Raw genomic sequence first — 109,820 nt, 5'->3', positions numbered from 1 at the left:
AGCTGTGCGTCGTTTTACTTGCCGCGGCCATGCGTCAATTCACTGGTTTCCATGCCTGTGAAAACTTGACCGACGCGCCGGCAACCTCTATTTTAGAATAATTCTAAAATTGAGGTTGTCATGCTGTCCAGGCTTTTTTGGTCATCCAAGCGCTCGTTCGATTCTTTGTCGGAACAGGAAATACTCGCACTCGCCATTGGGGCCGAAGAGGAGGACGCGCGCATCTATCTCGCCTACGCCGACATGCTGCGCAGCAACTATCCCGCGTCCGCTAAAATTTTCGAAGAGATGGCCGAGGTCGAGGACACCCATCGCAAGTCCCTGATCGAAATCTATCGCCAGCGGTTCGGTGAACGCATCACGCTCATTCGCCGGGAACATGTTCAGGGTTTCTATGAGCGCAAACCCGACTGGCTGCGACGCAACCTGTCGCTCGAGAAAATCCGCGGTGAAGCCGAAGCGATGGAGCAGCAGGCCTATCGCTTCTATGTCGAAGCGGCACGGCGCGTCACGGACGCGCAGACCCGGCAGTTGCTCGGTGACCTCGCCTTGGCGGAGCAGGGCCATGAGGACATTACTCACATGCTTGTCGACAAGCACACGCCGGCCGACGTCAAGGCGGAGGAAGATCACGCTGCCCGCCGCCAACTGGTGCTCACCTATGTGCAACCCGGCCTTGCCGGCTTGATGGATGGCTCGGTATCGACCTTGGCGCCGATCTTCGCAGCCGCCTTTGCGACCCAGAACACCTGGCAGACCTTCCTTGTCGGCATGTCCGCCTCGGTTGGCGCCGGCATCTCGATGGGCTTCACAGAAGCGGCACATGACGACGGCAAGATTTCAGGCCGCGGATCGCCGATCAAGCGCGGCATCGCCTGCGGCGTCATGACCGCGCTTGGCGGTCTCGGCCACACCTTGCCCTATCTCATCCCGTACTTCTGGATCGCAACGACGATGGCCGTGATCATCGCGATCTTCGAACTCTGGGCGATTGCCTTCATCCAGAACAGATTTATGGAAACGCCATTCCTGCGCGCTGCTTTCCAGGTGGTCGTGGGCGGCGGTCTCGTTCTCGGTGCCGGCATTCTGATCGGCAATGGATAAAGCGAGCTCCGGCACTACGGAGCGATCGACGCGGTGAATTGATCTGGCGCGCGAATGCACAGGCGATGCGCCGGAATGACGGGCTAGACTAACTGGCGTCGTGCATAAAAAAGGCCGGCGTTTCGCCGGCCTTTTTCGTTCAATCTACTATCGCTTATCGCAAAGCACCGACCAGAACGTCGCGGCCATTTTCGATGGTGACCCAGCGACCGGCATTGTTGCTCGACTGGCGCTTGATGAAGGAGTAGGGCGTGTCGAACCATGGCTTGATGTTGGACGCCAGGTTGTCGAGCACGAAGTCGCCGTTGCTGGTGCGCAGCGTCAGCACGGCATGACCTTCGCCATCGGGCTTGCGGACCACCGTGAGAAGAAGATTAGCCGGCGAAATTCCGCGCTGTATCAGGATGCGGCGCTTCAGCAGGGCGAAGTCCTCGCAGTCGCCTGCGGTCGTCGGATAAGCCCAGACCTCATCCTTGCCGTAGATTTCCTTGTCGGTCATCGGCGTGATGTTGTTGTTGACCATCGTGTTGACGGACCGCACCATTCCCCATTTCCCTTCCGACATCTCGGCCGGCGAGACGTTGCGGTTTGGGCCGCATTCATTGCGATGGCTCTGGCAGAAGTCGTAATGGCCGATCGGCTGGGACGTCGCAGCGCCGGTAACCATCGAGAGATTGTTGGTGGAAGCCGGCGTTGCGGCTGTAGACATAGCAAACATGGCCATCATGGCCACGACGAAACCCTTGATCCGCACGCCCGCTGTTCCCTTGCATCGCCCATGTATTGTTAACAAAAAGTTAACGGACGGAGGCTCGGAGAGTCAATCGTTACTTCTGGGGAAGGTGCCACTACCCGCCAATATGGTTAAAATCCGTTAGGATTTGGCACACATGGATCGTTTGGCCTAGCGGATAAGCCCTTTGACGGCGGCGAGCATGCGCTCGATGTCCTGGGGCCGCGACAGCCGGTGATCGCCATCACGCACGAAGGTCAGCACGACGTCGTCGGCGGGGAGATGCTCCACGAGCTTCATAGCGTGCTGATAGGGAACGTCCGGATCCTTCATCCCCTGCAGGATATGGACCGGGCAGCCGGTCTCGATGATGCCGTTGAGCACGCTGTTGTCGCGCCCGTCCTCTATCAGGGTTCGCGTATAGATGTTTGGCTCGGGGCTGTAGGCCGACCGCTCTTCGAAGTAGCCGCGCTCGGCCAGCGAGGCCTTCTCCTTCTTCGTGAGGTTCGGCTCGATCAGATCGGAGGTGAAGTCGGGAGCCGGCGCAATCAGCACCATGCCCGCGAGCTTCGGCCCGTCCTGCCGCTTGGCGAGTTCCTGCGCCAGCCTGAGCGCAATCCATCCGCCCATCGACGAGCCGACGACGAGGATGCGCTCGGGCGCCGCGTGGAGGATTACCGCAAGCGCCTCCTCGAGCCAGCGCGAGATCGTCCCGTCGGTGAATTTGCCGCCGGACAGGCCGTGGCCGGAATAGTCGAGGCGCAGGCAGGCAAGGCCGTTTTCGGCCGCGAAGCTGTCCAGCTCCACCGCCTTGCTGCCGCTCATGTCAGAGCGGTATCCGGAGAGCCAGACGAGGGTTGGGCCGGCCGTTTGGCCAGGTTGGCTACGCGCAATATAGGCGATCTCGCGCGCAGCTTCGCCCTGTCCGACGGTAAGATATTGTTGGTTGTAAGTGAGATTTGCGTCGGACATCGCGGAACTCCAGTTGTTTTGGCCTATAAAACAGATTCTTGACAGGCTGACAGCAGGTGATTTTTCCGCTAAAGGATGGTACCGACTCCGTTGCAGCAATGGTGAAACGACATTTGTACTTCCGTCATCGGGAGTGCCCGGGCTGCAGCGATCCGAAACAACGCGAGGAGAATACGACCATTCGCAGACCCTTTAAAGCCGACGCGCCCGTAAAGGAAGGGCCGCGCTCGAACCGGGAAATTCGCATCCCCCGAGTTCAGCTGATTGATGCTGAAGGACAGAACTTGGGTGTTGTGCCCACCGACCAGGCCCTGAAAATGGCTGAGGAAGCCGGCCTCGATCTGGTGGAAATCTCCCCCAATGCCGAACCGCCTGTATGCAAGATCCTCGATCTGGGCAAGCTGAAATATGCCAACCAGAAGAAGGCTGCCGAGGCGCGCAAGAAGCAGAAGATTGTCGAAGTTAAAGAGATCAAGATGCGCCCTAACATCGACACCCATGACTATGAGGTGAAGATGAAGGCGATGGGCCGTTTCTTTGAAGACGGTGACAAGGTCAAGGTGACATTGAAGTTCCGCGGCCGTGAAATGGCGCACCAGGAACTTGGTATGAAGCTGCTGCAGCAGGTGAAGGCCGACACGACCGAATATGCCAAGGTCGAAGCCGAGCCCAAGCTCGAAGGCCGCCAGATGATGATGGTACTCGCGCCGAAGTGAGGCGCGTCGCCACTCTCCAATCAAAGCCGTCCGTAAGGGCGGCTTTTGTATTTTGGGGCTGTGGTCGGACCAATCTGACAGGATGCTGACAAACGCACTCAACAGTCTGTCAGAGAGACTTTGGCAATCTGTTCTCAACAAGAAGAGAGCAGAAGGCAAAGATCATGAAGAAGACCATTTCACACGCGTTATTGGCTTCCGTCGCCGCAATCACGGTGACCTTGTCGCTCCCGACAATGCAGACGTTCACGTCAGGCCATTTTTCGTCGTTGGCATTCGCTCGCGGCGGCAGCGATGATGGCGGTGGAAGCAGCAGCAGCGGCAACAGTGGATCCAGCCATAGCGGTGGCAGTGATGACAACAGCGGCAGCGGGCGTGGCGGTGATGATCATAGCGGTCGCAGCGGTCATGACGACGGCGATGACGATCACGGCCGTGGACGTGGACGCGATGACGGAGCCAACCATGACGCCAACGACGACAATCCTGGCGAGCACCGCGGCGGCCGCAACGACAATCGCCCGGAAGTGACCCTTTCGGTGTCCGAAGCGAGCCTGACGGGACTGCTGAACGGTTCGCTTGTCGCCGTCGATCAACTCGGCCGGCGCCTCGAGGTCGAGGTTGAGCTTGAGCATGGGGCACACGAGGTGATCGCGCATCCTCACAGAGGTGACTTTATTCGAAATCCTGGCGCAATCACCAGCGTCAACATACTTCCCGCTTCGGCGCAATAATCTGCCCGGCGCGGTCTTCCGGCCACCCCTTCGGAAGAAGGAACTCCGCCGCGCCCCGGCGGAGTTCCTGGTTTATCGGAGCCTTGTCTGGTCGCGATAAAGTGTTCAGTGTAGGTTCCGCGATTGCAGAAGCATTGAGGTACATTGAAGTTCAATGAATAGAAGCCGTCGCAGTTTCATGACGATCTTGATGCTGGCCATAGCGCTCTCTGCGGCCGGCCCGATGTTCGTTTCCCATGCTGAGGCCAAGGATGGTGGCAGCGATGATGGCGGCGGCAGCAGCGGTGGGAGCGGTTCGAGCGGAGGCAGCGGCTCGTCGGGCTCTGGTTCGCCCGGATCCTCGGGTTCCAACTCGGGCAGCGGCAGTTCCAATTCCGGTCGTGGCGGCCGCGACGATCACGGGGATGATGACGGCGGCGACGACCACGGCGGAGGCGGCGGTAGCAGCGGCCGCGGCAGTGGCGGCCGGAACACCGATTCCGATCGCGCGCGCGACGCCGTTCGCGAGGGCCGGATCCTGCCGCTGAAGACCGTTCTGCAGCGGATCGACGCAAAACGCTACGGTCGGGTCATCGACGTCAATCTCCATCGATCCATGTTCGGCGATGTGTATCAAGTGAAAGTTCGCGACGGGACGGGCGCGATCAGGACATTGCGAGTCGACGCCCGCAACGGAGCATTGCTGGGAGGGTAGGGGCTATGCGTATCCTGTTGGCGGAGGACGATCCCAATATTTCCGGCCATGTGGTCGAACAGCTTGGGCGGGAAGGCTATCGCGTCGAGGTATTTGCAAGCGGGCCTGCTGTATGGGAAGAGGGCGAGACGGGCGATTACTCAGCCATCATCCTAGACCTCGGATTGCCCGGCATGGATGGCCTGTCGATCCTGAAACGCTGGCGCGGCGCGGGCATCAACACGCCGGTTCTTGTTCTCACTGCCCGCGGCTCGTGGATGGAGCGTGTCGACGGCTTTGATGCGGGAGCCGATGACTATCTGCCGAAGCCGTTTCGTACCGAGGAGCTGCTGGCTCGCCTGAGAGCGCTCCTGCGGCGCACCGGCGCCATCGCATCGCGCGTCAAATCCGCCAACCGCTTCACTCTCGATGAAAGCGCAAGGCGCGTCACCTTCGATGGACGCGAACTTGATCTCAGTCCGCTCGAATACCGGATGATAGCGCTTTTCATCGGCAAGCCCGGTGAGGTCCTGAGCCCGACCGAACTGGCGAGCCAGGTTCAGGGCCGTGATGACGATGCCGCCAAGAATGCCGTGGAAGCTATGGTGGCGCGGCTGCGCAAGAAGACGGACAGCGACGCCATCGAGACCCGGCGCGGCTTCGGCTATGTTCTTCCGGGGCGACCTCGGTGATCCACTCGCTGCATTTTCGCCTCGCTGCCGGAGCGCTTGTCGCGATCGCGCTGGCGTTGATGCTCGTCTGGGCGGTGCTTAGCCACCTGTTCGCGGATTATCTGGCCGACCAGTATTCCAACGAAATGACGTCGGTGATGGATTCGCTGGCGGCGCGGCTCAGCGTGGAGAATGGCGCTCTTGAATTGAAGAACGAGCCTGCCGACTCGCGCTTCCAGATCCCCGCCGGCGGCCGCTACTGGCAGATCTCTCCCGATGGCAACGAGGAGCCGCTGCGGTCTCGCTCGCTGTGGGACGAGGAGATCACCGCGGATGACCTGTCGAAGGACATGTATTGCGGGTTCCGGGAAACGGACGGGCCGGATGGCTCGCCGCTGCTGGTGTCGATGAAGACGATGGCGCTTGGCGAAGGCGCCGCAAAGAAGAATTTCACCGTCTATGCGGCTTTCTCCAAGCCCGAGATGGAAGCGGCGCTTGAAAGCTATCACCGGCCGTTGCGGCTGATGCTGCTTTCGACCGGCGGCATGCTGCTCCTCGCGGCGTTCTTGCAGGGGTGGGTGGGCTTGCGCCCGCTGGTGCGGCTTCGCGAGCGCGTTGCGGATATCAGGGCCGGCCGCAGCTCACATATCGGCACGCAGGGGCCGAGCGAGGTCAAGCCGCTGGTTCGTGAAATCAACCTGCTGCTCAGCGAGCGGGAGACGGCGATCGAGCGCGCCCGCGCGCGTGCCAGCGACCTCGCCCATGGTTTGAAAACGCCTCTCACGGTGCTGTCTCACCTGGTTGAAGCCTTGCCCGAGGACCAGCGCGAAACGGCTCTGCAACAGATCGAGCTGGTCCGCCAGCGCGCCGACCGACAACTGCAGGCCGCCCGCATGGGAGTGGAGCAAATGGCCACGACGTCGCTGCTCGGCATTGCAGGAAAGCTCGTCAATGTGCTGACGCCTTTCACCGAAGAGAAAGGAATCGACTGGCATCTCGATATCGACCCCGCCCTGACGGTTCAGGCGGACCCCGCGGACATCGCCGAGGCACTCGGCAACGTACTCGACAATGCCGTGCGCTTTGCCAGGACGCGCATCGATCTTTCCGCCGGTCGCTTGCAGGATGATGTCGTGCTCAGCGTTTCCGACGATGGACCCGGCGCCGATCCTGGTAAATACGATCTGATGCTGAAGCGCGGTGTCAGGATCGATGAAGGCACGGCAGGAACTGGGTTAGGGCTGGCGATCTCGGGCGATATCCTTGAGGCTTACGGCGGCCGGCTCGATCTTTCCGCCTCGCGGTGGGGCGGTCTGCAGGTGAAACTGATGCTTCCGGCCATGGCGAGCCGGCTTCCCGCCATTGCTTAGAAGATTCATTGGCCGCCCCGTTGCACTTTTATGACGCTGCGGTTATAAGCGCGCGTCCGAACTGACCGGCAGGGCATGCCGTGGCGGTTTCGAATGCTTGCGGAACGGTTCATCACCGGAGCCGCAGATCAACAACAAACGCTCCCGCACCTTGTTGCGACGGCCGGAAACCGGGCATCGCGAGAAGGCTTCTTTGATGAAGAGCAGGGGGTCCAGAAACGGAGTAGCAAAATGCCCAAGATGAAGACGAAGTCTGCTGCCAAGAAGCGGTTCAAGATCACCGCGACCGGCAAGGTCAAGGCTGCAGCTGCTGGCAAGCGCCATGGCATGATCAAGCGTACCAACAAGTTCATCCGCGATGCACGTGGCACGATGGTTCTCGCAGAACCCGATGGCCGCAAGGTCGTGAAGAACTACCTGCCGAACGGTCTCTAAGACTATTCCGCGAACGCTTTAGATTAAGGAGATCATGAAATGGCACGTGTAAAAAGAGGCGTTACCGCCCACGCCAAGCACAAGAAGGTTCTGAAGGCCGCTAAGGGCTTTTACGGCCGTCGCAAGAACACCATCCGCGCTGCGAAGGCTGCTGTCGATCGTTCGAAGCAGTACGCTTACCGCGACCGCAAGATCAACAAGCGCAACTTCCGCGCCCTCTGGATCCAGCGCATCAACGCCGCTGTCCGCGAATTCGGCCTGACCTACGGCCGCTTCATCGACGGCCTGAACAAGGCTGGCATCGAAGTCGACCGTAAGGTTCTCTCCGACATGGCAATCCATGAGCCGGAAGCATTCGGTGCACTCGTTGCTGCCTCCAAGAAGGCTCTCGAGTACCTGAAGGACGCCGGTACGAAGAACGAGTTTGAAGCAGCCGTCAACTAAGCCGGCGCTGTCAGAGCTTTTGCTTCGATGATTTAGAACCCGCGCTGGCCAGGCTTGCGCGGGTTCTTTGCATTCGGCGCGATGGCGATTGAGACGGCATTGCCCGCGATGGGCCGTTCCTCTCTCGACGTCGCGGGCTTTTTGTGGTGTGCCCGGTTGATTGGCCGCGTGCACATGGGTAGTGATCTGCGACGCTTCATCGTGGCGCTTGAGCTATTCGATGCATGTTTTCGTGAATTATCGACAAGACTGACGCCCTGTGAGGCAGGAAAAGATGACCGAACTCGAAACCCTGGAAAAGCAACTTCTGTCTGATGTGGCAGCCGCTGCCGACGAGCCGGCGATTGAAGCCGTGCGTGTTGGCGCGCTCGGCAAGAAGGGTTCGGTCTCCGAGCTCCTGAAGACGCTCGGTGCAATGACGCCGGAAGAGCGCCAGACGCGCGGCGCTGCCATCAACGCACTGAAGAACGCCGTCACCGACGCAATCACCGACCGCAAGGCGGAGCTGAAGAAGGCCGCGATCGATGCGCGCCTGAAGGCCGAGACGGTCGACGTCAGCCTGCCGGTACGCTCTTCGCCAGCCGAGCGCGGCCGTATCCATCCGATCAGCCAGATCATCGACGAAATCACCGCGATCTTCGGCGACATGGGTTTCTCGATCGCCGAAGGTCCGGATGTCGAGACCGACTACTACAATTTCACGGCGCTGAACTTCCCGGAAGGCCACCCGGCCCGCGAGATGCACGACACCTTCTTCTTCAATCCGGATGAGAACGGTGAGCGGAAGGTGCTGCGCACGCACACCTCGCCGGTACAAGTGCGCACCATGGAAGCGCAGAAGCCGCCGATCCGCATCATCATCCCCGGCAAGACCTACCGCCAGGATTCGGACGCCACGCACTCGCCGATGTTCCACCAGGTCGAAGGCTTGGTCGTCGACAAGAAGGCGAATGTCGCCAACATCCGCTGGGTGCTCGAAGAGTTCTGCAAGTCCTTCTTCGAGGTCGACAGTGTGACGATGCGCTTCCGCCCGTCCTTCTTCCCGTTCACCGAGCCGTCCTTCGAAGTCGACATCCAGTGCGACCGCTCCGGTCCGATCGTCAAGTTCGGCGAAGGCACCGACTGGATGGAGATCCTTGGCTGCGGCATGGTGCATCCGAACGTGCTCCGCGCCGGCGGTCTCGATCCCGATGAATACCAGGGCTTTGCCTGGGGCATGGGCCTCGACCGCATCGCCATGCTGAAATACGGCATGCCTGATCTGCGCGACTTCTTCAACGCCGACGTCCGCTGGATGACCCATTACGGCTTCCGCCCGCTCGACATGCCGACGCTGTTCGGCGGCCTGAGCGCGTAAGGGAGGATAGAGATTATGAAGTTCACACTCTCCTGGCTGAAGGATCATCTGGAAACGGATGCGACCCTCGATGAAATCTGCACCCGCCTGACCGAGATCGGGCTCGAGGTCGAGGACGTCGATGACAAGGCGGCGTTCAAGCCCTTCGTCATCGCCAAGATCCTGACCGCCGAGAAACACCCACAGGCCGATCGCCTCAAGGTTCTCTCCGTCGATACCGGCAAGGGCGCCCCCATTCAGGTCGTCTGCGGCGCTCCCAATGCGCGCGCCGGCTTGATCGGCGCCTTCGCGGCCCCCGGCACCTATGTTCCCGGCATCGACGTGACGCTAGCCGTCGGCAACATCCGCGGCGTCGAAAGCCACGGCATGATGTGTTCGGAGAAGGAGCTGCAGATCTCCGACAGCCACGATGGCATCATCGATCTCCCCGAGGATGCGCCGGTTGGTGAAAGCTACGCCGCCTACGCGCATCTCGACGATCCCATGATCGAGATCAACCTGACGCCGAACCGTCCGGATTGCACTTCGATCTACGGCATCGCGCGTGACCTGGCTGCTTCCGGCCTCGGCACGCTGAAGACACGCCCGGCACCGTCCTTCACTGTTGAAGGCGAGACGCCGGTGAGGCTGACGCTCGACCTTGACGATCCGAAGCTCTGCCCGGGCTTTGCGCTGCGTCTCGTACGCGGCGTCAAGAACGGCCCGAGCCCGAAATGGGTGCAACAGCGTCTGCTCGCTATCGGTCTTCGCCCGATCAACGCGCTCGTCGATATCACCAACTACATGACCTTCGACCAGGGTCGCCCGATGCACGTCTTCGACGCCGCCAAGGTCAAGGGCAACCTGACCGTCCGTCGCGCCAAGGACGGCGAGACGGTGCTTGCGCTCGATCAGCGCGAGTACAAGCTTGGGCCGAATAATGTCGTGATCGCCGATGCCGATGGCATCGAGTCGATCGGCGGCATCATGGGCGGCGAGCATTCCGGCTGCGACGAGAACACCACCGACGTCTTGATCGAGAGCGCTCTCTGGGATCCAATGAACATCGCGAAATCAGGCCGCGGCCTCGGCATCATCACCGATGCCCGCTACCGCTTCGAGCGCGGGGTCGATCCGGAGTATATGGTTCCCGGTCTCGAGCGCACCACCGAGCTGGTGCTCGAATTCTGCGGCGGCACGGCCGCCAAGGCAGAGGTCGTCGGCTACAAGGGTTATGACGCAAAGATCGTCGACTTCCCCTTCTCCGAGGTCAAGCGCCTGACGGGTCTTGAGGTTTCCACGCAGGAAAGCACCGAGATCCTGACGCGCCTCGGCTTCAAGGTTACCGGTTCGGGCGAACGCGTTTCCGTCGCCGTTCCCTCCTGGCGTCCCGATGTCGATGGCAAGGCCGACCTCGTCGAAGAGGTCATGCGCATCCACGGCGTCGACAACATCAAGCCGGCGCCGTTGGAAAGCCATGCAGCCGTCAACGGCAGGATCCTGACGACGCTGCAGATCCGCACTCGCATCGCCAAGCGCGCGCTTGCCTCGCGCGGCATGCTGGAAGCCGTCAATTGGTCGTTCATCTCAGAGGATCAGGCAAAGCTCTTCGGCGGCGGCTTGCCGGCACTCAAGCTTGCCAATCCTATTGCTGCCGATATGTCCGACATGCGCCCCTCGCTGCTCCCCGGCCTGCTGACGGCTGCCCAGCGGAATGGCGACAAGGGCTATGGCGACGTTGCGATCTTCGAGGTGTCCGGCACCTATGAGAACGACCGGCCGGAAGGCCAGCGCCGCGTTGCCGGCGGCGTCCGTCGCGGCACGGCATCGATGTCAGGCTCCGGCCGCATGTGGTCGAACGCTGCCAAGGGCGGCGGCAAGCCGGTGGACGTCTTCGACGCCAAGGCCGATGCGCTGGCCGTGATCGAAGCCTGCGGCCTGCCGATGGGCAACATCCAGATCGAGCAGGGCGGTCCCGAATGGTTCCACCCCGGCCGGTCCGGTACGATCAAGATGGGTCCGAAGGTCGTGCTCGGCTATTTCGGCGAGTTCCATCCCTCGACGCTGGAAGCGCTCGATGTCTCGGGCGCGCTCTGCGGCTTCGAGGTCTATGTCGACGCCATGCCCGAGCCGAAGAAGAAAGCCACCCGCACCAAGCCGGCGCTGGAACTGTCTGCCTTCCAGGCCGTCAAGCGCGACTTTGCCTTCGTCGTCGACAAGTCGGTGGAAGCCGGCGCGATCATCAAGGCCGCGACCGGTGCCGACCGCAAGCTGGTCACATCAGTCAATGTCTTCGACATCTTCGAGGGTCCGTCACTCGGTGAAGGCAAGAAGTCGGTAGCGATCGAAGTGCAGATCCAGCCGGTCGAGCGCACGCTGACCGACGAGGATTTCGAGGCGCTGACTGAGAAGATCGTTGCCAGCGTGACGAAGTTCACCGGTGGCGTTCTCAGAGCCTGAGGCCAAGATCTCCCGAAGCAAAGGGCCGGCGATCATTTCGCCGGCTCCGACTGCTGACGAAGTGTTCTTTTTGCGGAACATTCGGTTTCTCCGTCATGCCGGCCTTGTGCCGGCATCCAGCGGCACCGCGTCTGCGGTGCGAAAGGCCTTTTGCGCGCAAGGACTTGCGCGCGCTGGACCCCGGCTCATCGGCCGGGGTGACGAGAGAGAGAGCTTCCATCCCAATATGCTATAAGGCTTTGTCAGCAAGCTGGGCCGGCGATCGTCTCGCCGGCTTTTCTATGTGTGGAGATAGTAGAGCTTGTTGACGATCGTCCAGCGGCCGTCGATTTTCAGCATCGAGAGGTAATCGGTGAAGCGCATGCCGGCGAAATCGTCGCTGACCTTCACGCACGCCGCATCGCCGACGATGTCAAGCATCTGGATGTCCATGTGCGGCTGGGTTGTGGGTGGTGCCGAACCTTCGGCGACGATCGCGGCAATGAATTCTTCCCGGTTCAGCCACTCGACCGCGTTCTCGTAGTGCCCGATGATGTCGCACTGCGGATGGAAGGCCTTCCGCAATGCAGCTTCGTTGGCGAAGGTCATGCCCTCGACGTAGAGATGGACGACTGCTTCGATTGCCTGCTGGTCCGACATGTCTCACCTCGCCAGGAACATGCCCAATAGCATAGTGCAGCGAATGGGTGCGGCAAGATCGCCGGATGCGGCAGGGGGCAATCGATGCCTCCGCCTTTCGGCTAGAGGTTGGTCATCGCGAGCGACGCGTCGGAGTAGCGCTTGCCGGCAATCTTATCGAGCGAGATGGTCTCTGTCAGTTCGGTCAGCTCCGTCTTGCTCAGCACGATATCGGCTGCGGCGGCGTTCTGCTCGAGATGGTTCACCTTGCGAGCGCCCGGGATCGGCACGATGTCGTCGCCCTGGTGCAGGACCCAGGCGAGCGCCAGCTGTGCGGTGGTCACGCCCTTCTCCTTAGCAAGTGCCTCGAGCTTGGCCACGAGCGCGACATTGGCGTCGAAATTGTCCGACTGGAAGCGCGGCAGCTGGCGCCGGAAATCGTCGGCGCCAAGATCCTCCGGCTTCTGGATCGCGCCCGTCAGAAAGCCACGGCCAAGCGGGCTATAGGGCACGAAGCCGATCCCGAGTTCGCGGCAGGTGTGGAGAACGCCGTTTTCCGGGTCGCGGGTCCAGAGCGAATATTCGCTCTGCAGTGCTGCGATGGGGTGGACGGCATGGGCGCGGCGGATCGTGGCGCTGCCGGCTTCCGAAAGGCCGAGTGCGCGAACCTTGCCTTCGCGTACCAGCTCGGCCATCGCGCCGACGGTCTCCTCGATCGGCACATTGGGGTCGACACGATGCTGGTAGAAAAGGTCGATCGTTTCGACGCCGAGCCGTTTCAGAGAGGCTTCTGCCACTCGCTTCACGTTTTCCGGGCGGCTGTCGACCCCGGTCAGGGCTGCGGCGCCGGATTTATTCGGATCCAGCTTGAAGCCGAACTTGGTGGCGATGACGACGCGATCGCGCACGGGCTTCAATGCCCGGCCGAGGAGCTCTTCATTGGTGTAGGGGCCGTACATTTCGGCCGTGTCGAAGAAGGTGATACCGAGATCGACGGCACGGTTCAGCGTCCTGATCGACTCGTTTTCGTCACTGGCGCCATAGGCGAAGCTCATGCCCATGCAGCCGAGGCCGACGGCAGAGACTTCAAGGTCGTTTCCGAGTTTGCGGGTTTTCATGCGGGGCTCCTTTGTGAGCGAAAGGTCAAACCACGGTCGATGCCGGGTACTGATGAAACCTAGCGCCCCATCAGCCTTCAAAAAATAGGTGCAATCCGTAACAGGCTGTTCTAATTATTCGATCAATGAACCGCACGCAGCTTGCCCAACTCGTCGTTCTCGCCGCCGTTTCCGAACGACGAAGTTTTCGCGCGGCCGCCAAGGAGCTGGAAATTGCGCCATCCGCCGTCAGCCACGCGATCTCGCGCCTGGAAGAAAGCCTCGGCGTCCGGCTGCTGGCACGGACGACGCGCAGTGTCGCGCCGACGGAGGAGGGGCGTCTGCTGCTGCAGCGCCTGAAGCCGGCGCTTGATGAAATCGGGATCGCGCTAGAAGCGGTCACCGAGGCGGGTGGAAGGCCGGCCGGAAATCTGCGCATCTCCGCGCCGCGTTTTGCCTCGGATATCCTGCTTGCGCCGCGGCTTGGCGAATTCCTGAACCGCTATCCTGATATCACCCTCGAAATCGCCAACGAGGATGGGTTCACCGATATCGTTCGGGAAGGTTTCGACGCCGGCATTCGCCTGGAGGAGAGCCTCGAGGCGGACATGATCGCCGTGCGGGCCTCGCCGAATCTGACCACGGTGATTGCGGGTTCTCCCGACTATTTTGAGCGGCACCCGAAACCCTTGCACCCCTCCGATCTGGTTCACCACCGCTGCATCAAGCGGCGTTTTACAAACGGCACGATCTATCGCTGGGAATTCGAAAAGGACGGCCAGGAGCTGGTTGTGGGAGTCGATGGTCCCCTGATCGTCAGTGAGGACAGGCTGGGATTGATCGCGGCGCTGAATGGCGTGGGGCTCGCCTATCTGTTCGACCTGCGCGTCGAGCACGAACTGGCAAGCGGCAAGCTCGTCCGTGTGCTGGAGGACTGGTGTTCGCCCTATCCGGGGCCATTCATCTACTATCCGAGCCGGCGCCAGATGCGGCCAGCTCTGCGTGCCTTCATCGACTTCTTCCGTTATGTCGGGTGAAGCGGAGGGATGCCGTTGGGCATCCCGCCGGATCGACGGTCAGGCCGCGGCCTTCTGGTTGGCAGCCGTCATGGCCAGCTTCGACAAAGTCCTGTCGGTTGCCGCTTCTTCCTGCAGCGTCTTGTCGAGCAGGGCAACGACGTCCTTCTTGCCGAGGGTCTGCGCCCAGGTCTTCAGCGTGCCGTAGCGGGCGATCTCGTAGTGCTCCACTGCCTGCGCAGAGGAGATGAGACCGGCATCGATAGCCGGCGAGCCCTTGAACTCATCGATGATCTCTTCGCCCTCGGCAATGATGCCCTGGATCGCCTCGCAGGTCTTGCCCTGGGCGCGCTTGCCGACGAGGTCAAAGACCTGCTGCAGGCGCTCGACATGTCCCTCGGTCTGCTCGCGATGCTTTTCGAAGCCGGCCTTCAGCTCTTGCGATTGAGCCGCCCGCGCCATTTTCGGCAGGGTGCGCAGGATTTGCCGTTCGGCAAAATAGATGTCCTTGAGCGTATCGTAGAATAGATCGTCGAGGGTCTTTTCTTTGGCCATTGTCTCTACCTTCCTGGGTGTGGGGGATCCGCGCTTCCTTGGTGGGGAGCTACGGACGCTAGGGAAAGACAAGAGGTAGCTAATTGTTCCGGTCGTTTTCGGGTTGCGTTGATCGCCGGGGGAGGCAGAGTGAGACGTTCAACCAACGGGAGCTTTTCGTGAAGAAACCTGGATCGATGAAGGGCCTGGAGGAACTCGGGCGTGCGCGCCTTTCGAAGAATTTCTTCCTCCGTGATTTCCTGCATTCCGAAATCGCCGATTTCTATCGCATTCCGAATATCCCCGAAAATCCCGATCTGGCGATCGAAGCGGGAAGGCGGCTCTGCGAGGAGTTGCTGGAACCGCTGCAGGCGACGTTCGGCCGGCTGCACATCCGTTCCGGCTATCGCTCGCCTGAGGTCAACCAGTTCGGCAACCGCAACAACCTCAACTGCTCGTTAAATGCCGCGACGGCCGCCGATCACATCTGGGACCTGCGCGATTTCGATGGCTGCATGGGTGCCACCGCCTGTGTCGTCGTCCCGTGGATGGTCGACAACTACAGCAACGAAGAGGACTGGCAGAGGCTGGCATGGTGGATCCACGATCATCTGCCCTATGCCTCGCTCTGCTTCTTCCCGAAGCTCTGGGCCTTCAACATCCAATGGCACGAACGCCCGCGCCGGGTCATCCAGAGCTATGTGAGGCCACGCGGCATCCTGACGAAGCCGGGCATGGGGAACTGGGAGGGCAGCCACGCCGGCTTGTATGAGGGCTTCCCGCCGCTCAGAAATTGATGCGGTAGCGGATGTGCCCGTCGTTCTCGACATAGCTGTCGTAGAGCGCCCGCGCCGTCTTGTTCTGTTCGCTGGTGTGCCAGTAGAGCCGCGACCAGCCGTTCTTCTTGCAGAGCGAAACGAGATCGTCCATCAAGGCGCGGCCCGCACCCTTTCCGCGTGCGGCCGGATCGACGAAGAGGTCTTCGAGATAGCAGTCCTTGCCACGGATCCAGGTGCCCTCATGCGTCAGGCTGAGGGTGAAACCCATCATCTTGCCGTCCACCTCGGCGACACGCATGAAGATCGCAGACGCCGGATCGAAGACCCGGCGCCATGTCGCATCGGTGATGTCGGGATCGACCGTGACCTCGTAGAAGGCGAGATAGCCGGCCCAAAGCTCGCGCCAGCGCGCTTCGTCCTCGGGCTTCGCATCGCGGATCGTCACGGTCATCGGTCCCTCCCGTCAGGCGGCGCCGGCCCTGTCGAGCAGCGCCATCGCGTCATCGGAGAGTGAAAGCGTCGCTGACTTGGTCAAGCTCTGAAGCTGCGACAGGCTGGTAGCACTGGCGATCGGCGCCGTCACGCCCTTCTTTCTGAGCAGCCAGGCAAGCGCGATCTCTGCCGGCTTGGCGCCGGTTTCCGCCACGACCTTGTCGAGCGCTGCCAAAATGCGCAGTCCCTTGTCGTCGAGATATTGCGCCACCCGGCCTTCGCGGGCGCGGCCTTCCGTATCGGCCTTCGTGCGATACTTTCCGGAGAGAAAGCCGGCGGCAAGGCTGAAATAGGTGATGACGCCGATATCTTCCTTGACGCAGAGATCAGCCAGCGGTCCCTCGAAGCTCGCGCGTGCATAGAGATTGTATTCCGGCTGGATGACATCGTAGCGCGGCACGCCGGCCCTCTCGGCGGCATCGAAGGACGCCTGAAGCTGCGTGGCGTCGAGATTGGAGCAGCCGATCGCGCGGATCTTGCCCTGCTGCTTCAGCTTGGCGAAGGCGCCGAGCGTCTCCTCATAGGGCGTGTTCTCGTCCGGCCAATGCGAGAGATAGAGGTCGATATAGTCGGTCTGCAGCCGGCGCAGCGAATCCTCAACCGCCTTCAGGATATAGGTTTCCTTCAGCGTCTTGCCCTGACCCATGTCGGAGCCGACCTTGGTGACGACGACAGCCTTGTGGCGGGACACCTTGCCGCGCTTCAGCCACTTGCCGATGATCTCCTCGGACTCGCCGCCCTTGTTGCCCGGCACCCACGCTCCATAGACGTCGGCCGTGTCGATCGTGTTGAAGCCCGCGTCGAAGAAGGCATCGAGAATATCGAAGGACGTCTTCTCGTCGGCGGTCCAGCTGAAGACGTTGCCGCCCAAGACGATCGGGGCGATCGAAAGGCCGGTTTTTCCAAGACGGCGCATATCCATAGCGCTCTCCTAAAGTGCAGGATTGATTGAAATCGTTGACGCGGCAGAACACCGCCGAAGTCTAACCTAGCGTGGCTTCGAACGAATGGAAACCAACTCCGCGATTTGTGATCGCGCCATTGCGCCGCCGTGGCCGGCTTACTAAGGTGCGCAAAAATCGAACCAGAAGGACCCAGGCTATGCTGCGTTTTGGTATTCTTTCGACCGCAAAGATCGGCCGTGAACTCGTCGTACCCGCCATTCAGGATGCGGAAAACTGCGTCGTGACGGCCGTTGCGAGCCGCGATCTGGCGAGGGCTCGCGAGATGGCGGATCGTTTTTCCGTTCCGCACGCCTTCGGCTCCTACGAGGAGATGCTCGCTTCCGACAAGATCGATGCCGTCTATATTCCGCTGCCAACCTCGCAGCACGTCGAGTGGACGATCAAGGCCGCCGATGCCGGCAAGCACGTGCTCTGCGAAAAGCCGATCGCGCTCAAGGCAGACGAGATCGACAGCCTGATTGCCGCCCGCGACCGCAACAAGGTTCTCATCACCGAAGCCTACATGGTCATCTACGCACCGGTCTGGCGGAAGGTTCGCTCGCTGATAACGGACGGCGCGATTGGCACACTCCTGCATGTTCAGGGCGCCTTCACCTATTTCAACCGCGACCCCGGCAACATGCGCAACATTCCCGAACTCGGCGGCGGCGCGCTGCCTGATATCGGCGTCTATCCGACGATCGGCACACGCTTTTCTACCGGCAAGGAGCCGCTGCGCGTCCAGGCCGTCACCCGCCGCGACCCGGAATTCGGCACCGACATCTATTCCAGCGTCAAGGCCGATTTCGGCGATTTTGAACTGACCTTCTATATCGCTACCCAGATGGCGAACCGCCAGGTCATGGTTTTCCATGGCACCGACGGCTTCATCGAGGTGAAGTCACCGTTCAATGCTGACCGCTGGGGCGCCGAGGAGATCGAACTCACCAACCGCAGCCACAATGAATCAACGATCTTCCGCTTCCCCGACAGCCGCCAGTACAAGCGCGAAGCCGAGGCCTTTGCGCGCGCTGCCAAGGGTGAGAATGAAGAGGTGGTGACGCTGGAGAGCTCGAAGCTCAGCCAGAAGTTCATCGATGCGATCTACCGCGCCAGCGAGAAGGACGGCTGGGAGCCCGTCTGAGCTCAGTCGCCTCGAAAAACGAAGCGGGAATAGCCGACGAAGCTGAAGACCGTGGACGCGGCGGTGGAAAGAACCATCGCCGCGAGTGGCTGCAAGTCAGGTAGCCGCAGCAGCAGCGCCGAATAAAGCCCATAGTTCACCAGCGCCGCCGTCACCCCGACGGAGCCGTAGCGAAATCCCTCGACGGCGAGCGAGTGTCCCGAGCGATCGAAGGTGAATGTTCTGTTGAAGATCCACGTCGCTGCCATTGCCAGAGCGATCGCGATCACGCGAGCAATGAATGGGCCAAGCGGCGTGATATGCAGCAAGAGCGCAAGAACGCCCGCATCGACCATAAAGCCAAGGCCGCCAGCAATCCCGAAGCGGAGCAGCTTCTTCATCTGGTGCTGATCTTGGCCGACTGTTGATGATAATCGTCGAGATCATCAGCCAGCAAGGGTGTCTGCTCGCGCGGGCGCGGAGCCATAAGGCTCATATAGTGGATGCGAAGCTGCTCTGCGCGGGCGCGCGAAACGGAATCGAGGATCACGCCGGCGGTAAACATCATGAACGACACCATGATCAGTGCCATAGACAGGACCCATGTCGGCATTCGGCTCACGAGACCCGTTTCAAAATACTCGAAGAGGACGGGCGTCATGAATCCGAGACTCCCTGACATAAAAATCGCGCTGATGATGCCAAAGAACACGAAGGGCCGCGTTTCCTTCATCAGCATCGCGAACATCCAGAGGATCTTGGCGCCATCCTTGAAGGTCGAAAGCTTCGAGTGAGAACCTTCCGGCCGACGGCCGTAATCCAGTTCCAGCTCGCTGACAGGCAGCTTCAGACGCGACGCATGCACGGACATTTCCGTTTCGATCTCGAAGCCTTCCGAGACGGCAGGGAAACTCTTGACGAAGCGTCGCGAGAAGACGCGGTAGCCCGAGAAGATATCGGTGAAATCGGTACCGAAGATCGTCCGGTACATCATGTTGAAGATCTTGTTGCCGAAGGCATGCCCCTGCCTGCCGGCATCCGAATGGACGCCGCGCCGTGTGCCGACGACCATGTCGGCGCGCTCCGTCAGCAGGGTGCGGATCAGTTCCTCAGCATCGTCGGGCGAGTAGGTGCCGTCGCCATCGGCCATGATGTAGATGTCGGCGTCGATGTCGGCGAACATGCGCCGGACAACGTGGCCTTTGCCCTGCCGACGTTCGCGCACCACGTGGGCACCGGCAAGCATCGCGTGGAGTGCCGTGCCATCCGTGGAGTTGTTGTCGTAGACGTGGATGGGGGCGCCCGGCAACGCAGACTTGAATCCCCGGACAACGGCGCCGATCGTCGAGGCCTCGTTGTAGCAGGGCAGGAGCACGGCAATATTCAGATTGTCGATACGCGATCCGGTCATGATCACACCCGCGGCGAAGAAATCTCGACAAGAATAGACGGCGCGCGTTAACAAGTGGCTATGGAGCCGGCGAAAACTGCGCGTGAGCAGGACTTTTACGGTTTCTTGACCGGCGAACGGTAGGATCTTGGCACTCAAACGGTGAGATCCGCTTCATGACGAATGTAGCCCAGATGATCCCTGGTTCCACATCGGCATCGCCGATCGCCAAGCTGCGCGCCATGATGACCCGGTTATGGCCATCGGTGCTTTTTTACAGCGCTGTCCTTATTGCCGCGATCCTCGCTCTGAAGCTGCCTAGCGCGACCGACTATGTCGGCGCCGATAATGATGACGGGATGCGGCTTGTCGAAGTGCGTGATTTCCTGAACGGGCAGGGCTGGTTCGACCTCATGCAATACCGCATGGGACTCGGTGATGGTACGCTGATGCACTGGTCCCGGCTGATCGACCTTCCGATCGCGACGCTGATCCGGTTTTTCGGCTTCTTTTTCCCGCAAGAGCGGGCAGAGGCGGTTGCGCTGGCCGTCTGGCCGCTGTCGCTGATCGTTCCGAGCCTGTGGGCCATGGGACTTGCCGGCCGCCGCATCGGCGGCACGTTCGGCATGCATGTCGCCTTGGGGCTCACCGCTCTGCTCCTGGTTCCGAACAACCGCTTTCTGCCGGGCGCCATCGACCACCATAACGTCCAGTTTGCACTGGTCGCCATCATGACGGCGATGTTGCTCGACGAAAACCATCGGCCGCTCAGCTACGCCGTCGCCGGGCTGGCGGCCGCGATGGCGATCGCGATTGGGGCCGAAACGACGCCGTTCGTGGCGGTGGTATGCGTTGTCGTCGCCGTTTCGTGGGCTTGGGAAGGCGAGCCGTTCGCGCGCGCTGCCAAGGCTTTCGGGCTCGCCCTGGCTCTGTCCATCAGCCTGCTTTTCGTCGGAACCGTTCCGCCAAGGCTTTATTCGGCCGTGACCTGCGATAACCTGTCGCTCGGCTATTACAGTCTTGCGGCCATCGGCGGCGGGCTGTTGCTCTTTGCCGCCACGTTCGCGAGCGGACGGAGCCGACTGCTGCGATTTGCGGCCGTCGGCGGGATCGGCGCGGTCGTGCTCGTCTCCGCCGTCACGATCGCTCCGCAGTGCCTTCATAGTCCGCTGGCCGACCTCGATCCGCTTCTTGTCGAGCTCTGGTTGGACCGCGTGCAGGAGGCACAGTCGATCCTTGGCGCCAATTGGCAGGACCCTTTTACGCTTGGCTTCTACTATTCGACTGGGGCTTTTGCGCTTGCCGTCTGCGTGTTCCGCCTCGCTTACGGCGATCGCGTGCGGGTCCATCTTGTTCTGCTGTCCCTTCTCGCCGTCAGTTGGACAATCGCCGCGGTGCAAGTGCGCGGCACCGCGTTTTCCAATCTTCTTGCAATCCTGCCGCTGACATTGCTGATCATCGACATGCGCCGGTTATCGGCCAGTGACAGCGAAGATGTCGCGGCCGCCTTTTGCTACCTTTCCACGGTTCTCTTAAGCGTGGCGGCGGTGTGGGGGTTAGCGGGGGGGCTTATCGGCATGCAGATGGGGAATGGTGAAAGCATCCTGCAGACCGCACCGGCAAAACCGTCCTGCTCGTCGAAGTCGTCGATCGCGCCTTTGGCCGATTTGCCGGCCGGCCTGGTGGTCGCGCCGTCGGACGTCGGTGTGTCGATCCTTCGCTTTACCGGCAATCGCATACTGGCGGCGCCGTATCATCGAAACCAGGGCGGCATGCTGACAGAAATACATATTGGCCTGGCAGAACCGCAGGAAGCCGAGGCCTTCCTGAAGGGGGTAGGGGCTACGGTCCTTGCCTATTGCGCCGACAATCCGCAGACCAGGGAGCTTACGAAAATGAAGCCGGACGGCCTCTATGCGCAACTGGCGAAGGGCGTCGTTCCGGCTTACCTGCAATCCATACCGACGCCCGGGGGCGCGCCCATCCGGCTCTTCCGTTACATTCCCACCGGCTCGTAAGGCCTAGATGAAGCGTCGGCGGTCCCGGCTGCGATCGAAGGCGTAGAGGCCAAGCAGGCAGATCATGAGACCAGCGTCATAGCAGACGATGGCGGCCGCAAGATCAAGAATGGATGTGGATGAGACCCAGGCCGCACCAGCATAGGCGACGCAGATGAGGCAGCCGACCAACACCATCGAAAAGATCGAGCGCATTGGCGCGGTAGCGAAACCAAGTGTTGTGGTCGTCAGAGCGATCATCAGCCTCTCCTGAGTCGCGGCAGCATAGGCGTGTCCATCTTACCGAACAATTAATCTCGCGGCTTATTACCTTTTTCCCCAGTGGTTGCAACCGGCACGATTCCGGCCTGCAGCACAAAGGCAAGCGAGGTCAGCCCAAGAATGCTCTCTGCCGTGGTGCCGGTGGCGTGGACCCGAGAGATTCGAAGTGGCAGGACCGAGCCGTCTGGAACCGAAACAAAGGTGAGCGCCTGCCCAGACGCCACGGTCACGACAAGGTCTCCACCGATGCCGACATAGACTGCCCTCGTGATCTCAACGAGGTCAAGACTGTCATTGGGGATGATGGCGAAACCGGCGCTCGCGGGACCGGTGAGCGAAGGGGCATGGGAGGCGAAACGGTCGGACATGGAAAACTCCTCTTGTCGGTTGTCCGATCTTCGCTCCGCAAGGATTGCCGGGGGAAACGGAGAGGTGATCGATTCGCCTGCTTTCCGGTTCGGCCGATCTAAGCTGTTGATGCTGAACGAAAAATAAGGGTGCCGTCGGCTTTGGCTACGGAAGAGCGCATAAAATCATCCCCCTTTGGAGGCTGCTCTTTGCCGCCTCATCGGCTAGAACAGGATCATGAGCAACGTCTTCGAGAATGATTCGCCGAGCAATCTTACCGAGTACTCGGTTTCGGAGCTGTCCGGCTCGATCAAGCGCACGGTCGAGACAGCCTTCGACCAGGTGCGCGTGCGCGGCGAAATTTCCGGATACCGGGGCCCGCACTCTTCCGGTCACGCCTATTTTTCCTTGAAGGATGACCGTGCCCGTATCGATGCCGTCGTCTGGAAGGGCAACTTCTCAAGGCTGAAATTCCGTCCCGAGGAAGGGATGGAGGTAATCGCCACCGGTAAGATCACGACCTTCCCGGGTTCATCGAAATATCAGATCGTCATCGAGACGCTGGAGCCGGCCGGCGCCGGCGCGCTGATGGCGCTGATCGAAGAGCGCAAGCGCCGGCTTGGCGCCGAGGGCCTGTTCGACCCGTCCCGCAAGCGGCGGCTTCCCTTCATGCCAAAGGTGATCGGTGTCGTGACGTCGCCCACAGGCGCCGTCATTCGCGACATTCTCCACCGCATCTCCGATCGCTTCCCGGTTCATGTCATCGTCTGGCCGGTAAAGGTGCAGGGCGAAGGCTCGGGCGAGGAAATCGCCAATGCCATCCGAGGCTTCAACAGCTTCGAGACGCGTGGGGACATGCCCCGCCCTGATGTCCTGATCGTCGCGCGTGGCGGCGGCAGCCTCGAGGATCTCTGGAGCTTCAATGACGAAATCGTCGTACGCGCGACGGCCGAAAGCCAGATTCCGCTGATCTCTGCGGTCGGCCACGAAACGGATTGGACGCTGATCGACTACGCTGCCGATGTGCGTGCACCGACCCCGACCGGTGCGGCTGAAATGGCCGTTCCCGTGAAGGCCGAACTGGAGGCGCAGACGGCCGCTCTTGGCGCCCGCCTACAGGGTTGCATGAGCCGCCGCATGGATCACCATCGCCAGTCCGTCCGGGCGCTGGTCCGCGCCCTGCCGTCGCTGGATCAGCTCTTGGCGCTGCCGCGTCGCCGGTTCGACGAGGCTGCCGCCGGTCTCGGCCGCGGCCTCGAACTCAACACGATCAACAAGCGCCGCAGCTTCGAGCGAACGGCGGCGCATTTGCGGCCCGATGTCCTCTCGAACCGTATCACCGAGCGCCGCCAGTATCTCAACGAACGGATCACGCGTGCGGAGCGCACGATCGAGCGTTTTATCGAGCGTTCCAGAGCACCAGTCAGTCGTGCGGATGCTATTTTTGCGACATTGCCGGCTCGTCTGAAGACGCAGACATCGCGGCTGCGCGACCGTCTCGCCAATCTATCGCGTCACGCCGACACAGCGGTGGCGCATCAGCTGACGCGGGCACGCGGCGAGGTCGCGGCGCAGTATCGCGTGCTGCAGTCGTTGTCCTACGAGAATGTCTTGAAGCGCGGCTTTGCAGTTATCCGGGACGATGAGAATAGGCCGGTGTCACAGGCTGCAATGTTGTCCGCAGGCTCGGGTATCTCAATCCAATTCGCGGATGGTCGCGTCGGCGCGGTGACCACCGAGGGGCTCCCGTCTTCATCCACGTTGAAGAAACGAGCACAAAAACCACAGGATGAGCAGGCGCCGCCAAAGCAAGGCACTCTCTTCTAGATAGGTGCTGACGACCCAATCCTGGGGCGACATCATTGAAATGCAACATATACGTGTCATTATCCCCGATAAACGGGAGGGCGTGACATGAGACTTGCATCCTTCAATGTCGAAAACCTGTTCGACCGCGCAAAGGCGATGAACCTGGAAACCTGGGCCGACGGCCGGGTTGTTCTCGACCGCTTTGCCGAACTGGAGAAGTTGCTGGGGCAGGTGACCTACAGCGAAGCCGACAAGGCGCGCATGGCCACGCTGATCATCGAGCTCGGCATGGAGGGGAGTGATACGGGTCCCTTCGTCATTCTTCGGCGCAATAGGGGCAGTCTTCTGAAACGGCCGAGAGCCGGCGGCGTGGTCATCACCGCCAACGGTCGCATCGACTGGGTCGGATCGCTGGAATTGCGTGACGAGCCGATCAACGAGATCGCCATGCAGAACACGGCGCGCGTCATGAGTGATCTCGAGGCCGATATTCTCGGCATCGTTGAAGTCGAGAGCCGGCCTGTGCTCACCGCTTTCAACACCCAGGTGCTGCCGGCCGTTGGCGGCAACCCCTTCACGCAGGTCATGGTGATCGACGGAAATGACGAGCGGGGCATCGATGTCGGGCTGATGACCCGAAAGGGTTTAGCGCTCGACATCATGCGCAGCCACGTCGATGACAGGGACGCGGCAAGCAACCCGATCTTCTCGCGCGATTGCCCCGAATATTACGTGACGACGCTCGGGGGAACGACGCTGCTTGTCATGGTCAATCATTTCAAGAGCAAGGGTTTCGGCAGCGCTCAGTCCTCCGATGCTCGCCGGCACGCGCAAGCGCAGCGGGCGCGCGAGATCTACGAGAAGCGTCTCGCGGAAGGATTCGACCACATCGCACTGATCGGCGACCTCAACGACACGCCGGATAGCGCCCCGCTGGCGCCGTTGAAGGAGAGCACGTTGAAGGATGCCTTTACGCATCCCGCGTTCGATGACGGTGGCTTTCCTGGGACCTTCGGTCTTGGCAACGCCGGAAACAAGATCGACTACCTGTTCCTGTCGCCGAAGCTTTTTGACAAGGTCGAGCGAGGCGGTGTCTTCCGCAAGGGCGCCTGGCCCGGAAGCCGGCCGAAACGCTGGGAGACCTATCCGGAACTCACCGAGCCGAAACACGCGGCGTCGGATCATGCCGCCATCTGGGTTGACCTGCACATCTGAGGCCAAAGACAGGGAGGCTGCCGTCCGTCGATGCCACGGCACACACGAGGAGGGCTGCTGGCCCGGCTACTCGAATGTCGCCAGAAACTTGCGCAGCAGGGCGTCGAGCTGGGCCTTCTCCTCCGCGCTGAAACCCTGCGTCAAGCGTTGCTGATTGGCGACGTGGAGGCCGACGGCACTTTCCACGGCGGCAAATCCGGCTTCGGTCAGGGCGATGAGAACACTTCGCCGATCATCCGGATTGAGAACGCGCTCGACCAGGCCCGCTTTCTCCAACTGGTCGATCCGGTTGGTCATGGTGCCGGAACTGACCATCGTCATGGAGAGCAAATCGCCGGGGGAGAGCCGGTATGGCGCGCCTGAACGCCTGAGGGTTGCCAGCACATCGAAGGACGAGGAGGAGAGTCCCTGCTGCTGCAGCACCTGGTCGACCTCGCGGGCGAGGTGCGTCGTCAGCCGCTTCAGTCGCCCCATGATGCCCATCGCCTCGGTATCGAGGTCGGGGCGCTCGTTTTTCCATTGCGCAAGTATCTTGTCGACGCGATCCATCGGTCAGCCCGTTCTTCTGCGAAGACTGTTATCATCGCGTATCTTGACGTCAAGATAAATGGCGCTACATTGTATTTATCTTGATGTAGAGATTCTTGATATGAAGAAAACTCAGGCACCGCTTTCTGAGGTGCTGATCACGGCGTTGGCTCCGACGATCTGGGGCAGCACCTATTTCGTCACGACATCCTTTCTTCCGCACGGATATCCGCTGACGGTCGCCTTCCTGCGGGCTCTGCCGGCCGGGCTTCTGCTGCTTGCGATCGTCCGGCAGCTGCCGCAGGGAATCTGGTGGCTTCGCGCCTTCGTGCTCGGTGGCCTGAATTTCTCGTTCTTCTGGGCAATGCTGTTCGTGTCGGCCTATCGTCTGCCGGGCGGTGTTGCCGCGACCGTCGGAGCCATTCAGCCGCTCATCGTCATCCTGCTGTCGCGCATCTTCCTCGGCCGGCCGATCCACGCCGTTGCCGTTGGGGCCGGCGTGGTCGGGATGACAGGTGTGGCACTTCTCGTGCTCACACCCAATGCGGCGCTCGATCCGATCGGCGTTGCCGCCGGCATTGCGGGGGCGGTTTCGATGGCATTCGGCACGGTGCTGACGCGACGTTGGGTTCCGCCGGTTTCGAATCTGGCCTTTACCGCATGGCAGCTCACGGCCGGCGGCATCCTGCTCGCGCCCGTCGCCTTCTTCGTCGAACCCACACTGCCGGTGCCGACCGCGGCCAATGTGCTGGGCATCGCCTATCTTGGCCTGATCGGCGCAGCGTTCACCTATTTGCTGTGGTTCCGGGGGCTCGCGCGTATCGAACCGTCAGCTGCGGCCTCGTTGGGCTTCCTGAGCCCGGTCACCGCCACCTTTATCGGTTGGCTGGCTCTCGGGCAAAGCCTGACGCCCGCGCAGATCTTCGGCTTCGCGATGGTGCTCGCGAGCGTCTGGCTCAGTCAGCGCACGATGTCGGTCAGGCCCACTCGCCCTGACGCATCACCGGAACCCGCGAGCCGTCCGGCTTGATGCCGTCGATATCGACCTGGCCGGAGCCGATCATCCAGTCGATGTGGATCAGGCTCGAGTTGCCGCCTTGCGCCTTGATCTGCTCCTGCGTCAGGCTTGCGCCGTTGACGAAGCACTTCGAATAGCACTGGCCGAGCGCGATGTGGCACGAGGCGTTCTCGTCGAACAGCGTGTTGTAGAAGAGAATGCCGCTGGCCGAGATCGGCGAGGAATGCGGCACCAGCGCCACTTCGCCCAAGCGGCGCGCGCCCTCATCGGTATCCAGCACCTTGTTCAGCACTTCCTCGCCACGCGAAGCCTTCGCTTCGACGATCCGGCCGCCTTCGAAGCGAACCCGGATGTTGTCGATCAGCGTTCCCTGATGGGACAGCGGCTTGGTGCTCGAAACATGGCCTTCGACGCGCAACGCATGCGGGGTCGTGAAGACTTCCTCGGTCGGAATGTTCGGATTGCAGGTAATGCCGTTCTTGGCCGTCGACGAGCCGCCGTGCCACTCGTGACCGTCGGCAAGACCGACCGTCAGATCGGTGCCAGGTCCCCTGAAGTGCAGCGAGGCGAAGCGCTCGCCATTCAGCCAGTGCGAGCGTTTGGCGAGATTGGCATTGTGCTCGGCCCAGGCCGCAATCGGGTCTTCGACATCGACGCGCGACGCCGCGAAGATCGCCTTGGCGAGCTTGGCAACGGCGATTGCTTCCGGATCGTCAGGGAAGACGAGCGCTGCCCAGGACGGGTTGGGGTAGGAGACGATGTTCCAATTGATGTCGAAATTCGAGATCTTTTCCAGCGCCGGCTTGTAGGCCGCCGAGTTCGCCCGGTTGGCACGGCCGACCTTTGCCGGATCCTGTTCCGAAAGCAGCATCGGATTGTCGCCAGAAACCGCAAGGCGTGCAGTGCCTTTGGCATAGGCCTTGGCCATGCCGTCGTAGAGCCAGTCGGAGGCGCGATCGAAGCTCTGATCACTGCCATATCGGTAGCGCGCCAGCGTCGAATCCTCGTCCGAATAGAACGCTGTCACCAGCCCGGCACCTGCCATATAGGCATGCTGGGTAATCAGGCGCACGAGGGGCAGGGCGACGACCGGGGCCGTGATCACGAGATCCTGGCCCGTCTGCAGCTGCAGCCCGACCTTGACGGCCACCTCCGCCAGTTTCTCAAGCTTTACGGGATCCACGGAGGTCTGGCTTTGCGGCATGAAATTCATGATCGGTCACTCCTCGAACAAAACGGATTGGCCGGTAGACTTAGACCCCTTTACGGCGAAATTGAAGCTCGCTTGTCGACCGATGGCAGCTCTTTGCCGCCATCGGCCCACACGCGGGATTAGGCCGCCGAAACGGATGGCTGCTGCAACAGCACCGCGTCGTGGCGCTTCAGGAAGGCCATCAGCCGGTCGGCATAGTCAGGTCCGACGGCGGCCTTCACGCTCGGTCTCTCGGACAGCGCTGTCCGCCAGGCCTGGACGCGGGGCAGGCCGGCAAAAATGCCGCTGCCGCCGATGGCGTCGAAGACGTCGAAGTAGCGAAAGATCGGCGCAAACACGGCATCGACCAGGCTGAAGTCCACGCCCGCAAAGTAGGGGCCATCCTTCAGTTCCGCCTCGATGGTGGCGAACTTTGATGCGAGCACCTGCCGCTTCGCCTCCAGCTGCGCGCGATCCTGCGTCGTTTCGTAGACCCAGAGATCGGAGAGGATCGAAGAGCCGAACTCCATCCAGCCGCGGTGGCGGGCGCGTGTCAGCGGGTCGGATGGATGAAGGCGGCGGCCGTCCTGCGTCTCCTCCAGGTATTCACAGATTACGCTGCTTTCAAAGAGCACGTCCTGACTGCCGTCGCTGAGGCGAATGCAAAGCAGAGGCACCTTGCCGAGCGGCGAGACCTCCAGGAACCAGCGCGGTTTGTCCGCGAGGTCGATATTCACGCGCTCGAACGGCACTCCTTTTTCCGCAAGCGCGATCGCGGCGCGCTGTACGTAGGGGCAAAGGTGGTGGCTGACGAGCAGCAGAGCGGAACCGGATATTTGAGGTGGCAAATGATCCATCTTGGCAATCTCCATTGTAGATGCAATTGCATGTAACAGCTGTTGCGCCAGGATTCAAGATAGATGTAAATGCATGTATGAGTGAAAAGACGAATAGAGCCACGCCCTCCGATGCGGTGATCGATGCCTGGATCGGGCTGATGCGCGCGCAGCAGCGACTGCTCGGTCAGATCGAAGCGGATCTCAAGCAGGCCGGGCTCCCAGCGCTCGGCTGGTACGACGTGCTCTGGGAACTGGTGCGGTCGCCGCAGGGCAAGTTGCGGCCATTCGAGATCGAAGAACGAACGTTGCTAGCCCAATACAATCTTTCGCGACTGATCGACCGCCTCGAGAAGGCAGGGCTGGTGCAGCGCCAGAGCTTCGATCAGGACGGGCGCGGGCAGTGGGTAGTCGTAACCGAGGAGGGACGCGCGCTGCAGAAGCGCATGTGGAAGGTCTATGCCAGAGCCATCGAGGAGAACTTCGGCGCCAAGCTGAGCGAGGTTGATGTCGCGACGCTGACCTCGCTGTTGTCACGCTTCAGCTGAGATCAGGCAATGAGGGGCGCGGCGGCAGCCTTCAGCGTCTTCAACGCGTCCTTCGGGTCCAGCCGAACCTGCAGGCCGCGTTGCCCGCCGTTGATGTAGACCTGCGCCTCCGTCAGCGCTGTTTCCTCGATTGCTGTCGGGACGAGCTTCTTCTGGCCGAACGGGCTGATGCCGCCGACGCGGTAGCCAGTCAGGCGCTCGGCATCGGCGGGCTTCATCATGTTGGCGGACTTTCCGCCGAAGGCGCTTGCGAGCTTCTTCATGCTGACTTCACGATCCGACGGCACGACGACGCAGACCGCTTTGCCGTCGACCTCCGCCATCAGCGTCTTCAACACGCGATGCGGCTCCTCGCCAAGCGCTTCTGCCGCCTGCAGGCCAACGCGCTCCGCATTCGGATCATAGTCGTAGGTATGGACCGTGAAGGCAATTCCGGCTTGGCTCAGAACCTGCGTGGCGCGTGTGGTTTTCGACATCGATCAGGCCTTGAAGAAGCTGCCGTAGATCTCGGGCTTGAAGCCGATGAGCAACTTGCCGTCTGCCTCGACAACCGGCCGCTTGATCATCGATGGCTGCTCCAGCATCAGCGAGATCGCCTTGCCCTCGTCGAGATTTTCGCGCTCGGCCTCGGGCAGCTTCCGAAAGGTCGTGCCTGTTCGGTTGAGCACCGTTTCCCACCCGGCTTCCTTCGTCCAGGCCTGCAGATGCGCGCGATCGATCCCGACAGCCTTGTAGTCATGGAACTGGTAGGCGACGTCATGCTCTTCCAGCCAGGTTCGGGCCCTCTTCATGGTGTCGCAGTTCTTGATGCCGTAGATGGTGACGGTCACTTAGTCCTCCAGCGTTCCAGGCTTGCGTGTTGCCTTGCTGGCGGTCTTGCAAGCAATCTTCATCAGGTCGGCGCGCCGGCGAACCAGCCGTTCGGAGCTGCGCGTCACGATCAGGCCGGCCTGTGGTGCACAAATCTCGATGCTGCCGTCAGCCATGCCGGGGCGGGTGATCAACGTGGCAAGCACATCGCCTTCGCCAACCCATTCGCCGATGTTGCGTTGGAAGAGAACCGTGCCGGCCTCCGGCGCGCGGACCACCTCGATATTGTCGAGCGGGACAGCAGGGCCATCGAAAGCGGGCAGCGAGACCGGGGCATCGATTGCGCCGCGGCTTGCCAGGAATTTCCACAATCCCTCGGCATCCTTCTTCGCCATCTCGGGATAGACGTCACGCCGGCCGCGAAGCTCAACGGTGACAGACAGCTTGCCGGGCAGGCGCGATTGTCTCTCTGGAGTCTCGTATTTCCAGGCAAAACCGACGGCCTCCTCGAAGGCGGAACTCTCGCCATCGGAGAGAAGAACGGCTTCCATCGCCATCGCAGAGGCCAGATCGGCCGCCTCCGGCCAGAATGCCTCGTCGATATAGGCATATTGCAGGGATTCATCATCGCAATGCAGATCGATCACCAGATCGCAGCCGAGCGCCATATGCAGCAGCTGGCACTTCAGTTTCTCGACGGCCGAACGGCGCTCGAGGTCCTCAAGCAACCCGTCGCGATCTTTCACCGAGATCAGCGGAAACTCCCTGTTGAAATTGGTGCGCGATCCAAGATCGAAGCGGCCCTGAAGTTCGCCGAAATGCGACTGGGCCGCCCCGATCGGATTGGCATGCGGGACGACGATGAAGTCGCTCTTGATCTGACCGGCGTTTTCCGACTGGCGCAGTCTTTCACACAGGAAGTGAACCAACGCCGTGCCCGGCAGCTCGTTGGCGTGGAGAGCCGCCTGAATGTAGACCTTCGGTGCCTTGGGATCGCTGCCATTGAAATGAAGAACCGGCAAACGCCACTCGATACCCGCCGTGTCACCGGCAATAATGATCTCGGACGTGTTCATGTCGTTCTCCGCTTGATGCCTTGTCGCAGGAGCTTTAAGCGAGTTCGATAGCCGGAGGCAAGGTGTTATCCGCGCGCATGAAGCGGCCAGCGCCCGAGCTCTTCGTAGCCTGCTTGACCCCGGCGATTGTGCAGCAGAACGAATTCGCGCGCAGCCATCACGACCGGCCTCTGCAGGGCGATCCGCGGCACCAAGTCCTTGTCGTAGAGGAGCGCGGCGTGAGGTTGAAAGTTCGGGTTCAGATTGGCGTCTGCGCCCAACCGGTGCATCTCGATCGCGATTTGCACATGCAGTTGCCGTAACAGTTCCCGTCCGCCATTGCCGGCGAGTACGATCGCGTTGTCCTGCGGCAGCAGGAAGGTGATGCTATGGTCGAAGACGAGCTCGAACTGACACGCCTCGATCGCCGTTTCTGCCTGGCGTGCCGCCGCGATGACCCCCCTCGGGAATGCGGGCGCTCTTGCCGACACAATAGAGCGAGACATGCACGGCCGCCGGCGGACGCGGCGATGCGAGGGGGAGGTGTTCCCGCTGTAGCCACTGCTGGATCGACCCGCATTCGTCGAGCGATTGCGGATCCGACAATATCGCAAAGAAAAGACTCTCTCTGGCGAAGCGCGATGGTTGTTGGCGCGTCTTCGGCGAAGCGAAATCGAAAGATGCCTGCTAACATTTGATCTTGAAATGGTAAGAACAAAAAGAGAACATACGGGCGAGCGATCGACCGGAGCAAGCTCGTGCGACGCAAGAAACGGGTTGAATTCGGGCCGCGACGGCACGATCTTCGGAGAAGAGCAGCAGGGAGGCAATGACCCATGCAACAGGCAATGCATCACTATCTGATTTTCGAGACGAGCGGTGGCTTCTGCGGCATCGCCTGGAATGATGTCGGCATTACGCGGTTTCAGCTGCCGACGTCGAGTGCCGACGCAACCGAGCGATTGCTCCTTCGCCGCATTCCCGGCGCCGAGCCGGCGAAGCCGACGGTTGCCGTTGCCGAAGCTGTTGCCGCAGTGAAGCGCTATTTCAGCGGAGAGCCGACGGACTTCTCAACCGTGAAGGTCGATCTCGCTGGTCAGGATGCCTTCTTCCGGCAGGTTTACGATGCTGCCCGCCAGATCGGCTGGGGCCACACGACCACCTACGGTGCGCTCGCGAAACAACTCGGCGTAGGGCCGGAGGCCGCCCGCGACGTCGGCCAGGCGATGGCTAAAAATCCGGTCGCCTTGATCATCCCCTGCCATCGCGTGCTAGCGGCCGGAAACAAGATCGGAGGATTCTCCGCGCCCGGCGGCTCAACGTCCAAGCAGAGGATGTTGGAGCTCGAAGGCGTTAGCCTGGCGTCGCCAAAGCCGGTGCAGCAGTCACTTGATTTCTGATGGATGTCGCCTCGATTGAGGCGACTCTCAAATCATTCCCACTCGATGGTTCCGGGCGGTTTAGAGGTCACATCATACACGACACGATTGATGCCGCGCACCTCGTTGATGATGCGGGTTGCGGCGCGGCCGAGGAATTCCATGTCGTAGTGATAGAAATCCGCAGTCATGCCGTCGACGGACGTCACGGCGCGGAGCGCGCAGACGAACTCGTAAGTGCGGCCGTCGCCCATGACGCCGACGGTCTGGACAGGCAGCAGCACGGCGAAGGCCTGCCAGATGGCGTCGTAGAGGCCGGCCTTGCGGATCTCGTCAAGATAGATGGCGTCGGCTTCGCGGAGAATCTCCAGCTTTTCGCGGGTGATGCCACCCGGGCAGCGGATCGCGAGACCCGGACCCGGGAAGGGGTGGCGGCCGATGAACGAGTCGGGCAGGCCGAGCTCCTTGCCAAGCACGCGCACTTCGTCCTTGAAGAGTTCGCGCAGCGGCTCGACGAGCTGCATGTTCATGCGCTCGGGAAGGCCGCCGACATTGTGGTGCGACTTGATCGTCACCGACGGTCCGCCGGTGAAGGAAACGCTTTCGATCACATCAGGATAGAGCGTGCCCTGGCCGAGGAAGTCGGCGCCGCCGAGCTTCTTGGCCTCTTCCTCGAAGGTCTCGATGAACAGGCGACCGATGATCTTGCGCTTGGTCTCTGGATCGGAAACACCCTCGAGCTCGCCGATGAACTTGTCGGATGCGTCGACGTGGATGAGGTGCAGATTGTAGTGTTCGCGGAACATGGCGACGACGTTGGCCGCCTCGTCCTTGCGCATCAGTCCGTGGTCGACGAGCACGCACGTGAGCTTGTCGCCGATCGCTTCGTGGATCAGTAGTGCTGCGACCGAGCTGTCGACGCCGCCCGAAAGGGCGCAGAGGACACGCTTGTCGCCGACCTGCTCGCGGATCGCTTCGACCGCCTTCTGGCGATAGGCCGACATCGACCAGTCACCTTTGATGCCGGCGATGTTGTGAATGAAGTTGCCGATCAGCTTGGCGCCATCGGGCGTGTGCACGACTTCCGGGTGGAACTGCACGCCATAATATTTGCGCTTCTCGTCGGCGATGAAGGCGTAAGGCGCGTTCGGCGAAGTCGCGACGACCTTGAAGCCTTCAGGCAGCGCCGTCACGCGGTCGCCATGGCTCATCCAGACCTGATGGCGGGAGCCCTTCGACCAGAGGCCTTCGAACAGTTGGTTGTCTTCGTCGACTTCGAGGAAGGCGCGACCGAATTCGCGGTGATGACCGCTCTCGACCTTGCCGCCGAGCTGCATGCACATCGTCTGCTGGCCGTAGCAGATGCCGAAAACGGGCAGGCCGCTGTCGAAGATGATCTGGGGCGCGCGGGGCGAGCCTTCATCAACCGTCGAGGCCGGGCTGCCGGACAGGATCACGGCTTTCGGCTGCAGGCGCTTGAAGCCTTCTTCGGCGGACTGGAAGGGAACGATCTCGCAGTAGACACCCGTTTCGCGCACGCGGCGTGCGATCAGCTGGGTTACCTGGCTGCCGAAATCGACGATGAGGACGCTGTCTGGATGTGCTGTCTGGGTCATGGCGAGCCTTTAATGAAAAGCACCCGGTCTTGCAATGCGCGAAATCCCCCGGCCGAGGATTTTATTGTGCTGATTGTCCCTATCCCGCAGGGGTTAGAACCAGAATACGCCGTCTTCCAGCGCCGTAAACAGGCTGTCGACGGCATAGGAAAGCTTGCGGTCGATGACATGCAGGTATTCTGTCCAGCCGGAGATGTGCTGCAACTCTTCGACACCGTCGGAAATCCCGCGCAGGCCGATCAGCGGCAGTTCGTAAGCCTGGCAGGCGCGCAGGATTGCGAAGGTCTCCATGTCGACCATATCGGCGGCGATACCATTATAGGCCTGCCCGGACACGACGTTGCCGCCGGTCGACAGGCTTGCCTCCGGAATGCCTGGGATTCTAAGCGGCAGGTCGATGGTGGCAGGGAGATCGAGGAACGGCGTGCGCCCCTTCTCGAAACCGAGTGGCGATGCATCCATGTCGCGATAGGATACGGAGGTGGCCTGATAGACCTCGGTCTGCTCGAGCTTTGCCGAGCCCGCCGAGCCGAGCGAAACGACGAGGTCGGGCAACTCATCGGCCTGCGCTAGTTGCGCCAGCGCCCGGGTGAGGACGATTGCGGCCTCGACGGGACCGACCCCCGTCATCAGCGGCTCGAAGCGGGAGCGTAGGAACGGACCGTACTCGGCCTCCGCCGCCATCACGAAGAGAATGGATTTGCCGGCGACCGATTTCAGCTCAAACTTCATCCCGAAATGCCCTCTCTGCCACGGATGATCATCATGGTGCTTGTCATGGAAGCGATCAGCTTTGCCGGTCCGTCGCCGATCGCATAGCCGCGCCCGTCCGCAACGATGATGTTCGATCCCGGCTTGGTGATTTCGCCCCTGAAGAGGAAGCGATCGCCACGGCCTGGCGACAGCAGGTTGACCTTGAATTCGATCGTCAGAACGGACGCCTCGGCGTCGATGACGCTGTAGGCCGCCAAGCCGCAAGCGGAATCGAGGGCAGCGGAGATCACACCGGCATGCAGAATTCCGTGCTGCTGGGTGAGCTTGACGTCGAAAGGCAGTTCGATCTCCACCAACCCCCGCCCGACGCGGGTCAGTTCGGCGCCGAGCGTATGCAACGCCGCCTGGCGGGTAAAGTTCTGGCGGATTCGCTCGTGGAAATCGCCGCTGTCGTTGTCGGTCATCATCGCGCCTTTCTTGCGATCGCGAAAGTGGCATGCTGCGCCGCATCAGACAAGCGCTTCCCGGAAATCTGTTGGCAGAGTGCTCCCGTGCCATGCGGTCGCTTGTCTGACGCGCATGCACGTGCCCGGCGTAAAGATTGGATTCAGTCTTTTTTGGTAAATCTCCGTTAGCCATTGCTTTTCGATGGGTCCCTGGCGGCAGCGAATCTGTCGTCGACAATTGTTTTGCGTGCGGGTTCTTATGCGTCTATTGGCTGCGCCAGCTTTCTTCCTTGCTTGTCTCGCCTTGTCGGGCTGCACGTCCAGTTTGGGACCGGACAGCCTCGTCGCGGGAATCCCGTCGCGGGAGACGACCAGCTCGGTCGCACGCCCAATCGCGCCCGTGCCGGCCAGCGTCATGCCGGTGAGCCCTGTTCCCTCAGCTGATGTCGCCGAGGCGCCAACGCCAGCCGCGCCGCAACAGGAGGAATTGGCCTGGGCCGGCCCGGTGCCTCAGCCGCAAGCCTTCACACAACAGGCCGGAGTGGCCACCGCTCCCGTGCCGTCGGAAAGGCCGATGGCAACGGCAGTGCCAGCCGTCCTGACGCCCGCAGCGCCCGAAATTGACGAGACGCCGCGCACACGTTCGCGGGTCTACAGTCATCGTTTCCGCGACGTCAAACCGATCAATTTCGGCTCTTCCTCGCCCAGAAAGCTTGCCGTCCATGGCGTCGACGTTTCGCGCTGGCAGGGCGACATCGACTGGGACAAGCTGAGAACGCAGGGTGCGAATTTCGTCTACATCAAGGCGACCGACGGCGGTGACCATCTCGATCCGATGTTCCGGAAGAACTGGCGCGACGCCAAGCAAGCTGGGATGAGGCGGGGCGCCTATCACTTCTTCTATTGGTGCCGCACCGCGGGCGAACAGGCGGACTGGTTCATCCGCAACGTTCCCCGCGAAGCCGGGGCTCTGCCACCGGTCATCGACGTCGAATGGAACGGCGAGTCGAGCTGCAAGCGGCGGGTCTCGCCCGAGAAGGTTCGCGAGAAGATGCAGGTCTTCATGGACAAGCTCGAGCAGCACTATGGCCAGCGGCCGATCATCTACACCGCGCCGGACTTCTATCGCGACAACCTCAAGGGCGCCTTCCTGAACTATCCCTTCTGGCTGCGTTCGGTTGCAGCCCACCCGTCGAAGGTTTATCCCGGACGCCGGTGGGTATTCTGGCAGTATTCGGGCTCCGGCATCTCGCACGGCGTTGATGGCCGCATTGACCTGAATGTGTTCCACGGCAGCGAAGCCGACTGGCACGACTGGGTCGCCAGATCGGACTGAGGTGCTGCTCGTCTCGCCCGCGCGAAACAACCGGGAGGTTCGCCATGGCAGAGGTTGTGCTGTTTCACCACGCGCTTGGATTGACGCGAGGCGTCATCGCTTTTGCTGGCGATCTGCGGGCCGCCGGGCACGTCGTACATACGCCTGACCTGGTTGCCGGCCGGACGTTCGACACGCTGGAGCAGGGCGTGCAGCACGCCCAGGAGACCGGCTTCGGCGAGATCATCCAACGTGGAGCCCGCGCCGTGGATGGCCTTGCAGCCGATCTCGTCTATGTCGGGTTTTCCCTGGGAGTGCTCCCGGCACAATATCTGGCTCAGACGCGTGCCGGTGCGCGGGGTGCGATCTTCCTTCACGCCTGCTTGCCGCGTTCGGAATTCGGCTCGGCCTGGCCGAAAGGCTTGCGGGCTGAGATCCATGCCATGGACGCCGACCCGTTCTTCGTTGGAGACGGTGATATCGAGGCGGCGAAGGCGTTGGTTGCCGAGTCGGCGGATGTCAGGCTTTTCCTCTATCGGGGGGACGCGCATCTTTTTTCCGATCGGTCGCTCGCCGCCTTCGATCCAGCGGCGGCAGCCGTTCTCGAACGGCGCGTGCTCGATTTTCTCGCTGATAGCTAGTTCAAATAGACGATCGCGGCGTTGAGCAAGGTCGCGAAGCCAACCCAGGCTGCATAGGGCACGAAGAGCAGGGCGGCGGTCCGATCCGAATTCCAGCGGTTTGCGGCAAAGCCGAGGATCAGTCCGAGCAACAGCACAATGACGACGAGCGAGGCCGACAGCATTCGCAGGCCGAAGAAGAACGGCGACCATAGAAAGTTCAGCACCATCTGCCAGGCCCAGATAAGCATGCCGACAGACAGATGCCCGCGCAACCACGTCCGTGCCCCGGCAATACCAATCAAAACATAGAGGGTGAGCCAGACAGGTCCGAATATCCAATCAGGTGGATTGAACGGCGGCTTGGCGAGAGATTGATACCATTCCTCCGGCAGATTGTTGACGCCGATGGCGAGCCCCCCGCCGAGTGCGATGGCGACGAAGACGACGTAGGTCAGGGCTTTGCTCATTCGCCGGAAATAGGGCGGCTGGACTCTCCAGCCAGATCGCTAGCGATCTTTTGCGCACAATTCAGACGGCCGCAATGCGCACGATGTGCTGGTCCCAGGTAACGTCGCTCTGCGTCGACAAAAATCCGCCTTCATAGGATGACACGGCAAAGCCGGCCTTGGCTGCGGCAATCCCTGCCGCATCCGGCACAATCTCTTCACGAAGCACGCGTCCGCTCTTCGCATCGATTGTCACGGACGCGCCGCCCTTGGGAGACGTGACGCCGACGAGCCCTTCACCGCGATTGATTGCGATCGCGCCGACATAGTTGGCAAGCCGGCGCGTCGTCTCCTCCGGCAGATCGACGAAGCGCAGGTCTTCGCCTTTGGCAAAGGAGCCGACGAGCGGCGGCAGGTCGTTGCGGTGCCCTTCATACTGGCAGGCAAACCAGATGCGGCCCCTCGCGTCGACATCGACGTGTCGGGTGGAGAGCTGCGCCCACTGCGATGGGAGGGAGTGCTTTTCGATCAGGGCTCCGGTTGCCGCATCGATCAGCGTCAGCGAAGGCTGCATATTGGAGAGGTTGAGCTTGGCGCGGCCGAAATCCGGATGCGTTTCAATGCCGCCATTGGCAACGATCAGCATGCGCCCGTCGTCGGACACGGTCATGTCATGCGGACCGACACCGTAGGTCTCGAACTCTCCTATGCGCTCAAAACGCCCGGTCGCATCGTAGAGGCCGATCATGCCGCGGTTGGCGTCGAAGGCGTTCTCGCTGGCATAGAGAATCCGGCCGTCCGGCGAGAAGGCGCCATGGCCATAGAAGTGGCGCCCCTCGGCGGCTGCAATGGTGATCGGCTCGTTTTTGCCGCGGGGATCGAAGATCATCGCATAGGTGCCGGGGCGGCGCGCAAAGGCGACGGTTTTTCCCGTCGCGTTGCTGAAGGCCATGCCATGGGCGCGTGCCGGAAGGGCGATTTGATCGACGATCTCGCCGCGCTCCGTGACCGTCGCAACGGCGTAGGATCCGTTCGCGGTCCGCATCCCTGACGCATAGATCGCATCCGCGCGCTCAAGTGCCATGAGCGCTCGCGGCTGTAGGGCAGCCAGGAAAGTCAGCCCGGCCGCCTTGACGAAACTGCGCCGATCGATCGCGGAGCTATTCCACATGGGTTCAGTCGCCGTCCGAGAAGGAGAAGCCCGCTGAAAGGCCGATTGCCGCGCCATAGTCATCGCTGATCTTGGTGATCAGCTCACGCGTGCTGACCAGAAGAGCATCGAGCTTTGCCCTCTCGGCGTCGCTTGTTGCAACTTCGATATCGGGGTTGAGCTTCTGCAACGCCTCAAGCAGCGACTTCAAATTGGCATCGATCGTGTCGGCGATCGGTTTCTTGTCGGCTGGCAAGAGCTCGGCCATTCCGGCTTTTTGCCAGAGTGTGCGAAGTCCCTCGACGTTGGCCGTCATCGACTTCCAGGTGTTCCCGGAGCGCCAGTAGATCGCCATGCGTGGACGAGGCGTGGCGTCCTTGCCCTTGTAGAACTGCTCGAGCCGTTGATCGCGAACGGTCTCCGCGCCATGAACGAGGATGCCGAGCAAAGCGGTTATGGCCTCCTTGTTGTCCATGAAGTCTTCGCTTTGCGGGCCGGGATGCTTCCAGCTTCCCTGCACGCCGTCGGGCTTTTCCCAGGCCGCGACGACCTCGCCCGCCTCACGCTGGATGTTACCGGCAATCGCAGCGCCGTAGAGGCATCGGAAGCTGTTCTTCTGCGTCGTCAGGTCTTCCGAACCGGTGCCGTGGAGCACGTATTCGAGCGCAGTCAGCCCCTGCAGCGCGACGCTCTTGCCGGCGATTGCATCGACAGTCGTATCCTTGGGATCGGCTCTGGCGATCAGAGCCTGAACCTGCTTCAGGGCGACGCCCTTGCGATCGGGGTAGAACAGGATGTGCTCGAAGAGATTGTCCTGTATCACTGGTCCAGTCTGAACGATTTCAATGACCGACCAATAGCGGATCATGTCGTCGAGTGCTGACCGCGCCTTGTCCAGCTTCTGCTGCGTCGCGTCCTCGCAGAGGTCCTTCATCGCCGTTGTCAGGCGTGCTGCCGATTGCTGGGCATTGCGATAGCCTGGGCGGATCACCTCATCGACCGCCCGCTGCATGACTCCGGAGACCGCCTCCTCGTTCAGACCGGCTTGCGGTGCGGGAGGAGTCTGGGCGAAGGCAGAAGTAGCAAGGACAAGGGAGAGGACAAGAGGTTGCCAAAGGCGCATCAAAGGGACTCCAGGAATGTAATCAGTGCCTGCCGGTCATCCCCGGGCAGGGATGCGAAAGCGTCACGCGCCTTTTCAGCCTCGCCGCCATGCCAGAGAATCGCTTCGGTGAGATTTCTGGCGCGGCCGTCGTGGAGGAAAAAGCTGTGCCCGCTGACAGTCTGGGTCAGACCTATACCCCATAGCGGCGGCGTGCGCCATTCACGTCCGTTCGCGCTCCCGACTTGTTGTCCGTCCGCGAGACCCTCGCCCATGTCGTGCAGCAGGAAGTCGGAATAGGGCCAGATCAGCTGGAAGGCTTGAGCCTTGTCGGCGCTGTCGCGCCGCGTGACGAACTTCGGCACGTGGCAGGAAATGCAGCCGCTTTGGTAGAAGATTTTCTTGCCCTGAAGGGTCGCGGGGAAGCTCGCCTTGCGGCGGGCAGGAACGGCAAGGTTGGCCGAATAGAAGGTGACGAGGTCGAGGATCGGGCCGGGGGCCTCCTCCTTGCCAAGGCGCTTCTGCACGCCGGTCGGCATCTTCCCGCACTTGGCTTCGGCTTCTGTGCAATCGCCATGCGGGTCGGGTCGGTCCGGCGTCGAAATGCCAATGTCATTGGAGAAGGCATCCGCGCTCTGGTCGCGCACGCTCGCATTCTGTGCCTTCCAACCGAAGCGCCCGAGCGCAACTTTGCCGGTGCGATGGTCGCGTACGATGGCCGCCTTGCCGTGGATGCCGTCGCCGTCCGCATCGTCCGGATCGGCGTGGGCAAGGATGTCCGCTTCAGGGATGGCCTCGATCAGCCCGAGCCCGATCATCGCCGGCGCAACGCGCGGCGAGATCGTCGTTGTTGGGTCGAGTGGCCCATAGCCGAGGTCGGTCACTTCGTATGTCGGACGGCGGAGCGAGATGGTCTCGCCGTCGCCGAGCGTCACGGGCTCCTCGGTGTAGCGGATAGCCATCTTGCCCTCTGAGGGAAGCCCTGGAACCGCAAGATCCTGCAACTGGTGGCCGTAGATTGGGTCCGGGAAATTGACGACTTCGGCGCTGGCAATCGCCCGCTGCTCATCAGGCGTTGTCGCCCGGCGCGACAGGCGCAGGAACATCGAGGTGGCACTGACGCCACCTTCCGGCGGCTTGCCGCGGCCGTCGTTCAAGTGGCAACTCATGCAGGAGCGGGCATTGAAGAGTGGCCCCAGACCATCTGAGGCCTGCGTCGAGGAAGGGGCGGAGACCCAGAGCTTCTTGAAAAGGGCATTTCCGAGCCGGAACGGCTGTTCTTCTTCAAAGGGGATTGTCGCCGAGATATGCGAAAAGGAATCCTGCGTGACCGGATCGATGGAGGTGGCGCCGCCGGCCTGCATCGCTTCGTATTGCTCGGCCTTGGAAAAATCCGTGGTCGGCCGCGTGACATCGGCGACGCGCTTCATATCCGCGTCGGAAAGGTCGCGTCGTTTCGTCGGAAGATCGAACCCGGATGCCAGCGCAACGGAGAATCCGGCAATCGCGGCGCAAAATGCTGCGCAACTGAGAAGACGACGAGCCGGTCTGGGAGGCATTCGAGAGTTTCGGGCCGCTGCGTCGAACGAAGCGGCCCGCCTTTTCACTTATTGGAAGACCGCGCCAGGATTATCCAAGCTGTCGGAACCTTCAAGCTTCACCGTGCCGAGATCGAGTGCGGCAATAACGCGCTGCACCGTCTTGGTCTGGTCGACGAGACCGTCGATGGCGGCCTGAACGACGGCGTTGCCCTTCTTGTTGCCTTCGCCGATCATCTGGTCGTACTTCTCGACGTTCAGACCGCGCTTCGCCATGACATTCATTGCCTTGAGCGTCGCGTCGAGTTTGGCCCGCATTTCCTTGTCGAGCTTCTCGTCCTTGTCTGCGACGAGATCGTGCAGCGACGGTCCCTTCATCTTCGTGCCGTCGACGCGGGTGTAGTCGCCCGTGTAGGCAGCGGCGATGCCGATCGCGTCGTTGAGGTGCGAATTGAAGGTGTTGTCCGAGAAGCAATCATGCTCTTCTTCCGGATCGTGCAGCAGCAGGCCGAGCTTCATGCGCTCGCCGGCCAGTTCACCGTAGGAGAGGGAGCCCATTCCGGTCAGAATGGCAACGAGACCGGCTTTCGGATCGGCTTCGACATGCTTGGTGGCTTCGCCCTCCGGAGCCCAGTTGTTGGTCATTTCCTGAAGGTCGGAGACCAGCAGCGTCGAGGCGGACTTCAGATATTCGGCACGGCGATCGCAATTGCCGTGCGTGCAATTCTTCAGGTCGTAGTCCGTGGCAGGGCGGTTGCCAGCTCCGGGACCGGTGCCGTTCAGGTCCTGGCCCCAGAGCAGGAATTCGATGGCATGATAGCCCGTTGCGACGTTGGCTTCGACGCCGCCGGCTTCGGCCAGCGTGCCGGACAGGAATTCAGGAGTCAGCTTGGACGCGTCGACATCCTTGCCGTCGATCTTGATCGTCTTGTTGGCGATGACATTGGCGACGTAGAGCGCGTTCTCGTCGCTCTCGGTGCCGTAGGACGCATCGACGTAATCGATCAGGCCTTCGTCGAGGGGCCAGGCGTTGACCTTGCCTTCCCAGTCGTCAACGATCGGGTTGCCGAAGCGATAGACTTCCGTCTGCTGGTAAGGGATGCGTGCCTTGATCCACGCGGCGCGGGCAGCCTTCAATGTCTTGTCGGTCGGGTCCTTGAGCAGGGCGTCGATTGCCGCGTCGAGGGCCTTGGCCGTCGTCAGCGAGTCTTCGTATTTGGCATGCGCAACGTCGGCGTAGTGTTTTACAACTGCAGCAGCATCCGGGGCCGCGTAAGCGGGAATGGCCAGCAGAGCGGCTGGGGCCAGCGCCAGCGCCACGGCTGCGCGGAAATTCTTGTTGAGTTTCATGATCCTCTCCTGTGCGGACTTTCCGTCTGAGGTCCGACGAAAAATCTCTTCGCCCAAAAGCAAACTGGTGTCAAACACTCTAGTTTGGAATGATTTTAAGTGTATTCGCGCGGTCTGACGAACCTCTTGTTGTTTTGACACCCCCTGCTTCTCCGTCATTCCGGCCTTGAGCCGGAATCCAGCCCGCCGCGCGTCTGCGGGGCTGAAGAGTTTTTCGCGATCAAGGACTTGATCGCGCTGGATACCGGCTCGAGGCCGGTATGACGGCGATGGGTATCTCGCCCTCAGAAAATCAATTGAGTTGACGGCTTTGTCAGAAGTCTGCCGGCTGAGCGAGGGCTCAGCCTTTCCTCTGCATGCGGCAGAAGAAGAAACCGTCCGTATCGGTGGAGGCGGGTGTCAGCGTGATGGTCTTGCCGTCGGACGAACGAGGACGTGGGCTGTCCTTTCCGAACAGTCCATCCCACGCAGGCAGGGCGCTGACAATCTCGTAGTCGCCGTTTTCTGCGGTGAAACGCCGGACCTGCTCCTCGTTTTCCTGCGGCAGCACCGAGCAGGTCACGTAGATCAGTTCTCCGCCCGGACGGACAAAGGCGCTCGCCTGCTTGAGCGCGTCCTGCTGCTGGGTCGTGCGCTCGTCGAGGTTCTTCGCGGTCAGGCGCCACTTGGTGTCGGGCCGCCGCCGCCAGGTCCCGGTTCCCGTGCATGGCGCATCGACGAGCACCTTGTCGCAGCGATCGCTCAGGCTCTTCAGAGCCTTGGCGTCATCGTGCACCTGGACATTGCGCGTTCCGGCACGCTTCAGCCGTTCGATGATCGGCGCGAGCCGCTTGCGGTCGGCATCATAGGCGTGAACCTGGCCCTTGTTGTGCATCGCCGCCGACATGGCGAGCGTCTTGCCGCCACCACCGGCACAGTAGTCGAGAACCTGTTCGCCGTCTTTTGGGAGCACGAGATCGGCAACGATCTGCGACCCCTCGTCCTGCACTTCGAACCAGCCTTTCTGGAACGAAAGCTCGGCGGTCACGTTTGGCAGCCTTGAGGCGCCTTCGCCGGCGGGAATCCGGATGCCGTAACGCGCGATCGCCGCCTCTTGTGCGCCGGCTCTTTCGAGCGCCTTGACTGTCTTGTCGCGGGTCGCCTTCAGGATGTTGGCGCGCAGATCGAGGGTCGGACGCCCGGCGAGGGCCTGCGCCTCGACGATCCAGTGATCGTTGAAGGCGCTTTCAAACGAGGGCTGGACCCATTCGGGAATATCGCCCTGGATGTGAGCGGGCGCGTCGGCCAGCTGGCGGCTGTTGAAAGCGGAAAGCTGAGCTTGCGAAAGCGGGCTTGGTGCGAACTTGTCGTCTGCGAGTTCCGCGGCGAGGCTTTCTGGCGTGAAACCCCACTGCCGGAACATCACGGCGTGGGCGATAGCGGATGCGCTGTCATCGTCCATCAGCCAGGCGTGGGAGAGGCGCATGCGAAGGGCATCGTAGACGATATTGCCGATCGCGGCGCGATCGCCCGATCCGGCAAACCGATGGGCAAGACCCCAGTCCTTCAATGCATCGGCGACAGGCCGTCTGCGGGCATCGATATCTGCAAGAACCGAAATCGCCCCTTCGAGCCGACCGCCCAACCGCATTCAAACAGCTCCTATCGCCTGGATCAAAATACCGGGCTTGTGAACAATCCGCAGGAAGCGCGACAGACGCAGCGGATAGTACACAAGTCTAGACCGCGTCGTAGACGCGATTGGCGGCAAGAGCAAGCGACCCGTTCGTGTACGGGCGAACGCTTAGCCTATGACTTCGTAGCAGACCTTTGCCGTGCCACTGCTGACCATGCCAATGTTCTGGGCGGCAGCGCGGGAGAGATCGAGGACGCGGCCGCGAATGAATGGGCCACGATCATTGACGCGGACGACGACGCTGCGTCCGTTTTTGCTGTTGGTAACTTTCAGCTTCGTGCCAAATGCCAGCGAACGATGTGCTGCAGTATTGATGGTCGGGTTCATACGTTCCCCGGAGGCGGTTTTGGAGCGAAGTGCGTACCATGAAGCGCCACCGCAACCATTTGCAGCAAATCCTTCAACGGGAAGGATAGTAGAGCAAGCTGCAATTGTTGCTGCGGCGATGACAGAACGGCAGATTTTCTTCAAAACGGATTGTCCCCTCAATTGTTGAACTCACGCCTTGTGGGCGGTGGGAGGGTTGAATCCGGCCAAGTGTGGCGAAAAAGTGCCCCCAATTATCACGGAATATTACAAAGTGTAATATACGTGATGGCTAGATGCGCGGCATGTGCGCCACAGAAAATCGAATGATTGGGAAAAAAGATAATGAAATCAAGTAAAATTAGAACGTTTTTTGCAAGGCCTGATCCACGCAACCAAAGATCACAAAATTAACGAAAATAATTTTGCGCGATTGCCATAATTAGTGCCTCATTTGCGCAAATTCAGAGGCCGTTAACCATAATCAGGCGCTATATTATATGCGCCGAATGCAGGAAGTAGAAATTTCCTACCCTGAAACCGCGCTATTTGTGATCGACAAATACAATCGCAAGACGAAAAGTCTGCCGCCCGCTCTCGCCCCGCAGGCAAGTCGTGATATGCAAGTCGACGGAAGTCGCTGCGGCATAGCATAAAAAACGCCCCGAGCGTGTCCAAAACGGTGACATTCAAACGTCTTTAGCTTGCAAGCGCGCAAGCAGTGCGCGCCTCGTTCAAATTGGGCAGGGAGGCTGCGAAATCATGAGCATACCTTATCGTTGGATCATTGTTTCTGCCGGGGCGTTGATGACCTGCGTTGCACTCGGCGCGATGTTCTCCCTGGCAATCTTCCAGGAGCCAATCGCGACCGAGACCGGCTGGTCGCACGCTGGCATTGCGAGCGCGATGACACTTAATTTCATTGTCATGGGGATTGGCGGTTTCCTGTGGGGCACTGCGAGCGATCGCTTCGGCGCGCGGGTTGTCGTTCTGATCGGTGCTGCCGGCCTTGGCCTGGCCCTTGTGTTGGCAAGCCGCGCGGAATCGCTTCTGCAGTTTCAGCTGACCTACGGGATTTTGGTCGGGCTTGCCGCCAGCACCTTCTTCGCGCCAATGATCGCGACGACGACCGGGTGGTTCGAGGAGAACCGCAGCCTCGCCGTCTCCCTGGTCTCTGCCGGCATGGGTGTCGCGCCCATGACGATCTCACCTTTCGCACGCTGGCTCATTTCTGCCTATGATTGGCGAACCGCGATGCTGCTGATCGGCATCACTGCCTGGGTCCTGCTGCTTCCGGCAGCCTTGCTGGTTCGGCGCCCGCCGGCAGAGGCAGGGGACGGCGCGACCGCCACTGCAACAAGCGGGGAACAACCTTCGCTCTCGCGGGTGTTCCGATCGCCACAATTCATTGTGTTGGGGCTGACGTTCTTCGCCTGCTGCGCTGCGCATTCCGGTCCGATCTTTCACATGGTCAGTTACGCGACGATCTGCGGCATAGCGCCAATGGCCGCAGTCAGCATCTATAGCGTCGAGGGACTTGCGGGGCTCGGCGGCCGGCTTCTCTATGGCGGGCTGGCCGACAGGGTCGGGGTGAAGCCGGTCCTCGTCGCCGGTTTGCTCGTCCAGGCGATTGCGCTTGCGACCTACCTCTTCGTCAGCAGGCTCGGCGAATTCTACGCCCTCGCCATTATCTTCGGCAGCGCCTATGGCGGCGTGATGCCGCTCTATGCTGTTCTGGCGCGAGAATATTTCGGGCCACGCATCATCGGTACGGTGTTCGGCGCGGCGACGATGCTCTCCAGCCTCGGGATGGCCTTCGGTCCTCTTATCGGCGGATGGATCTTCGACACCTTTGACAACTACTCGTGGCTCTTCATCGGATCCGCTCTGGTCGGGCTCGGCGCAGCCGCAATAGCCCTCGCATTCCCGCCGCTCGCACGGGTAAAGGCCGAGCCGGCGCTCGGCGTCTCGATTTGAGGCGTCGCTATCCTCGCCAGCTGTTGCTCTGCATCAGCTGCGCGAGCGAGGCGGGATAGGTCGGGAAGGCGAAGATAAAGCCCGCCGCCTTCAGCTTGGCGTTCGAGACCCGCTTGTTCTCGCCGTAGAAGGACCGCGCCATCGGGGTGAGCTCGGCAGTTTCGAATGGCTGCTCCGGCGGCGGCTCGACGCCCAGCAGCCGGGCTGCTTCGACGATGACGTCCTGAGGCGGGCCGGGCAGATCGTCGGTCACATTATATATGCCGCCGAGCCCACGGTCGGCGAGGAACCGCGTCGCCGCGCCGATATCCTCAACCCGGATCCGGTTGAAAACCTGATCCTTCTTGATCAATCGCCGTGCGGTACCGCGTTCCAGATTGCAAAGGGCATTGCGGCCTGGCCCGTAGATACCGGAGAGGCGGAGAACCGCCGCCGGAACATTGATGGCGGCGCCGATGGCCATCCAGCCGTCTTCTGCTTCCAGCCGCTCCTTCGAGCGGCCGGAAACCGGCGTGCAGGGCATTTCTTCGGTGACCCAATTTCCCTTGTGATCGCCATAGACGCCGACCGTCGAGAGATAGCCGATCCACTGGAGCTTGGGCATCATCTCCTTCAGACGGTCGCCAGCGAGCCTGATCAGCGCATCACCATTATCGCGCGGCGCAATGGATTGGACGAGATGGGTCGCGCCCCGCATCGCCTCGCTCAATTTCTCGTCCAGCACGTCGCCGTCAAACACGAAAGCGTCGATGCCCTGGCCACGCAGGGCAGCTGCCTTGTCTTCCGAGCGCGTCGTACCGGAGACACGCGCGCCGTCCGCCATGAAAGCCTTGGCGATCGCCGTGCCCGAATAGCCGCAGCCGAAAATCATCACTTGCATCAAACTGCTCCCGCCAGGCGCCATTCACTCAGGACATCGCTATCCGACTCATCTGGCCTTTGTGCCGCAAAGGCAGAAAATTCGCCAGCCTCGAGAAGGCGCGACATGGCCCAAATTGCCATGCCGCGTACGACCGGGGAGGGATCCTCTGACAGTTTCCGACACTGCTCGACAAATCGGCGATCGTTCGAATTGCCGGCGGCAATGAGCACATTGCGGATGAACCGATCGCGGCCGATACGCTTGACGGGCGAGCCGCTGAAGAATGTGCGAAAGGCGGCATCATCGAGGCCGAGCAGATACTCGATCGATGGCTCCTTCAAGTCCTCCCGGGCCTGCAGCTTCATCTCGGAGGCCTCATGGGCAAATTTGTTCCATGGGCAGGCGGCGAGACAGTCGTCGCAGCCATAGATCCGGTTGCCGATCAGGGACCGCAACGCCGGGTCGATCGGCCCCTTGTGCTCGATGGTCAGGTAGGAGACGCAGCGCCGTGCGTCGATCTGGTAGGGACCGGGAAAGGCCTTCGTCGGGCAGATATCGAGACAGGCGCGGCAGGAGCCACAGTGGTCAATCTCCGGCGCGTCGATGTTCAGATCCGCGGTCGTGAACATCGAGCCGAGGAAAAGCCATGATCCGTGCTCGCGGCTGACGAGGTTCGTATGCTTGCCCTGCCAGCCGAGGCCGGCCGCTGCCGCGAGCGGTTTTTCCATCACCGGAGCCGTGTCGACAAAGACCTTCACATCCGCCCCGGCGCGCGCCGCAAAGCGTGTTGCGATCTCCTTCAATCGCCCCTTGATGATGTCGTGATAGTCGCGATTGCGCGCGTAGACCGAGATTGCAGCCTTGCCGGGTTTTGTCAGAATCTCGCGCGGATCTTCATCCGGTCCGTAATTGAGGCCGAAGACGACGATCGACCGGACGTCGCTCCAGAGCGTGCGTGGATCGCCGCGCCTGTCGCGGGTCTCCGCCATCCACTCCATCGTTCCATGCCGCCCGGCGTCAATGAATTCGCCGAGCCGCTCCTTGGCTTCCGGTATGGCGTCGGGTCGCGTGATGCGACAGAGGTCGAAACCCAAGGCCTTCGCCTCCGACCGAACGAAGGCGGTGAGGGTATCGCGGCGTTTCTGGTCCTTGTTTTCCATGGCCATTGAAGGCCCTCGTCAGAAATCCAGGTCGGCGTAGTGCGAAACCGGGGTCAGGCCCCGCACGCGCTCGGTGAGCAACGGCCGGAAGGATGGACGCGACTTCAGGCGCTGATACCACTCCTTGACAAGAGGAGCTTCCGACCAGTCGATTTCACCGAGATAGTCGAGAATGGAAACGGCCGAGGCAGCAGCGAGATCTGCATAACTCATGCGGTCGCCGGCCAGCCACTGTCGGGAGCCGGCAAGCCAGCCCAGATATTTCATGTGCTGGCGGATATTCGCCCGCGCCGTGCGGAGGATCTTGGAATCAGGCGCGCCGCCGCCCTGGTCCGCCGTCATCTGCAGCTTGTAGACCCGCTCGCGGGCGAGCGGCTTGGTCACGTCTGTTTCCATCTTCTGCATGAACCATTCCGTCAGCCGGCGAATCTCGGCGCGCTGGAATGGATCTTCCGCCAGGAGCCGGCGATCACGCTTGAGCACGCCGTGCGTCTCGTCGAGATACTCGGAGATCACAGCCGCGCCGCACAACGCCCGCATGCTGTCATCGACATAAACCGGCAAGGTTCCGGCCGGGTTGAGCGCGAGGAAATCCCGGCGCTTTTCCCAGGTCTGCTCCTCGATCAGGTCCGCCTGATAGCCGTACTCCGTCAGGATCAGCCGAACGAAGCGTGATGCGGATGACATGGGATGATGATAGAGCGTGGGCATTGATTCTCGGATTTTTTGAGGTGTGTGGCATGTTGCGGGAGCGCGATGATCATAGCGCCCTAGTCATGACTTATTCGTTGAAGCTATAGGAGCTTGGCCCTTTCAATACAAGCGAGTCGGGTAGCCAACTCCCTGACAAAGGAGGTGGGCGTGCTCGAAAAACGGATTTTTGTTTTCCCGCCCTGCCTTCGTCATTTCCGGACGCCATAACCCCAATCAAAGCCCGACCAAACTCCACGGAGAGAATGTATGGATTATGTGAACTCTATAATTCTAGGCATAATAGAGGGAATTACCGAGTTTCTGCCGATTTCGAGCACCGGCCACCTTATCATCGCTGAGCAATGGCTCGGCCACCGGTCGGACATGTTCAACATCGTCATTCAGGCGGGCGCGATTCTCGCCGTCACCATTATTTACTGGCGTCGCCTCCTGGATCTCGTCCTGGGCTGGCGTGATCCGCGCAATCGCACTTACGCGGCCAAGCTGATCGTCGCGTTTCTCATCACGGCGATCCTCGGACTGGTCGTCAAGAAGCTCGGCTTCCAACTGCCGGAGAATGCGACGCCGATTGCCTGGGCGCTGATCATCGGCGGTATCTGGATGATCTTTGCCGAATGGGCCGCCGCTCGTCGACCGCCTCACAAGGAGATTACCTGGCTCGTCGCCATCTTGGTCGGTATTGCCCAGGTGGTGGCCGGCGTCTTCCCGGGAACGTCGCGCTCCGGCGCCACGATTTTCGTTGCCATGCTGGCCGGCACCGGCAATCGCGCCGCCGCGACCGAATTCGCCTTCCTGGTTGGCATCCCGACCATGTATGCCGCAAGCGGCTACGAACTGCTGAAGACGTTCAAGGATGGCGGGGCTGCAAACGAGGATTGGACGAGCCTCGGCATCGCTTTCATCGTCTCGACGATTGTTGCGTTTATCGCCGTGAAATGGCTGCTGTCCTACATCAGGAGCAACCGGTTTACGGTGTTTGCAATCTACCGCATCATTCTCGGCGCTATCCTGCTCGGCATGGCGGCATTAGGCATGATCGCCTGAGACGCACTTGATCGACGCATCCGAGTCCTTGTGGCGCGGATGCGGATCAGTTCCACTACCGAAAGCAAGGCAAGAAAAAAACCGGCGTGAAGAGCGCCGGTTTTTTATTATCGGCTGATCGAGCCGGTCTCGCAGGGATCGACACCGTAGGCCGGCGAGCACTCACCCTTCACCGCTGCAACCGATCCGGGCGCAATGAAGGAGCCTGCCAGAATAACCAGCGCCGCACACGCAAACAGGAGCGCGATTGACCTACCCATCGAAGAAAGCCTTTCAAAAGTCGTTAGTGCGCCGTCAAGGCGCTGAGTCCATTGGGAAACGCGCGGGGTGTGTAGTCAGTGGAATGACAAATAGCAATAAATGTTCCTGCTAAATTTGGTGTTAATTCCGCTAATTTTTACGTGCGACTTTTATGCAACGAGTGCCGGTCTGCTACAGGGAAAAAAGCGTTCACAACTTCTGCGATTCTGAAAAAACCTTCCACGAGAAACGCCGCCCGTGAAGGTCGCGAGCGGCGTGTTGCTTTGGGAAGGTCGCAGCTCTCAGGCCGCCTTGCCCGATCCGGTGTACTGCCCGTGCGGGCGGTACTGCACGAGGTAAGAGCCGATGACCGAGTTCACCAGCGTCGGTGTGACGCCGATACCCTTCAGTGTCCGGCCTTCGGTTTCTGCTTCCTTCGAAACGACATTGTCCTTCTTCAGCAGACGCACCTGGTCGGCGGTGATCGGCGGTGTGACGAACGGAATAAGCGAGGCGATGCTGCCGATGAGCGAGGCAATGCCAAAGGGAAGCGAAACCAGACGATTCTTGCGCCAGGTTGTCTTGAGCATGACCTCGAGACATTCGCGGAAGGTCAGCACCTCGGGGCCACCAAGCTCGTAAACCTGGCCTGCGGTCACCTTGCCCTCGATTGCCTTTGCCACGGCCTCGGCCACGTCGACGACATAGACCGGCTGGAACTTCGTCTTGCCGCCGCCGACCAGCGGCAGCGCCGGCGCGATGCGCGCCATGTCGGCGAACTTGTTGAAGAAGCTGTCCTCGGGACCGAAGACGACGGACGGGCGGTAGATGATGGCATCCGGCTTGATCGCGTGGATCGCTGCCTCTGCGCGGCCCTTGGTGCGGGCGTAGGCTGAATCGGAGTGCGCGTTTGCGCCGATTGCTGAGATGTGGATCAGCTTGGCGCCGACGCCGCGAGCGGCTTCAGCGACAGCACGTGCGCCAAACTCCTGAACCGCCTCGAAGGAGTTGCGGCCGGCTTCGTGCAGAATGCCGACGCAGTTCACGACAAAGTCGGCTCCGTCGACGGCACGGTCGATGGAGTTGCGGTAGCGAAGGTTTGCCTGAACGAAGGAGATCTGGCCGACATTGCCGAGCGGCTGCAGGAAGCCGGCGAGATCCGGGCGGCGAACGGCGACGCGGATGCGATAGCCGCGCTTTGCGAGTTCACGGACGACGTGCCTGCCGATGAAGCCGGACCCTCCGAACACGGTAACGAGTGGCGGCAGGTTGGCAAGGGTCATGACAGGCTCCTCGAAAGGCTCGGTTGTGTGGTCGATCTGGTTTCGTCTTAGACCAATCGCGACCCGACGAAAAGGGTCATCGCGCCGCAGATCTCACGGCTGAGAACTCGTCTTAGATGCCTTCGACGACGACCATTTCGGCGTCGGCGATTTCCTGGCGGATTTTCGCAGCGATCTGGTATTCCGGCGAATTATAGCAATCGACAGCGTGCTGCATCGAGGGAAACTCGATCACAACATTGCGTGCGCGGGACTTGCCCTCGAGCTCGGTGATCGCGCCGCCCCGGGCGAGGAAGTTGGCGCCATACTTATCGAAGGCTAGCTTTCCTGCTGCGACGTAGTCCTTGTAGCGCTCGACATCACGAACATCGACGCGTGCGATCCAATATGCCTTTGCCATTTCAGGTCCTCCCTGTTTGTCAGACTATTAAAGGGCCGCCGACATTTCGGCGAGGATTGCACGAGCCGCTTCGCGGGGATCGGCTGCCTTCACGATCGGGCGGGCAACGACCAGATGGCTGGAGCCGGCCTTCAGTGCGTCAGCCGGCGTCATCACGCGCTTCTGGTCGCCCTTGTCGGCGCCGGCAGGGCGAATGCCCGGCGTGACCAGCGCCATATCGGGGCCGATGATCTTGCGCACGGCCGCCGATTCCTCTGCGGAGCACACGATGCCGCCCATACCGGCGAGGTGGGCCTGTTCGGCGCGGCGCAAAACCAGCGTATGCGGATCGTATTCGTAGCCGGCCGCGACCAGGTCCTGCTCGTCCATCGACGTCAGTACGGTCACGCCGAGCAGGCAGAGGTCGGAGCCCTTGGCGGCCTCGACGGCGGCCTTCATCGCCTTCGGATAGGCATGCAGCGTCAGCATCGACATGCCCATCTTGACGATGTTCTCGACACCCGATGCAACCGTGTTGTCGATGTCGAGCAGCTTCATGTCGAGGAAGATCTTCTTGCCGCTCTTGGCAAGATCGCGCGCAAATTCCAGGCCGCCGGCAAAAGCCAGCTGATATCCGATCTTGTAGAAGACGACGTCGTCGCCGAGCGTATGGACGATCCTTTCGGCCTCGCCAAGTGTTGGAACATCCAGCCCGACGATCAGGCGTTCGCGTACGTCCATCTCACATCCATCCCTGCCATTCTTCGATAGGCGTCCAGTCGCACGACGGGCGTCGATCCGCAAGGCTGAAACAGTAGAGATTGCCACCGCCTCCCGGTTGATCGCCATCACGCCGGATCGGGCGGCCCTCAAGGTGGCACTTGAGCAGCGTGCCCACGCCTCCATGGCCGACGAATGCGATGGGAAGGGCGGGATTGTGCGACGCGAGGATATCTGTGACGGCGGAAACGATACGCCGCTGGGCGTCGATCGCGCGCTCCCAGCCTTTGAAGCTCGCCTCGGGATGTGCAAAGAACCAATCTGCGGCCTTCTCGAACTCGGGGGGCGGCATGAAACCGGTCGCCGAGCGGTCGTTCTCATGCATGTCGTGGACAATCTCGACGGTCACCTCCGCTGCGGCTGCAAGGATCTCGGCAGTCTCGATCGCCTTTGTCTCGTCGCTGGAAACGATGCGGCGCAGCTGCTTTGCCCAGCGGCGTTCGGCGGCCTTGTGGGCGCGTGCGGCGCCGATCTCCGACAGCCCCCATTTCGGCACGGGAACCGCTGCGTCGATCCTCACCTGCGGATGGGTGACGTAGAGGCCGAACACCGGGTCAGCCGCGTCGGTAGATCCAGAGCTGTGCCGGCGGAATGTTGCGGACGATAAAGTCGAAGTGCTGGATATGGTAGCGATCCGGCCGCGCGATGATCGGCGACACCGGGCCGTAGGAGATCTGGACAACGGGGCGGCCTGCCGGCAAGCGGTCGAGCAGGCTTTCGAGCAGCGCGATGCGCGCCTGCATCGGGAAATTCAAAAGCGGGACGGCGGATACAACGGAATCGAACGTCTGATCCTTCATCGATCCGAGCGTCTTGTCGAGATTGAACGCATCGCCGTTGATGAAGTTCACGCCCGGATAGAGCCGGACCAGGTGCTCGTAGAAATCCGTCGAATATTCGACGGCGACCAGCTTCTCGGGTTTCACGCCGCGACCAAGAATGGCCTTGGTGATTGCGCCGGTACCCGGGCCGAGCTCAAGGACCGGCAGTCCCGAATGCGGGTTGATGACGCTTGCCATCTTGCGGGCCGTTATGGAGGAGGTGGGAACAATCGAACCGACAGTCTTCGGCCCCTGCATCATTCCTTTGAAGAAGCGGATTTCTTCATCGAATTTTTTGCCCAGCCGTTCCTTTAGGCGCAACGCCATGCCCGTCCTCCTAGATATGCAACAAAACAGCCCGCTCTCTAATTGCAGTCAGTTCCGCCGAAAAACAAGGCCTGACGTCGCAATTGGCAAAGTTTGCACCGTAGATGCGACGCGCGGCTAGACGCGCATCGGCATCAGCACATAAAGGGCATCGTCGCCAGCCGTGTCGCGAATGAGCGTCGGCGAGCCGGCGTCGGCGAGCAGGAAGATCGCTTCATCGCCGGAAAGCTGCGCGGTGATATCAAGCAGGTATTTGGCGTTGAAGCCGATTTCCATCGAGTCGGTGTCGTAGCCGACCGCGACTTCTTCGGTTGCGCTGCCGGAATCCGGATTGTTGACGGTGAGCAGCAATTGGCCGTCGGAGAGGGCGAGCTTGACGGCGCGACCGCGCTCAGAGGAGATCGTCGACACGCGGTCGACGGCCTGAGCGAACGTCGTGCAATCGACGCGCATTTCCTTGTCGTTGTTGGTCGGGATGACGCGCTGGTAGTCCGGGAACGTGCCGTCGATGAGCTTCGAGGTCATGACGATCGAGCCGATGCTGAGGCGGATCTTGGCGTCCGAGACTTCCACGGTCACCATCGCATCAGGCACATCGACGAGCTTCTGCAGTTCGCCGACGGTCTTGCGCGGGATGATGATGCCGGGCATGCCCTCCGAGCCGGATGGTGCATCCACGTCGGCGCGGGCGAGGCGGTGGCCATCGGTTGCGACGGCACGCAGCTTCAGGTCGCCTTTGCTCTCGATGGTGTGGAAGAAGATACCGTTCAGATAGTAGCGGGTTTCCTCGGTCGAGATCGCGAACTGGGTGCGATCGATCAGCATCTTGAGATCGGTCGCCTTCAGTTTGAAGGTATGGCTGAAGGTGCCGGCGGTGAGGTCAGGGAAGTCCGACTCCGGCAGGCACTGCAACGAGAACTTGGAACGACCGGACTGGACGGTCATCGAGCCGCCGTCGGTGCTGGTCGCCAGCAGAACTTCGGAGCCATCAGGCAGCTTGCGCACAATGTCGTAAAGAAGATGGGCGGGGACCGTAGTGGCGCCGGCCTGTTCGACATTCGCAGGCGTCGCTTCGGTCACTTCGAGATCGAGGTCGGTCGCCTTCATGTCCAGATTCTGGCCATCGGCGCGCAGCAGGATGTTGGACAGAATCGGGATCGTGTTCCGGCGTTCGACCACGCGATGCACGTGGTTCAGCGACTTCAAAAGGTTGGACCGCTCAATTGTAATACGCATGGGATGCTACCGCTTTCGACCGTTACTGCTTGAGCGCGCATGTTGCGCGCCGCAAGGAATGCCTTTGCCCAAAAGGGACCATAGAGTGGATAGGCAAAATGGCAGGATTTTGAGACCGATTGCAAGAGGCGCGAATGGCCGCGCCAGTGCATTTGCCGTTTTCCGGTGCAATGCACACAGAAATTGCTGCGGCCTTGCCGAACGGCGGGGTCTCGCCCATAAAAGCGGAAACCAGAGGAGAGTATCGATACCTTGAGCAATGACGATGTGATGGCCGATGGCGGCAGGCAACGCAGCTTCCGCCTGCACAATATGTCCGTTCCGGCACGACCGTTGGAGCCGGCGCTTTACCTCGTTGCGACGCCGATCGGCAATCTCGGCGACATCACGCTGCGTGCGTTGGAAACGCTTGCCGGCGCCGATGTGCTGGCCTGCGAAGACACGCGCGTCACCCGCGTCTTGCTCGACCGTTTTGGCATTCAGAACCGCCCCTATGCCTATCACGAACACAATGCCGACGAGGCTGGTCCGCGGCTCCTGCAGGCGCTGGAGGCCGGCAAGTCAGTCGCTCTCGTCTCGGACGCCGGAACGCCCCTGGTCTCCGATCCCGGCTATCGCCTCGCACAGAGCGCCATCGAGGCCGGCTATCGCGTCGTGCCAATCCCCGGTGCCTCGGCACCGCTTGCGGCTCTCGTGGGTTCCGGCCTGCCGAATGATGCATTCTTGTTCGCCGGTTTTCTGCCGACCAAGGACAAGGCCCGTCGCGATCGGCTGGCGGAGTTAGAGGCAGCCCCCGCGACGCTGATGTTCTTTGAATCGCCGCATCGCATTGCTGCGACCCTTGCCGCCGCCGCCGATGTGCTCGGTGCAGACCGGTCGGCTTGCGTCTGTCGCGAACTGACCAAGGCCTTCGAAGAGTTTCGCCGTGGTACCCTAGGGACGCTGGCTGCCCACTACGCCGATGTCGACAACGTCAAAGGCGAGATCGTGCTGGTCATAGGTCCTCCTCCCGAACGGGTGGTCGAAGCTGCCGATGTCGATGCGATCTTGGCCTATCTGGCAAGAACCCTGCCGACCTCCAAAGCGGCAGCCGAGGCATCGAAGCTGACTGGCGTCTCCAAGAAGGAACTCTACCAGCGGCTTCTCGACATGAAGGGCGGCGATGGGCGATAGGGCTGCTGCTGCCGACCGCCGCAGGGCGCTCGGCCGGGGCCAGGTCTCCGAGTATCTCGCTGCTCTTTATCGTATGCTGAAGGGCTATCGCATCGTCGCGCTGCGCTATCGCACCAAGCTCCGGGAAATAGACATCATTGCACGTAAGCGCAACCTGGCGATTTTTGTTGAAGTGAAGGCGCGGCGCGAGGAGATGAGCGCGATCGACGCCGTGTCTCCTACAGCGCAAAACCGCATCAGAGCGGCCAGCGATCTGTGGCTACAGCGACAACGCGATTATGCTTTGCTTTCGCGGCGTTACGACATCGTGGCCATCCTGCCCGGCCGCCTGCCGCGAACTTTCCGAATGCCTTCTGACGTCATTGCAATCGCGTGCAAAAGAATCCGGCTGTAACAGTCCTGTCATGAAACCATCAAGGAGGCGTCATGGAAGGCCTCTATTGCACTCCTCACCCCAACAATTGGTGGAGAGGGATTAGCCATGTTCAAGAAAATTTCTATGGCCGCCATGGCGGTCAGCTTTTCGGCGTCGTCGTCCTTTGCTGCGACCAACATCACCTGGTGGCACGGCATGGGCGGCCGCAACGGCGAAGTCATCAATGAGGTTGCACAGAAGTTCAACGCTGCGCAGTCCGCCTGCGCCCTGACCCCGGTCAGCAAGGGCACATATGAAGAAGCACTTGCCGCCGGCATCGCGGCCTTCCGTTCGGGCGAACAGCCGAACATTCTGCAGGTCTTCGACGCAGGTGCAGCAACCATCATCAACGCCAAGGGAGCTGTCGTTCCGGCCGAAGACCTGATCAAGGACGCCGGCTACAAGTTCGACCGCAATGCCTTCATTCCCGGCGTTCGCTATTTCTACGCCGCCGCTGACGGCAAGTTCGTCGGCATGCCCTTCAACTCTTCCGCACCGATTATGTACATCAATCCGGAAGCGCTGAAGAAGGCTGGCGTCGAAGCTCCGAAGACCTGGGAAGAGTTCGAAGCAATTGCTCCGAAGCTCAAGGAGGCCGGCTATATCCCGCTCGTCCAGTCGCAGTTGACCTGGGAATTCACCGAGAACTTCTTCTCGCGCAACAACATCCAGTTCGCCACCAACAACAACGGCTACGACAGCGTTGTCGACACCAAGCTCAAGGTCACCGATCCGAACCTCATCATGATGTTCGACAAGCTGAAGGCCTGGTCCGACGAAGGCTACTTCAAGTACTACGGCGCCGGCTGGAACGACAACCAGAAGCCCTTCGAAGAAGGCAAGGTCGCTCTCTGGATTGGTTCCTCGGGCTCCTTCGGCGGCCTGAAGAAGACGGCAACGATGCCCTTCTCGGCAACCTTCCTGCCGTATTGGGGTGCGATCAAGGGCGCCGGCACCCACAGCTTCATCGGCGGCGCGGCGCTCTTCGCAATGTCCGGCAAGTCGGCTGAGGAGAACAAGTGCGTTGCCGACTTCTTCCAGTTCCTGACCTCGCCTGAGATCCAGAAGTTCTACCACCAGGCAACCGGTTACGTCGCCATCACCGAGGCAGCCTACGAGCTCGCCAAGAAGGAAGGCTACTACGACAAGGAGCCGGTTGCCGAAGTCGGTATCAAGCAGCTGAAGCTGGATGATGGCGAATGGTCGAAGGGCTACCGCCTCGGCTTCTACCCGCAGATCCGCGAAATAATGGAACGCGAATACGGCCGCATCTTCTCGGGCGAAACCTCCGTCAAGGACGCTTTCGACACCATCGAGAAGGAAGGCAACCAGCTCCTCGAGCGTTTTGCCAAGACTGCCGGCTGATCTAGCCCATTGCTGAAAGACAACGGTTCCGGGGGCGTTGGCCGTCTCCGGAACCGCTTTGCAAAAAGGTCTCGCCATGAAGCGCGTGCAGTTTTCGTCGCCAACGCTGCCTTATCTCTTCCTGCTGCCGCAGATGGCGGTGATTTTCATTTTCTTCTATTGGCCGTCCGTTCAGGCGGTGAAGTCCTCGTTCTTCCTTGAGGATCCCTTCGGCTTCGGCTCCACCTTCGTGGGCTTCGACAATTACAAGGGCATCCTCGAAAGCGCGGAGTACCGCTCGATTGCCGGCTTTACGGCGATCTTCACGGCGCTTGTCACGTTTTTCTCGCTGTCGCTTGGCCTCCTGCTGGCGGTCAAGGCGGACGCTGTCATTCGCGGCAGCTCGGCATACAAGACCGTGCTAATTTCGGTCTATGCGATCGCCCCGCCGGTCGCCGGCCTGATCGGCATGATGTTCTTCGACCAGCACATAGGCCCCTTCGTGCGTTTCGCCGCCTTGTTCGGCTGGGACATGAAGATCGGCCTGAACTACTTCGACACGGCCTTTGCGATGGTGGTCGTCTCCGTTTGGAAGCAGGTCCCGTATAATTTCATCTTCTTTCTCTCTGGCCTTCAGGGCATTCCCGTTTCCGTTCGCGAGGCTGCGGCGCTCGACTGCCGCTCGGGCTTCCGCCGCTTCTGGACCGTCATCCTGCCGCTCCTGGCGCCGACTGCCTTCTTCCTCTTCGTCATCAACGTCACCTATTCGCTGTTCGATACCTTCGGTATCGTCGACGTGATCGTGAAGGACAAGGCCGCCAACAATCCGATCACCCTTGTCTACAAGGTCTACATGGACGGCTTCCGTGGCAACGACCTCGGCGGCTCCTCGGCCCAGTCGGTAATCCTGATGATTGTCGTCTTCGTGCTCACGGTCTTCCAGTTCCGCTTCCTTGAGCGGCGCGTTCACTACAATTGAGGGGGCGCAATGTATCGTCTCAAGATAACCGATCACATTATCCTGCTCCTGGGCGTCTTCGTCATGATGGCGCCCGTCGTTGTCGCCTTCTTCACCTCGACGCACGAGGCGGCCGAAATTCACCGCAACGGTTTGACGCTCAGGTGGGGGAACCATTTCGTCGAGACCTACAATGCGGTCCTGAACCGCGAAGGTGGTTTCACCGGACAGGTGACCGGCATGCGGATGCTGATGAACTCGCTGATCCTCGGTATCGGCTTTGCCGTCGGAAAGATCGTGCTGTCGATGCTCGCCGCCTATGCGATCGTCTATTTCCGCTTTCGACTTGGAACGCTGTTTTTCTGGATGATCTTCACGACCTTGCTGCTGCCGCTCGAGGTCCGCATCCTTCCTTCCTACGAGGTGATGCACCAACTGCACCTCATCAACACCTATACCGGCCTGATCGTGCCGCTACTCGCCTCGGCAACCGGCACCTTCTTTTTCCGGCAGTTCTTCAAATCGATCCCGGACGAGCTGCTCGAGGCGGCGCGCATCGACGGCGCCGGCCCGATCAAGTTCTTCTTCGACGTCATCGTGCCGCTCTCGAAGACGATGGTGGCAGCCATCTTCATCATCATGTTCGTCTATGGCTGGAACCAGTATCTCTGGCCAATGCTGATGACCAATGACGAGAGCTTCTACACGCTGGTACGCGGCATCAAGCAGATCCTGCTGGTCTGGGTCGGCGCTCAGATCCCCGATTACAACGAAGCCTTTGCGATCGCGATCCTCGCGATGCTACCGCCTGTCATCATCGTCGTGGTGTTCCAGCGCTGGTTCATCAAGGGCCTCACCGAAAGCGACAAGTAAAGGAAACGCCGATGGCCGCCATCGAAATCAATCAGGTCTCCAAGATCTATACCGGGGACGTGCATGCGGTGAAATCCGTGAGCATCGACATCAAGGACGGCGAGTTCATCGTCCTCGTCGGCCCCTCCGGCTGCGGAAAATCCACTCTGCTTCGTATGGTCGCGGGACTGGAGGAGATCTCCAAGGGTGACGTGAAGATCGGCAATCGCGTCGTCAACAAGATCGATCCGGCCGAGCGCGACATTGCCATGGTCTTCCAGAACTACGCGCTTTATCCGCATATGTCGGTCTATGAAAACCTTGCTTACGGCCTGCGCAATCGCAAGACGCCGAAGGCCGAGATCGACGCCCGCGTCGCGGAAGCCGCGCGCATGCTGCAACTCGAAGCATACCTCGAGCGCAAGCCGCGCGCCTTGTCCGGCGGCCAGCGTCAGCGCGTTGCCATGGGCCGCGCGATCGTGCGCAAGCCGGCGGCCTTCCTGTTCGACGAGCCCTTGTCCAACCTCGACGCCAAGCTGCGCGTCTCGATGCGCGGCGAGATCAAGCGCCTGCAACGCCGGCTCGGCACCACCTCGATCTACGTTACCCACGACCAGCTGGAAGCCATGACGCTGGCCGATCGCCTGGTGGTTCTGAACGGCGGCGAGATCGAGCAGATCGGCGCGCCGCTCGAGGTCTACCACACCCCGGCCTCGACCTTCGTCGCGAGCTTTATCGGCTCGCCGGCCATGAACCTGCTCAAGGGCGAACTGCATGGCGACAAGCTCGCATTGGGGCCAAGCATGATCGACCTTGCGGGGCTTGCTCCTACATCGGGGCCGGTCACCGTCGGCATTCGCGCCGAGGACCTCCGCCTTGCCGGTCCCGGCGAACATGCCATGACCGTTGCGGTAGACTATGTGGAAGAGCTTGGTTCCCAGCGTCTCGTGCATGGAAATCTGGGCGACCAATCATTGACGGCAGTCCTGTCCCCTGAGACAGAGCTGAAGTCGGAGTTGCGCCTGGTGGTGGCTACCGAGAAGCTGCATTTCTTCAATCAGGAAACGGGGAAGCGCATCGGCGATACCGTGTCTCCGCAGGTCGTCCAGATGAAAACGGAAATCGCCTGACGCCTTGGGCTGATCATTCAAATTGTACCGACCGCCTGTACGGTGCCTTTACGACTCTCTGCTATCCCGACAAGAACTGGATAGCAGCGGGGGTTGCTCATGGGTATTCATGTGATGCTGGCGAGCGTGGTCGCGATGGCCGCACGAGTGGTGCCCTTTCCGAGTCTTCCGCAACCGGCAGCAAAGACCTTCGTGGCGAAGTCCGGGGATAACTTCGTCATGCACGCGACGCCCATCAACCCGGACTGGATCATCAGCGGCGAGCCGCAGGCCCGCACCGGCGAGCATTCGCGCAGCAATGATGATGCGGCATATACGGCGATCTGGGATTGCACAGCCGGCGAATTCCGCTGGCACTTCTACTGGGACGAAACGGTGATGATCCTTGAAGGCGGCGTCCATATTGTTGCCGAGGATGGCACGGAGCGGACGCTGGAGGCTGGCGACGTTGCGTTCTTCGCGGCGGGCACCTGGGCCTGCTGGCGCGTCGACAATTATGTGCGCAAGGTCGCATTCCTGAGAAAGCCGTTTCCGAAGCCGGTCGCGCTTGTCTACCGGCTTCGCAGCCTGTTGCGCGGCGAGGCGCCGAAGAGCGGCATCGCGGCCTGAGGAATTCGCCCGCTCGTCGCCCCGGACGCCATTGATTGGCGTTGCTTTCAAGGCATCTGCAGCCTACATCTGTCCGGCATCAGCTAAGGGACGGAAATGGCCAAGATCAAGAATGTAGCGGTCCAGATGGACCATGTTGCCGGCATCAATATTGCAGGCGATTCCACCTTTGCGATGAGCCTGGAAGCCCAGACCCGTGGCTACAAGCTCTTCCATTACACGCCTGAGCGCCTGAGCTTCAGGGATGGCAATCTGTACGCCACCGTGGAGCCGATGGTGCTGCGCGACGTCAAGGGCGATCACTTCGAGCTGGGGGCGCCGGAACGCGTGGATCTGTCGACGATGGATGTGATCCTGCTGCGCCAGGACCCGCCGTTCGACATGGCCTATATCACCTCGACGCACCTGTTGGAGCGAATCCACCCGAAGACGCTCGTCGTCAACGACCCGGCGTGGGTCCGGAATTCGCCCGAGAAGATTTTCGTCACCGAATTTGCAGATCTGATGCCGAAGACGCTGATCACCAAGGACGCGGCCGAAATTCGCCGGTTCAGGGACGAGATGGGCGACATCATCCTGAAGCCGCTCTACGGCAATGGCGGCGCCGGCGTTTTCCATTCGACCAGGGACGACCGCAACCTGTCGTCGCTGCTCGAAATGTTCGGTCAGCTGTTCCGCGAGCCCTTCATCGCGCAGCAATATCTCCCGGATGTCCGCAAGGGCGACAAGCGCATCCTGCTCGTCGACGGCGAGCCGGTCGGCGCCATCAATCGCGTCCCCGCCGAGCACGACAGCCGTTCCAACATGCATGTCGGCGGCCGCGCCGAGGCGACTGACCTGACGGCCCGCGAAATCGAAATCTGCAAGCGTATCGGCCCTGCGCTCAAGGAACGCGGTTTCCTCTTTGTCGGCATCGATGTCATCGGCGACTACATGACGGAGATCAACGTCACGTCGCCGACGGGCATTCGGGAGGTCCGCAAATTTGGCGGCGCCGACATCTCAGCCCTTCTTTGGGACGCGATTGAGCGCAAGCGCGCCTAGCGCTTGGGTTCGCCGCCTCATGCGCGGTGAGGAGAGCTCTTCCGCAAAATTATAATGAGTTTGTGAGCGCCCGGATTGGCATCGATCCGGGCGTTTCCTTACTTTGTTCTGCTAGTGCAACCAACCACAACTTGACTACAGCGCAGGCTTGAATTCGTTCTTTTATTGTTCTTGTTCCATTCTGTTTTCTATGAAAGATTGCAATTGTCGACAATGATACGTCGTTAAACTGTAGTGTAGTGGGTTGCGGCACAGGGGATTGGGGCATGGTCGCACGCGTCAGCACGGTTGCATTTCAGGGCATTGAGGGTGTTCCGGTCGAAGTTCAGGTCATGGTCGCGCCCGGGCGGGTCGTGACCCAGATCGTTGGGGTTCCGGACAAGGCCGTTGCCGAAAGTCGAGAGCGCGTTCACGCGGCATTGCACGCCTCCGGCCTGGCTCTGCCAGCCAAGAAGATTACCGTCAATCTGGCACCGGCCGACTTGCCGAAAGGGGGCTCCCACTTCGATCTGCCGATTGCCCTCGGCTTGATGGCCGCTCTCGGCGCGATCCCCGCGGACGAGCTCTCCGGCTACGTGGTTATCGGCGAGCTCAATCTCGACGGCACGATCGCTCCCGTTGCCGGGGGGCACTGCCGGCGGCCATTGGCGCCAACGCGATCGGCAAGGGCTTGATCTGTCCGGCCGAGAGCGGTGCGGAGGCAGCCTGGGCCGGTCCCGATATCGACATCCTCGCGCCGCGCAGCCTCATCGCGCTTGCCAATCACTTTTGTGGCACCCAGGTTCCGCCCGTCCGGAACCGGGGATCCGCGCGAATATGGCGAACCTGCCTGATCTAGCCGATATCAAAGGGCAGGAGAGTGCCAAGTGGGCGCTCGAGGTGGCTGCGGCTGGTGGCCACAATCTGCTGATGGTCGGTCCTCCCAGCTCGGGAAAATCGATGCTCGCCGCTCGGCTGCCCTCGATTTTGCCATCGCTTTCGGCTGCCGAACTGCTCGAATCTCGATGATCCATTCGGTGGCCGGACAATTGTCCGGCGGAAAGCTTTCGGATCGACGCCCCTTCCGGACCCCCATCATTCGGCAACATGGCGGCACTGGTCGGAGGTGGTCTTCGAGCGAAGCCCGGCGAGGCGTCGCTTGCCCGCCATGGCGTATTGTTTCTCGATGAGTTCCCGGAGTTTTCGCCGCAGGCGCTGGATGCCCTTCGCCAACCTCTGGAAACGGGCGAGTGCATCATCGCACGCGCCAATCATCGCGTGGCTTACCCCGCCAGCATCCAGCTGGTTGCGGCCATGAATCCGTGCCGCTGCGGCATGGCCGGCGCGCCCGCGGCCCGCGCTGCATGACGGATTATCAAGCGCGCATATCAGGTCCGCTGATGGATCGTATCGACATCCGCATCGATGTGCTCGCCGTTTCCGCTGTCGATCTCATCCGGCCGATGCCGGCTGAAAGGAGCGCGGATGTCGCCTGCCGCGTCGGCCGTGACCGCGATATCCAGCGTAGCCGTTTTGAGGCGGCCGGGCTTGGAGGCGTCGGCACCAACGCTCGCTGCTCAACCGCCATGATCGAGAAATTACGCCGCGCCCGAACCTGCCGGCCTGCAATTGCTCCGCGACGCGGCCGAGAAAATGAGGTTTTCGGCGCGGGGCTACCATCGTGTGCTGAAGGTGGCGCGCACTCTCGCGGGTCTCGACGGTAACGAGACGGTGGCCCGCATTCACTCGCCGAGGCAATTTCCTATCGCATCGCCGGTGAGCGGCCAAGCACGGCTGCCTGAACAGAAAGGGGCGCCGAGGCGCCCCAGATGCTGCAGAAAAGGCGTTGCCTAGCTTCCAAGGCCATCGAACAGCGCGGTCGAGAGATAGCGCTCGGCAAAGGACGGAATGATCACAACTATATTCTTCCCAGCATTCTCGTCTCGTTGGCCGACTTGGATAGCAGCGGCCAGTGCTGCGCCGGAGGAGATGCCAACGGGCACACCTTCGAGCCTGGCGACTTCGCGGGCAAGTTCCAGCGCCTCGGGGCCGCTTACCGTAACGATCTCGTCGTAGATATGGGTGTCGAGGATTGCCGGCGCGAAGCCTGCGCCGATGCCCTGGATCTTGTGCGGTCCCGGCTGGCCGCCGGAAAGGACCGGAGATTCTGTCGGCTCGACGGCGACCACCTTGATGCCGGGCTTCTTCGACTTCAGCACCTGACCGGCGCCCGTAATGGTACCGCCTGTGCCGATGCCGGAAACCAGGATGTCGACCGTACCGTCGGTATCATTCCAGATCTCCTCGGCCGTCGTGCGGCGGTGGATTTCCGGGTTGGCCGGGTTTTCGAATTGCTGCGGGATAATTGCATCCGGGAGCGTCGCAGCCAGTTCCTCAGCCTTGGCGATCGCACCCTTCATGCCCTTCGGACCTTCCGTCAGCACGAGCTCGGCGCCAAGCAGCGCCAGCATCTTGCGGCGCTCGACGGACATGGTTTCCGGCATGGTCAGGATCAGCTTGTATCCCTTCGCCGCAGCGGCGAAAGCCAGCGCAATCCCGGTATTGCCCGATGTCGGCTCGATGAGGGTCGTCTTGCCGGGCGAAATCTTGCCCTGCGATTCCAGAGACTCGATCATCGCGACGCCGATGCGGTCCTTTACGGACGCGATCGGATTGAAGAACTCAAGTTTGGCCAGCAGGTTCGCCTTTACGCCTTTCGCCTTGGCGAGCTTGTCGAGCCGCACGATCGGTGTATCGCCAATAGTTTCGGTGATCGAGGAATAGATGCGGCCGCGGCCAGGTTTCTTCGACATTAGGCTCTCCCTGGGTGAAATGTGCGGAGAGAATAGGGTCAAAGGCGCATGGAAACCAGTCTGGCTTCACCCGCTTGAGGCCATCCTTTGAGAAAAAAACCTTTAAGAACCGAACTTTGCCGGTTGAATTTTTCACGCCGTACGGGTGGCGATAAAGGCTGCCGTACCGGCCAGAATGCCTGCCGCTGTCTTGTTCAGCGCCTGCAGCGCGCGGGGCTGCTTGAGCATGATGCGCGCCCGCGACGCCAGCAGCATATAGGGCACCAGAACCACGAGCAGGACGACGAAGGTGGTTGCCAGGAGGGTGCAGTATTCGCGAGGTCCGACGCTGTTGATATTAATCAGCGTCGGCACCAGGGCGACGTAGAAAAGCATGGTCTTGGGGTTGCCGAGCGTGACCAGCAGTCCGGACAGGAAGCTCATGCCGGCACTGCTTGCCTTCTTGGCCGCGATGTCCTGGGGCAGCAGCCCGGCGGTCCATAGCTTGTAGGCGATGTAGCAGAGATAGAGCGCACCGGCGACCTTGATGACGATGAAGACCTCGGTGAAGGTCTGTGCCACGAAGGCGAGCCCGAGGATGACGGCAGTCAGATAGGTCATGTCGCCCAGCACGAGGCCGAGGCCCATGAAAAACGTCTCGCGAAAATTCGAACCGAGCGCGCGCGCGACGATCGCCGTGATGCCCGGTCCCGGAATTGCCGCCGCGATGAACAGCGCCGCAGCATAAGCTAAAAGGGCGGTGAATGACATGATGTGGACTCCTGCTTCAGCCGCCTTCTACGCCTGCGGCTCGCTCCATTCAAGGAGCGTCGTTCTGTCATCATGCTGCGGTCGCTTGTCGCTATTGACGCTGCCTGTCGCGGTTCTAGTTCCAAGGCGGTGATTATGGCTGGTGGAGCCTGCATCCCCCACCGCGCCGACACCTGCCACCCGCCGCTCGCCAAAGGAGACACTGATGAGCCCCACTGCCGCCGAAAAGCGCAAACTCGCCCCGCTCGCCACCCCCACCGACCTGAAAAGCAATGCCATTCAGGATATTTCGGCCGCCCTGGCGGCGCTGCTGGCGGATGTCTTTGCGCTCTACATGAAGACCAAGAATTTCCACTGGCACATGTCGGGGCCGCATTTTCGCGACTATCACCTGATGCTCGACGAGCAGGCCGAGCAGATCTTCGCCACCACCGATGCGATCGCCGAGCGCGCCCGCAAAATCGGCGGCACGACACTGCGCTCGATCGGCCATATCGGCCGCCTGCAACGCATCAACGACAACGATGCAGACTACGTCACGCCTGAGGACATGCTGGCGGAACTGCGTGATGACAACAAGCAGCTGGTCTCGCTGTTGCGCGAGACGCACGATGTCTGCTCAGAGCATAATGATTTCGCGACGACAAGCCTGCTGGAGGTCTGGATCGACGAGGCTGAGCGCCGCACCTGGTTCCTGTTCGAAACGACCCGGCAGCAGAAGTAGCCGGTCCTTTAAACCTGAAAGGCTCTAAATCATCAGCCCGCCCGCGTACGCAACAGCTGCGCGGGCGTCCAACCAAGGTTCATTCCGGCCGCAGCGACCAGAATGACGGCAGCGCCGACGAGCTGCAGCGGCTGCAAGGCGTGTCCGAAGGCCAAACGGTCCACCAGGATCGCCGCAATCGGATAGATGAATGACAGCGCTCCGATCAGATGGATCGGCAGCTTCTGGATCGCGCCATAAAGCAGCACATACATCAGACCGGTATGCACGACACCCAGGGTAATCAGGATCGACCATGACTGGCCATTTGTGGGCAGCTCAGAAAAATTCACCGTCGGCAGCAACATCAGCACACCGGTCACCACCTGGATCAGCGCGATAAGATGCGGCGGCGTTCCTTTGAGCCATTTTGCCGCGATCGCCGCGAGAGCGTAGAAAAAGGCGGCACCGAGCGCCAGCAGGATACCGAGGCCATATCCCTCATGGCCACCCGCCGCGGCCGGCTTGGCCTCGACGATGGCCGCCATGCCGGCAAAGGCCAGCGTCAGCCAAAACAGCTTTGCGGCGGTGATCTTTTCGCCGAGGAACAGGGCGCCCAGCGCAAGCAGCATGAAAGGCTGCGTGTTGTAGACGGTCGTCGCGATCGAAATCGATGCGTGGCCGTAGGATGCAAAGAGCAGCAACCAGTTGAGCACGATGGCCACGCCGCCGAGGACAGCGATGCCTGCCGATTTCAGGCTGATGACGCCCGGTCGCAGCAGCCCCATTGCCGCGCATACGACAAGCAGGCTGATCGCGCCAAAGAGGCAGCGCCAGAACACCACGCCGCTCACCGGCTGGCCGGACATCACCACGAACCAACCGATTGTCCCCGATATCAGCATTGCGGCGGTCATTTGGGTCGTGCCGGCGCGGATTTCGCTCTGCATCACATCTCTCCATCTCGATGGATGAAGACTATTGCGGCAGTGCGCTGCATTATATAGTTTGCATTAGGTTGGTTGCGGATCTTTCCTGTCATTGTGAGGGATAATGTCTGTTTTGCCTAATGATAATGTGATCGACGATGTCGACCAGAAGATCCTGGAGGCGTTGGCGGAGAACGCCCGCATCTCGTTGAAGGAACTGGCCCAGGCTGCCGGGCTGTCCTCGCCCAGTGCCGCTGAACGCCTCCGCCGCCTGGAAGAGCGCGGGATCATCGCCGCCTTCACGATCGACATCGACCCGGCCGCGCTTGGATATCCGCTGCAGGCGATCGTGCGCGTTCGGCCGCTGCCCGGGCAATTGCATGTCGTTCAGCGGATCATCCAGGAGACGCCTCAGTTCGTGGAATGCGACAAGGTGACGGGAGATGACTGTTTCATTGCCCGGCTCGTCGTCCGCTCGATGCCGCAGCTCGACACGATCCTCGACAAGGTTGCGGAGAAGGCCGAAACAAGCACCTCGATGGTCAAGGCATCGCCGGTCAAGCGGCGTCTGCCTCCGCTTTCGCGCGAGCGGTAGCTCAGAAGTCGGCCATCGGCGAGAGCATGGCTGGTCGATCGAAGGCGATGGTGCCGGGCGCTCGGATCATCAGACGCGTGTGGCTCTCAAGAGGCTTCGCCTGTCCACTCCAGTCAAGCTTTTCCGGGCAAAACAGCACATCGACGATCTCAGCCTCGACGTCGAGTGCACCAATGATCGTCGCGAGCGACGGGATACTGCCGCCGACGACGTCGAGCAGCATGACATGTCGCGGCGCGTCCATCTTCCATGCAACTGCGACCCGTTCCCGTTCCAGCCAGCTGATCCTGACGCCAGGATCGAGCTGGGTGTTGATCAGAAACATCGCGGCGCTCTCGCAAACGGCGAGCACGTCCGAGACCGGCTGACGCGTCTTCAAGGCGGCGCTTAACATCTTCAGGTCTGCCGTTTCTCGCGGATTGAGACGCCGGGCCGACCTCTGTGCTTTCGGTACCGTCGGTGCCTTGCCGGAATAAGCGTGCAGCGGCAGCACGCGAAAGCCGTAAGGTCCATAGAGCGCCGGCTTGTCGGTGTAGAGCACGATGGCTTCGAAACCCTTCTCCTCGCACCAGGCGAGCGCCTTTTGGGTCAGGTCGCGATACAAGCCGCGCCCACGCCAAGGCGGGCGAACCGCACCGGACTGGAAGGCGGCAGCATTCAGCGGTCGACCGTTGATAACAAGCGGCATTGCAAAGGCCGAAAGATTGGCGGCAAGCAGGCCATCGCCGTCAAACCAGCCGAAGGGCATGCTGCTCGGGTCCGGCCCGCCCATTTGCTGCAACGGTCCGATATCGATAGCGAATGTGTCCTTCAGGAGATCGACCAGTGCCTGCCAGGCCTTGAGGTCGCCGAAATAGTCTCGGCGGAAGGTCAGGCCGGAATGATCGATACCCTTGGAGGTCATACGCCGGTCGAGCCGAAGCCACCAGCGCCGCGCGCCGTGGCACTCGCCTCGGAGATTTCGCAGATATGGGCCTGGATTGCCGGCGCAATCACCATCTGCGCGATGCGCATGCCCCTTGTGATCTCAAACGGCTCTTCGCCGAGATTGATCAACAGGACTTTTACCTCGCCGCGATAGTCGCTGTCGATCGTTCCCGGCGTATTGAGGCAGGTGAGGCCGTGCTTGAAGGCAAGGCCGGAGCGCGGGCGTACCTGGCCCTCGAATCCTTCCGGAATTTCGAAGACGAAGCCCGTCGGCACCAGCGCACGCTTGCCAGGCTGTAGAATGGTCGGCGCGTCGGCATCAACGGCGGCGCGCAGGTCCATGCCGGCCGCCCCCTTGCTTTCGTAAGTGGGCAGATCGAGGCCCTGGCCATTGGCGAGGCGGATGATGTTGAGTGTCGGGCGCGTATCGGTATGGATTGTCATGGGGCATTAGTTTGCGCCCGATGCGCCAAGGTCAATTGCAATGACGGGCTTTAATCGCTAGATACGCCGCAATTCCACAGGATTCACATCATGGCCGAAAGTCTCGCCGAGGCGGTCTCCCGCCGCCGCACATTCGCTATTATCGCGCACCCGGACGCGGGTAAGACCACGCTCACCGAAAAACTGCTGCTGTTCGGCGGCGCCATCCAGCTTGCCGGCGAAGTCAAGGCAAAGAAGGATCGCATGCAGACGCGCTCCGACTGGATGAAGATCGAGCGTGAGCGCGGCATTTCCGTCGTCACCTCGGTCATGACGTTCGAGTACAAGGACAATGTCTTCAACATTCTCGATACGCCCGGCCACGAAGACTTCGCCGACGACACCTATCGCACGCTGACGGCCGTCGATGCCGCGGTCATGGTGATAGACGCCGCCAAAGGTATCGAGCCGCGGACGCTGAAGCTGTTCGAAGTCTGCCGCATGCGCGACATTCCGATCATCACCTTCATCAACAAGATGGACCGCGAAAGCCGCGACCCGTTCGAAATCCTGGATGAAGTCGAGGAAAAGCTGGCGCTCGATTGCGCGCCGGTGACGTGGCCGATCGGACGGTCGAAGACCTTCTGCGGCTCCTATCACCTCGCAACGAACGAGGTGCGCGGTGCCGACACGCAGGAGATCATGACGAAGGTCACCGATCCAGAGATGGTTGCCCATCGCTTGCCGGAAAACGAGCGCGACGCGTTCGTCGAGGAGACGACGCTGGCGATCGAGGCCTGCAAACCCTTCGACAAGAAGGCCTTCCTCGAAGGCCATCTGACGCCGGTTTTCTTTGGTTCGGCGCTGCGCAATTTCGGCGTTCGCGACCTCATTGACGCGCTCGGCGAGTTTGCGCCGCCGCCGCGCGACCAGGTGGCCGATATCCGCACCGTGCAGGCGACCGACAACAAGATGACCGCCTTCGTCTTCAAGATCCAGGCCAACATGGACCCGAACCATCGCGACCGCATCGCCTTTGCCCGCATCTGCTCCGGCAAGCTCGAGCGCGGCATGAAGGCTCGCCTGTCGCGTACCGGCAAACAGCTCGGTCTCACCGCGCCGCAGTTCTTCTTCGCCTCGCAGCGCCAGCTGGCCGATACGGCCTACGCCGGCGACGTCGTCGGCATTCCCAACCACGGCACGCTGCGCATCGGCGATACGCTGACGGAAGGAGAGTCGCTGGTGTTCCAGGGCGTGCCGAACTTCTCGCCGGAAATCCTGCGCCGCGTACGTCTGGAAGACGCCATGAAGGCGAAGAAGCTCAAGGAAGCGCTGCAACAGATGGCTGAAGAAGGCGTCGTCCAGCTGTTTTCGCCGGAAGATGGTTCGCCGGCTATCGTTGGCGTTGTCGGCGCCCTGCAGCTCGATGTTCTGAAGGAGCGCCTGATGGCCGAATATGGCCTGCCGGTTTCCTTTGAAATGTCGCGCTTTTCCGTCTGCCGCTGGATTTCGGCCGATCAGCCGGCGGAGCTCGAAAAGTTCATCACCGCGCGTCGCGGCGATATCGCGCGGGATCTGGATCATGATCCGGTGTTCCTGGCGCAGGACAGCTTCTCGCTGCGTTACGAGGCCGAGCGCTATCCGGCGATCAAGATGGCCGCCCTCAAGGAATATCACGCCGTCAAGGCGGCGTGATATTGGATTGGATGCAACGATCTGCCATGATGCCGTTCCGAAAGGGAGCGGTTCATGGGTTGCGAGAATGAAATCAGGGAAAATGAGGTCGCGGTTGAAGTGCCCCCGGCGACCGACGCTGGCCTAGTGTTCATCGGGCGTATCTCGACGCCCTGGACCTCGCGCATGGAGACACCGCGCCAGGGGCGGCACGACGGTCCGCTCTGCAAAATCGAGATATTCGAGCCTTGGAGACAGGCTCTCAGGGGCGTGGAAGCCTTCGAGCGGCTGGAAATACTTTATTGGCTGGATCGGGCGCGGCGCGATCTTGTTCTGCAAAGCCCCGCCAATAGCGGAAAAGTCCATGGCACGTTTTCGCTTCGCTCGCCGGTGCGGCCAAATCCGATCGGTACCTCGATCGTCAAGCTGGAAGGGGTCGAAGACGGCGTCTTGCTGGTGCGGGGGATGGATTGCCTGGATGGGACTCCGCTTCTCGATCTGAAGCCCGATCGCACGCTGTTCAAGCCGATCGCGCCGCCGCAGCCTGGCGATTTCCAGACCGGCGACGACGTAGCACATTATTGCAGGAAAGCCTGACGGTCAGTCGACGGCGATCATGACATCAGAGGCCTTGATGACCGCATAGGCGTCGCCGCCTGCGGCAAGCCCGAGTTCATCGACCGCTTCGTTGGTGATTGAGGCCGTGACGATGGAGCCGCCGCCGATATCGATCCGGACGTGCGCCGTGGTCGCACCCTTCTTCACCTCGACGATCTTTCCCTTCAAGCGATTGCGTGCACTGATCTGCATCGACGCCTCCTGTTTTGCGTGCGGAGTGTGGTGGCTGAGGTGTGCTGCTGCAATTTACTCGCCGCGCGGGTAGCGCTGGCTTTCCTCCAGTACGTTCAGATCCATGTGGTTGCGCATGTAACGCTCTGACGCCTTCTGCAGTGGCTGGTAGTCCCAAGGGTAGTACGCCCCATTCCGCAACGCTTCGTAGACCACCCAGCGGCGTGCCTGGCTTTCGCGCACGGCGGCATCGAAATTCTGCAGGTTCCAGCGTTTCTCGGCCAGGGCTGTGAGCTTCGCCAGGACGTCGGCATACCCGGTATCGCCGGCGAGGTTGATCAGCTCTTTCGGGTCCGCCTCCAGATCAAATAGCATCGGCGGGTCCTTGTCGCAGAGCGTCAGCTTGAAGCGGCCATCCCGCAGGCAGACGAGCGGCGCTTCCGACCCTTCCGCGGCATACTCCATGGGCACCGGGCCACGACCGCCAGTGCCTGTTGCAAGTGGCGTCAGGTCCTCGCCATCCGTCCATGGCGCCAGCTTGGCAATGTCGATGCCCGCCAGTGCCGCCAGCGTCGGGGTCACATCAAGCGTCGAGACAGGCTGCCGGATAGAGGCCGGTGTCCAGCCCAGCGCCGCGATCGTCAGAGGCACCCGCGATGAACCGTCGAAAAAGCACATCTTGAACCAGAGGCCGCGGTCGCCAAGCATGTCGCCGTGGTCGGAAACGAACAGAACGATCGTATTGTCCGCCATCCGCCCGCGCTCGAGCACGTCAAGGATCTCGCCGATCTTGTCGTCGATGTAGGAGATACTGGCGAAGTAGCCCTGTCGCGCGCGCCGGATCTGTTCCGGCGTGATGTCGAAGGCATCATAGTCACAGGCTTTCAACAGACGCTGCGAGTGCGGATCCTGCTCGTCGAACGGAATTGTGCCGACCTCAGGATCCAGCGCTGGGGAATTCTCGTAGAGGTCCCAGTACTTGCGGCGCGCGACATAGGGGTCGTGCGGATGCGTGAAGCTCACCGTCAGGCACCAGGGGCGGTCGTCGTGACGGCGCGAGAGGTCGTAGAGCTTGCGGGTCGCGTTGTAGGCGACCTCGTCATCATACTCCATCTGATTGGTGATTTCTGCAACGCCGGCACCCGTCACCGAGCCGAGATTGTGGTACCACCAGTCGATGCGCTCGCCGGGCTTGGTGTAGTCAGGCGTCCAGCCGAAATCGGCGGGATAGATGTCGGTCGTCAGACGTTCCTCGAAGCCATGCAGCTGGTCGGGGCCGACGAAATGCATCTTTCCCGACAGGGCGGTATGATAGCCCGCCGCCCGCAGGTGGTGCGCGAAGGTCGGGATATCGGACGCAAACTCGGCGGCATTGTCATAAACGCGAGTCCGGCTCGGCAACTGCCCGGACATGAAGGATGCCCGTGCCGGGGCGCAAAGCGGACTTGCCGTATAGGTGTTGGCGAAGCGCACCGAACGCGCTGCCAGGGCCTTCAGATGAGGCGCGTGAAGAAAATCAGCCGGTCCGTCTGGAAACAGCGTGCCATTGAACTGATCGACCATCAGAATGAGAATATTCGGGCGCGCCATGCGTATCGTCCTTCAGTTTGCGAGAGCGGGAACTTAGCCGCGTCTGCGGAGGTCTTCTAGTTGGCATCGACTGCTTAGAGTTCGAGAGCCCCTCACGTTTGCCATCTGTTTGATTTATTGATTATCAATATCGCATGACCTGTGAAGTAGGCATTTTTTGACGTCTCCTCTAAGGAATTTTTATGGAAAGCCGTCGTCTCGATCTTGGGTGGATGCGCATCTTCGCGGAAATTGGCAAGACTGGGAGCCTGTCGGCGGCGGCAAGTGTTCTTGGCCTGACTCAGCCGGCCGTGAGCTATCAGATCCGTCGTTTGGAGGAGCAACTCGGCGTCAGCCTGTTGAAGCGGCAGCATCGGGGAGTGGAGTTGACGCCGGAAGGCCAGCGTCTCCTCGATGTCGTGGCAAAGAGTGTCAGCGACATCGATGAACTGGCGCGGCGATTCGCCAACGAAGCAGATCGGCCGATCATCCGGTTGCGCACGGATTATGCGTTTTCCGCGCTATGGCTGATTCCGCGCATGCATGCGTTCCGCGCCCTTTACCCGAACGTCGATATTCAGATTGTCGCGACGCAGCGAGTGCAGGGCGGCCGCTCTGATGACGGCGATGTTGCCGTTGTCTTTGGTACGCGCGCGGAGTTCGAGCGCCAGGCCGTTCTGCTCTTGCCGGAAAGGGTCACGCCCGTCTGTACGCAGGGCTTCCTTGATCGCCATGGCGCTATCGTCACGCCGGCTGACCTTGCCCGCGCACGCCTGATCCATCTCGATGCGCCGGAGCCTTCGCCTTGGTTCGATTGGCGGCGGTACTTCGCGCAACTCGGGGTCAGTCGCAATCCTAACGCGGGGCAGGGCGATCTGAGCTTCAACACATACTCTCTGGTCGTGCAGGCCGCTATCGGTGAGCAGGGCGTTGCCATCGGATGGATGGGCCTCGTCGACCCGCTGCTCGCGTCGGGGATGCTGAGAACCGCAGGCCCGACGCTGGAGGCGACGGACCGGGGTTACTGGCTGTTGCCGCCGCGAACACTCGACGCTCAAAGCGATCTGCTCACGGCATGGCTTATGGCAGAGGCGGGAATCGTCTGAACTCGCGCTCAGGCAGCCAGGTCATTGAGGAAGTCGTCGCACCAGCGCGACACGTCGTGCTCAAGCAGATAGTCCATCATCCGCTGCCAGCGCTCGCGGCGCTCTTCCATCGGCATGTTCAGGGCGCGCGCCAGCGCGTTGGCCGTTCCTTCGATATCATAGGGATTGACCAGCAGCGCGCCGCTCTTCAATTCGCGCGCCGCGCCTGCAAAGCGGGAGAGCACCAGAACGCCGGGATCTTCCGGGTCCTGCGCTGCGACATATTCCTTTGCCACGAGGTTCATGCCGTCGCGAAGCGGCGTGACCAGTCCGACTTTGGCGAGCCGATAGAGACCGGCGAGGATTGGGCGGCTGACGGAGCGGTTGATATAGCGGACCGGCACCCAGTCCACGGTTCCCAAGGCACCGTTGACGCGGCCTGCCTGCTCCGCGACGGTGCGTTGCATCTGTTCGTATTCCGGCACCTCCGACCGCGATTTCGGGGTGATCTGGAGATAGGTGACCTTGCGCTGGTGGGCCGGATTGTTGACGACGAAGCGCTCGAAGGCATCCAGCCGCTGCGTGATGCCCTTGGAGTAATCCAGCCGATCGACGCCGATGATCAGGTCGCGGTCCTTGATGCTCTGCCGCGCCCTCTGCACCATGTGATGGCTGCCGGCCCTCTTGGCGAACTCGGCAAAGGCGGCCGTCTCGATGCTGATGCCGTAGGCTCCGCCCTTGAAGACCTTACCATTCGCCGTGAAGCGGCCGTCGCCGATGGCATCGCCCATATCCTCGCGGCGAAGGCAGCCGGCGAAGTTCTCCAGATCGTGGTCCGTCTGGAAGCCGACAAGATCGTAGGCCGCAAGTCCGTGCATGATCTCCTCGTGAACCGGCATGGTGTAGAGCACATCGGCGGGCGGCCAGGGAATGTGCAGGAAAAAGCCAATGCGGTTCTTGAAGCCCATCTGCCGCAATTCCGCGGCCAGCGGAATCAGATGGTAGTCATGTACCCAGATGATGTCGTCAGGCTTTAGCAACGGCGCCAGCCGATGCGCGAAGAAGCGATTGACGCGGAAATATCCCGCCATCTCCTTGCGGCCGTATTCCGCAAGGTCCAGCCGATAGTGACAGATCGGCCAAAGCACGCGATTGGCGAAGCCGAAGTAGTATTCCTCGACGTCCTTGCCGGTGAGATCGGTCAGTGCATAGGTGATCTTGCCTTCCTCCGTCAGGGAGAGCGGGCCGGGCTCGTTGTTTTCGCTCGACTTGCCGGACCAACCCATCCAGATACCGCCGCGTTCTTCTAGCGCCGCCTTCAGCGCCACCGCCAGTCCGCCGGCCGAGGCTGCGCCCTCCTTCACGGGAGCTGGCACGCGATTGGAAACGATGACGAGACGGGACACGAAAATTCCTTTCCTGGGAGGGCAGCACGTGGTGCTTGGGATCAAACGGCGAGCTGCGCGATCAGTTCCCGCACCGCCGACGCCGAAGGCAGCGTCAAGGCGGCGGTGGTGTCGGAGGGCGAGCCGACCCGAACGGAGAGGCCGCCCTGGCGATTGGCGACACGGAACATCGCCTCATCCGTGACGTCGTCACCGATGGTAATCGGACGCCTGCCGGCAAATGGCGGCATCGAAAGAAACGCCTCTATGGCCTGACCTTTGTCGGCGCTGGCCGGTCGGATTTCGAGAACCATCTTGCCGCGCTGCAAGGTCCAGTCGGGCCCTACCTTGGACAGCATCGCCTCCATGATCGGCTCCACCTCTGCCTGCCTCTGCGGCACAAGGCGATAGTGAGCGGCAACGGCGGCGCCTTTGTCTTCCACGATGACACCGTCCAGGCTTTCAGCCGCCCTGCGAAGATCCGCTTTCATCGCTTCGAATGCGCCAGTGGTCTCGGCTTTCGCGACGCTGCCGTCCGGTCGACGGAGTTCGGCGCCGTGTAAGCCGGCGATCGGAAAACGAAATGGCGCAAACAGCGCGTCGGCATAGGCAAGCGCTCGCCCTGTTACCAAGGCAAGCGCACCGCCAAGCTTTCGCGAGACCGCGTCAAGCGCCGCCGGCAAAGACGGCGGCACGACAATCGCGTCCGGCATCTCGGCCAGGTCAAGCACCGTCCCATCGATATCGAGAAAAAGAGCGCAGTCTTGAGGGGAGGACGAAAGGGCGCTCAGCAATTCCGTCTGCCCCGAGGCCGGTTGCGGCATCGTGGCAGGAAATGGCTTACTGGGGTATGACATGGTGACTTACCTATGTCGGCATCGGCCGAAGGCAACCCATTTTGGCGTAAAACGCGAGAAAATCTCAGGTTTTCGCGTTGGATACCAGTTCATTCAGCCGGCATTGCAGCGGAACGTCCGGCGAAGAAGGCCCTGGCCCCGGCGGTGAAGGCAGCGCGCTGGTCGGCCCGCGTATAGAACATGTGGCCGCCACGATAAACCTTCAGCGCCACGCGCTCGCCGGCAAGCGACGCCGGCAGGTGGTCGACAACATAGCGGCTCACCCCATAGGGCGTCACGAGATCGCTATAGCCATGGGCGATCAGCAGGCGGAATTTCGGATTGGAGGCGAGAAGCTGGCGGATATCGTCGGTAACGCTCGCCTGCCGCATGGAACCGCCGCCACGCCCGCCCCATTCCCACTTGCGATTGATATCGCTGTCGAGCAGCGAATAGGTCATCTCGGTCTTGAATCCGAGTTCACTGCGCGCATAGTCGGCGAAGGCCCCGCCATAGGCACGGGTGAAGCCGTCGAGGATGGCGTCGTCGCCGCGATCGGAGTCTGATTCCGGATAAGGATCGGGCGTCGAGAACGCCGCGTCGTAAGGGCTGACAACGCGCCCGTCCTGCCCTTCTGATTGCTTGGCGTAAGCATTTCCGAGGAAGCCACGGTTCTTCTCAACGACATCTGAGGGGATCCCGGTCATGCCGGCAATTTTCTCGTAAAAGGCCTTAGCGGCTTCGCCTGTTGGCGTCGGGCCGGCGAGTGTCGTGAGATAGTCGCCAAGCGCAAATTTCTCCGCATCGCGCTGTTGCCCTTCATCGAAAGCGCTGCGTCTGTCCATGTGCGCTGCTGCAAGCGAGGGGAATTCGAGTGCCGCGCCGAGCGCAAACTGATCAGCATTGAACATCAGTTGCCCCTCGAGCAGCGGCGAAAGCATGATCGCGCCCGAGACGATAATGCCCTGGCTGTCCTTCAGGGCGCCGGCCACCTTGGCGGCGCGAAAGCCGCCATAGCTCTCGCCGAGAAGATACTTGGGCGAACCGGATCGATTGTTGTGAGTGACATAAAGAGCGATCGCCTTCGCGATGCTCTCTGCGTCGGAATTGACGTTGTAGTATTTGGAGGCGTCGTCGGCCTTGGCGGTCCGGCTCCAGCCAGTTCCGATCGGATCGATGAAAACAAGATCAGTAAAGTCGAGCCAGGTGTGCGGGTTGTCGACCAACTTCGCGTCGGCCCCATCGTCGCCTTTCGGGCCGAAGTCCAGGATACGCGGCCCCATCAGGCCGAGATGCAGGAATGCCGACGCCGCACCGGGGCCGCCATTGAAGGCAAAGGTCAGCGGGCGGTCGGGGGCGCCTTTCTTGGCGACATAGGCCGTGTAGAATATAGCGCCTGTTTTGGTGCCGTCTTGCGCGAAGAGATCAAGCGTTCCGGCCGTGGCCACATAGTCGAGCGTCCGGTCGCCGATCTTCAGTGCGTGTTGGGTGACCGAGTCCTCCGGCAGCAGCTTCAGTACGCCGTCGCTCGATGAGGCCCGTGTGGCAGGTTCGCCTCGACCCTCCTGCGACATGGCGGGTGCGAGTGGCGCCAGCAAGGCTGTTGCAAGCAGGATGGCGGATAGGAAACGCAAAACTTGTCCTCCGACGGAAGCGGTATTGGAGGCGTAACCTAAACATCGCCGTCTGGCGGGAGAAATCAACAGATGGTGAGGGGGGCGTTAGTCCATTTTTTCGATCGTCTGCGCATTCACATATTCCGCGCGGCCGGCGTTCCAGCCGTTGATCGCAGCCCCGGCGCCAAGCGCGACGAAAAGCACGGCCGACCACGCAAAGCTGCCGGTCCAGCCGCGGATGAGCCCGACGACCAGCGGGCCAATCGCCGCAAGCAGGTAGCCCACGCATTGCGCCATGCCGGAAAGATGGGCCGCCACATGCGGATCGCGGGAGCGCAGCACGATTGTCGTCATGGCGACGGCGATCAGGCCGCCCTGGCCGATGCCCTGCAGCACGGCCCAGACCCAGATCGTCGAGAGCGGCGCAAACAGTAGGCCGAGCAAGGCGACGACGGCGACGGCACAGAGCGACGCGTTGATCAGTCGCTGATCCTTGCCCCTCACGGCGATCTGCGGAGCTACAAGGCAAGCCGCGGCCTGAACCATCACCGATACCGAAACGATCGCTCCCGCGGTGACACCGTCAACGCCGCGCTCGCGCAGGATGGGAACGAGCCAGCCGAATACGCAATAAGCCAGAGCAGACTGCAGGCCCATGAAGAGCGTGACCTGCCATGCCAGCCGGTCTCGCCAGAGTCCTTGGACGGAAAAGCCGCTGCGCTTGACCTGGCTCTTGGTGGACAGCACTTGCGGCAACCAGATGATCCCGACGATCAGCGCGGGCAGCCCCCAGGCGGCCAGTGCGCTGGAGAGCGAGTCGCCGAGAACGTGCTCGAGCGGCAACGTGAAGCCCGCAGCACTTGCCGCGCCCGCGCAGAGCGCCATCGTGTAGAAGCCGGTCATCAGCGCGGCGCGATCGGCAAAGTCACGCTTGACCAAGCCAGGCAGCAGCACGTTGCCGACAGCAATGGAAGCGCCGGCGAGCGCGGTGCCGATAAACAGTAGCGGAACGGATGAAAGGCCCCGGAGCGCTGTCCCGAGGGCCAGCAGGATGAGTACCCCCAGAAGCGTACGCTCTGCTCCGATTCGTTGGGCAAGCCGCGGCGCCACTGGCGAAAAAGCACCGAGGCAGACGACGGGCAGGGTGGTCAGCAAGCTGGCGCCGAGCGACGAGAGGCCGAGTTCCGTCGTGATTTCGGGCAGCAGCGCGGAGGCGCTGGAGAAGACCGGCCGCAGATTGAAGGCGATCAGGACGAGACTAACCCCGAGAAGGAAGCGTGCCGCTGCACTGCTGCCCACTGGGGGTTGTGGTTGGGGAACGCTATCGGCTTCGGCATCGATAAGTTGCTCGTCCGCGAGGTCGTAGACCTCCGCGGAGTCCTGAAGGGGGGTGGTCATGAATGGAGCATCCGGTCGAGAGCGCTGATGATGGGAGCCATGAAGCGGCGAACGGCCGCGTCGGCCTGTTGCGGATCGCCGGTGGCGATCGCGTCGATGATGTCGGCATGCGCCTGCAGATCAGGCTCGGGAATCTCATTGTCCAAAGTCGCCGCGATGGTTTCGGCGATCGAGGCGGAGAAGAACTGATAGATCTCAACCATCGCGCGGTTGCCGGAAGCCGCAATGACGGCTTGGTGGAAGGCAAGGTCGCGTTCGACGAAGCCGCTTTTGTCGCCGCCTTCGAAATTGCCCCGCTTGGCGAGAAGCGCCCTCAATTCCGCAATGGTTTGCGGAGTTTGTCGTACCGCGGCCAGCCGCGCCGCCTCGACATCGAGTGCACACCGGGCCTCGAAGAGATCACGCAGACCGGCACGACGCGCCATGGTGAGCGGCAGCCTCGTATCGGTGGTAGACAGCACGTAGGTTCCGGAGCCCTGCCTGGTTTCGAGAAGGCCCTGCGACACCAGCACGCGGACGGCTTCCCGTATGGTGCCGCGGCTGACGGAGAGCATGGACGACAGCGTTGCCTCGTTGGGCAGTTTTTCCCCAACGGCCCAACGCTTACCCAATATCTCGGCGCGGATTGCCTCGATGGCCGTGTCGGCAAGCTTCGTTTTTGCGAGTGGTTGCATCGTCGGTATTCGTAAAGTCATTTGATGACTTTACGAATACGCCAAGATCGTGGGCGTCGTCAATCCTGTGATGGAAAATGAAAAGGGCCGCTCGAGGCGACCCTTTCCATGAGTTCTGGCCTGTAAATGGCCGGACCGTCAAAGCGATCCTAGGAAGGTGGGGCTTAGAGCGAGGGCTGCCTCGCTTTCATCACCACTTCCATGCCTTTTACGAGGTCTGAAATCTCATTAGACATTGGATCACCTTCCTTTCGTTCTGTTGTCGATGGAAAGAAGGTAGGATGATTCGTCCGCGATGCAAGAAAAAACCTCGGCCGAGTCGCTGCCACATCTTCAGGAATGCCCGATTTCATTTCCTCGCTGTCGGGAATACGCCAACGTTTACAATGAAATGTTGTTTCGTTGTGGCGATATACAGATTTAGTGGTAGCGCCTGTGGATAAGCCGGCTCAATGTGCGGCCTTGATGAAGGTGCCGTTCTGCAGTTCCCGCATCGCCTGCATGATCTCCTCTCGCGAGTTCATGACGATCGGCCCATGCCAGGCGACCGGCTCCTCGATTGGCTTGCCCGAAACGAGCAGAAAGCGGATGCCTTCGTCGCCGGCCTGCACGGTCACTTCATCACCGCTGTCGAAGACGACGAGCGTGCGGTTGCCGGACATATCGCGAATGTTCAACTCCTCCCCGTTGACCTCCTTCTCGACGCGGACGCCAAACGGCTTGGAGGCGTCGCGGAACGTTCCGGAGCCAACGAAGATATAGGCAAAGGCGTTGCGATAGGTGTCGACGGGCAGGCGCTTCTTCTTGCCCGGCGGCACCGAGACGTCGAGATAGATCGGTTCGGCAGCCACGCCGTCAACCGGGCCCGCCTTTCCCCAAAAGTTGCCGCAGATAACGCGTACGGCAGTGCCGTCGTCGTCGACCACGACAGGAATGTCGGCTGATTTGACGTCCTGATAGCGTGGCGCCGTCATCTTTAGCGACGAGGGCAGGTTGGCCCACAGCTGGAAGCCGTGCATCCGTCCGGCGAAATCGCCCTTCGGCATTTCCTGGTGCATGATGCCGCTGCCGGCCGTCATCCACTGGATGTCGCCGGCGCCGAGCAGGCCGCGATTGCCGAGGCTGTCGCCGTGCTCGACCGTGCCGGCGAGCACGTACGTGATCGTCTCGATGCCGCGATGCGGATGCCAGGGAAAGCCACGGATGTATTCGGCCGGATTGTCATTGCGGAAATCGTCCATCATAAGGAACGGGTCGGTCATTGACGGATCCCCGAAGCCGAAGACGCGATGCAGCTTCACGCCGGCGCCCTCCATCGTCGGAGTTGCGGTGCTCATATGCTTTACGGGACGGATCGACATGGCATCCTCTCGAAGGGTTCAACTTGCCCGGGACTATAGCCGCCTGACCGGCATCCGCGAAATCAGCCTGCCCGGCAACGCACTGTTCACAAAAGAAGATGCGCCATTGCGCAATGTGATCGCGTCCGCCGCCGGAAATTTGTCATCTTCCGCTTGCAAGCCACGAGGCCGTTCAGGTCTTATTAACCATCGGATTCGACAATCACTGTCGCGTTTCGGCATTCTCCCGCCTCAGGGCGGGCTCGGGAGTGGAAAGAGCATGTGTCGCTGGGCAGCCTATCGTGGAGACCCCCTCTATCTGGAGGAACTGGTGTCCTCGCCCGCGCACTCCTTGATCGAGCAGTCGCATTGCGCCACCCGCGCCAAAACCCCCACCAATGGCGACGGCTTCGGCATCGCCTGGTATGGCGACCGGCTGGAGCCAGGGCGCTACCGCGATACCTTGCCGGCTTGGTCCGACTGCAACCTGAAGAGCCTTGCGCGGCAGATCCGGTCGCCGTTGTTCTTGGCGCATGTGCGGGCCGCCACCGGCGGCGGCACGCGGCGCGACAACTGCCATCCCTTCACCTTCGGCAACTGGTCCTTCATGCACAACGGCCAGATCTCAGGCTTCGAACGGCTGCGCCGTCCCATGGAGGCCATGCTAGACGATGAGCTTTTCAACGCGCGCGGCGGGACCACCGATTCCGAACTGATGTTCCTGCTCGCCCTGCAGTTTGGCCTGCGCCAGACGCCGATGGCAGCCATGGCGGAGATGATACGCTTCGTAGAGGGCCTTGCCGAAAACGTCCTGGGTTCAGTCTTGGTGCGCTACACGGCCGCCTTTTCCGATGGCAAGTTACTCTATGCGATCCGTTATGCGACCGACCGCAAGGCGCCGACGCTCTACGCGTCTCCTGTCGGCAGGGGCTATTGCCTGGTGTCCGAGCCGCTCAACGACGATGTCGATGCATGGGCGGAGATCCCGGATGGCAGTGCCGTTACGCTTGCCGACATTGGCCTCGATATCGCACCGTTTCGTCCGGCGCTGGCCGTGGCAAAGACCGCCCCGGTCGCGATTACTGCTTGAGCCGTTCAGCGATCATCGCCGCGAGCTTCGTCGCAACCTCTTCCTTCGCAAGGTCTGGCCACTGTTCGATGCCGCTGTGAGCGACGATCTTCACCCTGTTGCGAACGCCGCCCATGATGCCGGTTGCGGGCGAAACGTCGTTGGCGACGATGATGTCAGCCCCCTTGCGTTCGAGTTTCGCCATGGCGTTGCTCTCGACATCCTGGGTCTCCGCCGCAAAGCCGATCACCAGCTTCGGCCGCAGCGTGTGATGACCGACGGTCTTCAGAATATCGGGATTTTCAGTCAGCGCGAGCGTCGGGATGGATTCGCCCGGATGCTTCTTGATCTTCTGGTCGGCGGCCGAGGCAACACGCCAGTCGGCGACGGCCGCAACCATCACCGCGACATCGACAGGAAGCGCGGCGAGAACGGCGTCGCGCATCTGGTCTGCGCGCTCGACGTGAATGACCTTCACACCCATGGGATCAGGGACCGAGACTGGCCCGGAAACGAGTGTCACATCTGCCCCAAGGGCGGAGAGGGCGGCGGCAATCGCGTGCCCCTGACGGCCGGAAGAGCGATTGGCGATGTAGCGCACAGGGTCGATCGGCTCATGAGTCGGCCCCGAGGTGACGATCGCCTTGCGGCCGGTAAGCGGCCTCGGTCCATCGTTGAGCAGCGCTTCCGCGGCCGCGACGATCTCGAGCGGCTCAGCCATCCGGCCGACGCCCGCTTCGCGGCTCTCCGCCATCTCGCCTGACATCGGTCCGATAAAACGGATATGGTCGCCGCGCAGGGTCTCGACGTTGCGCTTGGTTGCCGGATGCGCCCACATGTGCGGGTTCATGGCGGGGGCGGCGAGTACCGGACGGTCGGTCGCAAGCAGCACCGTCGAGGCAAGGTCGTCCGCAAGCCCATTCGCCATCTTGGCGAGCAGGTCCGCCGTCGCCGGCGCAATCAGCACGAGGTCGCAATCGCGCGCCAGCCGGATATGGCCGACATCCTGCTCGTCCTGGCGGGAGAAAAGATCGGTGAACACATGATCGGCGGCGAGTGCGCCGACGGCAAGCGGCGTCACGAATTCCTGCGCCCCCGTCGTCATCAGCGGTCGCACGGACGCACCCCGCTCCCTGAGCCGTCGGATCAAGTCCAGGCTTTTATAGGCCGCGATCCCGCCTGAAATGATGAGGAGGATGCGTTTGCCGCTGAGAACCATGGCTTTTCCCATCGATTATCTGATTGCATCAAACCCTAAGCCTTTGGGGAATAATAAGCAATCGGCACCGGAAGCGCGTTGGTCGCAGTGACAATGCTGCCCTCTTGTGGCATGGAGCGAAGCATGGGGACCATGCGAAGCATCTTGCGGGATCGGGTATCGGCCAGCGCCGTCGCGCTGCTGGTCGCCTGTCTATTCCTGATCCAAGGACTGCTGAGCGGCACTGTGCAGGGTTCCATGGCGGCGTCCGCCGTCGATCCCTTCGCAATCATCTGCTCTTCAAGCGGACACGGTTCCATCGACGATGCCGGACATGGCAACTTGCCGGCCAAGAAGGCGCCCGAGTGCCCGTGCGGCACGCTCTGCCGTCTGGCATCGGCTGCCATGCCGGCAGTTCTCGCCGCGCAGGCGGCGGTCCTCTACGTCGCAGTCGAAACTGCAATCGACGCAGCGATCCGAACCGATGCTGACGTTTCGCCCGCTTTACGCGGGCGGATCGCTGAACCGCGAGCACCTCCCATTACCGCCTGACGTCATCGCTCGACCTCGCGCGCGTCACGCCGAGGTTCGATTTTCCTACGTTGGGAGTCCTCCATGTCCGATCTTACCATCGGTCGCGAGAGCGTCAGCGCCTCCGCGCGCTCCGCCTCCGACCTCTATCGCGCCGTCTGGCGCTGGCATTTTTACGCAGGCCTTCTTGTCCTGCCCTTCATGATCACGCTGGCGATCACCGGCGGCCTCTACCTGTTCAAGGATGAGATTGACGCGGTGATCCATTCCGAACTCAAGCGCGTCGAAGTGCAGCAAGGCGCAAACCGCGCGGCACCTTCCACGATGGTGGCTGCTGCCCTTGCTGTTTACCCCGGAATTGCAGTCAAGTTTACCGACCCTGCCACGCCCGATGCATCTGCCGAAGTCACCATCGGCACCGAGGCGGAAGGCAAACTTGCCGTCTACGTCAATCCGTATACCGCTAAGGTGCTGGGCGCGTTGCCGGATCGCGGCACCGTCATGTGGACGATCCGCTACCTCCACAGCCTCAAATATTTCGGCAACTACGCGCGTATGCTGATCGAGATCGCCGCCGGATGGTCGATCCTGTTGGTTGCCACCGGCGTCTACCTCTGGTGGCCACGCCTACAGACAGGCGGTGTTCTCTCCGTTCGCGGCACCCCTAAGCGGCGGGTCTTCTGGCGGGACACTCATGCGGTCACCGGTATCTTCGTCGGCTTCTTCATCGTCTTCCTGGCCATCACAGGCATGCCTTGGTCGGGGGTCTGGGGCGGCAAGGTCAACGAATGGGCCAATGGCAACAACTTCGGCTATCCCGCGGGCGTGCGGGTTGCCGTGCCTATGTCCGACGAGCATCTCGACCACGTCGCCAAGACATCCTGGTCGCTGGAGCAGGCGCAAGTACCGCACTCGTCAGGGCACGCCCATCATGCACAGGCGATTGGCCTCGATGACGCCGTAGCCACCTTTGATCGTCTTGGCCTGCATCGGGGTTACGCCGTCAACATACCAACCACAGCGGATGGGGTGTTTACCGGATCGGTCTATCCCGACGATCTTTCCAAGCAGCGGGTCGTGCATCTCGACCAATATTCCGGGACGCCGCTGATCGACATGAGCTATGCCGACTACGGTCCGCTCGGCAAATCGCTCGAATGGGGCATCAACACTCATCTCGGTCAGCAGTTCGGGCTTGCGAACCAACTGGTGCTGCTTGCCGCTTGCGCGGCGATCATCCTGCTTGCGGTTTCGGCGGCCGTCATGTGGTGGAAGCGACGCCCAGCGGGCTCGCTCGGCGTCCCGCCGATGCCTGCTGACAAGCGTGTTGTCCGCGGCCTGATCGCGATGCTCGCTGTTTGCGGAGTGTTCTTCCCGCTCGTTGGCCTGTCGCTGGTCGTCATGCTGGCAGCGGACTGGGTCTATATCAGGAGCAGGACGAAGCGTTCGGCGTAAGTGCGGGCCGCGATCCGGCGCTTCTCCTCCCCGCCGTCGTCCTCATGATGCCGGCTGATGAACACGGAAAGGCCGCGGAGGAGAGGGGTCCGCGGCCTTCTCAGGCATCCTCTGATGGGTCTCGGTCCTCAGAGGTTACTCATCCCGCCATCGATAACGAGCTCACTGCCGACGATGTAGGGAGCCTCGTCGGAGGCGAGGAAGATGATGGTTTTGGCGACTTCGCCGACATCGCCGAACCGGCCGACCGGGATCTGTGCCGCCCTTGCCTTGGTGTCGGTTTCCGACATGCCGAGCTTGCCATAGAGCGGTGTCGCGATGGGCCCGGGGCTGACGGCGTTGACGCGAATGCCGCGGCCGATCAGTTCACCGGAGAGCGTCTTTGCAAGCGTCAGCAGCGCGCCCTTGGTCAGGGCGTAGACGCTCGAATTCGGCATGCCGATATGGGCATTGATCGACGTGTTGAGAACGATCGAAGCCTGCTTCGAAAACAGCGGCAGAAGGGCCTGGATCAGAAAGAAAGGTCCCTTGACGTTGATCGCGACCGACCTGTCGAAGGCTTCCTCGCTCCATTGTTCGAGCGCACCGAACTCCGCCACGCCGGCGTTGACGAAAAGAATGTCGAGATGCCCGAAGCTCTCCTTGATCGCGCCGGCGACGACCTTCTGGCCGGCTGCGTTGCCGGCATCCGCCTGGATGACCAACGCCTTGTCGCCAAATTCGGCACGGGCCGCCGCGACGCTCTTTTCGCTGCTGCCGGTGATGGCAACGCGAGCGCCTTCGGCGATGAATTGACGGGCGGTTTCGAGGCCGATGCCGCTGGTGCCGCCGGTGATCAGGGCTGTCTTGTTCTGTAAGCGTGCCATTGTCGTGAGTTCCTGTGTTCCCGTTGGGCGAGCGCCCGTTGCTGCCTTGGATGATGTGATGAAAATGCCGTCGCGATAATCCGCTCTTTTCCGGAAAGCTTGTCCAGTCAGAGCGGATAGTCGAACGCAGGATCAGGTGCGGGTGATCGATGCGCCACCATCGACCAACGAGGCCGTACCGGTGACGAAGCTCGAGTCGTCGGATGCGAGGTAGAGTACGGAGCGCGCAAGTTCCTCTGGCGCTGCGACACGCTTCAGCGCATGCAGGTTGGTGATGAAGCTCTGCTTGCCCTCAGTGTCGTTCATCTCGCGATACATGTCGGTATCGACCGCACCCGGCAGAACCGCGTTTACGCGCACGTTCTTCGGGCCGAATTCGGCAGCGAGCGCCTGCGTCAGGCCAATAAGGCCGGATTTGCTGGCGGCATAAGCGGCAACGCCGGGGAAGGCGAAGCTGTAGCCGACGAAAGTCGAGGTGAAGATGACGGAGCCGCCGCCATCCTTTTCCATCTGCGCGATCTGATGCTTGGCAGCCAGGAAGGAGGCCGTCAGGTTGATCGTCAGCGCTTCGGTGAAACCGGCCTCGGAAACACCGGTGCTCGGGCCGGCTTCGCCAAGGATGCCGGCATTGTTGAAGGCAATGTCGAGCTTGCCGTAGCGCTCGACGGCGGTGGCGACCAGCGCCTTGTGATAGTCTTCCGAGCGGACGTCGCCGGCAACTGCAACGGCATATCCGCCGGCTGCCTTGATCTCTGCGACCAGGCTTTCGAGTTCAGCCTGGCGGCGGGCGCCGACGACGACCTTGGCGCCTTCGGCCGCAAAGAGCTTGGCCGTTGCGCGACCGATGCCGGCACTTGCGCCAGTGACGATGGCGACTTTTCCATTCAAGCGGTTCATTGTTCCATCTCCAGTATGGGGTTGGGATGGCGATTGCCGTCCCTTTCGATGGGCAGAAGATGGCATTTTCTTTTCGTTCGGATTAGTCTCCAAATGGTGGAACTCGAATTCGGATTTGCCGAACGATGATCAGGGTTGAGGGAATAACGGCCTTCGTGGCGATCGTGGAATCCGGCTCGGTCAGCGAGGCTGCCCGACGCCTGCGCCTATCGAAGTCTGTCGTCAGCGAGAGGCTTGCGGAGCTTGAAAAGTCGCTTGGCGGTGTGCTTCTGCATCGCACCACGCGAAAACTCACTTTGACAGAAGACGGCACGGCCTTTCTGGAGCGCGCGACGCGGATCGTTCAGGAAATCGAGGAAGCCACCGCCGAGATGGCGGTGCGCCGAGGCACGTTGTCCGGCCCGCTGCGCATTGCCGCCCCCGTTACCTTCGGGCGCATGCATCTTGGCCCCGCGCTATACCCGTTTCTGGCCGCGCATCCGGAAATCCGACTGGTGCTCGACATCGACGACCGCCGCGTCGATGTCTCCTCGGAAGGGTATGATGCCGTGGTCCGGCACGGTCCGATCGTCGACTCCCGGTTGGTCGTGTGGAAACTCAGTCGCAGCCGTCGGCTTTTGGTCGCATCACCGGATTATCTCAGCCGCCATGGTGTGCCGAAGACCCTTGCCGATCTCGATGGCCATAAAGGCATCTTCTACACCAACCGGGGCGTTGCGGACTGGCGGTTCCAGACGCCGGATGGAGCCATCGTCGTGCGGGCAAGCCAGGCCGTCGGCATGAACAATGGAGACATGATCCGCGATGCCGCGGCTGCGGGTCTCGGTATCGCGCTTCTGCCAGCCTTCATTGCTGGGCCTGCTATCAGTGTGGGACAGCTGCAGGAGATCGATGTCGGCTACAGGCCGGAAGCCGAGTTTATCTACATGGCGCATCCGGAGGGGCGCAATCCGTCCGCCAAGCTGCGCGCTGTCGCCGACCACCTGCGCAAGACCTTCGGCGATCCGCCCTATTGGGATCCTGCCGGCTGATCAGACGAGGCTCATCATGTTTGCGGCGACGCGCGACCGCTGCGCCTTCAGCATCGCAAGCCCGAGACGCGCCACCAGCGGCGGCCCCTCGATCTGGCGATAGGCGACCCCGTCGAGTGTCAGGTGGGCAATCGAGGCTGGCACAATCGATACGCCAAGATCGGCGGCGACCAGATTGACGACGGATGGGATCTGCGGCGCCTCCTGCGTCACGACAAGCTCGAAACCGGCATCGCGGCAGCCACGCACGATATCATCATAGAGACTGAGGCCAACCGTCCGCGGAAACAGAATGAACGGCTCGCCGGCAAGCGCCGACACGGGCACCTTCTCGTATTTCGCAAGCGGGTGGTGCGCCGGCAAGGCAATCAGCATCGGCTCATCCGCCAGGCGTTTCAGCGTGACGTTCTTCGGATCCTCCAGGCCGGGCCTGATGAAGGCAACGTCGATTTCCTCACGCAGCAGTTTCTCCATCAGCCAGTTGCTGTTCATCTCGGTCAAGGAGAGGCTCACCTCTGGCCACTGCCCGCGAAAGCGACGGATCGTGCCGCTGACCGCCGTGTTGAAGGCTGAGGACGCCGTGAAGCCGAGCGCCAGCCGACCGGTCTCGCCTCGGGTGGCGCGCTGGGCGGCGAGCTTCGCCTTCTCGGCGGCCGCGATGGCAGCGCGACCCTCCGGCAAAAAGGCGCTCCCCGCCTCCGTCAGTTCCGCGCCATGTGGGACGCGATGAAACAGTGCCGCCCCGATCTCGTTTTCAAGATCGCGGATCTGTTGGCTGAGTGGCGGCTGGCCGATGCCGAGTTTTGCTGCGGCGCGGGTGAAATTTCCCTCTTCGGCGACGGCGAGAAAATAGCGGATATGGCGCAACTCCATCGGTATCTCCAAAAGCTATGAAGAATGGTATTTTCATATATTGGACAAATGGCGCGCTGCTGGCTAGATCAAAAGGCGTGAAAGGTTGGTACCCCCAATGCAACGCGCCGCAAACAGCTCGCCAGACGCCTCCGAAACCCATCCCCGTCCGAATCTCCACCTCGTGCGAACGACGGCGGAAATGCAGGAAAAGCAGTTCTTGCTGCGCGGCACGTCACCTTATCGACGTGCCAGCCTCGCCCTCTTCCTTTCCGGCTTTGCTACCTTCTCGCTGCTCTATTGCGTGCAGCCACTGATGCCGATCTTTGCCGCGGACTTCGGCGTGAGCCCGGCCGCGAGCTCTCTGTCGTTATCTCTGTCGACCGGCTTTCTCGCCTTCGCGATCTTCTGTGCCGCTGCCGTCTCCGAAAGCTTCGGCCGCCGCATCCTGATATTCGCCTCGTTGCTCGGGGCTGCCCTTTGCACGATCGCCTGCGCCCTCGTGTCGAGCTGGCACGCGCTGCTCGTCATCCGCGCGCTAGAAGGGTTGCTGCTGGGTGGCGTGCCGGCCGTGGCGATGGCCTATCTCTCGGAAGAGATCGATCCCCGCGGTCTTGGCGCCTCAATGGGTCTTTACATCGCCGGTAATGCTTTTGGCGGCATGGCAGGCCGCGTCGTCACCGGAACATTGGCTGAGTTCTTCTCATGGCGCATTGCATTGGGTTCGCTTGGCCTACTCGGCCTTGCCGCGGCAATTGGCTTCTTCCTGCTGCTGCCCGCGTCGCGCAATTTTGCGCCGCGTAAGGGTTTTGATGTCCGCTTTCACGTGAGGGCCTGGGTCGGCCACATCGGCAACCCGGCCTTGCCATTGCTCTTCGCCATCGGATTTCTCGCCATGGGCAGCTTCGTCACGGTCTACAACTACATCGGTTTCCGCCTCGTTCAGCCGCCATACAATCTCAACCAGACGGAACTCGGCCTGATCTTCACGGTCTATCTGTTCGGTATCGCCGCATCCTGGATCGCCGGCCTGCTTGGAGATCGCATCGGCCATTTCATCGTACTGCCGGCCGGCATTGCGATTGCGGCGGTCGGCGTCGCGGTCACGCTGTCATCCTCGCTGCCGCTGATCGTCTTTGGCATCGTGTTGCTGACATCGGGCTTCTTCGTCGCCCACTCGGTGGCGAGCGCCCTCGTTGGTCGCCTTGCCCATGGCACCAAGGGGCACGCGTCCGCGCTTTATCTATTGTCCTACTACATCGGCTCCAGTGTTGCCGGTTCGGTCGGTGGCTATTTCTGGGGTGCTGATGGCTGGAACGCCGTCGTCGCCTTCACGCTGTCGCTGCTGGCGCTTGGCATGGTCGCGGCGCTCACCGCTGCAAAGCTGGCGAAGCGGTAATCTTCGCGAAAAATAATGGGTCGGCTAAACGTTCTTCAAGGTGCGGCGTGGCTGCTGTGACCGCGCCATGCCGCTCCAGAGATACCAGAAGACCGAGATCAGGATGATCACGCCGCCGATGATCGTGGAAAGCGTTGGCGTCTCGGAGAAGGCGAGCCAGACCCAGAGCGGGCCGAGCACGACGTCGAGCAGACCGATCAACCCGGCCTCGCTCGAGGGAATATAGCGGCCGCCGGTCATGAACAGTAGATAGGCGATTCCCGATGTCGTCGACCCGAAGACGGCAAGCACGAGGATCTCCTGCAGGCTCGGTATCGCGTGCGACATCAGTGGCAGGCAGAGCAGCACGCAGAAGCCGGATCCAAGCGCATTGACCGGCGCCAAGCGCAGTGCGGGGTAGCGCCGCGCCGCGACGAGCAGGATGCTGAAGGTCAGCGTCATCAAGAACGCCAGCGCGTTGCCGGCGATGTCCTGGGGCCTCGCGCCGAAACCTGCAACGATCAGAACGCCAACGAAGGCGATCATACTGGCGATGAGCACACGCCTGCTGATCTTCTCCTTCAACCAGACATAAGCGATGGCTGCCGCGACGAACGGGACGGTCGCATAGATCGCCAGCACGTTGGCGACTGTCGTCAGCTTCAGCGCGCCGATGTAGCCATACATCGATATAGCGGCCATGAGACCGAACAGCGGATAGAAATAGAGCGGTACCTTGCCGGGTTCCGCACTGATCCGCTTCTTTGCCAGAATGATGATCGTCAGCGCCAGACCGCCAAACAGCGAGCGCCATCCGAGCACGGTCCAGACATCGAGATCGAGCGCGCGGACGAAGAGCCCCGCGGTGCTCCACATGATCGTAGCAATGCTGACGAGGAGCATACCGTAGGTGCGGGGCTGCATGGCGGGTCCGTTCGTTGGAAGGGCAGCGTCGAATCAACACTCGATCTCTATCAGAGGCGCACGACCTGCGATCGATCGGTTGCGCCACGCCATAGCGTAATCGGACAGAAATGTTTCCGAGACAGGTGCCTTAGCGCTATCCGAGCCTAATGTAGGGAACGTCCTTCTTGGCCACCTCGTCGAGCGCCTCGTCATAGCCGGCATCGGCATAGCGCATGACGCCAAGCGCCGTGTCGTTGGTAAGCGCATGGTCGAGCCGCTCGTCGGCAGCGTCGGTGCCATCGGCCACGACGGTGACGCCGCAGCTCGTCATGTAGCCGGCATAGCCGCCGCCGCCGGAATGGACGACGACGAGATCGGCCATCGACGAGCAGAGCATCATCGCGTCGATCAGCGGCCAGTCGGCGATCGCGTCGGAGCCGTCCTTCATCCGCTCGGTCATGATGTTCGGATGCGCCATCGCGCCGGCATCAAGATGATCCCGCGAGAAGGCGACGGGCCCTTTCAGTTCACCGCTTGCTACGAGCTCGTTGACCCGGCGGGCAAGCATCGTGCGTTCACCGTGACCGAGCCAGGCAATACGCGCCGGCAGTCCTTCGAAGGGCACGTGCTCGCGCGCCAACCGGATCCAGTTGGTGATGATCTTGTTGTCTGGGAACATTTCGAGCAGCAGAACGTCGATCCGGGCGATATCACTTTCCGCGCCTGACAGTGCCATCCAGCGGAAAGGGCCGATTGCCCGGGCAAAGAGCGGTCGCAGATAGGCTTCGGTGAAGATCGGAATGTCGAAAGCGTTGGCGACGCCGCCTTCCTTGGCCTGTGTGCGGATAAGGTTGCCATTGTCGAAGACCTCGGAGCCCTTCTTCTGGAAGTCCAGCATGGCAGTGACGTGCTGCACGATCGAAGCTCGGCTTGCCGCCATCAGCTGTCCTTGACCGTCCTCGCGCAGTTCGCGAACCTGCGCAAGGCTCATGCCCTTCGGCACGTAGCCGTAGACGAGGTCGTGCGCGGAGGTCTGGTCGGTGACGATATCCGGCACGATGCCGCGCCGCGCGATCTCGGGATAGATTTCCGCAGCATTGCCGACGAGACCAACCGAAAGCGCCCGCTTGTCCTTCACGGCAGCATCGATCATCGCAAGCGCCGTATCGAGATCCGGCGCGATTTCCTGCAAGTAGCCGATCTCCTGGCGCTTCTTCGCGCGCTCGGGATCGATGTCGATGCAGAGGATGGCGGCCCCCGCCATGCGGCCGGCGAGCGGCTGCGCGCCGCCCATTCCGCCGAGCCCCGCCGTCAGCACGAAGCGTCCGAAGAGATCACCGCCGAACCGGCGCTCGGCAATGCGCATGAAGATTTCATAGGTGCCCTGGATGACGCCCTGGCTGCCGATATACTGCCACGCGCCAGCCGTCAGCCCACCCCAGCAGATCAGCCCCTTGCGCTGCAGCTCGTAGAAGACCTCGGCCTTCGCCCATTGCCCGACGATGTTGCAGTTCGCCATGATGACAAGCGGCGCCTTCGGATGCGTCTTCACGAGGCCGATCGGCTTGCCGGACTGGATCAGCAGCGTCTGGTCCTCGTCCATTTCGGTCAGTGCCTTGACGATGCCCTTGTGCGCCGCCCAGTTGCGCGCTGCCTTGCCGAGCGCGGCATAGACGATGAGATTGTCCGGATCCTCACCGACGGAGAGAACGTTCTCCAGGAGCCGCAGCAGCGCCTCCTGCCGCCAACCCTTGGCGCGCAGCTCCGGCCCGCCCGGTATCGGAAATTTCGGGTGACGTGGATTGGGCTTCGGCATCTTGGTCGTTCCTCTATCTCTGTCTTTTTTGGGTCTCTTGGGCCCAAGCTCCGTTCACTTGGCGGGCAGTGAGCGCACAAAGGCCGTCGCGGTCTCCAGGAGGCGGCGCCGCAAATCGTCATCGCCGTAAATCTCCGCGCCGACCCGGATCCAGCCGTGCATGGCGCGACCGCCGGAAAGCATCTGCACCGCGCCGGGCAAATCGAGCGCCCAGCCGTCATTGCCTTTGCCGAGGCGGACCAGCATGCCGTCTTGTCGGGCGCCGCAAAGGAGATTGCCGTCGAGCAGAAAGGCCAAACCACCGAACATCGGCTTCTCGCTGAGACCGGACATAGTACCCAGCTCTTCCCTCAGCAATTCCTCGAGGCCGACGTCCCGCGCCATGCGATCAGGCCTTTGCCGCGAGCGCGTAGCGGGCAAGCTCGATCCCCATCGCCTTCTCCACCGGGGGATAGACGGTCGGGTCGAGAACGCTTGCCGACAGCGGAATGATGCTCATCGGCACATGCAGGATGAAGACATGCATCCCACCCTTCAACTGACCGACGCTCAGCGGCTCGCCCTCGGGCGAGAGCGTTGTGATAACCGAGGGGAAGGTGGCGATCCGTTTGCCCTCGATGTCGTCGACGGCCATGTATTCGTTCATCACATGCATGGTCACCGCCTTGTCGCCGGAGCCGACGACGATCGTGCCGATGTCGAAGGCCTCCTTGGTATAGACGACGTTCTTCTTGGTGATGATGCCTTCGGCCAGGATGTGCCCGCCTGTTGTCTTGCAGATGGCATCGATCACGGCTGAACCGCCGTTCTTCTCAGCCGCAATGATCGCCTCGCCCAGCGCCAACGCCATCGAGATGCCGCCAAGTGCTGCGTGGGTACGCACATAAGAGGCGCGCAGCGGATTGCGGCAGCTGGCGATGAAGCCGCCCGACTGGTCGGAAGCCGCCCGCAGGATCGGCGAGATCTTCGCCGTCGCCCCCTTCACGACAAGCTCGATGTATCGGCTTTCGGCGCGGTTTCCGCCGACCGCCGTCTGGATCATCTGCTCGGGCGAGCCCGCCATGCCGATCGAGCCCATGTCGCCGGTCGGATGCGCGCGGATATCGCCGACGGCATCGACGACTTTTGTTCCGAGAATGGCGGAGGGCAGCCAGCCGTTCAGCGTCGACGACTTGCCGTTCTGGCCGATGATCAGGCCGGACAGTTTTTCGCCGAGTTCGTCCTGCAGCAGCTGCACCGCCTTCACATAGTCGATGCCCTGCATCTCCCAGGGTGTCGTGGAAGCCGGCGCGCCGATCGCGGCGGCCGTCGCGATCCAGTCGTCGTCCTTCAGCTCGTCGATCGACACAAGTTCCGGCTTGCCGACGTTGACCGCTGCATAGCCGAGCATGCGTCCGTGATCCGCCCAGCCGCCGCCGCCGGCGGCATAGACCGACCCGCCCTTGACCGCTGCTTCGACGTCCTTCTCAACGAGTATGCGTCCCATCAGGCATTCTCCTGCTTCAAGCTCTTGTCCATGTCCATGACGGCTTCGAAAAGCACGGCCGCCCCAAGCGCGATGTCGTCGTTCTCGGCCCACTCGTCAGCGGAGTGGCTGCGCCCCTCCTTGCAGGGTACGAAGATCATCGCGGCGGGCGCCACCTTGGCAATCCAGGCCATGTCGTGACCGGCGCCCGATGCCATTCGCCGGTGCCTGGCGCCGGCGGTTTCGCAAGCCCTTTCGAGCGTCTTCAATAGCCCGGCATCGCTCGGCGTCGGATAGTTGTCGGAGACGCGCATCGGGCTTTTGATGGACGCTCCGTAAGCGATGGCTAACTTTATGACATGTTCGTCCAGCCACTCGCAGAAGGCCTCCATGTCGTTGCGAATCTCGGCGCGCCCATCGATCAGCAGGACGACCTTCGAGGGAACGACGTTGGCGGCATTCGGCTCGATCCGGAACTCGCCGACCGTCGCCGCAAAATGCCCCGGCGTCTTCGCCCGGGCGGCTGCGGCATTGCGGATATCGAGGACGAGTTGTGCGGCGGCGACCAGCGCATCCGAGCGGCTATCCATCGGCGTCGTGCCGGCATGGTCGGCGCGGCCTTCGACGATGATCTCAATGCGGGTGATCCCGGCGATCGCCGTGACGATGCCGATATCGTTCTTCTCGTCGTTCTCAAGGACCGGACCCTGCTCGATATGCAGTTCGAGAAAGCCCGAAATATCGGGCCTGTTTTGCTGCTGCAGCACGCCCGGGCGCCCGCCGACCTCGGCAATGGCCTCGGCGAGGTCGCGTCCTTCCGTCGCGCGCGAAAGCCAGGCTTCCGGCAGTTGCCCGGTCATGCCCCGGCTGCCGATACAGGAAACGCCGAAGATGCTGACCTCCTCCGCAAGGAAGTCGACGATCTCCAGGTCGTGATCGAGCTCGATGCCCCGATCGCTGAGCGCACGCGCGACCTCAATCGCCGCCACCACGCCGGCAATGCCGTCGAAACGCCCGCCATCCGGCACGGTGTCTGAATGCGAACCGAGCATGATCGTGCCGCGCCCGTCGATGGCGCCCCGCCGCTTGCCGATCAGATTGCCGGCGGCATCGATCCGGGTCTCAAGGCCAGCCGCTCGCATGCGCGCTTCGATATAGGCGCGCCCCTCGAGAAAGAGCGGCGAGAAGGCACGGCGGGTCCAGGGATGGCCGGGTTCAGTGATTCCCGCTAGGGCGTCGATATCCTCGGCGATACGACCTGCGTTGACCGGCAGGTTTCTGGTCATTCTGCGGCTCCCGCGATCACCTGCCTCGGCAGCGGATGGACAAATCGCCCGGTCCCCGGTTCAGCCAGCACCGTCGCGCCATCGGTGATCTTCTCCCCGCGCAGATAGGTCGCGGCGACCGTCCAGGGAAGGCGGATGCCGTTATAAGGGCTCCAGCCGACCACGTTGTTGCCGCTCGCAGCTGCGTCATAGACCGTTTCGCGCGGCTCAAGCACGACGATATCGGCGTCCTTGCCTGGCGTGAGCGCTCCCTTCACGTGGTCGAGGCGGAAATGCTTTGCCGGGTTCTCTGCCATCAGCTTGGCCGCCCAGGTCAGCGGGATACCGCGCTCGGCGGCACCCTTGATGAAGAGCGGCACCATCACCTCGAGCCCGGGCACACCGGACGCGTTCGCCAACATGTCAGGATTGGTCTTGCGATTTTCGGACCAGCTGACGTGATCCGTCGAAACCAGCCAGACATTGCCCTCGGCAACCCTGCGCCACAGCGCCTCGACCTCGGCACGCGGCCGGATCGGCGGATTGATCTTCGCCTTGCCGCCGAGGCGTTTGACGTCGTTTTCCTCGTCCAGCGTCAGATAGTGAATGCAGCATTCCACCGTCGCCTCGAAACCGTCACGGCGATAGGCGCGCGCGATGTCATAGCCGCGTCCGAGCGAGCAATGGACCACATGCGAGGGGCATCCCGTATTGGCGCCGGTTTCAAAGATGGTGTGCATTGCCAGCAGTTCGGTGATCGGCGGCCGCGACAGCCCATGCGCCCGCCAATCGGTGATCCCGCTTGCTTTCACGCGCTCCATGTAGGTGCGGACGGCCTCGTCATCCTCGTTGTGGACGCCGGCGGTCAGCCCGGTCGGCGCAATTGCGGCAAAGCATTCGTCCAACAGGGCAGGGGGAATGCGCGGAAAACGTTTCGGATCCGTGCCAAACGTCGAGAACTTGAAGGCGGCAACGCCGGCATCCACCATTTCGGCGACCCGCTTGGCGCCTTCCTCGGGATCCACGGTGCCGTAGAGCGCAAAATCGACCCGCGCCTGCGGGCCGGCAGAGGCGATCTTCTTCTTTACCGCTTCCGCCGAACAGACAAGATTGCCTTCATCATAGGGCATGTCGACGATCGTCGTCACGCCGCCGGCAGCAGCCGAGCGCGTCGACCAGATGAAATCCTCCTGGTTCTTCTGCGACAGAGAGTGAACTTGGGCGTCGATTGCTCCGGGCAGGATCAATGCCTTGCCGAGGAGATTGCGTTCGCGGGCGGCAGGCGGTACGCCGAGGCCGATTTCCGCAATCTTGCCATCGCGGACGGCAACGTAGCCGGCTTCCAGAATGCGCTCCGGCAAAACGACCGTGCCTTGCAGAACGAGATCGAAATCAGCCATGCCGCTTGCTCCGTGGCGAATATTGAAGGATCAGATGGCGACCGGTTCCTGGGTCAGGCGCTGCTCGATGCGCGCCAGCGAGCCGAGCGCAAAGAAATCGTCGAAGGATGCGATAGGCACCTCTTCGATCAGCTTGGACATGAAGGCGTCGGAGCCGAATTCTTCCTCGATCGCTTCCACCTCGGCAGAAAGTGGCCGGTCGACCGTATAAAAGTCCGCATGCTTGCGAACGACGTCATAGAGCATTCCGCCGACACCTTTCGGCTTGTCGCCGAGGATGTCCACGGCCTGTGCGGAAAGCAGCGCCTCGAGAGCGGCGAGGCGCATCAGTGCCCGCATCTGACGCTCGAAACGCTCGATCACCAGCGGCAGGAACGCGGCCTCGTCCTCAAGCCCGGCTGCGACCACCAGCGACTGCGCGGAAACCGGGTTCGACATCGACAGCACGCGGGAGAAGATTTCGCCGGCCAGCTTGATAATCGGGCCGAAACCGGTGGCGATACGGCCGGGCGGCACGAGATTGACCGGCAGGTCGCGGCGCTGGCCGTTGCCGAGCAGGACGCAGCGGTTGAAGGCATTGCGGGCCGCGTGCGCCATGCAGAGAGCAGCCGATTCGAGAAGGATCGTCACGTCGAGCGGTAGCGACCCGCCCGAGGTCATCACCCGCCCCTCGACGACGACGGGGTTGTCGTCGGAGCGTCCGGTGGCGGCCAAAATCTTGTGGCCCGTCGTCAGCAGGTTCTCGATCACCGCCCCGAAGACCTGCGCGATCATGCGCAAGCTCAACGGGTCCTGGACGTGGGTCTTGACTGGCCATTGCCAGGCGTCCGACGCATTGCAGAGCCAGGAGCCGATCAGGGCCTCCCGGGAGGTGCCGACATGGCGGACGGAAAGCCACGGGTCGCGGGAGGCGCCGAGCGCGCCTGACGCCATCATCCCCGAGGCCAGCAGCACGCGTATGGAGGCCGCGGCGCTGCGGGTCGCGTCCGCCGCCGCGGCAAAGCTCACCGCGTTGACGCTGAGCGACGCCAGGCTGTCGCGCGGAGCCATGGTGAAGGGCTTCATGCCGGCCGCGGCGAAGGCATCGGCCGCCTGCATGCGCTTGCCACGGTAAATCGCTTCCCCGACGCCGGTCAGCACGGCGCCGATCTGGCCCATGAGACCGATGTCGGCGCAACCAATGGAGCCGGTGCGGCGGACGACCGGGATGATGTCGGCCTCCAGCATGCGCATATAGGCATCGACGAGTTCACGCGTGCAGCCGACCTGTCCCGTCAATGCGGTGTTGATGCGAATGGCCATCGCGTTGCGCACCACGGAGCTCGAAAACGGTGTCCCGGTGCCGAAGTGATGCGCACGTACCAGCCCGAGATTGAAAGCGTCTAGGTCCTCCGGAGACCACTCGACATCCTTCATGGCGCCGACGCCGGTGGTCGCCCCGTAGACGGGCATCCCGGCCTTGATCGCGTCCTCAACGATCCCGCGGGCAATCTCGATGCGGGCCATTCCGGTCGCGGAAGCTGACAGCGCCACCTTGCCCGATCCGACCCTCACCATCTCAGCAAAGCTGAGCGGTTGCCCGGAAAGTTCGATGCGGGGGCGTTCATGCTTCATCTGCCATATCTCCTTGAAAAGTGAGAGTATGCGACGGCGCTACTGAAGGGGATATCCCAAATATCGAACACAGCATGCATTGCGATGGATCAGGTGATCACCCAGGCTATATAGAGAAGAGCAAGAGCGATAATCCAGAGGGCGGCCCGACCAGAGCGATTGTGGCGCGCCTCGGATTTGCCGATCGCCTCGGCCGTTTCCGCGTCGAACCGCAATCCATTCTCGCTCATCTGTAGCAGCTGATGGTGAAACTTCTCGGTCTTGGCGGCAATCTCCGGCGCCGCTTCGGCAAGCTTCACAGCCGCCTTCAGCCCGTCCTTGAGATCGGTGACGATGCGCTTCGGACCGAGATTGTTGCGGATCCAATCGCCGACGACGGGTTCGGACGCCTTCCACATGTTGAAGCGTGGATTGAGCATGCGCGACACGCCTTCGACAACGACCATGGTCTTCTGCAGCATGACCAGTTCCGGCCGCGTCGCCATGTCGAAGAGTTCAGTCACCTCGAATAGCAGCGTCAGCAGCTTGCCCATCGAGATCGTCTCGGCAGGCTGGCCATGAATCGGCTCGCCGATCGCGCGGATCGCCTGCGCGAAGCTCTCGACATTGTGGTGGCCCGGCACGTAGCCGGCTTCGAAGTGGACCTCCGCGACCCGGATATAGTCGCGGGTGATGAAGCCGAAGAGAATTTCGGCGAGGAAGCGGCGTTCTTTTTTCCCCAGGCGTCCGACGATCCCCATGTCAACGGCGACGATATCGCCGTGTTCGTCGACAAAGAGGTTACCGGGATGCATGTCGGCGTGGAAGAAGCCGTCGCGCAGCGTGTGGCGGAGGAACGACTGGATCAACGTGTCCGCGAGCAGGTTGAGATCGTGGCCGGCGGCGCGCAGGCCCTCGACATCCGACATCTTCACGCCGTCGATCCACTCCATTGTGATCACGTCGCGGCCGGTGCGCTCCCAATCCACCTTCGGCACACGGAAGCCCGGGTCCTTCTCGGTGTTTTCAGCAATCTCGGAAAGGGCCGCAGCCTCCAGCCGCAAGTCCATTTCGACCTTGGTGGTCTGCTCCAGTGTCTTCGTGACCTCCACCGGCCTCAGGCGCCGGCTAGAAGGCATGAAGCGCTCCTGCATGTGAGCGACGAGGTACATCGCCTCGATATCATGCGTGAACCGCTGGCGCACGCCGGGGCGGACGACCTTGACCGCAACCTTCTTGCGTCCGGCAGGCGTATCGACCTCGGCGGGGTGCACCTGGGCAATCGAAGCCGCTGCAATCGGCTCATCGAAGCTCGCATAAAGCTCCTCGATCGGGCGGCCGAGAGACCCGGCGATGCTCGCCTTGGCCGCTGCGAGCGGAAAGAATGCCATGCGGTCCTGAAGCTGCGACAGATCGTCGGCAAACTCGACGCCGACGACATCCGGACGCGTCGCCAGGAACTGGCCGATCTTCACGTAGGAGGGGCCGAGCCGCTCCACCGCCTGCGCCAGCCGGTCGCTGCGCTTCTTCGATTTCGAACGATTGCGCGCGAACAAGCCGACAAACGACTTGGCGATGCCGACGGACGGCGGAAGATCTTCCGACGGCAGGGCCGAAATTACACCTTCGCGCACCAGAATCCAGCCGACGCGAGAGAGCCGGAAATATGCCCCCAGAGTGCTCATGCCGGATTGCCTGCCTGCGAAAGCCAGCGGGTGAACGATGTGCCCTCAACCATGCGTCAGAGCTTCCAGCCGGAATGAAGGGCTGCGATGCCGCCGGTATAATTCGTGAAGCTCACGCGCGAGAAGCCGGCATTGCGGATCATCTCGGCGAAGTTCTCCTGGTTGGGGAACTTACGGATGGATTCGACGAGATACTGATAGGGCTCGGCCTCGCCGGTGATCGCCTTGCCGAACTTCGGAATGGCGTTGAACGACCAGCTGTCATAGACGCGGTCGAGCAGTGGCATGTCCACTTCGGAGAATTCGAGCACGAGCAGCCGGCCGCCGCGCTTCAGCACGCGATGGGCTTCGCTGAGCGCCACGTCGATGCGCGGCACGTTGCGGATGCCGAAGGCAATCGTATAGGCGTCGAAGCTGTTTGCTTCGAACGGCAAGTCCTCGGCGTTGGCCTCGACGAAAGTCAGGTTGTCGGAGAGCTTCTTCTTGGCGGCGCGTTCGGCTCCGACGGCGAGCATCGAGCCGTTGATGTCGAGCACGGTTGCATGGGCCTGCCGGTTCGAGGCCTCGACGATGCGAAACGCGATATCGCCGGTGCCGCCGGCAACGTCGAGAACCTTGTAGCCGGGTTCCTTGCGCGGATTGAGGGCTGAGATCATCGCATCCTTCCAGACGCGGTGCATGCCGACCGACATGACGTCGTTCATGATGTCGTAGCGCTTGGCGACCTTATGGAAGACCTCGTTGACGAGGCCCTGTTTTTCACCATCCGCCACTTCGCGGAAGCCGTAGGATGTTTCCATGCCGCCTTCGGCGGAGGTACGGCTTTCTGACATCGAAATACTCCATCTATCTGAAATCGGCGCGGCGACCATAGCGAACGGACCCGCGCAGCGCTATCTGTGGGCCACGGTCAAAGCTGCGGCACCTTGGCGCTATAGCGCACAACGCCCGTGGTTGAAACATGTTAGATATAGATGGGTTAAGATGCCGGAATTGCCAGAAGTCGAAACCGTCAGACGCGGGCTTGCCCCCACCATGGAAGGCGCGCGGATCGCCCGCCTGGAACTGCGCCGCAAGGACCTGCGGTTTCCCTTTCCGGACGGTTTGGAGGCGCGGGCAACCGGTCGCGAAATCGTCGCGCTCGGTCGCCGCGCCAAATATCTGCTGATCGATCTCGATGACGGCACGACGATCATCTCGCATCTCGGCATGTCAGGTTCCTTCCGCATCGAGGCAGGACCGCTATCCGATGCTCCCGGCGAGTTTCATCATGCCCGTTCGAAGGATGAAAAGCACGACCACGCGATCTTCCACCTGGAAGGACCGAATGGCATCAGCCGCGTCATCTATAATGACCCGCGCCGCTTCGGCTTCATGGATATGGCGCAGCGCTCCGAGCTTGATCTCAATCCCTTCCTCTTCGGCCTCGGGCCGGAGCCGACCGGCAACGAACTCAGCGCTGCCTATCTGGCGGAACGATTCATGGGCAAGGCGCAGCCGCTGAAGAGCGCGCTGCTCGATCAAAAGAATATTGCCGGGCTCGGCAATATCTATGTCTGCGAGGCGCTGTGGCGCGCGCATTTGCGCCCCACCCGGGCAGCGGCGACTGTCGTCACCAAGACCGGTAAGCCGAGCAAGCAGATGGACCTCCTCGTTGCGTCGATCCGCGGCGTCATCGCCGACGCCATCAAGGCGGGGGGCTCGTCCCTGCGGGATCATATCCAGACGGATGGGTCTCTCGGGTATTTCCAGCACTCTTTCTCGGTCTATGATCGCGAAAGTCTACCTTGCCGCACGCCCGGTTGCGGCGGTACGGTCGCGCGCATCGTTCAGGCGGGGCGCTCGACCTTCTACTGCCCTGACTGCCAAAAATAACGGGAGGATTGTCCATGGCCTACGAAACGCTGATCGTCGAAACTCGCGGGGCGGTAGGGCTCATCACATTGAATCGCCCGCAGGCGCTGAACGCGCTGAATTCGACAGTGCTGAAGGAGCTTCTACAGGTTCATGAAGCCTTCCAGGCCGACGACGCTATTGGTGCGATCGTTTTGACTGGCTCCGAGCGCGCATTCGCCGCCGGTGCCGACATCAAGGAAATGCAGCCTCTCGGCTATGTCGATGTCTATAGCCGCGATCTGATGAGCGGCTGGGACGACGTTGCCAAGGTGCGCAAGCCTGTCATCGCTGCCGTCAGCGGCTTTGCGCTTGGCGGTGGCTGCGAACTCGCGATGATGTGTGACATCATCATCGCTTCGGAGACTGCCAAGTTCGGCCAACCCGAGATCACCCTCGGCGTCATCCCCGGCATGGGCGGCTCTCAGCGGCTGACGCGCGCCGTCGGCAGATATAAGGCCATGGATCTGATCCTCACCGGCCGGATGATGGATGCCGCCGAAGCGGAGCGCGCAGGACTCGTTTCACGTGTGGTGGCGCCCGAGCGCCTGTTGGACGAGGCGCTGGAGGCGGCCGCCAGGATTGCCTCGCTGTCGCGTCCTTCCGTTCTGATGGCCAAGGAAGCGGTCAACCGCGCCTTGGAGACGACCCTGGACGAAGGTCTGCGCTTCGAGCGCCGGCTTTTCCATAGCCTGTTTTCCACCGAAGACCAGAAAGAGGGGATGACGGCCTTCATCGAAAAGCGTAAGCCTGCCTTTAAGAACCGCTGAGCCTTGGAGAAAGGCGGCGTTTCCTTGAAAATGCGCGTTGACGTGGGTCGGCTTTAGGGTTATATGCCCGCCCACGGTTCGGGAAGCCACTCCGGTTTTCCGATTATGCTCCCGCATTGCTGTATGAAGTGGCCGCAAGGCCCGCGGTGATGACGGAGTTTGTTCGAATTCTTAGAGAGGCATCCATGGCCAATACAACTTCGGCGAAAAAAGCGACCCGCAAGATCGCCCGCCGTACCGACGTCAATAAGGCTCGTCGCTCGCGCGTTCGTACTTTCGTTCGCAAGGTCGAAGAGGCAATCGCATCTGGTGATGCTGCCAAGGCTAAGGAAGCTTTCCTGGCCGCGCAGCCGGAACTGGCTCGCGCCGCAAGCAAGGGCGTTGTGCACGCCAACACGGCTTCCCGTAAGGTTTCGCGCCTGGCAGCTCGTGTGAAGGCTCTGTCGGTTTCTGCGACCGCATAATCTTTCGTTAATAAACGCAGCATTATGATTAGCCCGGCAACTTTGTCGGGCTTTTTCGATTCCGCCGACTAGCTTCCGTATGGTTAATTCGGCGACGATTTCATGTCGGGCGTGTGACATGAAAAATGCAATGAAAACAAATACTTGTTGTAGGATACTTCAGGTGTGCTCGACTCAGGCCCTACAATCTGCGGTCTGAGCAGAGTCAAGAAGCTTTTTTATTTTTTTCTTTTTATGCGTGTCAAAAATGCCCAGAATCGGAATCCCCTTGATTCAAAAGCGATTCTTTTTTGACATCGATGTGACGCTCAAAAACTGCAGCCGGAGTCAACGGCCCGCTCTTAATTTTGCGTAAAATTCATCGTTGATTCCCGCATTCGATCCTGCCTAAATGCCGATCAACAAGGGGTCCAGACATCACCTGTAAAGGCTTGGTCTGAAACTGCCACGTCGGCAGGGCGATGATCCTGTGCCACTTGTTACGGAGAGTCAAAGTCTTCGGTTTTTCACGCAGTTAGGCATTTTTGACCGCGATGTGGCTGTCGCGGAACGGTGATGTTTTGTGTGTTGGTTGCACGCGTTGCGTGAAGCCGAATTGGGAAGAGAAGTCGTGGCAGGACGATTGAACGCCGGTGTTACGAGGAACGGCATCCAGTCCGAGGGAACGCAGTCGAACCGCATGATGCGGCGCGCACTTTCCCGGGAGAATCTTGCGAGTGGGGCAGTATTTGAGTGAACCGGCAGGCGAGTGGCTCATGAGGGTGCCACTTTCTAGCCATAGCGGGGAAATAATCGGGCGACGAAACAAAGTCGGCCGACGAATGGAAGGCGGCATGATGCAGATGAATACAATGACGGCGGATGTCCTGGAGAGTGGGGACAATGAACCGCAGGCGTTTGGCTCTATTTGCGCCGAGGCGGCAGGGGAAAAGGGAGACATGAAGCATGGTGTACTTTTCGAGCGTGTCAGCGCCCGTCTGAAGGCGCAGGTCGGTCCGGATGTTTATGCAAGCTGGTTTGCACGGCTGAAATTGCATTCGGTTTCAAAGAGCGTCGTGCGCCTGACGGTGCCGACAACTTTCCTGAAGTCCTGGATCAACAATCGGTATCTTGAGCTGATCACCAGCCTGTTCCGGGCCGAAGACTCTGAAATCCTGAAAGTCGAAATTCTTGTTCGCACGGCAACGCGTGGCGTTGGTAAGCCGGCTGAAGAGCCGGTTTCCCCGGAGCCTGTTGCCGCTGCGCAGACGCGCCGCCCTGTGGCGCAGCATGCCGGCCAGATTGCGCAGCAGGCGGTTTCGTCCGCTGCCGCAGCCCGTCCGGCCACCTCCGGCCAGCCGCTCTTCGGCTCGCCTCTGGATTCCCGCTTCACCTTCGACACCTTCGTCGAAGGCAGCTCGAACCGCGTGGCACTTGCCGCCGCCAAGACGATTGCGGAAGCCGGACAGGGCGCTGTCCGTTTCAATCCGCTGTTCGTCCATTCCAGCGTCGGCCTCGGCAAGTCGCATCTTCTGCAGGCGATCGCCAATGCCGCGGTTCAGAACCCGCGCGCACTGCGCGTCGTCTATCTGACGGCAGAGTATTTCATGTGGCGTTTCGCAACCGCGATCCGCGACAATGATGCTCTGACGCTCAAAGACTCGCTGCGCAACATCGACCTTCTGATCATCGACGACATGCAGTTCCTGCAGGGGAAGATGATCCAGCACGAGTTCTGCCACCTGCTGAACATGCTGCTCGACAGCGCCAAGCAGGTCGTGGTCGCTGCCGACCGCGCTCCCTGGGAGTTGGAATCGCTCGATCCACGCGTCCGCTCGCGTTTGCAGGGCGGCGTTGCCATCGAGCTCGATGCGCCGGACTACGAAATGCGCCTCGAAATCCTGAAGCGTCGCCTCGCCGTAGCTCGCGTCGAGGATCCGTCACTGGAAATCCCGGCGGAACTGCTCAACCATGTTGCCCGCAACATCACTGCGAGCGGCCGCGAACTGGAAGGCGCCTTCAACCAGCTGCTCTTCCGTCGCTCCTTCGAGCCGAACCTGACGGTAGAGCGCGTGGACGAGCTTCTTGCCCACCTAGTTGGTTCGGGTGAGCCGCGTCGCGTCCGCATCGAGGATATCCAGCGCATCGTCGCACGGCACTACAACGTGTCGCGCCAGGAGCTGGTCTCGAACCGCCGCACCCGTGTCATCGTCAAGCCGCGCCAGATCGCCATGTATCTGTCGAAGACGCTGACGCCGCGGTCCTTCCCGGAAATCGGCCGTCGCTTCGGCGGTCGCGATCATACGACCGTGTTGCATGCCGTTCGCAAGATCGAGGAGTTGATTGCTGAGGATACGAAGCTCTCGCATGAGATCGAGTTGCTGAAGCGCCTGATCAACGAATAGTCGGGAAACCTTCTGTGCTTTGACGGCCGGGGCATTGCTCCGGCCGTTTTCTTTTGCGCACAATCTTCTGTACGCTGGCTGTGAGGAGCGTGTGCCGCGTGCACAAAAGGGGAGGGAGTTGATGAGTTTCGACAGGATTGCCGTTCTCGGGCTGGGCAAGGTCGGGCGGTTGGCAGCGACGCTCCTGCACGAGGGGGGCTTCGACGTTCTCGGCATCGATATTCAGGCGCCGACAGAGAGCCTTCCGTTCCAGTGCAGGAGTGGGGACGTTTCCGACCCCACCACCATCGGCGAACTGCTGTCGAGTGTCGAGGCCGTGCTTTCCTGCCTGCCCTATCACCTCAACATCGGCCTGGCGCGCGCTGCCCATCTTGCGGGGATCCATTATTTCGACCTCACGGAAGACGTGCCGACCACAAATTTCATCATCGAACTATCCAAGACCGCGCGCGGGCTGATGGCGCCGCAATGTGGCCTCGCCCCCGGCTTCGTCGGTATTGTCGGATCGAGCCTTGCGGATGGATTCGACAAATGCCGTTCCATTCGCATGCGCGTCGGCGCCCTGCCGCAGCATCCGACCGGTCTCCTCGGCTACGCCTTCAACTGGTCGCCCGAAGGCGTGGTCAATGAGTATTTGAACGACTGCGAAGTGATCGAGGGGGGCATTCGCAAGCTCGTCTCGCCGATGGAATGGCACGAGACGATCTACGTCGAGGGTGTGAAACTGGAGGCCTTCACGACATCAGGCGGCCTCGGCACCATGTGTGACACCATGCTCGGCAAGGTCGAGAACCTCGACTACAAGACGATGCGCTATCCCGGACACATGGATCTGATGAACTTCTTCTTTCACGAACTCCTGATGCGCGACAGGCGCAAGCTTGCCGGTGAAATCCTCACCAACGCCAAGCCGCCGGTCGAGGACGATGTTGTGTATGTCCACGTGGCAGCGGAGGGCACGGAGAACGGCAACCTGCGCCGCAAGGAGTTTGTGCGCGCCTACTATCCGATCGAGATAGCAGGCGCTCGCCGCACGGCGATTGCCTGGACGACATCGGCCTCGGTGGTTGCCGTGATCGAAATGGTGCGCGAGGACCTGCTGCCGTCCACCGGCTTCCTGCATCAGGAATACATTCCGCTGGAGATGTTCCTCAACACGCCGACCGGCAGTCTTTTCAAGACCGGTGCGCCTGGACGTTAACCCGCCAAGCTAGTCCAGTATGCCCCCTCGAACGGGACCGCAGCGAAACGCTCGTTGATTTCGGCGAGGCCGCCCGCCGGATCGAGATCGCCGAACAGGTCAGGCCTTACCCAGGATGCCACGGCTTCCGCCGCCAGCACATTCAGCGGCACGGCGTTGAAGAAGTTCCACATGCCATGCACATTTCCCTCGCGCACAGCCTTCAGTGGGGCAAGGGCGGGTGCCTTAACGGTTTCCTGGAGCGACCGACGGGCTTCTGCGGGATCGGCGCCAGGGCCAATCGAGAAGACGGTGTAGACGCCACCCGGCGAGCCTGTGGCGATATAGACGTCCGGCTCCGCCGCGATGATGTATTCCGCCGTCACCGGCCCGCCCTGCGGCGGTAGGTTCTTGTCCGCGATGTTGCGTCCGCCGGCAAGCGTGATCAACTCGCCGAGGCCGGTCCGGCCGATCGCCCAGCTGCCCCGTGTTGCGCTCGGGAAGGCGTCCATCAGCACCAGCGGCGCATCCTCGCCTCTCCCTGCCGACTCTGCCTTGATGCGCTGCACCCGCTTTTCGAAGAACTGCGCATAATCTTCCGCTTGCCGATCGCATTCCAGAACGCGGCCGAGGAGGCGAATGTCTCGCGGGGTGTTCTTCAGTGGATCGAGATTGAAATCGACGACGATGACAGGCACGCCGATCGATTGGAGATAGTCGATGGCACGTTCGCCTTGTTCGCCATCGGCCTGCCACCTGCCCATGATTGCAAGGTCCGCCTCCAAGGAGAGTGCGGCCTCAAAGTTCATGCCATCCGCCTGCCCATTGCTGACCAGCGGGACCTTGTCGAGGGCCGGAAACTTGCTGCGAAAGGCGTCGTAGATGAACGGATTGTCCGTCTTCATGTCGGTCGCCCAGCCAGCAAGCAGGCTGACCGGATCCGGATGGAT

Annotated in this window: 114 protein-coding genes and 1 pseudogene (1 of these 115 only partly in view); 49 read left to right on the top strand and 66 right to left on the bottom strand. The window is 61.4% G+C overall.

Going from position 1 to position 109,820, the window contains the following annotated elements:
- The first annotated feature begins 120 nt into the window (after positions 1-120).
- A complete protein-coding gene (mbfA, locus tag AF71_RS01385; protein ID WP_018855239.1) occupies positions 121-1,104 on the top strand; it encodes an iron exporter MbfA in 984 nt (327 codons plus the stop codon).
- Between the two features lie 154 nt (positions 1,105-1,258).
- On the opposite strand, the gene AF71_RS01380 is transcribed toward mbfA, so the two are convergent.
- A complete protein-coding gene (locus tag AF71_RS01380; RefSeq protein ID WP_018855238.1) occupies positions 1,259-1,858 on the bottom strand; it encodes a transglutaminase-like cysteine peptidase in 600 nt (199 codons plus the stop codon).
- A 150-nt stretch (positions 1,859-2,008) separates the two neighbouring features.
- On the bottom strand, positions 2,009-2,809 hold the full coding sequence (locus AF71_RS01375) for an alpha/beta hydrolase (RefSeq protein ID WP_169679383.1): 801 nt from the start codon (positions 2,807-2,809) through the stop codon (positions 2,009-2,011).
- Between the two features lie 179 nt (positions 2,810-2,988).
- On the opposite strand from AF71_RS01375, the gene infC reads away from it, so the two are divergent.
- Complete coding sequence (infC, locus tag AF71_RS01370; RefSeq protein WP_025658610.1) at positions 2,989-3,525, top strand: translation initiation factor IF-3; 537 nt, start codon at positions 2,989-2,991, stop codon at positions 3,523-3,525.
- Between the two features lie 251 nt (positions 3,526-3,776).
- Here infC and AF71_RS01365 read toward each other — a convergent pair whose 3' ends face one another.
- Positions 3,777-4,160 carry a hypothetical protein gene (locus AF71_RS01365; RefSeq protein WP_169679380.1) on the bottom strand — a complete coding sequence of 128 codons (384 nt, stop codon included), beginning with the start codon at positions 4,158-4,160 and terminating at the stop codon, positions 3,777-3,779.
- 253 nt (positions 4,161-4,413) lie between these two features.
- On the opposite strand from AF71_RS01365, the gene AF71_RS01360 reads away from it, so the two are divergent.
- From AF71_RS01360 to pheT, 7 genes are all read left to right on the top strand, one after another.
- The gene (locus AF71_RS01360; protein WP_169679377.1) at positions 4,414-4,953 is read left to right on the top strand and encodes a hypothetical protein; all 540 of its coding nucleotides are present in this window, start codon (positions 4,414-4,416) and stop codon (positions 4,951-4,953) included.
- 5 nt (positions 4,954-4,958) lie between these two features.
- The gene (locus AF71_RS01355; RefSeq protein ID WP_018855233.1) at positions 4,959-5,624 is read left to right on the top strand and encodes a response regulator transcription factor; all 666 of its coding nucleotides are present in this window, start codon (positions 4,959-4,961) and stop codon (positions 5,622-5,624) included.
- Positions 5,621-6,973: a HAMP domain-containing sensor histidine kinase gene (locus tag AF71_RS01350; RefSeq protein ID WP_169679374.1), complete on the top strand. Its 1,353-nt coding sequence runs from the start codon at positions 5,621-5,623 to the stop codon at positions 6,971-6,973. Before AF71_RS01355 ends, AF71_RS01350 begins: the two co-directional genes overlap by 4 nt.
- Positions 6,974-7,204: 231 nt before the next feature.
- Positions 7,205-7,408 (top strand): 50S ribosomal protein L35, encoded by a 204-nt coding sequence (gene rpmI / locus AF71_RS01345; protein WP_007529267.1) that lies wholly within the window; start codon positions 7,205-7,207, stop codon positions 7,406-7,408.
- Positions 7,409-7,447: 39 nt separating this feature from the next.
- Positions 7,448-7,852: a 50S ribosomal protein L20 gene (gene rplT / locus AF71_RS01340; protein ID WP_007798644.1), complete on the top strand. Its 405-nt coding sequence runs from the start codon at positions 7,448-7,450 to the stop codon at positions 7,850-7,852.
- 274 nt (positions 7,853-8,126) lie between these two features.
- Positions 8,127-9,209, top strand: coding sequence for a phenylalanine--tRNA ligase subunit alpha (gene pheS, locus AF71_RS01335; protein WP_018855230.1), 1,083 nt, complete (start codon positions 8,127-8,129; stop codon positions 9,207-9,209).
- Between the two features lie 15 nt (positions 9,210-9,224).
- Complete coding sequence (gene pheT / locus AF71_RS01330) at positions 9,225-11,648, top strand: phenylalanine--tRNA ligase subunit beta (protein ID WP_169679371.1); 2,424 nt, start codon at positions 9,225-9,227, stop codon at positions 11,646-11,648.
- Positions 11,649-11,927: 279 nt separating this feature from the next.
- Here pheT and AF71_RS01325 read toward each other — a convergent pair whose 3' ends face one another.
- Complete coding sequence (locus tag AF71_RS01325) at positions 11,928-12,287, bottom strand: nuclear transport factor 2 family protein (protein ID WP_018855227.1); 360 nt, start codon at positions 12,285-12,287, stop codon at positions 11,928-11,930.
- Between the two features lie 101 nt (positions 12,288-12,388).
- The gene (locus AF71_RS01320) at positions 12,389-13,384 is read right to left on the bottom strand and encodes an aldo/keto reductase (protein WP_018855226.1); all 996 of its coding nucleotides are present in this window, start codon (positions 13,382-13,384) and stop codon (positions 12,389-12,391) included.
- Between the two features lie 125 nt (positions 13,385-13,509).
- Here AF71_RS01320 and AF71_RS01315 point away from each other — a divergent pair, with 125 nt between their 5' ends.
- A complete protein-coding gene (locus AF71_RS01315; protein ID WP_018855225.1) occupies positions 13,510-14,400 on the top strand; it encodes a LysR family transcriptional regulator in 891 nt (296 codons plus the stop codon).
- Positions 14,401-14,439: 39 nt separating this feature from the next.
- Here AF71_RS01315 and AF71_RS01310 read toward each other — a convergent pair whose 3' ends face one another.
- On the bottom strand, positions 14,440-14,934 hold the full coding sequence (locus AF71_RS01310) for a ferritin-like domain-containing protein (RefSeq protein ID WP_169679368.1): 495 nt from the start codon (positions 14,932-14,934) through the stop codon (positions 14,440-14,442).
- A 158-nt stretch (positions 14,935-15,092) separates the two neighbouring features.
- Between AF71_RS01310 and AF71_RS01305 the strand changes: the two genes are divergently transcribed.
- Positions 15,093-15,710 carry a hypothetical protein gene (locus tag AF71_RS01305; protein ID WP_025658617.1) on the top strand — a complete coding sequence of 206 codons (618 nt, stop codon included), beginning with the start codon at positions 15,093-15,095 and terminating at the stop codon, positions 15,708-15,710.
- On the opposite strand, the gene AF71_RS01300 is transcribed toward AF71_RS01305, so the two are convergent.
- Both AF71_RS01300 and AF71_RS01295 read right to left on the bottom strand, forming a co-directional pair.
- Entirely contained in the window at positions 15,700-16,143 is a 444-nt protein-coding gene (locus tag AF71_RS01300; protein ID WP_018855222.1) for a GNAT family N-acetyltransferase, read from the bottom strand. The genes AF71_RS01305 and AF71_RS01300 overlap by 11 nt on opposite strands.
- 12 nt (positions 16,144-16,155) lie before the next feature.
- The gene (locus AF71_RS01295; RefSeq protein WP_018855221.1) at positions 16,156-17,106 is read right to left on the bottom strand and encodes an aldo/keto reductase; all 951 of its coding nucleotides are present in this window, start codon (positions 17,104-17,106) and stop codon (positions 16,156-16,158) included.
- 179 nt (positions 17,107-17,285) lie between these two features.
- Between AF71_RS01295 and AF71_RS01290 the strand changes: the two genes are divergently transcribed.
- Positions 17,286-18,272 (top strand): Gfo/Idh/MocA family oxidoreductase, encoded by a 987-nt coding sequence (locus tag AF71_RS01290; RefSeq protein WP_169679365.1) that lies wholly within the window; start codon positions 17,286-17,288, stop codon positions 18,270-18,272.
- A 2-nt stretch (positions 18,273-18,274) separates the two neighbouring features.
- Here AF71_RS01290 and AF71_RS01285 read toward each other — a convergent pair whose 3' ends face one another.
- Entirely contained in the window at positions 18,275-18,652 is a 378-nt protein-coding gene (locus AF71_RS01285; protein WP_018855219.1) for a GtrA family protein, read from the bottom strand.
- Positions 18,649-19,662 carry a glycosyltransferase gene (locus AF71_RS01280; protein WP_169679362.1) on the bottom strand — a complete coding sequence of 338 codons (1,014 nt, stop codon included), beginning with the start codon at positions 19,660-19,662 and terminating at the stop codon, positions 18,649-18,651. Before AF71_RS01280 ends, AF71_RS01285 begins: the two co-directional genes overlap by 4 nt.
- A 155-nt stretch (positions 19,663-19,817) precedes the next feature.
- Between AF71_RS01280 and AF71_RS01275 the strand changes: the two genes are divergently transcribed.
- The gene (locus AF71_RS01275) at positions 19,818-21,659 is read left to right on the top strand and encodes a hypothetical protein (protein ID WP_169679359.1); all 1,842 of its coding nucleotides are present in this window, start codon (positions 19,818-19,820) and stop codon (positions 21,657-21,659) included.
- A gap of 3 nt (positions 21,660-21,662) precedes the next feature.
- Here the strand turns inward: AF71_RS01275 and AF71_RS01270 are convergent, their stop codons facing one another.
- Both AF71_RS01270 and AF71_RS01265 read right to left on the bottom strand, forming a co-directional pair.
- Positions 21,663-21,899: a hypothetical protein gene (locus AF71_RS01270; RefSeq protein ID WP_018855216.1), complete on the bottom strand. Its 237-nt coding sequence runs from the start codon at positions 21,897-21,899 to the stop codon at positions 21,663-21,665.
- Positions 21,900-21,949: 50 nt separating this feature from the next.
- On the bottom strand, positions 21,950-22,288 hold the full coding sequence (locus AF71_RS01265) for a hypothetical protein (RefSeq protein ID WP_169679357.1): 339 nt from the start codon (positions 22,286-22,288) through the stop codon (positions 21,950-21,952).
- A 217-nt stretch (positions 22,289-22,505) separates the two neighbouring features.
- Here AF71_RS01265 and xseA point away from each other — a divergent pair, with 217 nt between their 5' ends.
- Entirely contained in the window at positions 22,506-24,095 is a 1,590-nt protein-coding gene (gene xseA, locus AF71_RS01260; protein ID WP_062371444.1) for an exodeoxyribonuclease VII large subunit, read from the top strand.
- Between the two features lie 87 nt (positions 24,096-24,182).
- On the top strand, positions 24,183-25,292 hold the full coding sequence (locus AF71_RS01255) for an endonuclease/exonuclease/phosphatase family protein (RefSeq protein ID WP_169679352.1): 1,110 nt from the start codon (positions 24,183-24,185) through the stop codon (positions 25,290-25,292).
- A 66-nt stretch (positions 25,293-25,358) separates the two neighbouring features.
- Here AF71_RS01255 and AF71_RS01250 read toward each other — a convergent pair whose 3' ends face one another.
- Complete coding sequence (locus AF71_RS01250; protein WP_062371439.1) at positions 25,359-25,841, bottom strand: MarR family transcriptional regulator; 483 nt, start codon at positions 25,839-25,841, stop codon at positions 25,359-25,361.
- A gap of 100 nt (positions 25,842-25,941) precedes the next feature.
- Between AF71_RS01250 and AF71_RS01245 the strand changes: the two genes are divergently transcribed.
- Positions 25,942-26,850, top strand: coding sequence for an EamA family transporter (locus AF71_RS01245; protein WP_018855210.1), 909 nt, complete (start codon positions 25,942-25,944; stop codon positions 26,848-26,850).
- Here AF71_RS01245 and AF71_RS01240 read toward each other — a convergent pair.
- Together AF71_RS01240 and AF71_RS01235 are read right to left on the bottom strand one after the other, a co-directional pair.
- On the bottom strand, positions 26,798-28,051 hold the full coding sequence (locus AF71_RS01240; RefSeq protein WP_018855209.1) for an aminopeptidase: 1,254 nt from the start codon (positions 28,049-28,051) through the stop codon (positions 26,798-26,800). The genes AF71_RS01245 and AF71_RS01240 overlap by 53 nt on opposite strands.
- 119 nt (positions 28,052-28,170) lie before the next feature.
- Positions 28,171-28,887 (bottom strand): glutathione S-transferase family protein, encoded by a 717-nt coding sequence (locus tag AF71_RS01235; protein WP_062371499.1) that lies wholly within the window; start codon positions 28,885-28,887, stop codon positions 28,171-28,173.
- Positions 28,888-28,964: 77 nt separating this feature from the next.
- Between AF71_RS01235 and AF71_RS01230 the strand changes: the two genes are divergently transcribed.
- Positions 28,965-29,414, top strand: a complete 450-nt coding sequence (locus AF71_RS01230; RefSeq protein WP_082728561.1) for a MarR family winged helix-turn-helix transcriptional regulator — start codon at positions 28,965-28,967, stop codon at positions 29,412-29,414.
- Between the two features lie 2 nt (positions 29,415-29,416).
- Here the strand turns inward: AF71_RS01230 and ybaK are convergent, their stop codons facing one another.
- The 4 genes from ybaK to AF71_RS01210 all read right to left on the bottom strand — a co-directional run bounded on the left by ybaK (position 29,417) and on the right by AF71_RS01210 (position 31,785).
- Positions 29,417-29,890 (bottom strand): Cys-tRNA(Pro) deacylase, encoded by a 474-nt coding sequence (gene ybaK, locus AF71_RS01225; RefSeq protein WP_169679346.1) that lies wholly within the window; start codon positions 29,888-29,890, stop codon positions 29,417-29,419.
- A 3-nt stretch (positions 29,891-29,893) separates the two neighbouring features.
- Entirely contained in the window at positions 29,894-30,244 is a 351-nt protein-coding gene (locus AF71_RS01220) for an ArsC family reductase (protein WP_169679343.1), read from the bottom strand.
- The gene (locus tag AF71_RS01215; RefSeq protein ID WP_169679340.1) at positions 30,245-31,300 is read right to left on the bottom strand and encodes a succinylglutamate desuccinylase/aspartoacylase family protein; all 1,056 of its coding nucleotides are present in this window, start codon (positions 31,298-31,300) and stop codon (positions 30,245-30,247) included. It abuts the gene before it with no gap.
- Between the two features lie 65 nt (positions 31,301-31,365).
- The gene (locus AF71_RS01210) at positions 31,366-31,785 is read right to left on the bottom strand and encodes a 2'-5' RNA ligase (protein WP_246733554.1); all 420 of its coding nucleotides are present in this window, start codon (positions 31,783-31,785) and stop codon (positions 31,366-31,368) included.
- Between the two features lie 330 nt (positions 31,786-32,115).
- On the opposite strand from AF71_RS01210, the gene AF71_RS01205 reads away from it, so the two are divergent.
- On the top strand, positions 32,116-32,679 hold the full coding sequence (locus AF71_RS01205; protein ID WP_169679337.1) for a methylated-DNA--[protein]-cysteine S-methyltransferase: 564 nt from the start codon (positions 32,116-32,118) through the stop codon (positions 32,677-32,679).
- Between the two features lie 32 nt (positions 32,680-32,711).
- Here AF71_RS01205 and guaA read toward each other — a convergent pair whose 3' ends face one another.
- From guaA to AF71_RS01190, 3 genes are all read right to left on the bottom strand, one after another.
- Positions 32,712-34,274 (bottom strand): glutamine-hydrolyzing GMP synthase, encoded by a 1,563-nt coding sequence (guaA, locus tag AF71_RS01200; RefSeq protein ID WP_018855201.1) that lies wholly within the window; start codon positions 34,272-34,274, stop codon positions 32,712-32,714.
- A 93-nt stretch (positions 34,275-34,367) separates the two neighbouring features.
- Positions 34,368-35,006, bottom strand: a complete 639-nt coding sequence (locus AF71_RS01195; protein WP_062371429.1) for a 5'-methylthioadenosine/S-adenosylhomocysteine nucleosidase — start codon at positions 35,004-35,006, stop codon at positions 34,368-34,370.
- A complete protein-coding gene (locus AF71_RS01190; protein ID WP_025658634.1) occupies positions 35,003-35,452 on the bottom strand; it encodes a PaaI family thioesterase in 450 nt (149 codons plus the stop codon). Before AF71_RS01190 ends, AF71_RS01195 begins: the two co-directional genes overlap by 4 nt.
- A 241-nt stretch (positions 35,453-35,693) precedes the next feature.
- Between AF71_RS01190 and AF71_RS01185 the strand changes: the two genes are divergently transcribed.
- Together AF71_RS01185 and AF71_RS01180 are read left to right on the top strand one after the other, a co-directional pair.
- The gene (locus tag AF71_RS01185) at positions 35,694-36,770 is read left to right on the top strand and encodes a GH25 family lysozyme (protein ID WP_169679334.1); all 1,077 of its coding nucleotides are present in this window, start codon (positions 35,694-35,696) and stop codon (positions 36,768-36,770) included.
- A 44-nt stretch (positions 36,771-36,814) separates the two neighbouring features.
- Positions 36,815-37,390 (top strand): dienelactone hydrolase family protein, encoded by a 576-nt coding sequence (locus AF71_RS01180; RefSeq protein ID WP_169679331.1) that lies wholly within the window; start codon positions 36,815-36,817, stop codon positions 37,388-37,390.
- On the opposite strand, the gene AF71_RS01175 is transcribed toward AF71_RS01180, so the two are convergent.
- The 7 genes from AF71_RS01175 to AF71_RS01145 all read right to left on the bottom strand — a co-directional run bounded on the left by AF71_RS01175 (position 37,387) and on the right by AF71_RS01145 (position 45,104).
- On the bottom strand, positions 37,387-37,839 hold the full coding sequence (locus AF71_RS01175; protein ID WP_169679328.1) for a TspO/MBR family protein: 453 nt from the start codon (positions 37,837-37,839) through the stop codon (positions 37,387-37,389). The two genes, AF71_RS01180 and AF71_RS01175, sit on opposite strands and share 4 nt — an antisense overlap.
- Positions 37,840-37,900: 61 nt before the next feature.
- The gene (locus AF71_RS01170) at positions 37,901-38,989 is read right to left on the bottom strand and encodes a DUF1513 domain-containing protein (protein WP_169679325.1); all 1,089 of its coding nucleotides are present in this window, start codon (positions 38,987-38,989) and stop codon (positions 37,901-37,903) included.
- A gap of 4 nt (positions 38,990-38,993) precedes the next feature.
- Positions 38,994-40,091, bottom strand: a complete 1,098-nt coding sequence (locus AF71_RS01165) for an imelysin family protein (protein ID WP_169679323.1) — start codon at positions 40,089-40,091, stop codon at positions 38,994-38,996.
- Positions 40,091-41,629 carry a di-heme oxidoredictase family protein gene (locus tag AF71_RS01160; RefSeq protein WP_169679320.1) on the bottom strand — a complete coding sequence of 513 codons (1,539 nt, stop codon included), beginning with the start codon at positions 41,627-41,629 and terminating at the stop codon, positions 40,091-40,093. The genes AF71_RS01165 and AF71_RS01160 overlap by 1 nt, the downstream gene beginning before the upstream one ends.
- Before the next feature lie 48 nt (positions 41,630-41,677).
- Entirely contained in the window at positions 41,678-42,958 is a 1,281-nt protein-coding gene (locus AF71_RS01155; protein ID WP_113470527.1) for an imelysin family protein, read from the bottom strand.
- A 340-nt stretch (positions 42,959-43,298) separates the two neighbouring features.
- On the bottom strand, positions 43,299-44,588 hold the full coding sequence (locus AF71_RS01150; RefSeq protein WP_169679317.1) for an RsmB/NOP family class I SAM-dependent RNA methyltransferase: 1,290 nt from the start codon (positions 44,586-44,588) through the stop codon (positions 43,299-43,301).
- Positions 44,589-44,741: 153 nt separating this feature from the next.
- Positions 44,742-45,104: a septal ring lytic transglycosylase RlpA family protein gene (locus AF71_RS01145; protein ID WP_018116842.1), complete on the bottom strand. Its 363-nt coding sequence runs from the start codon at positions 45,102-45,104 to the stop codon at positions 44,742-44,744.
- Between the two features lie 597 nt (positions 45,105-45,701).
- On the opposite strand from AF71_RS01145, the gene AF71_RS01140 reads away from it, so the two are divergent.
- Positions 45,702-46,916 (top strand): MFS transporter, encoded by a 1,215-nt coding sequence (locus AF71_RS01140; RefSeq protein ID WP_062371411.1) that lies wholly within the window; start codon positions 45,702-45,704, stop codon positions 46,914-46,916.
- Positions 46,917-46,923: 7 nt separating this feature from the next.
- On the opposite strand, the gene AF71_RS01135 is transcribed toward AF71_RS01140, so the two are convergent.
- The 3 genes from AF71_RS01135 to AF71_RS01125 are packed head-to-tail and all read right to left on the bottom strand — an operon-like array spanning position 46,924 to position 49,649.
- Entirely contained in the window at positions 46,924-47,796 is an 873-nt protein-coding gene (locus AF71_RS01135) for an SDR family oxidoreductase (protein WP_018116840.1), read from the bottom strand.
- The gene (queG, locus tag AF71_RS01130) at positions 47,796-48,944 is read right to left on the bottom strand and encodes a tRNA epoxyqueuosine(34) reductase QueG (RefSeq protein WP_169679314.1); all 1,149 of its coding nucleotides are present in this window, start codon (positions 48,942-48,944) and stop codon (positions 47,796-47,798) included. The genes AF71_RS01135 and queG overlap by 1 nt, the downstream gene beginning before the upstream one ends.
- Positions 48,945-48,956: 12 nt before the next feature.
- Positions 48,957-49,649 (bottom strand): glutathione S-transferase family protein, encoded by a 693-nt coding sequence (locus AF71_RS01125; protein ID WP_018116838.1) that lies wholly within the window; start codon positions 49,647-49,649, stop codon positions 48,957-48,959.
- A gap of 249 nt (positions 49,650-49,898) precedes the next feature.
- On the opposite strand from AF71_RS01125, the gene AF71_RS01120 reads away from it, so the two are divergent.
- The gene (locus tag AF71_RS01120) at positions 49,899-50,696 is read left to right on the top strand and encodes an undecaprenyl-diphosphate phosphatase (protein ID WP_018116837.1); all 798 of its coding nucleotides are present in this window, start codon (positions 49,899-49,901) and stop codon (positions 50,694-50,696) included.
- Positions 50,697-50,803: 107 nt separating this feature from the next.
- On the opposite strand, the gene AF71_RS01115 is transcribed toward AF71_RS01120, so the two are convergent.
- The 7 genes from AF71_RS01115 to dnaN all read right to left on the bottom strand — a co-directional run bounded on the left by AF71_RS01115 (position 50,804) and on the right by dnaN (position 55,762).
- Entirely contained in the window at positions 50,804-50,956 is a 153-nt protein-coding gene (locus tag AF71_RS01115; RefSeq protein WP_007799501.1) for a hypothetical protein, read from the bottom strand.
- Positions 50,957-51,238: 282 nt separating this feature from the next.
- Positions 51,239-52,219 carry a complex I NDUFA9 subunit family protein gene (locus AF71_RS01110; protein ID WP_169679311.1) on the bottom strand — a complete coding sequence of 327 codons (981 nt, stop codon included), beginning with the start codon at positions 52,217-52,219 and terminating at the stop codon, positions 51,239-51,241.
- A gap of 112 nt (positions 52,220-52,331) precedes the next feature.
- Positions 52,332-52,619 (bottom strand): DUF1330 domain-containing protein, encoded by a 288-nt coding sequence (locus tag AF71_RS01105; RefSeq protein WP_018855186.1) that lies wholly within the window; start codon positions 52,617-52,619, stop codon positions 52,332-52,334.
- A gap of 27 nt (positions 52,620-52,646) precedes the next feature.
- Entirely contained in the window at positions 52,647-53,339 is a 693-nt protein-coding gene (pyrF, locus tag AF71_RS01100; RefSeq protein WP_062371405.1) for an orotidine-5'-phosphate decarboxylase, read from the bottom strand.
- A 1-nt stretch (position 53,340) separates the two neighbouring features.
- Complete coding sequence (locus tag AF71_RS01095) at positions 53,341-53,928, bottom strand: histidine phosphatase family protein (RefSeq protein WP_018855184.1); 588 nt, start codon at positions 53,926-53,928, stop codon at positions 53,341-53,343.
- A gap of 4 nt (positions 53,929-53,932) precedes the next feature.
- On the bottom strand, positions 53,933-54,526 hold the full coding sequence (pmtA, locus tag AF71_RS01090) for a phospholipid N-methyltransferase PmtA (protein ID WP_018116832.1): 594 nt from the start codon (positions 54,524-54,526) through the stop codon (positions 53,933-53,935).
- A 117-nt stretch (positions 54,527-54,643) separates the two neighbouring features.
- Positions 54,644-55,762, bottom strand: coding sequence for a DNA polymerase III subunit beta (gene dnaN / locus AF71_RS01085; RefSeq protein ID WP_169679308.1), 1,119 nt, complete (start codon positions 55,760-55,762; stop codon positions 54,644-54,646).
- Positions 55,763-56,032: 270 nt separating this feature from the next.
- Between dnaN and rsmI the strand changes: the two genes are divergently transcribed.
- The 12 genes and pseudogenes from rsmI to AF71_RS31440 all read left to right on the top strand — a co-directional run bounded on the left by rsmI (position 56,033) and on the right by AF71_RS31440 (position 65,120).
- The gene (gene rsmI, locus AF71_RS01080; protein WP_018116830.1) at positions 56,033-56,935 is read left to right on the top strand and encodes a 16S rRNA (cytidine(1402)-2'-O)-methyltransferase; all 903 of its coding nucleotides are present in this window, start codon (positions 56,033-56,035) and stop codon (positions 56,933-56,935) included.
- Entirely contained in the window at positions 56,925-57,329 is a 405-nt protein-coding gene (locus tag AF71_RS01075; RefSeq protein ID WP_169679305.1) for a YraN family protein, read from the top strand. The genes rsmI and AF71_RS01075 overlap by 11 nt, the downstream gene beginning before the upstream one ends.
- Positions 57,330-57,416: 87 nt before the next feature.
- Positions 57,417-58,715 (top strand): extracellular solute-binding protein, encoded by a 1,299-nt coding sequence (locus AF71_RS01070; RefSeq protein WP_113470533.1) that lies wholly within the window; start codon positions 57,417-57,419, stop codon positions 58,713-58,715.
- Between the two features lie 76 nt (positions 58,716-58,791).
- Positions 58,792-59,673: an ABC transporter permease subunit gene (locus AF71_RS01065; protein ID WP_169679302.1), complete on the top strand. Its 882-nt coding sequence runs from the start codon at positions 58,792-58,794 to the stop codon at positions 59,671-59,673.
- Between the two features lie 9 nt (positions 59,674-59,682).
- Entirely contained in the window at positions 59,683-60,525 is an 843-nt protein-coding gene (ugpE, locus tag AF71_RS01060) for a sn-glycerol-3-phosphate ABC transporter permease UgpE (protein ID WP_018116826.1), read from the top strand.
- An 11-nt stretch (positions 60,526-60,536) separates the two neighbouring features.
- Positions 60,537-61,634 (top strand): sn-glycerol-3-phosphate import ATP-binding protein UgpC, encoded by a 1,098-nt coding sequence (locus tag AF71_RS01055; RefSeq protein WP_169679299.1) that lies wholly within the window; start codon positions 60,537-60,539, stop codon positions 61,632-61,634.
- Positions 61,635-61,733: 99 nt separating this feature from the next.
- Positions 61,734-62,243 (top strand): cupin domain-containing protein, encoded by a 510-nt coding sequence (locus tag AF71_RS01050; RefSeq protein WP_018116824.1) that lies wholly within the window; start codon positions 61,734-61,736, stop codon positions 62,241-62,243.
- Positions 62,244-62,339: 96 nt separating this feature from the next.
- Positions 62,340-63,287: a glutathione synthase gene (gene gshB / locus AF71_RS01045; protein WP_018855176.1), complete on the top strand. Its 948-nt coding sequence runs from the start codon at positions 62,340-62,342 to the stop codon at positions 63,285-63,287.
- 266 nt (positions 63,288-63,553) lie between these two features.
- A complete protein-coding gene (locus AF71_RS31455; protein WP_246733553.1) occupies positions 63,554-63,961 on the top strand; it encodes a magnesium chelatase domain-containing protein in 408 nt (135 codons plus the stop codon).
- 142 nt (positions 63,962-64,103) lie between these two features.
- Positions 64,104-64,634, top strand: a pseudogene (locus AF71_RS31450) (ATP-binding protein).
- The gene (locus tag AF71_RS31445) at positions 64,517-64,990 is read left to right on the top strand and encodes an ATP-binding protein (RefSeq protein ID WP_348644099.1); all 474 of its coding nucleotides are present in this window, start codon (positions 64,517-64,519) and stop codon (positions 64,988-64,990) included. The pseudogene AF71_RS31450 and the gene AF71_RS31445 overlap by 118 nt, the downstream one beginning before the upstream one ends.
- Positions 64,920-65,120 (top strand): hypothetical protein, encoded by a 201-nt coding sequence (locus AF71_RS31440; protein WP_246733552.1) that lies wholly within the window; start codon positions 64,920-64,922, stop codon positions 65,118-65,120. The genes AF71_RS31445 and AF71_RS31440 overlap by 71 nt, the downstream gene beginning before the upstream one ends.
- Here the strand turns inward: AF71_RS31440 and cysK are convergent.
- Together cysK and AF71_RS01030 are read right to left on the bottom strand one after the other, a co-directional pair.
- Positions 65,117-66,079, bottom strand: coding sequence for a cysteine synthase A (cysK, locus tag AF71_RS01035; RefSeq protein WP_018116818.1), 963 nt, complete (start codon positions 66,077-66,079; stop codon positions 65,117-65,119). The genes AF71_RS31440 and cysK overlap by 4 nt on opposite strands.
- Positions 66,080-66,211: 132 nt before the next feature.
- Positions 66,212-66,829 (bottom strand): LysE family translocator, encoded by a 618-nt coding sequence (locus AF71_RS01030; protein WP_018116817.1) that lies wholly within the window; start codon positions 66,827-66,829, stop codon positions 66,212-66,214.
- A 205-nt stretch (positions 66,830-67,034) separates the two neighbouring features.
- Here AF71_RS01030 and AF71_RS01025 point away from each other — a divergent pair, with 205 nt between their 5' ends.
- Positions 67,035-67,553: a DNA starvation/stationary phase protection protein gene (locus AF71_RS01025; protein ID WP_018855168.1), complete on the top strand. Its 519-nt coding sequence runs from the start codon at positions 67,035-67,037 to the stop codon at positions 67,551-67,553.
- A gap of 32 nt (positions 67,554-67,585) precedes the next feature.
- Here the strand turns inward: AF71_RS01025 and AF71_RS01020 are convergent, their stop codons facing one another.
- The gene (locus AF71_RS01020) at positions 67,586-68,482 is read right to left on the bottom strand and encodes a DMT family transporter (RefSeq protein WP_169679296.1); all 897 of its coding nucleotides are present in this window, start codon (positions 68,480-68,482) and stop codon (positions 67,586-67,588) included.
- A 103-nt stretch (positions 68,483-68,585) separates the two neighbouring features.
- On the opposite strand from AF71_RS01020, the gene AF71_RS01015 reads away from it, so the two are divergent.
- Positions 68,586-69,056 carry an Lrp/AsnC family transcriptional regulator gene (locus AF71_RS01015; RefSeq protein WP_192303932.1) on the top strand — a complete coding sequence of 157 codons (471 nt, stop codon included), beginning with the start codon at positions 68,586-68,588 and terminating at the stop codon, positions 69,054-69,056.
- A 1-nt stretch (position 69,057) separates the two neighbouring features.
- Here AF71_RS01015 and AF71_RS01010 read toward each other — a convergent pair whose 3' ends face one another.
- Complete coding sequence (locus tag AF71_RS01010; RefSeq protein ID WP_169679292.1) at positions 69,058-69,960, bottom strand: GNAT family N-acetyltransferase; 903 nt, start codon at positions 69,958-69,960, stop codon at positions 69,058-69,060.
- A complete protein-coding gene (gene dut / locus AF71_RS01005; protein WP_018855164.1) occupies positions 69,957-70,427 on the bottom strand; it encodes a dUTP diphosphatase in 471 nt (156 codons plus the stop codon). Before dut ends, AF71_RS01010 begins: the two co-directional genes overlap by 4 nt.
- Before the next feature lie 90 nt (positions 70,428-70,517).
- On the opposite strand from dut, the gene AF71_RS01000 reads away from it, so the two are divergent.
- A complete protein-coding gene (locus tag AF71_RS01000; protein WP_018116811.1) occupies positions 70,518-72,101 on the top strand; it encodes a peptide chain release factor 3 in 1,584 nt (527 codons plus the stop codon).
- Between the two features lie 54 nt (positions 72,102-72,155).
- Positions 72,156-72,677: a tRNA (N6-threonylcarbamoyladenosine(37)-N6)-methyltransferase TrmO gene (gene tsaA / locus AF71_RS00995; protein ID WP_169679289.1), complete on the top strand. Its 522-nt coding sequence runs from the start codon at positions 72,156-72,158 to the stop codon at positions 72,675-72,677.
- A gap of 3 nt (positions 72,678-72,680) precedes the next feature.
- On the opposite strand, the gene AF71_RS00990 is transcribed toward tsaA, so the two are convergent.
- Positions 72,681-72,890 carry a TOBE domain-containing protein gene (locus AF71_RS00990; protein ID WP_018855162.1) on the bottom strand — a complete coding sequence of 70 codons (210 nt, stop codon included), beginning with the start codon at positions 72,888-72,890 and terminating at the stop codon, positions 72,681-72,683.
- A 54-nt stretch (positions 72,891-72,944) separates the two neighbouring features.
- Positions 72,945-74,459 carry a choline-sulfatase gene (gene betC / locus AF71_RS00985; RefSeq protein ID WP_018855161.1) on the bottom strand — a complete coding sequence of 505 codons (1,515 nt, stop codon included), beginning with the start codon at positions 74,457-74,459 and terminating at the stop codon, positions 72,945-72,947.
- 182 nt (positions 74,460-74,641) lie between these two features.
- Between betC and AF71_RS00980 the strand changes: the two genes are divergently transcribed.
- Positions 74,642-75,544 carry a LysR family transcriptional regulator gene (locus AF71_RS00980; RefSeq protein ID WP_169679287.1) on the top strand — a complete coding sequence of 301 codons (903 nt, stop codon included), beginning with the start codon at positions 74,642-74,644 and terminating at the stop codon, positions 75,542-75,544.
- Between the two features lie 8 nt (positions 75,545-75,552).
- Here the strand turns inward: AF71_RS00980 and otsA are convergent, their stop codons facing one another.
- The 6 genes from otsA to AF71_RS00950 all read right to left on the bottom strand — a co-directional run bounded on the left by otsA (position 75,553) and on the right by AF71_RS00950 (position 82,793).
- Entirely contained in the window at positions 75,553-76,929 is a 1,377-nt protein-coding gene (otsA, locus tag AF71_RS00975; RefSeq protein ID WP_018116806.1) for an alpha,alpha-trehalose-phosphate synthase (UDP-forming), read from the bottom strand.
- 41 nt (positions 76,930-76,970) lie between these two features.
- Positions 76,971-77,765, bottom strand: coding sequence for a trehalose-phosphatase (gene otsB, locus AF71_RS00970; protein ID WP_169679284.1), 795 nt, complete (start codon positions 77,763-77,765; stop codon positions 76,971-76,973).
- An 89-nt stretch (positions 77,766-77,854) separates the two neighbouring features.
- Positions 77,855-79,318 carry a carboxypeptidase gene (locus tag AF71_RS00965; RefSeq protein ID WP_192304089.1) on the bottom strand — a complete coding sequence of 488 codons (1,464 nt, stop codon included), beginning with the start codon at positions 79,316-79,318 and terminating at the stop codon, positions 77,855-77,857.
- A 147-nt stretch (positions 79,319-79,465) separates the two neighbouring features.
- On the bottom strand, positions 79,466-80,758 hold the full coding sequence (locus AF71_RS00960) for an MFS transporter (RefSeq protein ID WP_169679281.1): 1,293 nt from the start codon (positions 80,756-80,758) through the stop codon (positions 79,466-79,468).
- Complete coding sequence (locus tag AF71_RS00955; RefSeq protein ID WP_018116802.1) at positions 80,755-81,432, bottom strand: FadR/GntR family transcriptional regulator; 678 nt, start codon at positions 81,430-81,432, stop codon at positions 80,755-80,757. The genes AF71_RS00960 and AF71_RS00955 overlap by 4 nt, the downstream gene beginning before the upstream one ends.
- A 449-nt stretch (positions 81,433-81,881) precedes the next feature.
- Positions 81,882-82,793 (bottom strand): pirin family protein, encoded by a 912-nt coding sequence (locus tag AF71_RS00950; RefSeq protein ID WP_169679279.1) that lies wholly within the window; start codon positions 82,791-82,793, stop codon positions 81,882-81,884.
- A gap of 259 nt (positions 82,794-83,052) precedes the next feature.
- Between AF71_RS00950 and AF71_RS00945 the strand changes: the two genes are divergently transcribed.
- Positions 83,053-83,862 carry a class II glutamine amidotransferase gene (locus AF71_RS00945; RefSeq protein ID WP_025658667.1) on the top strand — a complete coding sequence of 270 codons (810 nt, stop codon included), beginning with the start codon at positions 83,053-83,055 and terminating at the stop codon, positions 83,860-83,862.
- Here AF71_RS00945 and coaBC read toward each other — a convergent pair.
- Positions 83,852-85,060: a bifunctional phosphopantothenoylcysteine decarboxylase/phosphopantothenate--cysteine ligase CoaBC gene (coaBC, locus tag AF71_RS00940; protein ID WP_018855154.1), complete on the bottom strand. Its 1,209-nt coding sequence runs from the start codon at positions 85,058-85,060 to the stop codon at positions 83,852-83,854. The genes AF71_RS00945 and coaBC overlap by 11 nt on opposite strands.
- A gap of 123 nt (positions 85,061-85,183) precedes the next feature.
- Here coaBC and AF71_RS00935 point away from each other — a divergent pair, with 123 nt between their 5' ends.
- Both AF71_RS00935 and AF71_RS00930 read left to right on the top strand, forming a co-directional pair.
- Positions 85,184-85,591 (top strand): DUF2946 family protein, encoded by a 408-nt coding sequence (locus AF71_RS00935; protein WP_169679276.1) that lies wholly within the window; start codon positions 85,184-85,186, stop codon positions 85,589-85,591.
- 63 nt (positions 85,592-85,654) lie between these two features.
- Positions 85,655-87,025: a PepSY domain-containing protein gene (locus AF71_RS00930; RefSeq protein WP_018855152.1), complete on the top strand. Its 1,371-nt coding sequence runs from the start codon at positions 85,655-85,657 to the stop codon at positions 87,023-87,025.
- Between the two features lie 128 nt (positions 87,026-87,153).
- Here the strand turns inward: AF71_RS00930 and AF71_RS00925 are convergent, their stop codons facing one another.
- Positions 87,154-87,891: an SDR family oxidoreductase gene (locus AF71_RS00925; protein ID WP_169679273.1), complete on the bottom strand. Its 738-nt coding sequence runs from the start codon at positions 87,889-87,891 to the stop codon at positions 87,154-87,156.
- A 132-nt stretch (positions 87,892-88,023) separates the two neighbouring features.
- Entirely contained in the window at positions 88,024-88,788 is a 765-nt protein-coding gene (locus tag AF71_RS00920) for an SDR family oxidoreductase (RefSeq protein ID WP_018855150.1), read from the bottom strand.
- Between the two features lie 125 nt (positions 88,789-88,913).
- Here AF71_RS00920 and AF71_RS00915 point away from each other — a divergent pair, with 125 nt between their 5' ends.
- The gene (locus AF71_RS00915; protein WP_018855149.1) at positions 88,914-89,819 is read left to right on the top strand and encodes a LysR family transcriptional regulator; all 906 of its coding nucleotides are present in this window, start codon (positions 88,914-88,916) and stop codon (positions 89,817-89,819) included.
- Here AF71_RS00915 and AF71_RS00910 read toward each other — a convergent pair whose 3' ends face one another.
- Entirely contained in the window at positions 89,820-90,692 is an 873-nt protein-coding gene (locus AF71_RS00910) for a LysR family transcriptional regulator (protein ID WP_018855148.1), read from the bottom strand.
- Positions 90,693-90,789: 97 nt separating this feature from the next.
- Here AF71_RS00910 and AF71_RS00905 point away from each other — a divergent pair, with 97 nt between their 5' ends.
- Positions 90,790-92,070, top strand: coding sequence for an MFS transporter (locus AF71_RS00905; protein WP_169679270.1), 1,281 nt, complete (start codon positions 90,790-90,792; stop codon positions 92,068-92,070).
- 24 nt (positions 92,071-92,094) lie between these two features.
- Here AF71_RS00905 and AF71_RS00900 read toward each other — a convergent pair whose 3' ends face one another.
- From AF71_RS00900 to ubiE, 9 genes are all read right to left on the bottom strand, one after another.
- Positions 92,095-92,973: a DMT family transporter gene (locus AF71_RS00900; RefSeq protein WP_112824782.1), complete on the bottom strand. Its 879-nt coding sequence runs from the start codon at positions 92,971-92,973 to the stop codon at positions 92,095-92,097.
- 136 nt (positions 92,974-93,109) lie between these two features.
- Positions 93,110-94,771 carry a urocanate hydratase gene (locus AF71_RS00895; protein ID WP_169679267.1) on the bottom strand — a complete coding sequence of 554 codons (1,662 nt, stop codon included), beginning with the start codon at positions 94,769-94,771 and terminating at the stop codon, positions 93,110-93,112.
- A 54-nt stretch (positions 94,772-94,825) separates the two neighbouring features.
- Complete coding sequence (locus AF71_RS00890) at positions 94,826-95,155, bottom strand: TfoX/Sxy family protein (protein WP_018855144.1); 330 nt, start codon at positions 95,153-95,155, stop codon at positions 94,826-94,828.
- 4 nt (positions 95,156-95,159) lie between these two features.
- Positions 95,160-96,257: a DUF917 domain-containing protein gene (locus AF71_RS00885; RefSeq protein WP_169679264.1), complete on the bottom strand. Its 1,098-nt coding sequence runs from the start codon at positions 96,255-96,257 to the stop codon at positions 95,160-95,162.
- Entirely contained in the window at positions 96,257-97,522 is a 1,266-nt protein-coding gene (locus AF71_RS00880; RefSeq protein WP_169679261.1) for a Zn-dependent hydrolase, read from the bottom strand. The genes AF71_RS00885 and AF71_RS00880 overlap by 1 nt, the downstream gene beginning before the upstream one ends.
- Complete coding sequence (locus tag AF71_RS00875; protein WP_018855141.1) at positions 97,519-98,901, bottom strand: amidohydrolase family protein; 1,383 nt, start codon at positions 98,899-98,901, stop codon at positions 97,519-97,521. The genes AF71_RS00880 and AF71_RS00875 overlap by 4 nt, the downstream gene beginning before the upstream one ends.
- 30 nt (positions 98,902-98,931) lie before the next feature.
- Positions 98,932-100,515, bottom strand: coding sequence for an aromatic amino acid lyase (locus AF71_RS00870; protein WP_018855140.1), 1,584 nt, complete (start codon positions 100,513-100,515; stop codon positions 98,932-98,934).
- Between the two features lie 89 nt (positions 100,516-100,604).
- Positions 100,605-102,179 (bottom strand): 2-polyprenylphenol 6-hydroxylase, encoded by a 1,575-nt coding sequence (gene ubiB / locus AF71_RS00865; RefSeq protein ID WP_018855139.1) that lies wholly within the window; start codon positions 102,177-102,179, stop codon positions 100,605-100,607.
- Positions 102,180-102,235: 56 nt separating this feature from the next.
- Complete coding sequence (gene ubiE / locus AF71_RS00860) at positions 102,236-103,012, bottom strand: bifunctional demethylmenaquinone methyltransferase/2-methoxy-6-polyprenyl-1,4-benzoquinol methylase UbiE (protein WP_025658684.1); 777 nt, start codon at positions 103,010-103,012, stop codon at positions 102,236-102,238.
- Positions 103,013-103,163: 151 nt separating this feature from the next.
- Between ubiE and mutM the strand changes: the two genes are divergently transcribed.
- From mutM to AF71_RS00835, 5 genes are all read left to right on the top strand, one after another.
- Positions 103,164-104,054, top strand: a complete 891-nt coding sequence (mutM, locus tag AF71_RS00855; RefSeq protein ID WP_169679258.1) for a bifunctional DNA-formamidopyrimidine glycosylase/DNA-(apurinic or apyrimidinic site) lyase — start codon at positions 103,164-103,166, stop codon at positions 104,052-104,054.
- A gap of 14 nt (positions 104,055-104,068) precedes the next feature.
- The gene (locus tag AF71_RS00850; RefSeq protein WP_018855136.1) at positions 104,069-104,842 is read left to right on the top strand and encodes an enoyl-CoA hydratase; all 774 of its coding nucleotides are present in this window, start codon (positions 104,069-104,071) and stop codon (positions 104,840-104,842) included.
- Positions 104,843-105,027: 185 nt separating this feature from the next.
- Positions 105,028-105,306, top strand: a complete 279-nt coding sequence (gene rpsT, locus AF71_RS00845) for a 30S ribosomal protein S20 (RefSeq protein WP_016552476.1) — start codon at positions 105,028-105,030, stop codon at positions 105,304-105,306.
- An 836-nt stretch (positions 105,307-106,142) separates the two neighbouring features.
- Positions 106,143-107,690: a chromosomal replication initiator protein DnaA gene (gene dnaA, locus AF71_RS00840; RefSeq protein WP_026371516.1), complete on the top strand. Its 1,548-nt coding sequence runs from the start codon at positions 106,143-106,145 to the stop codon at positions 107,688-107,690.
- A 121-nt stretch (positions 107,691-107,811) separates the two neighbouring features.
- The gene (locus tag AF71_RS00835) at positions 107,812-108,891 is read left to right on the top strand and encodes a saccharopine dehydrogenase C-terminal domain-containing protein (RefSeq protein WP_169679255.1); all 1,080 of its coding nucleotides are present in this window, start codon (positions 107,812-107,814) and stop codon (positions 108,889-108,891) included.
- Here AF71_RS00835 and AF71_RS00830 read toward each other — a convergent pair.
- On the bottom strand, positions 108,888-109,820 hold the 3' portion of the coding sequence (locus tag AF71_RS00830; RefSeq protein WP_169679252.1) for an ABC transporter substrate-binding protein. 195 nt of this gene lie beyond the right edge of the window; 933 of the gene's 1,128 nt are visible here — the last part of the coding sequence; the start codon falls outside the window, past its right edge; the stop codon is at positions 108,888-108,890. The two genes, AF71_RS00835 and AF71_RS00830, sit on opposite strands and share 4 nt — an antisense overlap.

The sequence above is a fragment of the Rhizobium sp. 57MFTsu3.2 genome (assembly GCF_012932765.1).
Classification (GTDB): Bacteria; Pseudomonadota; Alphaproteobacteria; order Rhizobiales; family Rhizobiaceae; genus Rhizobium; species Rhizobium altiplani.
Note: the sequence above shows the minus strand (reverse complement) of the source record. Positions and strands in the feature narration are given on the sequence as shown.

What these genes read in the sequence shown, in the direction of transcription:
- mbfA (WP_018855239.1), top strand. Translation starts at nt 121, where the DNA reads ATGCTGTCCAGGCTTTTTTGGTCATCCAAGCGCTCGTTCGATTCTTTG.
- AF71_RS01375 (WP_169679383.1), bottom strand. Translation starts at nt 2,809, where the DNA reads ATGTCCGACGCAAATCTCACTTACAACCAACAATATCTTACCGTCGGA.
- AF71_RS01365 (WP_169679380.1), bottom strand. Translation starts at nt 4,160, where the DNA reads ATGCTCAAGCTCAACCTCGACCTCGAGGCGCCGGCCGAGTTGATCGAC.
- AF71_RS01360 (WP_169679377.1), top strand. Translation starts at nt 4,414, where the DNA reads ATGAATAGAAGCCGTCGCAGTTTCATGACGATCTTGATGCTGGCCATA.
- AF71_RS01355 (WP_018855233.1), top strand. Translation starts at nt 4,959, where the DNA reads ATGCGTATCCTGTTGGCGGAGGACGATCCCAATATTTCCGGCCATGTG.
- rpmI (WP_007529267.1), top strand. Translation starts at nt 7,205, where the DNA reads ATGCCCAAGATGAAGACGAAGTCTGCTGCCAAGAAGCGGTTCAAGATC.
- rplT (WP_007798644.1), top strand. Translation starts at nt 7,448, where the DNA reads ATGGCACGTGTAAAAAGAGGCGTTACCGCCCACGCCAAGCACAAGAAG.
- pheS (WP_018855230.1), top strand. Translation starts at nt 8,127, where the DNA reads ATGACCGAACTCGAAACCCTGGAAAAGCAACTTCTGTCTGATGTGGCA.
- pheT (WP_169679371.1), top strand. Translation starts at nt 9,225, where the DNA reads ATGAAGTTCACACTCTCCTGGCTGAAGGATCATCTGGAAACGGATGCG.
- AF71_RS01325 (WP_018855227.1), bottom strand. Translation starts at nt 12,287, where the DNA reads ATGTCGGACCAGCAGGCAATCGAAGCAGTCGTCCATCTCTACGTCGAG.
- AF71_RS01320 (WP_018855226.1), bottom strand. Translation starts at nt 13,384, where the DNA reads ATGAAAACCCGCAAACTCGGAAACGACCTTGAAGTCTCTGCCGTCGGC.
- AF71_RS01315 (WP_018855225.1), top strand. Translation starts at nt 13,510, where the DNA reads ATGAACCGCACGCAGCTTGCCCAACTCGTCGTTCTCGCCGCCGTTTCC.
- AF71_RS01310 (WP_169679368.1), bottom strand. Translation starts at nt 14,934, where the DNA reads ATGGCCAAAGAAAAGACCCTCGACGATCTATTCTACGATACGCTCAAG.
- AF71_RS01300 (WP_018855222.1), bottom strand. Translation starts at nt 16,143, where the DNA reads ATGACCGTGACGATCCGCGATGCGAAGCCCGAGGACGAAGCGCGCTGG.
- AF71_RS01295 (WP_018855221.1), bottom strand. Translation starts at nt 17,106, where the DNA reads ATGGATATGCGCCGTCTTGGAAAAACCGGCCTTTCGATCGCCCCGATC.
- AF71_RS01290 (WP_169679365.1), top strand. Translation starts at nt 17,286, where the DNA reads ATGCTGCGTTTTGGTATTCTTTCGACCGCAAAGATCGGCCGTGAACTC.
- AF71_RS01285 (WP_018855219.1), bottom strand. Translation starts at nt 18,652, where the DNA reads ATGAAGAAGCTGCTCCGCTTCGGGATTGCTGGCGGCCTTGGCTTTATG.
- AF71_RS01280 (WP_169679362.1), bottom strand. Translation starts at nt 19,662, where the DNA reads ATGACCGGATCGCGTATCGACAATCTGAATATTGCCGTGCTCCTGCCC.
- AF71_RS01275 (WP_169679359.1), top strand. Translation starts at nt 19,818, where the DNA reads ATGACGAATGTAGCCCAGATGATCCCTGGTTCCACATCGGCATCGCCG.
- AF71_RS01270 (WP_018855216.1), bottom strand. Translation starts at nt 21,899, where the DNA reads ATGATCGCTCTGACGACCACAACACTTGGTTTCGCTACCGCGCCAATG.
- AF71_RS01265 (WP_169679357.1), bottom strand. Translation starts at nt 22,288, where the DNA reads ATGTCCGACCGTTTCGCCTCCCATGCCCCTTCGCTCACCGGTCCCGCG.
- xseA (WP_062371444.1), top strand. Translation starts at nt 22,506, where the DNA reads ATGAGCAACGTCTTCGAGAATGATTCGCCGAGCAATCTTACCGAGTAC.
- AF71_RS01255 (WP_169679352.1), top strand. Translation starts at nt 24,183, where the DNA reads ATGAGACTTGCATCCTTCAATGTCGAAAACCTGTTCGACCGCGCAAAG.
- AF71_RS01250 (WP_062371439.1), bottom strand. Translation starts at nt 25,841, where the DNA reads ATGGATCGCGTCGACAAGATACTTGCGCAATGGAAAAACGAGCGCCCC.
- AF71_RS01245 (WP_018855210.1), top strand. Translation starts at nt 25,942, where the DNA reads ATGAAGAAAACTCAGGCACCGCTTTCTGAGGTGCTGATCACGGCGTTG.
- AF71_RS01240 (WP_018855209.1), bottom strand. Translation starts at nt 28,051, where the DNA reads ATGAATTTCATGCCGCAAAGCCAGACCTCCGTGGATCCCGTAAAGCTT.
- AF71_RS01235 (WP_062371499.1), bottom strand. Translation starts at nt 28,887, where the DNA reads ATGGATCATTTGCCACCTCAAATATCCGGTTCCGCTCTGCTGCTCGTC.
- AF71_RS01230 (WP_082728561.1), top strand. Translation starts at nt 28,965, where the DNA reads ATGAGTGAAAAGACGAATAGAGCCACGCCCTCCGATGCGGTGATCGAT.
- ybaK (WP_169679346.1), bottom strand. Translation starts at nt 29,890, where the DNA reads ATGTCGAAAACCACACGCGCCACGCAGGTTCTGAGCCAAGCCGGAATT.
- AF71_RS01215 (WP_169679340.1), bottom strand. Translation starts at nt 31,300, where the DNA reads ATGAACACGTCCGAGATCATTATTGCCGGTGACACGGCGGGTATCGAG.
- AF71_RS01210 (WP_246733554.1), bottom strand. Translation starts at nt 31,785, where the DNA reads ATGTCTCGCTCTATTGTGTCGGCAAGAGCGCCCGCATTCCCGAGGGGG.
- AF71_RS01205 (WP_169679337.1), top strand. Translation starts at nt 32,116, where the DNA reads ATGCAACAGGCAATGCATCACTATCTGATTTTCGAGACGAGCGGTGGC.
- guaA (WP_018855201.1), bottom strand. Translation starts at nt 34,274, where the DNA reads ATGACCCAGACAGCACATCCAGACAGCGTCCTCATCGTCGATTTCGGC.
- AF71_RS01195 (WP_062371429.1), bottom strand. Translation starts at nt 35,006, where the DNA reads ATGAAGTTTGAGCTGAAATCGGTCGCCGGCAAATCCATTCTCTTCGTG.
- AF71_RS01190 (WP_025658634.1), bottom strand. Translation starts at nt 35,452, where the DNA reads ATGACCGACAACGACAGCGGCGATTTCCACGAGCGAATCCGCCAGAAC.
- AF71_RS01185 (WP_169679334.1), top strand. Translation starts at nt 35,694, where the DNA reads ATGCGTCTATTGGCTGCGCCAGCTTTCTTCCTTGCTTGTCTCGCCTTG.
- AF71_RS01180 (WP_169679331.1), top strand. Translation starts at nt 36,815, where the DNA reads ATGGCAGAGGTTGTGCTGTTTCACCACGCGCTTGGATTGACGCGAGGC.
- AF71_RS01175 (WP_169679328.1), bottom strand. Translation starts at nt 37,839, where the DNA reads ATGAGCAAAGCCCTGACCTACGTCGTCTTCGTCGCCATCGCACTCGGC.
- AF71_RS01170 (WP_169679325.1), bottom strand. Translation starts at nt 38,989, where the DNA reads ATGTGGAATAGCTCCGCGATCGATCGGCGCAGTTTCGTCAAGGCGGCC.
- AF71_RS01165 (WP_169679323.1), bottom strand. Translation starts at nt 40,091, where the DNA reads ATGCGCCTTTGGCAACCTCTTGTCCTCTCCCTTGTCCTTGCTACTTCT.
- AF71_RS01160 (WP_169679320.1), bottom strand. Translation starts at nt 41,629, where the DNA reads ATGCCTCCCAGACCGGCTCGTCGTCTTCTCAGTTGCGCAGCATTTTGC.
- AF71_RS01155 (WP_113470527.1), bottom strand. Translation starts at nt 42,958, where the DNA reads ATGAAACTCAACAAGAATTTCCGCGCAGCCGTGGCGCTGGCGCTGGCC.
- AF71_RS01150 (WP_169679317.1), bottom strand. Translation starts at nt 44,588, where the DNA reads ATGCGGTTGGGCGGTCGGCTCGAAGGGGCGATTTCGGTTCTTGCAGAT.
- AF71_RS01140 (WP_062371411.1), top strand. Translation starts at nt 45,702, where the DNA reads ATGAGCATACCTTATCGTTGGATCATTGTTTCTGCCGGGGCGTTGATG.
- AF71_RS01135 (WP_018116840.1), bottom strand. Translation starts at nt 47,796, where the DNA reads ATGCAAGTGATGATTTTCGGCTGCGGCTATTCGGGCACGGCGATCGCC.
- queG (WP_169679314.1), bottom strand. Translation starts at nt 48,944, where the DNA reads ATGGCCATGGAAAACAAGGACCAGAAACGCCGCGATACCCTCACCGCC.
- AF71_RS01125 (WP_018116838.1), bottom strand. Translation starts at nt 49,649, where the DNA reads ATGCCCACGCTCTATCATCATCCCATGTCATCCGCATCACGCTTCGTT.
- AF71_RS01120 (WP_018116837.1), top strand. Translation starts at nt 49,899, where the DNA reads ATGGATTATGTGAACTCTATAATTCTAGGCATAATAGAGGGAATTACC.
- AF71_RS01115 (WP_007799501.1), bottom strand. Translation starts at nt 50,956, where the DNA reads ATGGGTAGGTCAATCGCGCTCCTGTTTGCGTGTGCGGCGCTGGTTATT.
- AF71_RS01110 (WP_169679311.1), bottom strand. Translation starts at nt 52,219, where the DNA reads ATGACCCTTGCCAACCTGCCGCCACTCGTTACCGTGTTCGGAGGGTCC.
- AF71_RS01105 (WP_018855186.1), bottom strand. Translation starts at nt 52,619, where the DNA reads ATGGCAAAGGCATATTGGATCGCACGCGTCGATGTTCGTGATGTCGAG.
- pyrF (WP_062371405.1), bottom strand. Translation starts at nt 53,339, where the DNA reads ATGGACGTACGCGAACGCCTGATCGTCGGGCTGGATGTTCCAACACTT.
- pmtA (WP_018116832.1), bottom strand. Translation starts at nt 54,526, where the DNA reads ATGGCGTTGCGCCTAAAGGAACGGCTGGGCAAAAAATTCGATGAAGAA.
- dnaN (WP_169679308.1), bottom strand. Translation starts at nt 55,762, where the DNA reads ATGCGTATTACAATTGAGCGGTCCAACCTTTTGAAGTCGCTGAACCAC.
- rsmI (WP_018116830.1), top strand. Translation starts at nt 56,033, where the DNA reads ATGGCCGATGGCGGCAGGCAACGCAGCTTCCGCCTGCACAATATGTCC.
- AF71_RS01075 (WP_169679305.1), top strand. Translation starts at nt 56,925, where the DNA reads ATGGGCGATAGGGCTGCTGCTGCCGACCGCCGCAGGGCGCTCGGCCGG.
- AF71_RS01070 (WP_113470533.1), top strand. Translation starts at nt 57,417, where the DNA reads ATGTTCAAGAAAATTTCTATGGCCGCCATGGCGGTCAGCTTTTCGGCG.
- AF71_RS01065 (WP_169679302.1), top strand. Translation starts at nt 58,792, where the DNA reads ATGAAGCGCGTGCAGTTTTCGTCGCCAACGCTGCCTTATCTCTTCCTG.
- ugpE (WP_018116826.1), top strand. Translation starts at nt 59,683, where the DNA reads ATGTATCGTCTCAAGATAACCGATCACATTATCCTGCTCCTGGGCGTC.
- AF71_RS01055 (WP_169679299.1), top strand. Translation starts at nt 60,537, where the DNA reads ATGGCCGCCATCGAAATCAATCAGGTCTCCAAGATCTATACCGGGGAC.
- AF71_RS01050 (WP_018116824.1), top strand. Translation starts at nt 61,734, where the DNA reads ATGGGTATTCATGTGATGCTGGCGAGCGTGGTCGCGATGGCCGCACGA.
- gshB (WP_018855176.1), top strand. Translation starts at nt 62,340, where the DNA reads ATGGCCAAGATCAAGAATGTAGCGGTCCAGATGGACCATGTTGCCGGC.
- AF71_RS31455 (WP_246733553.1), top strand. Translation starts at nt 63,554, where the DNA reads ATGGTCGCACGCGTCAGCACGGTTGCATTTCAGGGCATTGAGGGTGTT.
- AF71_RS31440 (WP_246733552.1), top strand. Translation starts at nt 64,920, where the DNA reads ATGAGGTTTTCGGCGCGGGGCTACCATCGTGTGCTGAAGGTGGCGCGC.
- cysK (WP_018116818.1), bottom strand. Translation starts at nt 66,079, where the DNA reads ATGTCGAAGAAACCTGGCCGCGGCCGCATCTATTCCTCGATCACCGAA.
- AF71_RS01030 (WP_018116817.1), bottom strand. Translation starts at nt 66,829, where the DNA reads ATGTCATTCACCGCCCTTTTAGCTTATGCTGCGGCGCTGTTCATCGCG.
- AF71_RS01025 (WP_018855168.1), top strand. Translation starts at nt 67,035, where the DNA reads ATGAGCCCCACTGCCGCCGAAAAGCGCAAACTCGCCCCGCTCGCCACC.
- AF71_RS01020 (WP_169679296.1), bottom strand. Translation starts at nt 68,482, where the DNA reads ATGCAGAGCGAAATCCGCGCCGGCACGACCCAAATGACCGCCGCAATG.
- AF71_RS01015 (WP_192303932.1), top strand. Translation starts at nt 68,586, where the DNA reads ATGTCTGTTTTGCCTAATGATAATGTGATCGACGATGTCGACCAGAAG.
- AF71_RS01010 (WP_169679292.1), bottom strand. Translation starts at nt 69,960, where the DNA reads ATGACCTCCAAGGGTATCGATCATTCCGGCCTGACCTTCCGCCGAGAC.
- dut (WP_018855164.1), bottom strand. Translation starts at nt 70,427, where the DNA reads ATGACAATCCATACCGATACGCGCCCGACACTCAACATCATCCGCCTC.
- AF71_RS01000 (WP_018116811.1), top strand. Translation starts at nt 70,518, where the DNA reads ATGGCCGAAAGTCTCGCCGAGGCGGTCTCCCGCCGCCGCACATTCGCT.
- tsaA (WP_169679289.1), top strand. Translation starts at nt 72,156, where the DNA reads ATGGGTTGCGAGAATGAAATCAGGGAAAATGAGGTCGCGGTTGAAGTG.
- AF71_RS00990 (WP_018855162.1), bottom strand. Translation starts at nt 72,890, where the DNA reads ATGCAGATCAGTGCACGCAATCGCTTGAAGGGAAAGATCGTCGAGGTG.
- betC (WP_018855161.1), bottom strand. Translation starts at nt 74,459, where the DNA reads ATGGCGCGCCCGAATATTCTCATTCTGATGGTCGATCAGTTCAATGGC.
- AF71_RS00980 (WP_169679287.1), top strand. Translation starts at nt 74,642, where the DNA reads ATGGAAAGCCGTCGTCTCGATCTTGGGTGGATGCGCATCTTCGCGGAA.
- otsB (WP_169679284.1), bottom strand. Translation starts at nt 77,765, where the DNA reads ATGTCATACCCCAGTAAGCCATTTCCTGCCACGATGCCGCAACCGGCC.
- AF71_RS00965 (WP_192304089.1), bottom strand. Translation starts at nt 79,318, where the DNA reads ATGTCGCAGGAGGGTCGAGGCGAACCTGCCACACGGGCCTCATCGAGC.
- AF71_RS00960 (WP_169679281.1), bottom strand. Translation starts at nt 80,758, where the DNA reads ATGACCACCCCCCTTCAGGACTCCGCGGAGGTCTACGACCTCGCGGAC.
- AF71_RS00955 (WP_018116802.1), bottom strand. Translation starts at nt 81,432, where the DNA reads ATGCAACCACTCGCAAAAACGAAGCTTGCCGACACGGCCATCGAGGCA.
- AF71_RS00950 (WP_169679279.1), bottom strand. Translation starts at nt 82,793, where the DNA reads ATGTCGATCCGTCCCGTAAAGCATATGAGCACCGCAACTCCGACGATG.
- AF71_RS00945 (WP_025658667.1), top strand. Translation starts at nt 83,053, where the DNA reads ATGTGTCGCTGGGCAGCCTATCGTGGAGACCCCCTCTATCTGGAGGAA.
- coaBC (WP_018855154.1), bottom strand. Translation starts at nt 85,060, where the DNA reads ATGGTTCTCAGCGGCAAACGCATCCTCCTCATCATTTCAGGCGGGATC.
- AF71_RS00935 (WP_169679276.1), top strand. Translation starts at nt 85,184, where the DNA reads ATGGGGACCATGCGAAGCATCTTGCGGGATCGGGTATCGGCCAGCGCC.
- AF71_RS00930 (WP_018855152.1), top strand. Translation starts at nt 85,655, where the DNA reads ATGTCCGATCTTACCATCGGTCGCGAGAGCGTCAGCGCCTCCGCGCGC.
- AF71_RS00925 (WP_169679273.1), bottom strand. Translation starts at nt 87,891, where the DNA reads ATGGCACGCTTACAGAACAAGACAGCCCTGATCACCGGCGGCACCAGC.
- AF71_RS00920 (WP_018855150.1), bottom strand. Translation starts at nt 88,788, where the DNA reads ATGAACCGCTTGAATGGAAAAGTCGCCATCGTCACTGGCGCAAGTGCC.
- AF71_RS00915 (WP_018855149.1), top strand. Translation starts at nt 88,914, where the DNA reads ATGATCAGGGTTGAGGGAATAACGGCCTTCGTGGCGATCGTGGAATCC.
- AF71_RS00910 (WP_018855148.1), bottom strand. Translation starts at nt 90,692, where the DNA reads ATGGAGTTGCGCCATATCCGCTATTTTCTCGCCGTCGCCGAAGAGGGA.
- AF71_RS00905 (WP_169679270.1), top strand. Translation starts at nt 90,790, where the DNA reads ATGCAACGCGCCGCAAACAGCTCGCCAGACGCCTCCGAAACCCATCCC.
- AF71_RS00900 (WP_112824782.1), bottom strand. Translation starts at nt 92,973, where the DNA reads ATGCAGCCCCGCACCTACGGTATGCTCCTCGTCAGCATTGCTACGATC.
- AF71_RS00895 (WP_169679267.1), bottom strand. Translation starts at nt 94,771, where the DNA reads ATGCCGAAGCCCAATCCACGTCACCCGAAATTTCCGATACCGGGCGGG.
- AF71_RS00890 (WP_018855144.1), bottom strand. Translation starts at nt 95,155, where the DNA reads ATGGCGCGGGACGTCGGCCTCGAGGAATTGCTGAGGGAAGAGCTGGGT.
- AF71_RS00885 (WP_169679264.1), bottom strand. Translation starts at nt 96,257, where the DNA reads ATGGGACGCATACTCGTTGAGAAGGACGTCGAAGCAGCGGTCAAGGGC.
- AF71_RS00880 (WP_169679261.1), bottom strand. Translation starts at nt 97,522, where the DNA reads ATGACCAGAAACCTGCCGGTCAACGCAGGTCGTATCGCCGAGGATATC.
- AF71_RS00875 (WP_018855141.1), bottom strand. Translation starts at nt 98,901, where the DNA reads ATGGCTGATTTCGATCTCGTTCTGCAAGGCACGGTCGTTTTGCCGGAG.
- AF71_RS00870 (WP_018855140.1), bottom strand. Translation starts at nt 100,515, where the DNA reads ATGAAGCATGAACGCCCCCGCATCGAACTTTCCGGGCAACCGCTCAGC.
- ubiB (WP_018855139.1), bottom strand. Translation starts at nt 102,179, where the DNA reads ATGAGCACTCTGGGGGCATATTTCCGGCTCTCTCGCGTCGGCTGGATT.
- ubiE (WP_025658684.1), bottom strand. Translation starts at nt 103,012, where the DNA reads ATGTCAGAAAGCCGTACCTCCGCCGAAGGCGGCATGGAAACATCCTAC.
- mutM (WP_169679258.1), top strand. Translation starts at nt 103,164, where the DNA reads ATGCCGGAATTGCCAGAAGTCGAAACCGTCAGACGCGGGCTTGCCCCC.
- AF71_RS00850 (WP_018855136.1), top strand. Translation starts at nt 104,069, where the DNA reads ATGGCCTACGAAACGCTGATCGTCGAAACTCGCGGGGCGGTAGGGCTC.
- rpsT (WP_016552476.1), top strand. Translation starts at nt 105,028, where the DNA reads ATGGCCAATACAACTTCGGCGAAAAAAGCGACCCGCAAGATCGCCCGC.
- dnaA (WP_026371516.1), top strand. Translation starts at nt 106,143, where the DNA reads ATGCAGATGAATACAATGACGGCGGATGTCCTGGAGAGTGGGGACAAT.
- AF71_RS00835 (WP_169679255.1), top strand. Translation starts at nt 107,812, where the DNA reads ATGAGTTTCGACAGGATTGCCGTTCTCGGGCTGGGCAAGGTCGGGCGG.